This is a genomic window from Prochlorococcus marinus CUG1433 (assembly GCA_017644425.1).
GTDB lineage: Bacteria > Cyanobacteriota > Cyanobacteriia > PCC-6307 > Cyanobiaceae > Prochlorococcus_A > Prochlorococcus_A marinus_U.
Genome location: JAEPLN010000001.1, coordinates 1,144,397 through 1,257,626 on the forward strand (window position 1 = coordinate 1,144,397; position 113,230 = coordinate 1,257,626).

General features: G+C 31.4%; 130 protein-coding genes and 1 tRNA gene (2 of these 131 cut by a window edge). 63 read left to right on the plus strand and 68 right to left on the minus strand.

The genetic code is table 11. The features are described 5' to 3' along the window. Positions 1-915: the 3' portion of a methyltransferase domain-containing protein gene (locus JJ842_06485; GenBank protein MBO6971556.1), read on the plus strand. 21 nt of this gene lie to the left of the window's left edge; 915 of the gene's 936 nt are visible here — the last part of the coding sequence; its start codon lies beyond the left edge, outside the window; the stop codon is at positions 913-915. Between the two features lies 1 nt (position 916). On the opposite strand, the gene pheA is transcribed toward JJ842_06485, so the two are convergent. Then, entirely contained in the window at positions 917-1,762 is an 846-nt protein-coding gene (gene pheA, locus JJ842_06490) for a prephenate dehydratase (protein ID MBO6971557.1), read from the minus strand. A gap of 53 nt (positions 1,763-1,815) precedes the next feature. Here pheA and JJ842_06495 point away from each other — a divergent pair, with 53 nt between their 5' ends. Then, positions 1,816-2,334 carry a DUF1997 domain-containing protein gene (locus tag JJ842_06495; GenBank protein MBO6971558.1) on the plus strand — a complete coding sequence of 173 codons (519 nt, stop codon included), beginning with the start codon at positions 1,816-1,818 and terminating at the stop codon, positions 2,332-2,334. Here the strand turns inward: JJ842_06495 and JJ842_06500 are convergent. Next, entirely contained in the window at positions 2,320-2,937 is a 618-nt protein-coding gene (locus JJ842_06500; GenBank protein MBO6971559.1) for a ribonuclease HII, read from the minus strand. The genes JJ842_06495 and JJ842_06500 overlap by 15 nt on opposite strands. Continuing rightward, on the minus strand, positions 2,894-4,717 hold the full coding sequence (locus JJ842_06505; GenBank protein ID MBO6971560.1) for an Rne/Rng family ribonuclease: 1,824 nt from the start codon (positions 4,715-4,717) through the stop codon (positions 2,894-2,896). The genes JJ842_06500 and JJ842_06505 overlap by 44 nt, the downstream gene beginning before the upstream one ends. A gap of 288 nt (positions 4,718-5,005) precedes the next feature. On the opposite strand from JJ842_06505, the gene JJ842_06510 reads away from it, so the two are divergent. Both JJ842_06510 and clpS read left to right on the plus strand, forming a co-directional pair. Next, entirely contained in the window at positions 5,006-6,232 is a 1,227-nt protein-coding gene (locus tag JJ842_06510; protein MBO6971561.1) for an LL-diaminopimelate aminotransferase, read from the plus strand. A gap of 40 nt (positions 6,233-6,272) precedes the next feature. Further along, positions 6,273-6,590, plus strand: coding sequence for an ATP-dependent Clp protease adapter ClpS (clpS, locus tag JJ842_06515; GenBank protein ID MBO6971562.1), 318 nt, complete (start codon positions 6,273-6,275; stop codon positions 6,588-6,590). A gap of 15 nt (positions 6,591-6,605) precedes the next feature. Here clpS and JJ842_06520 read toward each other — a convergent pair whose 3' ends face one another. The 4 genes from JJ842_06520 to JJ842_06535 form a co-directional block, all read right to left on the minus strand. Continuing rightward, on the minus strand, positions 6,606-8,225 hold the full coding sequence (locus JJ842_06520; protein ID MBO6971563.1) for a B12-binding domain-containing radical SAM protein: 1,620 nt from the start codon (positions 8,223-8,225) through the stop codon (positions 6,606-6,608). A 107-nt stretch (positions 8,226-8,332) separates the two neighbouring features. Then, a complete protein-coding gene (locus JJ842_06525) occupies positions 8,333-9,424 on the minus strand; it encodes a glycosyltransferase family 2 protein (protein MBO6971564.1) in 1,092 nt (363 codons plus the stop codon). Between the two features lie 44 nt (positions 9,425-9,468). Then, positions 9,469-11,022, minus strand: a complete 1,554-nt coding sequence (locus JJ842_06530) for a glycosyltransferase family 39 protein (GenBank protein MBO6971565.1) — start codon at positions 11,020-11,022, stop codon at positions 9,469-9,471. Between the two features lie 24 nt (positions 11,023-11,046). Then, positions 11,047-11,118: transfer RNA gene (locus JJ842_06535), tRNA-Thr, on the minus strand. A gap of 55 nt (positions 11,119-11,173) precedes the next feature. Here JJ842_06535 and JJ842_06540 point away from each other — a divergent pair. Further along, positions 11,174-11,410: a DUF3493 domain-containing protein gene (locus JJ842_06540; GenBank protein MBO6971566.1), complete on the plus strand. Its 237-nt coding sequence runs from the start codon at positions 11,174-11,176 to the stop codon at positions 11,408-11,410. A gap of 16 nt (positions 11,411-11,426) precedes the next feature. Here JJ842_06540 and infB read toward each other — a convergent pair whose 3' ends face one another. The 4 genes from infB to rimP all read right to left on the minus strand — a co-directional run bounded on the left by infB (position 11,427) and on the right by rimP (position 17,132). Continuing rightward, positions 11,427-14,903 (minus strand): translation initiation factor IF-2, encoded by a 3,477-nt coding sequence (gene infB / locus JJ842_06545; GenBank protein ID MBO6971567.1) that lies wholly within the window; start codon positions 14,901-14,903, stop codon positions 11,427-11,429. Positions 14,904-14,967: 64 nt separating this feature from the next. After that, positions 14,968-15,231 (minus strand): YlxR family protein, encoded by a 264-nt coding sequence (locus JJ842_06550; protein ID MBO6971568.1) that lies wholly within the window; start codon positions 15,229-15,231, stop codon positions 14,968-14,970. Beyond that, positions 15,228-16,631 carry a transcription termination factor NusA gene (gene nusA, locus JJ842_06555; protein MBO6971569.1) on the minus strand — a complete coding sequence of 468 codons (1,404 nt, stop codon included), beginning with the start codon at positions 16,629-16,631 and terminating at the stop codon, positions 15,228-15,230. The genes JJ842_06550 and nusA overlap by 4 nt, the downstream gene beginning before the upstream one ends. Positions 16,632-16,664: 33 nt before the next feature. Next, the gene (rimP, locus tag JJ842_06560; GenBank protein ID MBO6971570.1) at positions 16,665-17,132 is read right to left on the minus strand and encodes a ribosome maturation factor RimP; all 468 of its coding nucleotides are present in this window, start codon (positions 17,130-17,132) and stop codon (positions 16,665-16,667) included. A gap of 159 nt (positions 17,133-17,291) precedes the next feature. Between rimP and JJ842_06565 the strand changes: the two genes are divergently transcribed. Both JJ842_06565 and rpiA read left to right on the plus strand, forming a co-directional pair. After that, a complete protein-coding gene (locus JJ842_06565) occupies positions 17,292-18,422 on the plus strand; it encodes a trypsin-like peptidase domain-containing protein (protein MBO6971571.1) in 1,131 nt (376 codons plus the stop codon). Between the two features lie 65 nt (positions 18,423-18,487). Beyond that, positions 18,488-19,183: a ribose-5-phosphate isomerase RpiA gene (gene rpiA, locus JJ842_06570; protein ID MBO6971572.1), complete on the plus strand. Its 696-nt coding sequence runs from the start codon at positions 18,488-18,490 to the stop codon at positions 19,181-19,183. On the opposite strand, the gene hisD is transcribed toward rpiA, so the two are convergent. Next, on the minus strand, positions 19,180-20,466 hold the full coding sequence (hisD, locus tag JJ842_06575) for a histidinol dehydrogenase (GenBank protein ID MBO6971573.1): 1,287 nt from the start codon (positions 20,464-20,466) through the stop codon (positions 19,180-19,182). The two genes, rpiA and hisD, sit on opposite strands and share 4 nt — an antisense overlap. A 119-nt stretch (positions 20,467-20,585) precedes the next feature. Between hisD and JJ842_06580 the strand changes: the two genes are divergently transcribed. The 12 genes from JJ842_06580 to JJ842_06635 all read left to right on the plus strand — a co-directional run bounded on the left by JJ842_06580 (position 20,586) and on the right by JJ842_06635 (position 35,870). Beyond that, positions 20,586-20,879, plus strand: a complete 294-nt coding sequence (locus JJ842_06580) for a 30S ribosomal protein S20 (protein MBO6971574.1) — start codon at positions 20,586-20,588, stop codon at positions 20,877-20,879. A gap of 18 nt (positions 20,880-20,897) precedes the next feature. Next, a complete protein-coding gene (locus tag JJ842_06585; GenBank protein MBO6971575.1) occupies positions 20,898-21,707 on the plus strand; it encodes a TatD family hydrolase in 810 nt (269 codons plus the stop codon). Between the two features lie 220 nt (positions 21,708-21,927). Then, positions 21,928-25,221 (plus strand): DNA-directed RNA polymerase subunit beta, encoded by a 3,294-nt coding sequence (gene rpoB, locus JJ842_06590; GenBank protein MBO6971576.1) that lies wholly within the window; start codon positions 21,928-21,930, stop codon positions 25,219-25,221. A 37-nt stretch (positions 25,222-25,258) separates the two neighbouring features. Then, a complete protein-coding gene (locus JJ842_06595) occupies positions 25,259-27,163 on the plus strand; it encodes a DNA-directed RNA polymerase subunit gamma (GenBank protein MBO6971577.1) in 1,905 nt (634 codons plus the stop codon). A 34-nt stretch (positions 27,164-27,197) separates the two neighbouring features. Continuing rightward, entirely contained in the window at positions 27,198-31,298 is a 4,101-nt protein-coding gene (locus JJ842_06600; protein ID MBO6971578.1) for a DNA-directed RNA polymerase subunit beta', read from the plus strand. A 51-nt stretch (positions 31,299-31,349) separates the two neighbouring features. Next, positions 31,350-31,502, plus strand: a complete 153-nt coding sequence (locus tag JJ842_06605; GenBank protein ID MBO6971579.1) for a high light inducible protein — start codon at positions 31,350-31,352, stop codon at positions 31,500-31,502. 26 nt (positions 31,503-31,528) lie between these two features. After that, a complete protein-coding gene (gene rlmN, locus JJ842_06610; protein MBO6971580.1) occupies positions 31,529-32,584 on the plus strand; it encodes a 23S rRNA (adenine(2503)-C(2))-methyltransferase RlmN in 1,056 nt (351 codons plus the stop codon). Between the two features lie 201 nt (positions 32,585-32,785). Then, positions 32,786-33,553: a HEAT repeat domain-containing protein gene (locus JJ842_06615; protein ID MBO6971581.1), complete on the plus strand. Its 768-nt coding sequence runs from the start codon at positions 32,786-32,788 to the stop codon at positions 33,551-33,553. Between the two features lie 149 nt (positions 33,554-33,702). Beyond that, positions 33,703-33,918: a DUF2997 domain-containing protein gene (locus tag JJ842_06620; protein MBO6971582.1), complete on the plus strand. Its 216-nt coding sequence runs from the start codon at positions 33,703-33,705 to the stop codon at positions 33,916-33,918. Further along, positions 33,905-34,297: a DUF1257 domain-containing protein gene (locus tag JJ842_06625; GenBank protein ID MBO6971583.1), complete on the plus strand. Its 393-nt coding sequence runs from the start codon at positions 33,905-33,907 to the stop codon at positions 34,295-34,297. Before JJ842_06620 ends, JJ842_06625 begins: the two co-directional genes overlap by 14 nt. A 9-nt stretch (positions 34,298-34,306) precedes the next feature. Beyond that, entirely contained in the window at positions 34,307-34,666 is a 360-nt protein-coding gene (locus tag JJ842_06630) for a ferredoxin (GenBank protein ID MBO6971584.1), read from the plus strand. Positions 34,667-34,676: 10 nt separating this feature from the next. Beyond that, positions 34,677-35,870, plus strand: coding sequence for an aldo/keto reductase (locus JJ842_06635; GenBank protein ID MBO6971585.1), 1,194 nt, complete (start codon positions 34,677-34,679; stop codon positions 35,868-35,870). 2 nt (positions 35,871-35,872) lie between these two features. Here JJ842_06635 and rsmG read toward each other — a convergent pair whose 3' ends face one another. Then, the gene (gene rsmG / locus JJ842_06640; GenBank protein MBO6971586.1) at positions 35,873-36,586 is read right to left on the minus strand and encodes a 16S rRNA (guanine(527)-N(7))-methyltransferase RsmG; all 714 of its coding nucleotides are present in this window, start codon (positions 36,584-36,586) and stop codon (positions 35,873-35,875) included. Between the two features lie 89 nt (positions 36,587-36,675). Here rsmG and JJ842_06645 point away from each other — a divergent pair, with 89 nt between their 5' ends. Continuing rightward, positions 36,676-37,116, plus strand: a complete 441-nt coding sequence (locus JJ842_06645; GenBank protein ID MBO6971587.1) for a J domain-containing protein — start codon at positions 36,676-36,678, stop codon at positions 37,114-37,116. A 15-nt stretch (positions 37,117-37,131) separates the two neighbouring features. After that, positions 37,132-37,389 carry a DUF3143 domain-containing protein gene (locus tag JJ842_06650; protein MBO6971588.1) on the plus strand — a complete coding sequence of 86 codons (258 nt, stop codon included), beginning with the start codon at positions 37,132-37,134 and terminating at the stop codon, positions 37,387-37,389. Positions 37,390-37,397: 8 nt separating this feature from the next. Here the strand turns inward: JJ842_06650 and bioA are convergent, their stop codons facing one another. The 5 genes from bioA to JJ842_06675 are packed head-to-tail and all read right to left on the minus strand — an operon-like array spanning position 37,398 to position 41,964. Beyond that, positions 37,398-38,699 carry an adenosylmethionine--8-amino-7-oxononanoate transaminase gene (gene bioA, locus JJ842_06655; protein MBO6971589.1) on the minus strand — a complete coding sequence of 434 codons (1,302 nt, stop codon included), beginning with the start codon at positions 38,697-38,699 and terminating at the stop codon, positions 37,398-37,400. Continuing rightward, positions 38,696-39,364, minus strand: coding sequence for a dethiobiotin synthase (gene bioD / locus JJ842_06660; protein MBO6971590.1), 669 nt, complete (start codon positions 39,362-39,364; stop codon positions 38,696-38,698). Before bioD ends, bioA begins: the two co-directional genes overlap by 4 nt. Continuing rightward, positions 39,361-40,131 (minus strand): methyltransferase domain-containing protein, encoded by a 771-nt coding sequence (locus JJ842_06665; GenBank protein MBO6971591.1) that lies wholly within the window; start codon positions 40,129-40,131, stop codon positions 39,361-39,363. Before JJ842_06665 ends, bioD begins: the two co-directional genes overlap by 4 nt. Further along, on the minus strand, positions 40,124-40,828 hold the full coding sequence (locus tag JJ842_06670; GenBank protein MBO6971592.1) for a hypothetical protein: 705 nt from the start codon (positions 40,826-40,828) through the stop codon (positions 40,124-40,126). Before JJ842_06670 ends, JJ842_06665 begins: the two co-directional genes overlap by 8 nt. Continuing rightward, positions 40,825-41,964, minus strand: a complete 1,140-nt coding sequence (locus tag JJ842_06675; GenBank protein ID MBO6971593.1) for an 8-amino-7-oxononanoate synthase — start codon at positions 41,962-41,964, stop codon at positions 40,825-40,827. The genes JJ842_06670 and JJ842_06675 overlap by 4 nt, the downstream gene beginning before the upstream one ends. Positions 41,965-42,102: 138 nt before the next feature. Here JJ842_06675 and JJ842_06680 point away from each other — a divergent pair, with 138 nt between their 5' ends. Next, entirely contained in the window at positions 42,103-44,829 is a 2,727-nt protein-coding gene (locus tag JJ842_06680) for a DEAD/DEAH box helicase (GenBank protein ID MBO6971594.1), read from the plus strand. Between the two features lie 9 nt (positions 44,830-44,838). Here the strand turns inward: JJ842_06680 and JJ842_06685 are convergent, their stop codons facing one another. Together JJ842_06685 and JJ842_06690 are read right to left on the minus strand one after the other, a co-directional pair. Then, entirely contained in the window at positions 44,839-46,224 is a 1,386-nt protein-coding gene (locus JJ842_06685; GenBank protein ID MBO6971595.1) for a class II fumarate hydratase, read from the minus strand. 48 nt (positions 46,225-46,272) lie between these two features. Continuing rightward, a complete protein-coding gene (locus JJ842_06690) occupies positions 46,273-47,568 on the minus strand; it encodes an adenylosuccinate lyase (GenBank protein MBO6971596.1) in 1,296 nt (431 codons plus the stop codon). Positions 47,569-47,851: 283 nt separating this feature from the next. Between JJ842_06690 and JJ842_06695 the strand changes: the two genes are divergently transcribed. Beyond that, positions 47,852-48,664, plus strand: coding sequence for a TlyA family RNA methyltransferase (locus JJ842_06695; GenBank protein MBO6971597.1), 813 nt, complete (start codon positions 47,852-47,854; stop codon positions 48,662-48,664). A 1-nt stretch (position 48,665) separates the two neighbouring features. Here JJ842_06695 and JJ842_06700 read toward each other — a convergent pair whose 3' ends face one another. Together JJ842_06700 and JJ842_06705 are read right to left on the minus strand one after the other, a co-directional pair. Further along, entirely contained in the window at positions 48,666-49,004 is a 339-nt protein-coding gene (locus JJ842_06700) for a P-II family nitrogen regulator (GenBank protein ID MBO6971598.1), read from the minus strand. Positions 49,005-49,028: 24 nt separating this feature from the next. Then, positions 49,029-49,274 carry a hypothetical protein gene (locus tag JJ842_06705; GenBank protein ID MBO6971599.1) on the minus strand — a complete coding sequence of 82 codons (246 nt, stop codon included), beginning with the start codon at positions 49,272-49,274 and terminating at the stop codon, positions 49,029-49,031. Between the two features lie 189 nt (positions 49,275-49,463). On the opposite strand from JJ842_06705, the gene queF reads away from it, so the two are divergent. Further along, positions 49,464-49,874, plus strand: a complete 411-nt coding sequence (gene queF / locus JJ842_06710; GenBank protein MBO6971600.1) for an NADPH-dependent 7-cyano-7-deazaguanine reductase QueF — start codon at positions 49,464-49,466, stop codon at positions 49,872-49,874. Here the strand turns inward: queF and JJ842_06715 are convergent. From JJ842_06715 to JJ842_06725, 3 genes are all read right to left on the minus strand, one after another. Beyond that, positions 49,871-51,157 (minus strand): cytochrome c biogenesis protein ResB, encoded by a 1,287-nt coding sequence (locus JJ842_06715; GenBank protein ID MBO6971601.1) that lies wholly within the window; start codon positions 51,155-51,157, stop codon positions 49,871-49,873. The genes queF and JJ842_06715 overlap by 4 nt on opposite strands. Next, on the minus strand, positions 51,158-51,814 hold the full coding sequence (locus JJ842_06720; GenBank protein ID MBO6971602.1) for a sulfite exporter TauE/SafE family protein: 657 nt from the start codon (positions 51,812-51,814) through the stop codon (positions 51,158-51,160). 82 nt (positions 51,815-51,896) lie between these two features. Then, the gene (locus JJ842_06725; GenBank protein ID MBO6971603.1) at positions 51,897-53,132 is read right to left on the minus strand and encodes an FtsW/RodA/SpoVE family cell cycle protein; all 1,236 of its coding nucleotides are present in this window, start codon (positions 53,130-53,132) and stop codon (positions 51,897-51,899) included. 267 nt (positions 53,133-53,399) lie between these two features. Here JJ842_06725 and JJ842_06730 point away from each other — a divergent pair, with 267 nt between their 5' ends. From JJ842_06730 to JJ842_06780, 11 genes are all read left to right on the plus strand, one after another. Next, positions 53,400-53,876, plus strand: coding sequence for a hypothetical protein (locus tag JJ842_06730; protein ID MBO6971604.1), 477 nt, complete (start codon positions 53,400-53,402; stop codon positions 53,874-53,876). A gap of 44 nt (positions 53,877-53,920) precedes the next feature. Then, complete coding sequence (locus tag JJ842_06735; protein ID MBO6971605.1) at positions 53,921-54,646, plus strand: F0F1 ATP synthase subunit A; 726 nt, start codon at positions 53,921-53,923, stop codon at positions 54,644-54,646. 171 nt (positions 54,647-54,817) lie between these two features. After that, positions 54,818-55,063, plus strand: a complete 246-nt coding sequence (atpE, locus tag JJ842_06740) for an ATP synthase F0 subunit C (protein MBO6971606.1) — start codon at positions 54,818-54,820, stop codon at positions 55,061-55,063. Between the two features lie 68 nt (positions 55,064-55,131). Further along, positions 55,132-55,593 (plus strand): F0F1 ATP synthase subunit B', encoded by a 462-nt coding sequence (locus JJ842_06745; protein MBO6971607.1) that lies wholly within the window; start codon positions 55,132-55,134, stop codon positions 55,591-55,593. Then, positions 55,590-56,102 carry a F0F1 ATP synthase subunit B gene (locus tag JJ842_06750; GenBank protein ID MBO6971608.1) on the plus strand — a complete coding sequence of 171 codons (513 nt, stop codon included), beginning with the start codon at positions 55,590-55,592 and terminating at the stop codon, positions 56,100-56,102. Before JJ842_06745 ends, JJ842_06750 begins: the two co-directional genes overlap by 4 nt. Beyond that, positions 56,102-56,644, plus strand: coding sequence for a F0F1 ATP synthase subunit delta (locus tag JJ842_06755; protein MBO6971609.1), 543 nt, complete (start codon positions 56,102-56,104; stop codon positions 56,642-56,644). Before JJ842_06750 ends, JJ842_06755 begins: the two co-directional genes overlap by 1 nt. Positions 56,645-56,674: 30 nt before the next feature. Further along, positions 56,675-58,192 carry a F0F1 ATP synthase subunit alpha gene (atpA, locus tag JJ842_06760; GenBank protein MBO6971610.1) on the plus strand — a complete coding sequence of 506 codons (1,518 nt, stop codon included), beginning with the start codon at positions 56,675-56,677 and terminating at the stop codon, positions 58,190-58,192. A 19-nt stretch (positions 58,193-58,211) separates the two neighbouring features. Continuing rightward, the gene (locus JJ842_06765; protein MBO6971611.1) at positions 58,212-59,162 is read left to right on the plus strand and encodes a F0F1 ATP synthase subunit gamma; all 951 of its coding nucleotides are present in this window, start codon (positions 58,212-58,214) and stop codon (positions 59,160-59,162) included. 16 nt (positions 59,163-59,178) lie between these two features. Then, positions 59,179-59,505, plus strand: a complete 327-nt coding sequence (locus JJ842_06770) for a 2Fe-2S iron-sulfur cluster binding domain-containing protein (protein ID MBO6971612.1) — start codon at positions 59,179-59,181, stop codon at positions 59,503-59,505. After that, a complete protein-coding gene (locus JJ842_06775; protein MBO6971613.1) occupies positions 59,502-59,693 on the plus strand; it encodes a hypothetical protein in 192 nt (63 codons plus the stop codon). The genes JJ842_06770 and JJ842_06775 overlap by 4 nt, the downstream gene beginning before the upstream one ends. A 27-nt stretch (positions 59,694-59,720) precedes the next feature. Further along, positions 59,721-60,779: a DUF3326 domain-containing protein gene (locus JJ842_06780; GenBank protein MBO6971614.1), complete on the plus strand. Its 1,059-nt coding sequence runs from the start codon at positions 59,721-59,723 to the stop codon at positions 60,777-60,779. Here JJ842_06780 and JJ842_06785 read toward each other — a convergent pair. From JJ842_06785 to JJ842_06800, 4 genes are read right to left on the minus strand one after another with little or no spacing between them, the layout of a single operon-like run. Beyond that, a complete protein-coding gene (locus JJ842_06785; GenBank protein MBO6971615.1) occupies positions 60,776-62,473 on the minus strand; it encodes an NAD+ synthase in 1,698 nt (565 codons plus the stop codon). The two genes, JJ842_06780 and JJ842_06785, sit on opposite strands and share 4 nt — an antisense overlap. Continuing rightward, entirely contained in the window at positions 62,470-63,048 is a 579-nt protein-coding gene (locus JJ842_06790) for a nicotinate-nucleotide adenylyltransferase (GenBank protein ID MBO6971616.1), read from the minus strand. Before JJ842_06790 ends, JJ842_06785 begins: the two co-directional genes overlap by 4 nt. 8 nt (positions 63,049-63,056) lie before the next feature. Then, positions 63,057-64,298 (minus strand): GTP-binding protein, encoded by a 1,242-nt coding sequence (locus tag JJ842_06795; protein ID MBO6971617.1) that lies wholly within the window; start codon positions 64,296-64,298, stop codon positions 63,057-63,059. A gap of 3 nt (positions 64,299-64,301) precedes the next feature. Continuing rightward, positions 64,302-65,279: a DUF21 domain-containing protein gene (locus tag JJ842_06800; GenBank protein ID MBO6971618.1), complete on the minus strand. Its 978-nt coding sequence runs from the start codon at positions 65,277-65,279 to the stop codon at positions 64,302-64,304. A 73-nt stretch (positions 65,280-65,352) separates the two neighbouring features. Here JJ842_06800 and JJ842_06805 point away from each other — a divergent pair, with 73 nt between their 5' ends. From JJ842_06805 to JJ842_06815, 3 genes are all read left to right on the plus strand, one after another. Then, the gene (locus JJ842_06805; GenBank protein MBO6971619.1) at positions 65,353-66,678 is read left to right on the plus strand and encodes an aminopeptidase P N-terminal domain-containing protein; all 1,326 of its coding nucleotides are present in this window, start codon (positions 65,353-65,355) and stop codon (positions 66,676-66,678) included. A 54-nt stretch (positions 66,679-66,732) separates the two neighbouring features. Continuing rightward, positions 66,733-66,891, plus strand: a complete 159-nt coding sequence (locus tag JJ842_06810) for a hypothetical protein (GenBank protein MBO6971620.1) — start codon at positions 66,733-66,735, stop codon at positions 66,889-66,891. Between the two features lie 106 nt (positions 66,892-66,997). After that, a complete protein-coding gene (locus JJ842_06815; protein ID MBO6971621.1) occupies positions 66,998-67,465 on the plus strand; it encodes a 30S ribosomal protein PSRP-3 in 468 nt (155 codons plus the stop codon). Between the two features lie 3 nt (positions 67,466-67,468). On the opposite strand, the gene JJ842_06820 is transcribed toward JJ842_06815, so the two are convergent. Further along, positions 67,469-67,873: a F0F1 ATP synthase subunit epsilon gene (locus JJ842_06820; protein MBO6971622.1), complete on the minus strand. Its 405-nt coding sequence runs from the start codon at positions 67,871-67,873 to the stop codon at positions 67,469-67,471. 41 nt (positions 67,874-67,914) lie between these two features. After that, positions 67,915-69,375 carry a F0F1 ATP synthase subunit beta gene (gene atpD, locus JJ842_06825; GenBank protein ID MBO6971623.1) on the minus strand — a complete coding sequence of 487 codons (1,461 nt, stop codon included), beginning with the start codon at positions 69,373-69,375 and terminating at the stop codon, positions 67,915-67,917. 217 nt (positions 69,376-69,592) lie between these two features. On the opposite strand from atpD, the gene groES reads away from it, so the two are divergent. After that, positions 69,593-69,904 (plus strand): co-chaperone GroES, encoded by a 312-nt coding sequence (groES, locus tag JJ842_06830; GenBank protein ID MBO6971624.1) that lies wholly within the window; start codon positions 69,593-69,595, stop codon positions 69,902-69,904. 51 nt (positions 69,905-69,955) lie between these two features. Further along, positions 69,956-71,593: a chaperonin GroEL gene (gene groL / locus JJ842_06835; GenBank protein MBO6971625.1), complete on the plus strand. Its 1,638-nt coding sequence runs from the start codon at positions 69,956-69,958 to the stop codon at positions 71,591-71,593. A gap of 69 nt (positions 71,594-71,662) precedes the next feature. On the opposite strand, the gene secG is transcribed toward groL, so the two are convergent. Together secG and JJ842_06845 are read right to left on the minus strand one after the other, a co-directional pair. Beyond that, a complete protein-coding gene (gene secG / locus JJ842_06840) occupies positions 71,663-71,890 on the minus strand; it encodes a preprotein translocase subunit SecG (protein MBO6971626.1) in 228 nt (75 codons plus the stop codon). A gap of 24 nt (positions 71,891-71,914) precedes the next feature. Next, positions 71,915-73,537, minus strand: coding sequence for a 2,3-bisphosphoglycerate-independent phosphoglycerate mutase (locus JJ842_06845; GenBank protein MBO6971627.1), 1,623 nt, complete (start codon positions 73,535-73,537; stop codon positions 71,915-71,917). Positions 73,538-73,674: 137 nt separating this feature from the next. Here JJ842_06845 and pyrR point away from each other — a divergent pair, with 137 nt between their 5' ends. Continuing rightward, positions 73,675-74,211, plus strand: coding sequence for a bifunctional pyr operon transcriptional regulator/uracil phosphoribosyltransferase PyrR (gene pyrR, locus JJ842_06850; GenBank protein ID MBO6971628.1), 537 nt, complete (start codon positions 73,675-73,677; stop codon positions 74,209-74,211). A 7-nt stretch (positions 74,212-74,218) separates the two neighbouring features. Here pyrR and JJ842_06855 read toward each other — a convergent pair whose 3' ends face one another. Continuing rightward, the gene (locus JJ842_06855) at positions 74,219-75,787 is read right to left on the minus strand and encodes an Hsp70 family protein (protein ID MBO6971629.1); all 1,569 of its coding nucleotides are present in this window, start codon (positions 75,785-75,787) and stop codon (positions 74,219-74,221) included. Positions 75,788-75,883: 96 nt separating this feature from the next. On the opposite strand from JJ842_06855, the gene JJ842_06860 reads away from it, so the two are divergent. The 3 genes from JJ842_06860 (at position 75,884) to JJ842_06870 (ending at position 77,054) form a co-directional block, all read left to right on the plus strand. After that, a complete protein-coding gene (locus JJ842_06860) occupies positions 75,884-76,120 on the plus strand; it encodes a DNA-directed RNA polymerase subunit omega (GenBank protein MBO6971630.1) in 237 nt (78 codons plus the stop codon). A gap of 2 nt (positions 76,121-76,122) precedes the next feature. Then, on the plus strand, positions 76,123-76,494 hold the full coding sequence (locus tag JJ842_06865; protein ID MBO6971631.1) for a DUF1818 family protein: 372 nt from the start codon (positions 76,123-76,125) through the stop codon (positions 76,492-76,494). A gap of 308 nt (positions 76,495-76,802) precedes the next feature. After that, positions 76,803-77,054 (plus strand): DUF2811 domain-containing protein, encoded by a 252-nt coding sequence (locus JJ842_06870; GenBank protein MBO6971632.1) that lies wholly within the window; start codon positions 76,803-76,805, stop codon positions 77,052-77,054. 7 nt (positions 77,055-77,061) lie between these two features. Here JJ842_06870 and JJ842_06875 read toward each other — a convergent pair whose 3' ends face one another. Beyond that, positions 77,062-77,520, minus strand: coding sequence for an EVE domain-containing protein (locus tag JJ842_06875; protein ID MBO6971633.1), 459 nt, complete (start codon positions 77,518-77,520; stop codon positions 77,062-77,064). A gap of 249 nt (positions 77,521-77,769) precedes the next feature. Here JJ842_06875 and JJ842_06880 point away from each other — a divergent pair, with 249 nt between their 5' ends. From JJ842_06880 to JJ842_06890, 3 genes are read left to right on the plus strand one after another with little or no spacing between them, the layout of a single operon-like run. Then, on the plus strand, positions 77,770-78,552 hold the full coding sequence (locus JJ842_06880; protein MBO6971634.1) for a GTP-binding protein: 783 nt from the start codon (positions 77,770-77,772) through the stop codon (positions 78,550-78,552). 7 nt (positions 78,553-78,559) lie between these two features. Then, complete coding sequence (locus JJ842_06885) at positions 78,560-79,375, plus strand: metallophosphoesterase family protein (protein ID MBO6971635.1); 816 nt, start codon at positions 78,560-78,562, stop codon at positions 79,373-79,375. Then, positions 79,372-80,091, plus strand: coding sequence for a phosphoesterase (locus tag JJ842_06890; protein ID MBO6971636.1), 720 nt, complete (start codon positions 79,372-79,374; stop codon positions 80,089-80,091). The genes JJ842_06885 and JJ842_06890 overlap by 4 nt, the downstream gene beginning before the upstream one ends. Positions 80,092-80,288: 197 nt before the next feature. Here JJ842_06890 and JJ842_06895 read toward each other — a convergent pair whose 3' ends face one another. After that, positions 80,289-80,456 carry a hypothetical protein gene (locus JJ842_06895; protein MBO6971637.1) on the minus strand — a complete coding sequence of 56 codons (168 nt, stop codon included), beginning with the start codon at positions 80,454-80,456 and terminating at the stop codon, positions 80,289-80,291. 5 nt (positions 80,457-80,461) lie between these two features. Here JJ842_06895 and JJ842_06900 point away from each other — a divergent pair, with 5 nt between their 5' ends. Together JJ842_06900 and JJ842_06905 are read left to right on the plus strand one after the other, a co-directional pair. Next, a complete protein-coding gene (locus JJ842_06900) occupies positions 80,462-81,523 on the plus strand; it encodes a hypothetical protein (GenBank protein MBO6971638.1) in 1,062 nt (353 codons plus the stop codon). A 306-nt stretch (positions 81,524-81,829) separates the two neighbouring features. Continuing rightward, the gene (locus JJ842_06905; protein ID MBO6971639.1) at positions 81,830-83,416 is read left to right on the plus strand and encodes a hypothetical protein; all 1,587 of its coding nucleotides are present in this window, start codon (positions 81,830-81,832) and stop codon (positions 83,414-83,416) included. 358 nt (positions 83,417-83,774) lie between these two features. On the opposite strand, the gene JJ842_06910 is transcribed toward JJ842_06905, so the two are convergent. The 5 genes from JJ842_06910 to JJ842_06930 form a co-directional block, all read right to left on the minus strand. Continuing rightward, positions 83,775-83,930: a hypothetical protein gene (locus JJ842_06910; GenBank protein ID MBO6971640.1), complete on the minus strand. Its 156-nt coding sequence runs from the start codon at positions 83,928-83,930 to the stop codon at positions 83,775-83,777. 76 nt (positions 83,931-84,006) lie between these two features. Continuing rightward, positions 84,007-84,210, minus strand: a complete 204-nt coding sequence (locus JJ842_06915; GenBank protein ID MBO6971641.1) for a hypothetical protein — start codon at positions 84,208-84,210, stop codon at positions 84,007-84,009. A gap of 249 nt (positions 84,211-84,459) precedes the next feature. Then, positions 84,460-84,729, minus strand: coding sequence for a hypothetical protein (locus tag JJ842_06920; GenBank protein MBO6971642.1), 270 nt, complete (start codon positions 84,727-84,729; stop codon positions 84,460-84,462). 126 nt (positions 84,730-84,855) lie between these two features. Next, positions 84,856-84,993, minus strand: a complete 138-nt coding sequence (locus JJ842_06925; protein ID MBO6971643.1) for a hypothetical protein — start codon at positions 84,991-84,993, stop codon at positions 84,856-84,858. 259 nt (positions 84,994-85,252) lie between these two features. After that, the gene (locus JJ842_06930; protein ID MBO6971644.1) at positions 85,253-85,402 is read right to left on the minus strand and encodes a hypothetical protein; all 150 of its coding nucleotides are present in this window, start codon (positions 85,400-85,402) and stop codon (positions 85,253-85,255) included. A 42-nt stretch (positions 85,403-85,444) separates the two neighbouring features. Here JJ842_06930 and JJ842_06935 point away from each other — a divergent pair, with 42 nt between their 5' ends. Beyond that, positions 85,445-85,627: a hypothetical protein gene (locus JJ842_06935; GenBank protein MBO6971645.1), complete on the plus strand. Its 183-nt coding sequence runs from the start codon at positions 85,445-85,447 to the stop codon at positions 85,625-85,627. Between the two features lie 40 nt (positions 85,628-85,667). On the opposite strand, the gene JJ842_06940 is transcribed toward JJ842_06935, so the two are convergent. Next, entirely contained in the window at positions 85,668-85,892 is a 225-nt protein-coding gene (locus JJ842_06940) for a hypothetical protein (protein ID MBO6971646.1), read from the minus strand. A gap of 125 nt (positions 85,893-86,017) precedes the next feature. Here JJ842_06940 and JJ842_06945 point away from each other — a divergent pair, with 125 nt between their 5' ends. Then, positions 86,018-86,155: a hypothetical protein gene (locus JJ842_06945; protein MBO6971647.1), complete on the plus strand. Its 138-nt coding sequence runs from the start codon at positions 86,018-86,020 to the stop codon at positions 86,153-86,155. A 534-nt stretch (positions 86,156-86,689) separates the two neighbouring features. After that, on the plus strand, positions 86,690-86,908 hold the full coding sequence (locus tag JJ842_06950) for a hypothetical protein (GenBank protein ID MBO6971648.1): 219 nt from the start codon (positions 86,690-86,692) through the stop codon (positions 86,906-86,908). Between the two features lie 619 nt (positions 86,909-87,527). Here the strand turns inward: JJ842_06950 and JJ842_06955 are convergent. From JJ842_06955 to JJ842_06965, 3 genes are all read right to left on the minus strand, one after another. Then, positions 87,528-87,677 carry a hypothetical protein gene (locus JJ842_06955; protein MBO6971649.1) on the minus strand — a complete coding sequence of 50 codons (150 nt, stop codon included), beginning with the start codon at positions 87,675-87,677 and terminating at the stop codon, positions 87,528-87,530. After that, positions 87,678-87,863, minus strand: a complete 186-nt coding sequence (locus JJ842_06960) for a hypothetical protein (GenBank protein MBO6971650.1) — start codon at positions 87,861-87,863, stop codon at positions 87,678-87,680. It lies immediately after the preceding gene. Positions 87,864-87,940: 77 nt separating this feature from the next. Then, entirely contained in the window at positions 87,941-88,096 is a 156-nt protein-coding gene (locus JJ842_06965) for a hypothetical protein (protein MBO6971651.1), read from the minus strand. 201 nt (positions 88,097-88,297) lie between these two features. On the opposite strand from JJ842_06965, the gene JJ842_06970 reads away from it, so the two are divergent. Further along, complete coding sequence (locus JJ842_06970; GenBank protein ID MBO6971652.1) at positions 88,298-88,492, plus strand: hypothetical protein; 195 nt, start codon at positions 88,298-88,300, stop codon at positions 88,490-88,492. 227 nt (positions 88,493-88,719) lie between these two features. Here the strand turns inward: JJ842_06970 and JJ842_06975 are convergent, their stop codons facing one another. Next, positions 88,720-88,863, minus strand: coding sequence for a hypothetical protein (locus JJ842_06975; protein ID MBO6971653.1), 144 nt, complete (start codon positions 88,861-88,863; stop codon positions 88,720-88,722). 135 nt (positions 88,864-88,998) lie between these two features. Next, a complete protein-coding gene (locus JJ842_06980) occupies positions 88,999-89,136 on the minus strand; it encodes a hypothetical protein (GenBank protein ID MBO6971654.1) in 138 nt (45 codons plus the stop codon). A gap of 229 nt (positions 89,137-89,365) precedes the next feature. On the opposite strand from JJ842_06980, the gene JJ842_06985 reads away from it, so the two are divergent. Then, positions 89,366-89,548, plus strand: a complete 183-nt coding sequence (locus JJ842_06985; protein ID MBO6971655.1) for a hypothetical protein — start codon at positions 89,366-89,368, stop codon at positions 89,546-89,548. 615 nt (positions 89,549-90,163) lie between these two features. Here the strand turns inward: JJ842_06985 and JJ842_06990 are convergent. From JJ842_06990 to JJ842_07005, 4 genes are all read right to left on the minus strand, one after another. After that, on the minus strand, positions 90,164-90,547 hold the full coding sequence (locus JJ842_06990; GenBank protein ID MBO6971656.1) for a DUF3804 family protein: 384 nt from the start codon (positions 90,545-90,547) through the stop codon (positions 90,164-90,166). Between the two features lie 60 nt (positions 90,548-90,607). Beyond that, positions 90,608-90,874 carry a hypothetical protein gene (locus tag JJ842_06995; protein ID MBO6971657.1) on the minus strand — a complete coding sequence of 89 codons (267 nt, stop codon included), beginning with the start codon at positions 90,872-90,874 and terminating at the stop codon, positions 90,608-90,610. A 372-nt stretch (positions 90,875-91,246) separates the two neighbouring features. Then, positions 91,247-91,963, minus strand: a complete 717-nt coding sequence (locus JJ842_07000; protein ID MBO6971658.1) for a dienelactone hydrolase family protein — start codon at positions 91,961-91,963, stop codon at positions 91,247-91,249. A 1,583-nt stretch (positions 91,964-93,546) separates the two neighbouring features. Continuing rightward, on the minus strand, positions 93,547-93,756 hold the full coding sequence (locus JJ842_07005; protein ID MBO6971659.1) for a hypothetical protein: 210 nt from the start codon (positions 93,754-93,756) through the stop codon (positions 93,547-93,549). Between the two features lie 2,750 nt (positions 93,757-96,506). Between JJ842_07005 and JJ842_07010 the strand changes: the two genes are divergently transcribed. After that, positions 96,507-97,079, plus strand: a complete 573-nt coding sequence (locus JJ842_07010; protein ID MBO6971660.1) for a DUF1543 domain-containing protein — start codon at positions 96,507-96,509, stop codon at positions 97,077-97,079. 48 nt (positions 97,080-97,127) lie between these two features. Here JJ842_07010 and JJ842_07015 read toward each other — a convergent pair whose 3' ends face one another. Next, a complete protein-coding gene (locus JJ842_07015; GenBank protein ID MBO6971661.1) occupies positions 97,128-98,315 on the minus strand; it encodes a DUF2029 domain-containing protein in 1,188 nt (395 codons plus the stop codon). A 67-nt stretch (positions 98,316-98,382) separates the two neighbouring features. Here JJ842_07015 and JJ842_07020 point away from each other — a divergent pair, with 67 nt between their 5' ends. From JJ842_07020 to JJ842_07030, 3 genes are all read left to right on the plus strand, one after another. Beyond that, on the plus strand, positions 98,383-99,474 hold the full coding sequence (locus tag JJ842_07020) for a glycosyltransferase family 2 protein (protein MBO6971662.1): 1,092 nt from the start codon (positions 98,383-98,385) through the stop codon (positions 99,472-99,474). Positions 99,475-99,529: 55 nt separating this feature from the next. Then, on the plus strand, positions 99,530-100,681 hold the full coding sequence (locus tag JJ842_07025; protein MBO6971663.1) for an LptF/LptG family permease: 1,152 nt from the start codon (positions 99,530-99,532) through the stop codon (positions 100,679-100,681). A 900-nt stretch (positions 100,682-101,581) separates the two neighbouring features. Then, positions 101,582-101,788 carry a high light inducible protein gene (locus tag JJ842_07030; GenBank protein ID MBO6971664.1) on the plus strand — a complete coding sequence of 69 codons (207 nt, stop codon included), beginning with the start codon at positions 101,582-101,584 and terminating at the stop codon, positions 101,786-101,788. 532 nt (positions 101,789-102,320) lie between these two features. Here JJ842_07030 and JJ842_07035 read toward each other — a convergent pair. From JJ842_07035 to JJ842_07050, 4 genes are all read right to left on the minus strand, one after another. Next, a complete protein-coding gene (locus JJ842_07035; GenBank protein ID MBO6971665.1) occupies positions 102,321-102,461 on the minus strand; it encodes a high light inducible protein in 141 nt (46 codons plus the stop codon). Further along, the gene (locus JJ842_07040; GenBank protein MBO6971666.1) at positions 102,461-102,568 is read right to left on the minus strand and encodes a high light inducible protein; all 108 of its coding nucleotides are present in this window, start codon (positions 102,566-102,568) and stop codon (positions 102,461-102,463) included. The genes JJ842_07035 and JJ842_07040 overlap by 1 nt, the downstream gene beginning before the upstream one ends. A 753-nt stretch (positions 102,569-103,321) precedes the next feature. Continuing rightward, the gene (locus JJ842_07045) at positions 103,322-103,483 is read right to left on the minus strand and encodes a hypothetical protein (GenBank protein ID MBO6971667.1); all 162 of its coding nucleotides are present in this window, start codon (positions 103,481-103,483) and stop codon (positions 103,322-103,324) included. Between the two features lie 111 nt (positions 103,484-103,594). After that, complete coding sequence (locus JJ842_07050) at positions 103,595-104,770, minus strand: fatty acid desaturase (GenBank protein MBO6971668.1); 1,176 nt, start codon at positions 104,768-104,770, stop codon at positions 103,595-103,597. Positions 104,771-105,307: 537 nt separating this feature from the next. On the opposite strand from JJ842_07050, the gene JJ842_07055 reads away from it, so the two are divergent. Then, positions 105,308-105,445 (plus strand): hypothetical protein, encoded by a 138-nt coding sequence (locus JJ842_07055; GenBank protein ID MBO6971669.1) that lies wholly within the window; start codon positions 105,308-105,310, stop codon positions 105,443-105,445. A gap of 300 nt (positions 105,446-105,745) precedes the next feature. Here the strand turns inward: JJ842_07055 and JJ842_07060 are convergent, their stop codons facing one another. After that, on the minus strand, positions 105,746-105,898 hold the full coding sequence (locus tag JJ842_07060) for a hypothetical protein (protein ID MBO6971670.1): 153 nt from the start codon (positions 105,896-105,898) through the stop codon (positions 105,746-105,748). Continuing rightward, a complete protein-coding gene (locus JJ842_07065) occupies positions 105,891-106,097 on the minus strand; it encodes a hypothetical protein (GenBank protein MBO6971671.1) in 207 nt (68 codons plus the stop codon). Before JJ842_07065 ends, JJ842_07060 begins: the two co-directional genes overlap by 8 nt. A 282-nt stretch (positions 106,098-106,379) precedes the next feature. On the opposite strand from JJ842_07065, the gene JJ842_07070 reads away from it, so the two are divergent. Continuing rightward, positions 106,380-106,532 (plus strand): hypothetical protein, encoded by a 153-nt coding sequence (locus tag JJ842_07070; protein ID MBO6971672.1) that lies wholly within the window; start codon positions 106,380-106,382, stop codon positions 106,530-106,532. 3 nt (positions 106,533-106,535) lie between these two features. Here the strand turns inward: JJ842_07070 and JJ842_07075 are convergent, their stop codons facing one another. The 3 genes from JJ842_07075 to JJ842_07085 all read right to left on the minus strand — a co-directional run bounded on the left by JJ842_07075 (position 106,536) and on the right by JJ842_07085 (position 108,179). Further along, on the minus strand, positions 106,536-107,642 hold the full coding sequence (locus JJ842_07075) for a fatty acid desaturase (protein ID MBO6971673.1): 1,107 nt from the start codon (positions 107,640-107,642) through the stop codon (positions 106,536-106,538). 79 nt (positions 107,643-107,721) lie between these two features. Beyond that, entirely contained in the window at positions 107,722-107,877 is a 156-nt protein-coding gene (locus JJ842_07080; protein MBO6971674.1) for a hypothetical protein, read from the minus strand. Positions 107,878-108,032: 155 nt separating this feature from the next. After that, positions 108,033-108,179, minus strand: a complete 147-nt coding sequence (locus JJ842_07085) for a hypothetical protein (GenBank protein ID MBO6971675.1) — start codon at positions 108,177-108,179, stop codon at positions 108,033-108,035. A 235-nt stretch (positions 108,180-108,414) separates the two neighbouring features. Here JJ842_07085 and JJ842_07090 point away from each other — a divergent pair, with 235 nt between their 5' ends. Further along, positions 108,415-108,732, plus strand: coding sequence for a restriction endonuclease subunit S (locus JJ842_07090; protein ID MBO6971676.1), 318 nt, complete (start codon positions 108,415-108,417; stop codon positions 108,730-108,732). 227 nt (positions 108,733-108,959) lie between these two features. On the opposite strand, the gene JJ842_07095 is transcribed toward JJ842_07090, so the two are convergent. The 3 genes from JJ842_07095 to JJ842_07105 all read right to left on the minus strand — a co-directional run bounded on the left by JJ842_07095 (position 108,960) and on the right by JJ842_07105 (position 110,181). Next, positions 108,960-109,295 carry a DUF805 domain-containing protein gene (locus JJ842_07095; protein ID MBO6971677.1) on the minus strand — a complete coding sequence of 112 codons (336 nt, stop codon included), beginning with the start codon at positions 109,293-109,295 and terminating at the stop codon, positions 108,960-108,962. 68 nt (positions 109,296-109,363) lie between these two features. Continuing rightward, positions 109,364-109,528: a hypothetical protein gene (locus JJ842_07100; protein ID MBO6971678.1), complete on the minus strand. Its 165-nt coding sequence runs from the start codon at positions 109,526-109,528 to the stop codon at positions 109,364-109,366. A gap of 473 nt (positions 109,529-110,001) precedes the next feature. Continuing rightward, the gene (locus JJ842_07105; GenBank protein ID MBO6971679.1) at positions 110,002-110,181 is read right to left on the minus strand and encodes a hypothetical protein; all 180 of its coding nucleotides are present in this window, start codon (positions 110,179-110,181) and stop codon (positions 110,002-110,004) included. Positions 110,182-110,411: 230 nt separating this feature from the next. Between JJ842_07105 and JJ842_07110 the strand changes: the two genes are divergently transcribed. Continuing rightward, positions 110,412-110,594, plus strand: coding sequence for a hypothetical protein (locus JJ842_07110; protein MBO6971680.1), 183 nt, complete (start codon positions 110,412-110,414; stop codon positions 110,592-110,594). Between the two features lie 66 nt (positions 110,595-110,660). Here JJ842_07110 and JJ842_07115 read toward each other — a convergent pair whose 3' ends face one another. From JJ842_07115 to JJ842_07130, 4 genes are all read right to left on the minus strand, one after another. Continuing rightward, complete coding sequence (locus tag JJ842_07115; protein MBO6971681.1) at positions 110,661-110,831, minus strand: hypothetical protein; 171 nt, start codon at positions 110,829-110,831, stop codon at positions 110,661-110,663. Between the two features lie 90 nt (positions 110,832-110,921). Then, entirely contained in the window at positions 110,922-111,197 is a 276-nt protein-coding gene (locus tag JJ842_07120) for a cupin domain-containing protein (GenBank protein MBO6971682.1), read from the minus strand. A 447-nt stretch (positions 111,198-111,644) separates the two neighbouring features. Continuing rightward, on the minus strand, positions 111,645-112,517 hold the full coding sequence (locus tag JJ842_07125; GenBank protein MBO6971683.1) for a DMT family transporter: 873 nt from the start codon (positions 112,515-112,517) through the stop codon (positions 111,645-111,647). Between the two features lie 145 nt (positions 112,518-112,662). Further along, complete coding sequence (locus JJ842_07130; protein MBO6971684.1) at positions 112,663-112,899, minus strand: hypothetical protein; 237 nt, start codon at positions 112,897-112,899, stop codon at positions 112,663-112,665. A 185-nt stretch (positions 112,900-113,084) separates the two neighbouring features. Here JJ842_07130 and JJ842_07135 point away from each other — a divergent pair, with 185 nt between their 5' ends. Further along, positions 113,085-113,230, plus strand: partial view of an NAD(P)/FAD-dependent oxidoreductase gene (locus JJ842_07135; GenBank protein MBO6971685.1) — the beginning only. Its footprint extends 1,087 nt past the window's final position; the window shows 146 of its 1,233 coding nt (coding positions 1-146); it begins with the start codon at positions 113,085-113,087; its stop codon lies beyond the right edge, outside the window.

The following is a 113,230-nucleotide window of genomic DNA, read 5'->3' on the forward strand; positions in this document are numbered from 1 at the left end:
CCTTTCTTACTGATTTTATTCGTCTTAGCTATATCAATTTTATGGATAATTAATCCAAGAAAATATATTTCTTCAGGTACAGTGGCATCTGCCTATGATGCTTGGACTCAGGACAAATTGCTTGAGAGATTATGGGGAGAGCATATACATTTGGGCTTTTATTCCCCAGGGGGGCGAAAAATTGATTTTAGAGATGCCAAAGTGCAGTTTGTTCATGAGTTAGTCAAATGGAGCGGTTTAGATAAATTGCCTAAAGGGTCCAGAATACTTGATGTAGGTTGTGGAATAGGAGGAAGCTCTAGGATTCTTGCAAAGTATTATGGGTTTAATGTTACTGGCATTACAATTAGTCCTGCTCAAGTAAAGAGAGCTAGAGAACTTACTTCTGATGAGCTGAATTGCAATTTCCAAGTTATGGATGCATTAGATTTAAAATTTGCAGATGGATCTTTTGACGCCGTATGGAGTGTTGAGGCAGGTGCGCATATGAATGATAAAAATAAATTTGCAGATGAAATGCTAAGGACCTTAAGACCTGGAGGTTTTTTGGCATTGGCTGATTGGAATTCAAGAGATCTTAGGGAGTCCCCCCCATCTTTTCTGGAAAAAATAGTTCTTAAGCAATTACTTGAGCAGTGGGTTCATCCTAACTTTATTAGCATCAAGGAATTTGGTAATATTCTCGGAAAGAATAAAAATAGTGCAGGAAGAGTTATCTTTGAAAATTGGAATATTTATACAAATCCTTCATGGTACGATTCCATCATTGAAGGTATCCGACGCCCTTTTGCTATCTTATCTCTTGGTCCTCTCGCGATAATCAAATCTATTAGAGAAATTCCGACAATATTGCTTATGAATTGGGCTTTTAGAAAAGGTTTAATGGAATTCGGGGTATATAAATGTAGAGGATAAATTAATTTAACTCTACATTTTCAGAAAGATAATTACCAAAATCTACAAAGTTTTTGCATAGAGGCATAATTTGTTTTTTTAATTCAAGGAGATTATTTATATTACTTTGAATATTTAGTTCCAAATCAATGTAAATTATGTATTCACCTAACTCTCTTTTAGAAGGTCTAGACTCTATTTTACTCATATTAAACCCAAAATCTGCGACGTAATTTATTGCCTTCAGTAAAGCACCAGGTTTATTTGAGATTAATGAGAAAGCAAAACTAGCAATATTAGCTTCATGATAATTCGATTCTTTGCTCAATAAAACAAATCTAGTGCAATTCCCTGGAACATCATTAATAGGGAAGGCTAATTCTTTAAGTCCTTCAATTTGAATTAATGATTTCGAACCAATAGCTGCTCTAAATTTACTTCCCTTGACCATATTTACAGCTTCTGATGTTGAATTTGTTGGAAGTGAGATTGCATTTGGAAGATTTTCAGATAACCATTCTGAACATTGAGCTAATGCTTGAGGATGAGATAATACTTCTGAAATAATTGAAAGTTCTCCAGCACTAATTAATGCATGTTTTATTGGAAGGACAATTGCTTTGTTGATAAAAATATCAGGAAATTTCCAAAGAGCATCTAAAGTTGCTGTAACTCCACCTTCTACAGAATTTTCAATAGGAACTACTGCAGCATCACAATTGTTGTAGGCTATTGATTTAATCACCGATTGTAACCCATTACATGGTACAAATATAGGTGTCTGAAAATTGGCAAGCTTTGACAATATATGAGCTGCTTTTTCTGCGTATGTCCCTTTAGGGCCTAAATATGCAACTTGTTTGCGCATGATTAAATGTAAGAAAAAAAGAAATCAAATAAGCATTGGAGGGCCATAAAAAAATGCTATTATCTTTTGATGCTAAACAGAAATTAAAGCTTTCCGTAACACGAAATAAAGAATATCTTTCTAAATATCTTTTGGAAGAAGAAAGAGTTGTAGGAGCAATGCTTGACTCCAAAAAATTGGTACCTGAAGGGGTGGGTAGGTACAAGTATACAGTAACAAGTTTTAAGGTTTTCCAATTAGATATTAACCCTGTTGTTTCAATTGCGGTAGACAATAAAGATGGAATCTTAAGGATGAGCGCACTTGAAAGTACACTAGATGGTTTGGGTATTGTGGATGACTTTAATCTTATTTTGAATGCGAATTTGGAAGCAACTGATCTTGGATTAGAAGGAGAGGCACTTCTAGGGGTATCTGTAAGCCAACCTCCTCTGCTAAAGCTGGTCCCAAAAAAGATTTTGGAATCTACTGGTCATTCAGTATTAAATGGAATTTTGTTGGGTATAAAATCAAGGGTTCAACAGCAACTAGTTAAGGACTTTTTAGATTGGTGTGAATTAAATAAGATTTGATTTTTTTAAAAAGCTTTTCCTATGAAGATTAGTTATTCCATTTTCTTTGATAATTGAAAGATGTTTTTTTGTCCCATAACCTTTATTTTTAAATATTAAGTATCCTGAGTATTTTTTTTCTAATCTTTCCATTAGATTGTCTCGACATACTTTTGCAATAATGCTTGCTGAAGCTATTGCGGTAAATTTCGAGTCCCCCGATACTATATTTTTCTGAATTCCATTCCATGGCCTCAATAATAAGGGTCCATCAATTAATAGTTCAGATGGTTTGTTTTTTAATTTTTTTAAAGCTCTTATCATTGAAAGTTCGGTTGCAACTCTGATTCCTAGATGATCTATTTCCCTGGCAGAGGATTGCCCAAGTCCATAGTCTGAGGAAAGTAATAAAATTTTCGGAAAAAGTAATTTCCTTTTTTTTGGAGTTAATTTCTTACTATCCATCACTCCAAATTGTTTTAGAGTGGATTTATTTGTCTCAGTTAATACTACAACTGCTGAAAAAACTGGACCAAAAACTGCTCCTTTTCCAACTTCATCTATTCCAACTTCGAATATTTTATTCAATACTCGCAGATGACCTTCTTCTTTTTTTTCTAGCATTGTTTATCTCATCTGTCGGTTCAATTTCATCTTTTTTTTCTGATAAAACAAATCCTTCACTCTCATTAATTTTTTTTGTAGATTGATCTTTTGAGGTTGCATTTTCTTCAATATTAGTCGCAATTTCTCCTGGTTCTCTAGATTTTGAGATTTTCTTTGTTTTTTTTACAGTTGTTTTTTTATTATCTGGAGTTTTTTCCTTCTCATTATTAATTTCCTTTAAACGAACAAAATTATTGCTGGTGAGATATTCTTTCCCTAATTTAATAAGTGGATTTATTCCTAATCGACTAAATACAATTTTTTCATCGTTTGTGAGATCTACAGTAATTATATTTTTTTCTTTTGAATTTAATGCGTTCAAATCATCACTTTCATTTTCTCTTTTATTTGTAGTAATTTCTTTTTTTAGGCTCTTGGGGTTAGGGAATTCCTTCTCAACTATTTTTTCCTGCTTATCCGTTGATTGAAAAGTATCTATATCTACTTGTTTTATACCTTTTGATTCATTAGGATTTTCTACAACATTTTTAATTTTTAATTTAGAGATTTCATAATTCAGCTGATTTTCTACATGGCCTGTACCATTGCATGCAGAACATTTCTTACCGAATAATTCATATATATTTTGTCCTTGTCTTTTTCTGGTTAACTCAACAAGACCTAATTCAGTAAGCTGGGCTATCTGAGGCCTCGCAGAATCATCTTTTATCGCCGAGGTAAAATGTTCAAGTAACTGGAATTGATCTCTTCTAGATTCCATATCAATAAAATCTACTACTATCACTCCACCTATATTTCTTAATTTCATTTGCCTTGAAATTTCAACTGCTGCTTCGCAATTAGTCCACAAAACTGTTTGCCGTGAGTTGGCAGATCTAGTAAATGATCCAGAGTTTACATCAATTACTGTAAGCGCTTCAGTTGGTTCGATAATTATATATCCCCCTGAAGGAAGATCTACTCTGGTTTCAAGAGCTTTTTGAATGGTTTTTTTAATTTCGTACTTTTCTAAAATATGCTGGTCTAAATCGTTATTATGAAATTCAATATCTACATTAGACTCAAAATTATTTAAGAAATCTTTAGCTCTTTCAACTGAAAACTTACTATCGATAATTATGCTTTTAGTTGATAATTTAATATGATCTCGCAAAATCTTAAGAGAAAAATCATCATCTCTTTTTATTAAATTTGGCGGATTAGAAGTGTCAGAGACTCTTAAAATTTCTTCCCATTGTTCAATTAAATTTTCTAAATCTTCAATGAGAAGTTCTTCTTTAATCTCTTCTGCCTCTGTTCTAAAAAGTAAACCTGTGCTTGGCGGTTTTATCAGAACACCAAGAGCTTTTAAACGATTTCTTTCCGTTTCTTTATTTATTTTTCTGGAGATATTCACTCCTTGACCATATGGCTGTAATATCAAGTACTTTCCAGGAATTGAAATACTTCCAGAAAGTCTAGGACCTTTAGATCCTGTGGGTTCTTTAATTACCTGCACTAGAACTTTTTGTTTTGGCTCAAGTAATTCAGTTATTCCAAATATTCCTTTTTTGAGTTTTAATGGACCAAGATCTGATACATGGATGAATCCATTTTTATCACTTTCTCCAATATTTATGAAAGCAGCGTCAATACCTGGTAGAACATTTTCAACTGTCCCTAAAAAAATATCGCCAATTTGATATTGACCTTGTGCGACGATCAATTCATCAACTCGTTCATCTGTGAGTAGTGCTGCAATTCGAGCCTGCTCAGCGATGATGATTTGCTGAGACATATAATTAATTCTGAATGGTTTTAATTTTGAAAATCATATAAAAATAGTTTGTTTTCTCTTGTAATAAAGCAGCTGTTTATGACTTTTATTATTTACTTTTTTAAAATTAAAATTAATAGCAACTTTATTCTGCTATTTATAAAGCTTTAGACGACTTTCAAACTATTTGAAATTGAATTCATAGCTACGATCATTTCTTGTTTTAATCATAACTACAATAATATTAACATCTAATCACCACTTAAGCACGTTAATCCATTATCCTTGTATTGATTAAGTCTTTTAAAAGTGGTTCAAGTAAACGAAAATTATTTAAAACTCCAAGCTGGCTATTTATTTCCTGAAATTGCTAAAAGGGTAAAAATATATTCTCAATCAAATAATAGTTCAAACATAATTAAGCTTGGAATAGGAGACGTTACAGAGCCTTTACCTAGGGCTTGTAGAGATGCGATGGCTCAAGCTTTAAATGATATGGGAACAACTGAAGGTTTTAGAGGCTATGGACCGGAACAAGGTTATTCTTGGCTTAGAGAAAAAATTTCGGAGCATGATTTTATTTCAAGAGGCTGTAAAATCTCACCTGAAGAAATATTTGTTTCAGATGGTTCGAAATGCGACAGTAGCAACATTTTAGATATCCTTGGAAAGGATAATTCAATTGCTGTAACGGATCCTGTTTATCCCGTTTATGTTGATAGTAATGTCATGACTGGACGAACTGGTGATGCTCTTGAAAATGGAACTTATCAAGGATTAATATATCTTCCGATAAATGAAGAAAATAATTTTCTTCCAGAATTACCTAAAAATAAAGTTGATGTTTTGTATCTTTGTTTTCCAAATAATCCAACAGGAGCCACGGTAACTAAAAATGAATTGAAAAAATGGGTTGACTATGCTCTTCAAAACAAATCTCTAATACTGTTTGATGCAGCTTATGAGGCATTTATTCAAGATAAGGATATTCCTCATTCAATATATGAGATTGAGGGGGCAAAGGATTGTGCTATTGAATTTAGATCTTTTTCAAAGAATGCTGGATTTACAGGAGTAAGATGTGCCTACACAGTGATACCTAAAAATCTTTTAGGTTCCAGCTCAACAAACGAGGAAATAGGATTATGGTCTCTTTGGAATAGGCGACAATCTACAAAATTCAATGGAGTAAGTTATGTCGTTCAGAGAGGAGCAGAGGCTGTTTATTCTCTGGAAGGTAAAAAAGAGGTGAAAAGTTTAATTGATTTTTATATGGAAAATGCAAAAATTATGAAGAACAAACTTCAAACTGCGGGATATAAAGTATACGGAGGTGATAATGCTCCTTATATCTGGATCAAAGTTCCTGATCAAATGACATCTTGGGACTTTTTTGATTTTCTCCTTCAAAAAGTAAGTGTCGTGGGAACGCCTGGCAGCGGATTTGGATTATCAGGAGAGGGCTATTTTCGTTTATCAGCTTTTAATTCGCGATCAAATGTTATTGAAGCAATGGAAAGAATAATTGATATATAATATTTATTATTATTGTTATTAATTATCTTACAAAAAATTAATGTTATCAATAAACTCTGAACAAGGTTTAAATAGTAATTCTGCAGTAATCGAAAAGAAACCTGCGGAATTAAAAAATAAGTCTCCCAAATATAAGGTATTACTTCATAATGACCCAGTTAATTCTATGGAGTATGTAACTATCTCACTAAGAGAAGTTGTACCTCAACTAAGCGAACAAGATGCTATTTCTATAATGCTAGAGGCGCATAATACTGGTGTTGGTTTAGTAATTGTTTGTGATCTAGAACCAGCAGAATTTTATTCAGAATCATTAAAATCAAAGGGGATTTCAAGTTCAATTGAAAAAGAGGACTAATATTAGGTAAAATTATTATTTTGAATGAGCTAATTTTCTTTGAGATAAAGGACGTACTTTTAATGATTCTTTTAAGGAAGACTTACCATATTCTCTTTCGAGAATATTGATAACTGTTTTACCAAATTCATCTTCTTTATTATCGAAAGCTTCTAAGCACACCTCACCAAGTTTTTTCCCTAAACTTCCTGGGTTCCATAAAAGTTTTCTAGCTGTCCATGGCATCATGCTCATAGGATTGTAATTTGGCTTCAAAATTTTATTATCTAATGCGTACTTTTCAAGAAGAGTATGTGGTTGCAATCCTATGAAAAATATAGCTGGGTCAACTAAGCCTTTACCAAAAATATTTTCTAATTCTCTGTGGTAAGCAATAGTTTGTCTTATGGTGTTTGGCGTTTCATCAAAAACATTGAATGAATAATTAACTGAAACATGATTCTTAAAGCCTGATTTGACTAGCATTCTGCAATTATTTAACACTGTTTCAAGGTCATATGCTAATCTCATTTTTCTTACAAGTTCTTGGGATCCTGAAGTGATACCTATTTCAAAATAACTCATGCCTGTGTCCACCATAAGTTGAGCAAGATCAGCATCTATGTTATCTGCTCTGATGTATGCAGCCCAATTAATGTCATCCCATCCTTGATCCTTTATAGCTTGCAAAAGTATTTTTGCATCTTCTATATGTTTTTTAGTTGGGATAAACTGCGCATCTGTGAACCAAAATCCCCTGACTCCAAGATCATATAATTGCTTCATTTCTTTGATTACTTCATTTACAGGATTAACACGCACTCGTTTACCTTCAACAACCGTATAAACACAAAAACAACAATTATGAGGACAACCTCTTTTTGTTTGCACTCCTACATAGTAATCACCACCCTCTATGTACCAATTAAATTCTGGCCATATGGATTTTATGTATTTGTAGTTACAGGCTGTTTTAATAGTGCCTGAAGGTTGTTCATGTATCAACTTGTTTCGAGGCTGCTGTCCAGCAAAGTAACATCTTTCTTCTTCTATCGAGTCATTCCTAATTATTTTCTCTATTAGATTTTCTCCTTCTCCAATAGAAATAATAGTTCCCTTTGGTAATAAATTTCCTAATTGTTCATAGAAAACACTAACAGCTCCACCGCCTAAGATTACTCTTACATTTTTATTGTATTTTTGAGCTCTTTTGAGTCCCATCTTGACTAAAGAAGTATTTCTATATATTTCTCCGTAATGAGATGCAATTAATTTTAAACCTCCCCAAGAACCTCTAACTTTTTTAAAGATATTTTTTGAATAGAAAACTTCAAAAGAGTTTTGTAGGGGATTTCCACTTCTACCATCGACAGGCGCATAAATTTGTATGTCTCTCCATGAAAAAATAATAAGATGAGGCCTAAATTGATCAACTTTTCTTGCTAAATATTTGGAAACTTTATTAGATGGAATGATTGCTAGATCAATAAATTGTTGTTCAATTTTTGGGAAACATTTGTGAATGTGGTCAGCAAGATAAATAGGTCCTATGGGAAATATTGGATTACAAGGAAGTCTTACAGTAAGAATTTTTCCATAGTGTTCTCTTTGGAAATTTTTTTTATTTAATTTTTTAAAGTCAAAATTAAAATTCATGCCTTGAAAAAATTTTGAATTTAACATCCTTTAGAATCTAACTACTTTATTACTAATTTGGCGAAATTAAAAATCTTTAGAAAATACAATTGAAAATTTTTTTGAATTCAAAGATCAGAAATCATATAAATCCAACATACTTTGAGAAGTTTCAATCCATCAATCCATCTTGATATATTGGGAGCCCCAGATTTTCTAGCATAATATCTAACTGGATAATTAAGAATTTTGATATTATTATTTGCTGCTTCAAATATAATTGTGAAGTCCCCAAATGGGTCAGACTTTGAATCCCAACTTCCGTTTTCTTTCATAAGTTTAAAGAATTTTCTTGAAAAAACTTTTGTTCCACAAAGTGAATCTGATACGGGCTTATTTATGAGAATTGATAAAAGTATTGCGAAGAGTCTATTTCCTATATAGTTAGCCCACCTCATTGCATCTTTTTCCATTGGGAAAGTTGTGCGGGCACAATTAATTAATATATTTTCATTTTTAGTTGATTCCATTATTGCTGCAATACTGTCATCAATATCTACAGTGAAATCACTATCAATTATGGCAAGAGTTTCACCGGAGGAAATATTAAATCCCTCTACAACAGCATTTTTCTTCCCTTTTGAAGTTTGTTTTAAGAGAGATATCTTGAAGAAATCTGAGTAAGTTTCCTTTAACTCTTTAAGCATTGTATAGGTATTATCATTGCTATTGCCTTCAACAAATATGATTTCTAATTTATTAGGTATTTTTTTAAATTTATTTAATGCGTTTATTAAAAGTTCTTTATTCCCAGCTTCATTTCTAGCAGGAATTACTATTGTTATTAAATGATTTGACTTATATTCATTGTATTTGTAAAAAACTATTTCTAGTTCATAAGCAAGTTGTTTTATTATTGGAAGTTTGCGGAAAGTATTTTTTATAGATTGTGGAATTAGTTTAGTTGGTAAAGGAGTTAATTTCTTTGCTTTCCATCTAATTGATCTGTAGTTATAAATTTCTGCAAGAGATTCAATATCGCATAAGGTTATTCTTGCTTTGCTAGTAGTTTCTCTAAAAATTCTTGAATCTAATCTTAGCCACCTAGTTATTGGCTCCCAGGTATTACCCCTTACCTTAATCGAAATAAATTCGTTATTGTTTTTGAATAATTGATGAAGTTTATTATTCGTTAAATTCCAAGAATTTATTGATTTCATTACTTCATACTGATTGATAATGGCACTTTTTTAATTTAAATTATCTACTTTTTTAATATTAATTTCCATGGTTTTAAAATATCATTTTCATAAATAACTTCGTAAGAATTATTATTGTTTTTTGTTTCTTTTGAATTAGTTGACCATGCTAGTTCAGATTTGTTTAACAGATCTATTTCCTCTAACCCTTTTCCTAATTTAGGGGTTAATAATGAAATTCGTATGATTTTTGATTGGGATAAAGAATTGTTTATACCTGATTTATCAACTTTGATAACCTTATCTTTTACTTCATCTAAAGATGTTACATATTCCATTGCTTCTCTTAGCTCTCTTGATCTATCAGTGAATAATCCTGATTGCAATAAAAATGAAGTTAATAGGTAAGGACCTATTAAAAGAGTTATTAATATTTCTTTAAATGACTGTTTGTTTTTTATGAATGACCAAGAGAGTCCGAAAGATAATAATCCTATAATTACGAATGTATTTTCTTTAAAGTTGAAGTAACTTGTATCTTTAAAGAAAAAATAATACGCGACAGTTAAAGCGACTGTAAATAATGGAATTATTTTTGACGTAATAAATAAAAAAAATAGTTTATATTTTTTAGAGTTGAATAACCACTTTATTCCTACATAAGCATTAAGTGCGAATATAGAGGAAATCTGAAGACTATAGTAGGGAGTTTTTGTAGAAAAAATACTTAGAATTGCTATCAATATTAAAGGGAAAAATGAAAGTAAATATTTTTTATCTTTACTTTCAGCAATATTTCGGACTGTGCCAATAATTGCAAAAATACTCCATGGTAAAAATGTAGCAGGAATATTCCAAAGATAATAATATATAGGATTAGTAAAAGTATTTTGATTAGAGAGAATGTTAAATTTATCGAATAAGTAAAGAATAATATTTTTTTCTAAGTAAGGGTTAATTGACATAGCCCAAAATAAATATGGAATAAATCCAATAAGTAGTCCAAGCCAAAAAAATTTACTTAATAAAAGATCTTTTTTAATGTACAAATATGGAAAGAGTGATATTAGGGGTACAAAGACTAGAAAAGTTTTCATCATAAAAGATAAGCCAATCCAAATACCAAAAAGCAAAATATAGAATTTATTATCTTTGCTTTTTATTTTGACTAAAGAAAATATCCCTATAGTTACTAAACAAGAATAAATAATATCTTGAGTGGCTAAGTGCGAGTAGTCAAACCATAGATATGTTGTAGAAAGTATGAGTGGAGATATGATTGCATATTTTTTATTAAAAAATTCTTCATGTAATTTGTAAGTTATGAATAGCATCAATATTGCTGCAACTGTTGTTGGTAAATATACAGAAAAAGTATTTCTTCCAAAGATTTCTTGTGCCTTAGCTATTAAAAACTGTAATCCTATTGTTCTATCCAACACAAATTCATCCCACCAAAGAGGAATTATCCAATTGCCTTTATCCAAAATCCATCTAGCTTGTAATGCATAAAATCCTTCATCAAAAGCAATGTAACTTCTTTTGCCGAAATAAAATATGAGAGGAAAAAAAACAAAAAGCTTTAAAAGAAATTGAAATTTGAGTAATCTATTAATCATGCCAGTTTTAATTTGCCTTTGAAATGCCGATAATTGGAATTGAACCAACGACCTACTGTTTACGAAACAGTTGCTCTACCGCTGAGCTATATCGGCAATATTTAAATATTGTTTTTTTCATATAGACTTAATTTTATATTTAATAGAATTTATGTCAAAAATAGATCCCGAATTAAAAAAAAAATTATTAAAGGAATCCCAAGCCCCATTTAAGGGGTTAAGAAAAATATTTTGGATAGCTTTTAGTGGCTCAGCATTTTTGGGACTTCTAATAATGCTTTTTAGATTTACAAATGGAAGTGAATTTCAGCAAAATAATCTTTTAATACAATTGAGTGCTTGCATACTATTTCCGACTTTATTATTCCTTGAAAGAAAAAAAAATTAATGTAGTAAACATTAAGTTATTTACTTAATGTTCTCTTTTTAGTAACAAATTTGAATGCTTCGATTATGTCTCCCTCAATCCAAGATGAAAATTTATCGCAGCCAACTCCACATTCAAATCCGGTATTTACTTCTTTTACATCATCTTTAGATCTTTTTAGAGAATCTAAATCACCTTCAAAAATAACTTTATCTGATCTGATAACTCTAAGAGAGCAATTTCTTTGTAATTTCCCAGATTGTATATAACAACCTGCGATAGCTCCTTTGCCAACCGCAAAAGTTGCTCGAACTTCTGCTGTACCTAATGACTCTTCTACAAGATCAGGTTCTAGTAGACCCTCCATGGCTAACTGAATATCTTCTAAGAGTTTGTAGATTACTTCATATTCTCTTATATCCACATTATTAGCATCAGCTGCTCTCTTTGCTCCAGAGGCCAATGTGGTGTTAAACCCAATGATTACTGATCCTGAGGCGGCTGCGAGATCTATATCGGTCTCAGTTATTTCTCCTGGAGCAGAGAGTAGGACTCTGACTTGAACTTCATTTTTTGGTAATTGCTCTAATGATCCCAGTATTGCTTCAACACTACCTTGGACATCAGCTTTAAGAATTAGGTTTAACTCTTTTAATTCTCCATCATTTGCTTGAGTTGATAAGGAAGATAAACTAACTCTTCTAGAGGCCATTTGCTGAGCTAATTTTGTAGCTCTAGCATCTGTTGCTCTCTCCCCCACAATAGTTCGAGCAGTTTTCTCATCTGGGTAGACCTCAAATTCATCGCCTGCTGTTGGGACTTCGCTAAATCCTAGTGCTTCCACGGGGTAAGAGGGCCCTGCTTGTTTGATTCTGTTACCATGTTCGTCAACCATTGCTCTAATTTTTCCTAGGACAGAACCTGCAGCTAAAACATCTCCCGATTTTAAGGTACCATTTTGTACTAACAAAGTAGCTACAGGTCCTTTTGCTTTATCTAGATGGGCCTCAATAACTGTTCCTTTTGCCGCTCTGTCAGGATTGGCTTGTAAATCTTCAACTTCTGAAACCAATAAAATCATTTCGAGCAATTTATTTATATTTTGTTTTTTCAGTGCACTGACTGGGACCATCACAGTATCTCCTCCCCAATCTTCAGCAATTAAATCTTTTTCTGATAGTTCCTGCTTGACTTTGTCTGGAGATGCACCTTCTTTATCAATTTTATTTATTGCAACGACAATTGGTACTTTTGCAGCTCTTGCATGACTAATGGCCTCAAGTGTTTGGGGCCTGCAACCATCATCTGCTGCCACTACAAGCACAGCTACATCAGTAACTTTTGTGCCTCTTGCTCTCATTGCGGTAAAAGCTTCATGACCAGGGGTATCAAGAAAAGTTAATTTTTTCTTTTTAGTTTCATGTTCAAATTCAACTTGATAAGCTCCTATATGTTGAGTTATCCCACCTGCTTCTCCTGAAGCTACTCTTGATTCTCTGATGGAATCTAGAAGACTTGTTTTACCATGATCCACATGGCCCATTACAGTAATCACAGGTGGCCGATTGATTAGATTATCAATATCCTCAGATTCAATCATATCTACTGTTTTCTCAGCAGCTTCTTGAATATCATCTTGCAAAACTGGTACTCCAAATTCTTCCGCGACTGTTTCTATAGTTGCCAAGTCTAGTGATTGAGTTACGGTTGCTGTTATTCCCTTAAAGAAAAGAGATTTGATTATTTCGGAGCTTTCAAGACTTAATTTATCAGCTAATTCTTGAACCGTTAAATTATCTTCTGGAATTATTATCATCTCTGGTCTTACTTGCTTGGCTTCTTTAGCAGCCTTTAATTCCATAGCTCTTCTCTTTTGCCTTTGTCTTGTGGTCTCTTTTTTCTTCTTCTTTAAATGTTTTGCAGGTTTCTGAGATTTATTCTCATCAGAATTTTGTTTCTTTGGACGTGCCAAACTAGCTGATAATATTGAAACTTTCTCGCCTGAGTATCCACTAGTTTCGGATGTTAATGAATCATCATTATCTCCGATAATATGAACTTTCTGTCTCTGTTTCTGGGGATTTTTATTCCTTAATGCATCTAATTTCGCGCTATCATCCCAATCTGTTTTTCCAGGTTTTTTCGAACTATTAGAAAATGTTCTATGAGGTGGTTTTTTTGAACTCGGGGTAGCATTTGGACGAGTGTTCGGAGCTTTTACATTCTGCTTAGGTGACTCAATACTTTGTGTTTCCTTATTGTTATGGCCGGGTTTGTCTTTCTCAGATTTATTAGTTTTTTGAAGTTGCAAAAGTTCATTAGGTGATACTGGTTTTCTGATCCCAGAAGACTTTTGCCCATTGAATTTGGAACCAGGTCTATTAGGCATACCTGGTCTGTTAGGACCGCCAGCTCTATTAGGCATACCTGGTCTGCTAGGAGCACCAGGTCTATTAGGCATGCCTGGTCTGTTAGGAGCCGCAGCTCTATTAGGCATACCTGGTCTGTTAGGAGCACCAGCTCTATTAGGCATACCTGGTCTGTTAGGACCGCCAGCTCTATTAGGCATACCTGGTCTGCTAGGAGCACCAGCTCTATTAGGCATACCTGGTCTGCTAGGAGCACCAGCTCTATTAGGCATACCTGGTCTGCTAGGAGCACCAGGTCTGTTAGTTATACCAGGTTTATTAGTTATACCAGGTTTGTTAGTTATACCAGGTTTGTTGGGAGAACTTGGTCTATTGGGGATAGTTTGTTTAAAAGAATTGTTTTGCTTATTATTATTATTTTGCTTATTGGGATCGTCTCTTCTTATGGGAGCTCCTACGAGCTCAGGAGTGTTAATCCTATTATTAAAATTTTTTGATTTATTAGTGTTTTGATCAGGTTTGTTTGATAGTTGTCTTTTATTATATGAATTCTGGGTGTTTTTGGGAAATTCATTTGATTTAGTCCCACTACTAATATTTTTAGGCTTTGCAATTAGTTCAATGGGTGGTTTTGCTGGACTTTTAGAGGGTGGGATTGCGTTATTTAGGAAAGTTTTTTTCCCTTGGTTGAGATTTTGTGAAGGCTTAGTATTTATCTTTTTACTTGTATCATTTGCTTGAGATTTTGAACCATTGATAATATTGGGTTTATTTGGATTTATAGGTTTATTTGAAATTATATTTAGACTCTCAGGCTTATTAGTAGGTTTTATCAATAATGGCTTTTTGTTGGAATTTTCTTTAATAGTTTTACCTTTCTCTGAATGGATATTAGAAGATTTAACTTCTTTGTTATGTTTGTGATTATCTTTTTTAATTGAAGGTTTATTGATGGAAAGTATTTTTTTATCTGAATTCTTCTTATTAATAAGATTTTTTATTTTTTTTGCATCGTTTGCACTTATTGAACTGCTATGACTTTTTACTGAAATTGAAAGTTTTTGAGCGGCATCCAATATATCTTTATTTTCCAGATTTAAATCTCTGGAAAGTTCGTAAACTCTGATTTTATCGCTGATAGTCATTTAATCTGATTTGTACTCTTTTGAACTTAAAGAGGATTTAATTTAATTATATTCCCTAATTGGGCTAGTAATTGTAGCTTGTAATTTCTTTTTCAAAAATATCAATAAACTCAGGTTCTAAAATAGTTTTAAGAGCTTTTTGAAGCTTTTTTTTGATTTTCGAATCTGAGTAACAGTTTTTTGACTTGCAAATGTAAGCTGATCGCCCCATTCCCTTCTGTAACATGATGCCTTGCCTATAGTCTTTGGTGATCTTGAAAAGATTTTTCCTGTCATAGGTTTTTTTACATGAAATGCATACACGCATCACAGGGGGTTTTTGTATCACCGTTTCTTCTCCTCTTGTGCGGCGACTTCTATTTCTTGAAGATTATCTTGTTGATCAGTATCTGAAAAGTCTTCACCTTCGTATTGATCTTCTCCATATTCTTGATCATCTTCTGGAAGAGGGTAAAGCTCTCTTAATCTTGCATCTTCTGCAGCGCGCTCAGCTTGTTCTGCTTCTAATCTTAGCTCGGCTTCTCGCTGGAGATTCTCTTCATCTTCCCTCTGAGCAATTAATTCAGAGACTTCAGCATCTTCAGCTTCTTGATCATATTCATGTGAGTTTTTAACATCAATTTTCCACCCAGTTAATCTTGCGGCAAGTCTTACATTTTGACCTTCTCTACCTATTGCTAGACTTAATTGATCAGGGGGAACTAGTACGTGCGCATGTTGCCCTTCTGGGTCAACTAGCCTTACTAAATCTACTTTGGCAGGACTTAAGGAATTTAAAATATACTGTATGGGATCAGATGACCATTTAATAACATCAATTTTCTCTCCTCTTAATTCATTCACTACTTGTTGAATTCTTGCGCCTCTAGCTCCAATGCAGGCACCCACAGGGTCTACCTCTTGTTCGACGCTATCAACAGCTACTTTGGTTCTTGGTCCTACAGCTCTTGAAGGAGGATTTGCTTCTCTTGAAACAGCAACAATTTTTACTGTACCTTCTTGAATTTCTGGTACTTCATTCTCAAATAAATAGACCACCAAGCCAGCATTTGCTCTACTTACAAAAAGTTGCGGCCCTTTTCTGGCTATTTCGCTAACTTCTTTCAAAAATACTTTAAAAGTAGCATTTGCTCTGTAATTATCATTTGGTAATTGGTCTCTCTTTGGAAGTTCTGCTTCTACTTCAGGTCTGCCTATACCCGAACTAACTCCCATAATTACTGATTGTCTCTCAAATCTTATAACTCTTGCAGTTAAAACAGGGTCTTCCAAATCTGCAAATTCTTCCTGGATCATTTTTCTTTGTTGATCCCTTAATTTTTGAGCTAGAACTTGTTTTGTTGTTGAAGCAGCCATTCGCCCAAAATCTTCTTTCTCTGGGGTAACATCTAAAACAACTGTGTCTCCTATTTGAGCATCATCAGCGACTTGTTTAACTTCTACAAGAGATATTTGATGATCTTCGCTCTCAACTTCTTCTACAATTATCTTACTCGATAAGATTCTATAGCCTTCTTCTTCAAGATCTAATCCAACATCAAAATTGTTAAAGTACTCCTCATCAAATGGATCTTCATTAACTCCAATGTAAAAAGTTCTTCGATATTTTTCGTATCCTTTCAGTAAAGCTTCGCGTAAAGCGGCTTCGACGATGTTAGGAGGCAACTTTTTTTCCTCACTAATATCTTCAATGAGATTGTTTAAACCTGGGAGAATAACTAATGCCATCTATGATGGGAAATGAATAATGGTTGAAAATAATTAATCTTTTAATGTACAAAGACTAATCTTTAGTACTTCATCAAAAGGTATTTTCTTTATTTTACCTTTTATGTTAATGGCTAAATACTCTTTAGACTTTTCATAAAGTAAACCTTGCAGAAGTTTTATTTTTGAATTCTTCTGGTTTAACTCAACATTAACTGGAAAACCCTTAAAAGTTTTGAAGTCTCTTTCTGAGGTTAATTCATCACTGACCCCTTGACTACTAATTTCTAACACATATGAACAATTTAAAAGATTTGAATTTTCTATCTCTTCAGATACAGGAGTGTTAAATAGGGCACAATCATCAAGTGAAATATCATTGCCATTAGTTTTTTTTATAGTAATTTCTATAACAATTGGATTATGATTCGTTTTTATATTTAAACTACAGATTTCTAATTCCCTCACATAGGCAACCTTTTTTAATAGATTTTCTAATTTACTTTTGTTTTCTTTATCCAAATTTATTTATATGTTCAGATAGGATAATTTTCACATATAAAAAAGTTTTTTCTATAAAAAAATTCAAAAATTTGTATTTTTTTATTGATGTAAACAAAAAAACTACAATAATATATTTCTTCAATTAGATTTACTAAATAAGTAATAAAGCTGATAAAAATGAAGTTCTTCAAGATTAAATTTTTAAATTTAATCCTAATATTCATTGTAATTTGTTTTTGTTTAGTTAATTTTTCTCAAAAAGCTCAAGTTTTAGCTTTAACCTCTTTTGAAAGCCACAATTTCGTATCATCTGCTGTTAAAAATGTTGGTCCTGCGGTTGTAAAAATAGACACTGAGCGATTGGTAGAAAGGCAACAATTTGATCCAACGTTACTTGACCCTTTATTGAGAGACTTGCTTGGGGACCAAGGACTTATACCTGAGCGAGAAAGAGGCCAAGGCTCTGGAGTAATAATTAATGAAAGTGGATTGGTTCTAACAAACGCTCATGTCGTAGAGAAAGTTGATGATGTTTCAGTAACTTTGGCTGATGGAACTATTTGTGATGGACAAGTTTTGGGAACAGATGTAGTAACTGACTTAGCTTTAGTAAAAATTGAGGAATCTACATATTCTAGTTTTGCCCCTCTTGGAAATTCTGAGGATCTCGAAGTTGGAGATTGGGCGATAGCCCTAGGAACTCCATATGGTCTAGAAAAAACAGTTACTTTAGGTATTGTAAGTAGTTTACATAGGGATATTAATAGTCTTGGGTTTTCAGATAAGAGACTAGATCTTATTCAGACTGATGCGGCAATAAATCCAGGAAATTCTGGAGGGCCACTCATTAATGCTAGTGGAGAGGTCATAGGAATAAATACATTAGTAAGAAGCGGACCTGGAGCAGGCTTAGGTTTCGCAATACCTATTAACCTTGCTAAAAGCGTTTCTGATCAGCTTCTTAAAAATGGAGAAGTCATTCATCCATATTTAGGCGTCCAACTGATTTCTTTGAATCCTAGAATTGCTAAAGAACATAATCAAGACCCCAATTCATTGGTTCAATTGCCTGAAAGAAATGGAGCTTTAGTTCAATCAGTTATACCTAATAGTCCAGCAGAAAAAGCTGGTTTAAGAAGAGGTGATTTAGTTATAGCAACTGAAAATATTTCTATTGAAGAACCTAAAACTTTGCTAGATGAAGTAGAAAAAGCTCAGATAGGCAAAGTATTTCTCTTAAATATTCTAAGGGATAATAAAGAAATACAAATAAATATCAAACCAGAGCCTCTGCCAGGTTTGACATAAATCACCCATTGAAATTTAATAATCTATAAACTTAGAAAATAAAAGCTTTGGATTCACAAACTCAAATGAAAAAAATAGTTGCTGAGGCAGCTATTAAAGAAGTAAAAAGTGGCATGATTCTTGGATTAGGATCTGGATCTACTGCCGCGCTCATGATAAAAAGCCTTGCTAATGAAATACGTTCTGGAAAACTCCAAAATATTAGTGGAGTTGCAACTTCATTTCAATCAGAAGTTTTAGCTCTAGAACTCGATATTCCGCTTATCGATTTAGCATCTGTTTCTCAAATAGATTTAGCTATTGATGGAGCAGATGAGGTTGATCCAGGATTTCAACTAATAAAAGGAGGTGGAGCATGTCATGTCAGAGAAAAGTTAGTGGCACATAAAGCTAATCAATTGTTGATTGTTGTTGACGAAACTAAACTCGTACAAAACTTAAATAAATCCTTTCCTTTGCCTGTAGAGGTCCTTCCAAATGCTTGGAAGCAAGTTCAGAATGAAATTTCTAAAATGAATGCTAGATCCTCCTTAAGGATGGCTACTAAAAAAGCTGGCCCAGTTGTCACTGACCAAGGAAACCTAATCCTCGATATATTGTTTGATCATGGTATTAGTAATCCAAAAGATATTGAAATGCGTATAAATAATATCCCAGGAGTACTAGAGAACGGATTGTTCGTTGATTTAACAGATAAAGTACTTGTTGGAAAAGTTGAGAACAATATTCCAGTTGTCTATTCTCCCTCAAAAATTTCCTAATCTTCAAATCTTATCTTTACAGAATTAGCGTGGCTATGTAAACCTTCACTTTCGGCTAGATTAATGATATCAATACTATTGATTTTTAAACTTTCCTTATTAAATTCTATTATTGAAGTGTTTTTCATAAAAGTTTCGACTCCTAGAGAGCCGCTAAATCTAGAATTTCCTGATGTAGGTAAAGTATGGTTTGGTCCAGCAAGATAATCGCCCACAGCTTCTGGCGTCCATTTACCTAAAAATATAGCTCCTGCATTCTCTATCCCCTCAAGAATTTTTTTTGGATCTAGAGCTAAAATTTCTAAGTGTTCTGGAGCAAATTTATTGCTTAGTTCAATACATGATTCATAATTCTCGCAAACAACAATTAATCCCCAATTTTTTATCGATTGCTTGCAAATTTCTTTTCTTGGATGATCATTTATTTTTTTATAAACTTCCTCTAAAACTTCTTTCGCTTGCTTCTTAGATGTAGTTAAAAGTATTGAAGATGCCAAAGGATCATGTTCTGCTTGTGCTAGTAGATCAGATGCTATATGAGTACTTTGAGCTGATTGATCTGCAATGATCAATATTTCACTTGGACCAGCTAAAGAATCAATACCTGTAGAGCCATAAATAAGTTTTTTGGCAGTAGTTACATAGATATTCCCAGGACCTGTAATAACATCAACTTTATTTATTTGACGTGTGCCAAATGCTAAGGCACCAATTGCTTGAGCTCCTCCAATTCTAAAAACTTTTTTGATTCCGCATAAGTGAGCTGCAGCTAAAACAGTTTTATTTATTTTTCCTTCTTTATTTCCAGGAGAAACCATTATGGTTTGTTCTACTCCTGCTACCTTTGCAGGTATTGCATTCATTAATACAGTACTTGGATAAGAAGCTCTTCCTCCAGGGATATAAATACCTGCATTTCGCACTGGTCTCCATCTCCTTTGAACTGTATCGCCATGTATCCCTTTTATAGTAAAAGATGTTGGAATTTCTCTTTCATGGAATTGTTTAATTCTTTTATGTGCCACTTCAAGTGAGCGCTTTAAATTGCAATCAATTTCATCCCATGCATTTTTTAAGTCATCTAGACTCACTTGCATAGGGTCAGGATTGAAACCATCAAATTTTTTTGTATATTTTTCAACTGCAATATCTCCAGAAATTTTTACGTCTTGAAGAATTTTTTCTACAATCGAATTTATTTTGTCATTGTTTTCGGAATTTGTTCGATTAGAGATCCTTTTTAATTCTTGTATGCCTTCTTTTTGATTATTTATGATCTTCATATTCTTAATTTTTCAAATTAAAAGGCAACAGACTTAATATAATTCCTCCTAAATTATATATTATTGATTTAAAGTCTATCTATTTGTTATGATAGAAATCTTAAATTTACTTACTATCTGTGGCCAATAACAAATCTGCAAAAAAGAGAATACAAATTGCTGAAAGGAATCGTTTAATAAACAAATCATATAAATCCACAGTTCGAACTTTGACTAAAAAAACCCTAGAGAATTGCGAAAAATATAAAAAGAACCCTAATAATGACAATGAAATTCTGGTAAAAACAAGTCTTAATAAAGCTTTTAGTTTAATTGATAAAGCTGTTAAAAAAAATGTTCTTCACAAGAATAACGGGGCTAACAAGAAATCTAAAATAAATAATTTGGTAAAAACTACTCTTACCTCAAAGTAAAAAGGTAGATAATCAATTATGAGTGAAATTGACCTCATAGACTCGCACTGTCATTTAATATTTGAAAATTTTGAGAAAGATCTTGAAGATGTTGTCCTAAGATTGCGTTCAACAGGTGTAAAAAAATTAGTTCATGCTTGTTGTGAATTAAAAGAAATTCCAAAGTTGAAAAAAATTTCCGACCAATATGATGAAATTTACTATTCAGTGGGATTGCATCCTTTAGAATCACAAAAATGGGAGTTAAGCTCTAAATCTCTTTTAAAAAGATCGGCACAAGAAGACACAAGAGTCGTAGCTATTGGTGAACTTGGATTAGATTTTTTTAAAAATGAAAATAAAAATCAGCAAATTGATGCGCTTCTCCCTCAAATGGAGTTAGCTTATGATCTTGAATTGCCTGTAATCATTCACTGCAGAGATGCTGCGAATGAAATGATTAAGATATGCAAAAACCTCTCAAAAAAAGGGAAATGTCCCAATGGTGTACTTCATTGTTGGACAGGAACACCAGAAGAAATGAGGCAATTCTTGGATCTTGGCTTTTTTATTAGTTTTAGTGGAATAGTAACTTTCCCAAAAGCATATGAAATTCATGAGTGTGCCAAAATAGTTCCGAAGGATAGATACTTAATTGAAACTGATGCACCCTTTTTGGCTCCTGTTCCCCATAGAGGCAAAAGAAATGAACCTTCATTTGTTGTGAATGTTGCTAAATTTATGGCGGATTTAAGATCCACTGATTTAAATACTATTGCAAATGAGTCAACCAAGAATGCTGAAGATTTGTTTAAATTTGACTTGTTAAGTAGGCGTAGCAGCTGCTAGTATTAGGAATTACTGGAAATTTTTCTTAATTTTTAGTTTTAACTTTTAAATACTATGGTTTTGGGCCATTCAGATTAACTTTGTAGCTTATTATTAAATTGATTTTTGTTAAAATCGAAACTTAATACTTGATTTCAAATTACAAAGAGAAGTTAAACAATCAAAAATTGAGTAGATTAAAAGTAAATAGTAAATCTCACATAATCTCAGGTTTTCTTGGATGAGCAGTAGCGCTTTACAGGTAGCAAAAACAGCTACTTATCTACCAGATTTAGTTGAAGTACAAAGAGCAAGCTTTAAATGGTTTTTGGAAAAGGGTTTAATAGAAGAATTACAAAACTTCTCTCCTATTTCTGATTACACAGGTAAATTAGAATTACATTTTATTGGTGAAGAGTATAGGTTAAAAAGACCTAGGCATGATGTTGAGGAGGCAAAAAGGAGGGATGCAACATTTGCTTCACAGATGTATGTAACTTGCAGATTGATTAATAAAGAAACTGGTGAAATAAAAGAACAAGAAGTATTTATTGGTGAATTACCTTTGATGACAGAAAGAGGAACTTTCATTATTAATGGTGCCGAGAGAGTAATAGTTAATCAAATTGTTCGAAGTCCAGGAGTATATTTCAAGGATGAACAGGATAAAAATGGTCGCAGAACTTATAACGCAAGCGTTATTCCGAATAGAGGGGCATGGTTAAAATTTGAGACTGATAAGAATAATTTACTTTATGTAAGAGTTGATAAAACTAGAAAAATTAATGCCCATGTTCTTATGAGAGCTATGGGACTTTCTGATAATGATGTAGTTGATAAACTTAGGCATCCTGAGTTTTATCAAGCCTCAATTGAGTCAGCCAATGACGAGGGTATAAATTCAGAAGATCAAGCATTACTTGAGCTCTATAAAAAACTCCGTCCAGGTGAACCACCATCTGTTTCTGGAGGACAACAGTTATTACACAGTAGATTTTTTGATCCTAAAAGATATGATTTGGGCCGAGTTGGTAGATACAAAATAAATAAAAAATTAAGGCTGACTGTTCCAGATGATGTAAGAACACTAACCCATGAGGATGTCCTTTCCACCATTGATTATCTAATTAACCTAGAGTTGGATATTGGTGGTGCAAGTTTGGATGATATTGATCATCTTGGTAACCGAAGAGTTAGATCAGTTGGAGAACTTCTGCAGAACCAAGTAAGGGTTGGTCTTAACCGTTTAGAGAGAATTATTAAAGAAAGAATGACAGTTGGAGAAACAGATTCTCTTACACCAGCTCAATTAGTCAATCCTAAACCTTTGGTTGCTGCTATAAAAGAATTTTTTGGCTCTAGCCAATTAAGCCAATTTATGGATCAAACAAATCCCCTGGCTGAATTAACACATAAAAGAAGAATTTCCGCTTTAGGTCCAGGTGGTCTAACCCGAGAGAGAGCAGGCTTTGCTGTTAGAGATATTCATCCTTCACATTATGGAAGATTATGTCCGATTGAAACACCTGAAGGTCCTAATGCGGGTCTCATAAATTCCTTAGCTACCCACGCAAGGGTAAATGAGTATGGTTTTATTGAAACTCCTTTTTGGGAAGTTAAAAACGGTAAAGTTAATAAAGAAGGTAGTCCTGTTTATCTTTCTGCTGATTTAGAAGATGAGTGCAGAGTAGCCCCAGGAGATGTTGCAACTGATAAGGAAGGGAATATACTCGCAAATCTAATACCTGTGAGATATCGACAAGATTTTGAAAAAGTACCTCCTCAGCAAGTTGATTATGTTCAGCTGTCCCCTGTTCAAGTGATTTCAGTTGCAACTTCATTAATTCCTTTTTTGGAACATGATGATGCAAACAGAGCTCTTATGGGTTCGAATATGCAACGCCAAGCAGTTCCTTTGCTCAGGCCAGAACGTCCATTAGTTGGCACAGGTTTAGAATCTCAAGTTGCTAGAGACTCGGGGATGGTCCCAATAACAAAAGTTAATGGAACTATTTCTTATGTAGATGCTAATGAAATTGTCGTTAAAGATAAGGACGGTATTGAACATTTTCATTATCTTCAAAAGTATCAGAGATCCAACCAAGATACTTGCTTAAACCAAAGACCTATCGTCAATATTGGCGATCAAGTTATATCTGGACAAGTTTTAGCTGACGGATCCGCATGTGAAGGAGGAGAAATAGCACTGGGTCAGAATGTATTAATTGCATATATGCCATGGGAAGGCTACAACTATGAAGACGCAATATTGGTAAGCGAGAGGATGGTAACTGATGATTTATATACATCAGTGCATATCGAAAAATATGAAATAGAAGCAAGACAAACAAAATTAGGGCCTGAAGAAATTACAAGAGAGATTCCGAATATTTCTGAGGAAAGCTTAAATAATCTTGATGAAATGGGAATAATTAGGATTGGTGCTTTTGTGGAAAGTGGAGATATTCTTGTTGGAAAAGTTACTCCAAAAGGAGAATCAGATCAACCTCCTGAAGAAAAACTTTTGAGAGCCATTTTTGGTGAGAAGGCTAGAGATGTCAGAGATAACTCTCTTAGGGTTCCTAAGACTGAAAAGGGAAGAGTTTTAGATGTTCGTATCTACACTCGAGAACAAGGTGATGAATTACCTCCAGGAGCCAACATGGTTGTCAGAGTTTATGTAGCCCAAAGGAGGAAAATTCAAGTTGGCGATAAAATGGCAGGAAGGCATGGTAACAAGGGAATTATTAGCAGAATCCTACCTAGGGAAGATATGCCTTATCTGCCTGATGGAACTCCTGTAGACATAGTTCTTAATCCATTAGGAGTGCCTAGCAGGATGAACGTAGGTCAAGTTTTTGAATTATTGATGGGCTGGGCAGCCTCAAACTTAAATTGCAGGGTTAAAGTTGTCCCATTTGATGAAATGTATGGTGCTGAAAAATCACATCAGACAGTTCAAGCATTTTTAGAAGAGGCTTCAAAACAGCCAGGCAAAGCATGGGTTTACAACCCTGAAGACCCTGGAAAGTTATTACTTAAAGATGGAAGAACTGGAGAACCCTTCGATCAGCCAGTTGCAGTTGGATACTCTCACTTTCTAAAGTTAGTTCATTTGGTGGACGACAAAATTCATGCTAGATCTACTGGTCCTTATTCTTTGGTTACACAACAACCATTAGGTGGTAAAGCTCAGCAGGGTGGGCAAAGGCTTGGAGAAATGGAAGTTTGGGCTCTTGAGGCTTATGGCGCAGCCTATACTCTCCAAGAATTATTAACAGTAAAATCTGATGATATGCAAGGTAGAAATGAAGCTCTAAATGCCATAGTAAAAGGAAAACCAATTCCTAGGCCTGGAACTCCTGAGTCATTTAAAGTTCTTATGAGGGAATTACAGTCTCTAGGTCTTGATATTGGGGTGTATACAGATGAAGGAAAAGAAGTAGATTTAATGCAAGATATAAATCCGAGAAGGAATACTCCATCGAGACCAACGTATGAATCTCTAGGAACCTCTGAATATGAGGAAGATTAGATACTCAATTAAAAACTTTTAATTTAATTTCCCAAAAATGACTAACAGCAACTTAAGAACTGAAAATCACTTCGATTACGTCAAGATTTCAATAGCTTCTCCACAAAGAATAATGGATTGGGGACAGAGGACTTTACCTAATGGACAAGTCGTTGGTGAAGTTACGAAACCTGAAACTATTAATTACAGAACACTTAAACCTGAAATGGATGGATTGTTTTGTGAAAAAATTTTTGGGCCCTCTAAAGACTGGGAATGTCATTGTGGTAAGTATAAAAGGGTAAGACATAGAGGTATTGTATGTGAGAGATGTGGAGTTGAGGTAACTGAAAGTAGAGTCAGAAGACATAGGATGGGATATATTAAACTTGCAGCGCCAGTTTCCCATGTTTGGTATTTGAAGGGTATTCCTAGTTATGTTGCAATTCTTTTAGATATTCCTTTAAGAGATGTAGAACAAATAGTTTATTTCAACTGTTATGTGGTACTGGACCCTGGTGATCATAAAGAACTTAAATATAAGCAATTATTAACTGAGGATGAATGGCTGGAAATTGAAGATGAAATCTATGCTGAAGACTCAACTATTGAAAATGAACCTTTTGTTGGAATTGGTGCAGAGGCCCTTAAGCAATTACTTGAAGACTTAGATTTAAATCAGATTGCTGAAGAGTTGAGAGAAGAAATCACAAATAGTAAGGGACAAAAAAGAGCAAAACTTATAAAAAGGATAAGAGTTATAGATAACTTCATTGCGACTAATGCAAAACCAGAATGGATGGTTCTAGATGCAATTCCAGTTATACCTCCAGATCTTAGACCTATGGTCCAGCTTGATGGGGGAAGATTTGCTACTTCAGATTTAAACGATCTTTATAGAAGAGTAATAAATAGGAATAATCGATTAGCAAGGCTTCAAGAAATTTTAGCTCCTGAGATCATTGTAAGAAATGAAAAAAGGATGCTTCAGGAGGCAGTTGACGCTCTCATAGATAATGGAAGGAGGGGAAGAACTGTTGTTGGAGCAAATAATCGAGCGCTTAAGTCTCTTAGTGATATTATCGAGGGTAAACAAGGAAGATTTAGACAGAATCTTTTAGGAAAGCGTGTTGATTATTCAGGTAGATCTGTAATAGTTGTTGGCCCCAAATTAAAAATGCACCAGTGTGGCCTGCCAAAAGAAATGGCTATTGAGCTCTTCCAACCTTTTGTAATTCATAGATTAATACGCCAAAATATTGTGAATAACATTAAAGCTGCGAAAAAATTAATACAAAAAGCTGATGATGAAGTTATGCAAGTACTTCAAGAAGTTATTGAGGGCCACCCAATTCTTCTAAATAGAGCCCCCACTCTGCATAGGCTAGGAATTCAAGCTTTCGAACCAAAATTAGTTGGAGGAAGAGCAATACAACTTCATCCTCTAGTATGTCCTGCATTCAATGCTGACTTTGATGGAGATCAAATGGCAGTTCATGTTCCTTTAGCTTTAGAGGCACAAACTGAAGCTCGAATGCTCATGTTGGCAAGTAATAATATTCTTTCTCCTGCTACTGGAGAACCAATTGTTACTCCATCCCAAGACATGGTTTTAGGATCTTATTACCTTACGGCTTTGCAACCTAATTATAATAAACCGAATTTTGGAGAAAATAAAACGACTTTTGCTTCACTAGAGGATGTTATTTTTGCTTTTGAAGATAAAAGACTTAGCTTACATGAATGGATATGGGTTAGATTTAATGGGGAAGTTGAAGATGAAGACGAAATGAGTGAACCTCAAAAAACTGAAGAACTCGAAGATGGTTCAAGATTAGAAACCTGGAATTTAAGAAGAGATAGATTTGATTCACAAAATAATTTAATAAGTAGATTTGTTTTAACAACTGTAGGGAGAGTAGTGATGAACTATACCATCATTGATTCCGTATCTAAAACTTAATCTTTAATAACTATTTTTCATTTCTTTAAAAATCATGACATCATCTAAACCAAAAAAAAATTCAAGAGTACGTAAAACTACTAAAAATACAAAAAAGAATAATCCAGTTACAATGCCTGAATTAGCTAAAACACCACCATCATTTAAGAATAAGGTCGTTGATAAGAAAGCCTTGAAAAACTTAGTTTCTTGGGCATATAAAACACATGGTACTGCAATAACTGCAGCCATGGCTGATAATTTAAAGGACTTAGGATTTAAATATGCTACCCAAGCTGCTGTTTCTATCTCAGTAGATGACTTAAAGGTCCCTGAAGCTAAACAAGATTTAATAGGTCAAGCTGAAGAGCAAATATCTGCTACAGAAGAATGTTATCGACTAGGAGAAATTACAGAAGTTGAGAGGCACACAAAAGTTATTGATACTTGGACTGAAACAAATGAGAGATTGGTAGATGCTGTTAAAAATAATTTTAATCAAAATGATCCTTTAAATTCTGTTTGGATGATGGCCAATTCAGGAGCAAGGGGTAACATGTCTCAGGTTAGACAACTTGTTGGTATGAGAGGTTTGATGGCTAATCCTCAAGGAGAAATTATTGACCTGCCTATAAGAACTAACTTTAGAGAAGGACTTACTGTTACTGAATATGTAATTTCTTCTTATGGAGCAAGGAAAGGATTGGTTGATACTGCATTAAGAACTGCAGATTCTGGCTACCTAACTCGAAGATTAGTTGATGTTGCTCAAGATGTAATTGTTCGAGAGGAGGATTGTGGAACAGATCGATCAATAGTTGTTGAGTCTGAAGATGGCAAATTTGGAGCAAGGCTTCTTGGCAGACTCACTGCTGAGGATATCATAGATTCAGAGGATAACTTGATTATTCCTCAGAACACAGCAATAGATCAGTCATTATCAAGAAAAATTGAGATAGCTTCTATAACGAAAGTAAAAATAAGATCTCCACTAACATGTGAGGCGAATAGATCTGTTTGTAGAAGGTGTTATGGATGGGCTTTGGCTCATAATCATCTAGTTGACTTAGGTGAAGCAGTTGGAATAATTGCTGCTCAATCTATTGGAGAACCAGGAACTCAATTGACAATGAGAACTTTCCATACTGGAGGTGTTTCTACTGCTGAAAGTGGAGTTGTGAGATCAAAGATTTCTGGAATAGTTGAATTTAGTTCAAAAGCAAAGGTTAGAGGTTATAGAACTCCTCATGGCGTAGAAGCTAAACAAGCAGAAGTTGACTTCATATTAAAAATAGTTCCTAAAGGAAATAATTCTAATAAATCTCAAAAAATTGAAGTTTCGAGTGGATCGCTCTTATTCGTTGATGATGGTGAAGAAATAAATTCTGATATAACAGTTGCTCAGATCACAGCTGGAGCCGTGAAAAAGAGTGTTGAAAAAGCAACGAAGGACGTTATTTGCGATTTAGCTGGTCAAGTAAGGTATGACAAGGTTATTCAACCAAAGGAAGTTACTGATAGGCAGGGAAATATTACTCTAAAGGCTCAAAGATTAGGTAGGTTATGGGTGCTTGCTGGAGATGTTTATAATTTGCCACCTAATGCAAGACCAGTTGTTTCATCTGGAGAATCAGTTGATGATGGAACTGTTTTAGCAGAGGCAAGTCAATCAAGCGAATTTGGCGGACAAGTGAGGTTAAGAGATTCAGTAGGAGACTCAAGGGAAGTGCAAATTGTTACTACTGCCATGTCTGTAAGTAACTATAAATTAGTTGATGAATCTACGCACTCAGGCCAGATTTATCATTTGGAATCTAGTAATGGTACCTCTTATCGCTTGAATACTTCTCCGGGTAGTAAATTAAGCAATGGTCAGGTTATCGCAGATCTAACTGATGAAAGATTTCGTACAAAAACTGGTGGGTTAGTAAAATACTCACCAGGATTAAGTGTGAAAAAAGCAAGATCATCTAAAAATGGTTTTGAAGTTAGTCAAGGAGGAACCTTACTTTGGATTCCACAAGAGACACATGAAATTAATAAAGATATATCTCTTCTAATGATCGAAGATATGAAATGGATCGAAGCAGGAACTGAAGTAGTAAAAGATATTTTTAGTCAAACATCAGGAATCGTTACTGTTACTCAAAAAAATGATATTCTTCGCGAAATAACTGTAAGAAATGGAACTTTTCATGAGTGCGATAATGAAGAAGTTCTGAATAAATTTACAGAAGAAGGCAGTCTGGTTAATCCTGGCGAAAAGATTATGGATGGTATTGATAATAAAGAAATTTTATTTGTTCAGAAATTAGAAACATCCAAATGTAGAGGTTTATTATTAAGAACTGTTGAAGAATTTACGATTCCAGATCAAGCAGATTTACCTGAACTATCTCATGTCAAGCAGGAAAAAGGACCCTCTTTAGGCTTAAAAGCAATCCAAAGGCTTACTTATAAAGATGGTGAATTAATAAAATCAGTTGAGGGAGTTGAATTGCTTAGAACACATTTAAGTATTGAAAGCTTTAATGCCACTCCTCAAATGACTATTGATGTTGAGTCGATTCAAGATAAAAATGATCCTTCAATTAATAGATTAAATTTAGTGATATTAGAATCTATTCTAGTAAGAAGAGATACTATGTCTGACTCTAGTCATGGCTCAACTCATACAGAATTACAAGTCCAGAATAATCAGACTGTGAAAGCGGGAGATGTAATAGCTACTACTCAAATTCTTTGTAAAGAGCAGGGATTGGTGCAATTACCAAACGTCGTTGACGATGAGCCTATTAGAAGATTAATTGTTGAAAGAGAAGAAGATAAGATTCAAATTAAAATCAGTAGTAAAGCAGTTGTTAAAGTTGGTGATCGCGTCGTTGATGGTGATTTTATTAGTAAATCAGAAAAATCTACTTCTTGTGGAGAGATAGAAGAAATATCTAATAGTTCAGTAACCCTAAGACTTGGTAGACCTTATATGGTTTCTCCCGATTCAGTTTTACATGTTAAAGATGGAGATTTAGTACTAAGGGGAGATGGTTTAGCTCTACTTGTTTTTGAGAGGCAGAAAACTGGAGATATTGTCCAAGGATTACCTCGAATTGAAGAGTTATTAGAAGCTAGGAGACCTAGAGATGCAGCAATTTTATGCAAGAAATCTGGTACTGTCCAGATTAAAAAAGGTAATGATGAAGACTCAGTTTCTTTATCGGTTATTGAAGAAGATGATTTTATCAACGAGTATCAACTATTAATTGGAAAAAATATAATGGTTAGTGATGGGCAACAAGTTACAGGTGGAGAGGTTCTAACTGATGGTCCAATTAATCCGCATGAATTATTAGATTGTTATTTCAACGATTTAAAAGATCAAAAACCCTTACTTGATGCTGCGAGAGAATCTATATCAAAACTTCAAAGAAGCATGGTAAATGAAGTCCAAAACGTGTATAAATCTCAAGGTGTCGCAATCGATGACAAGCATATTGAGGTTATTGTCAGACAAATGACAAGTAAAGTCCGAATAGAGGATGCAGGTGACACTACTCTCTTGCCTGGCGAACTCATTGAATTGCGCCAAGTAGAAGATACAAATCAAGCCATGTCAATTACTGGAGGCGCACCGGCAGAATTTACTCCTGTTTTGCTGGGCATAACGAAAGCGTCCTTAAATACTGATAGCTTCATCTCGGCAGCTTCATTCCAAGAAACTACAAGGGTTCTCACAGAAGCCGCTATTGAAGGTAAATCTGATTGGTTAAGAGGTCTAAAAGAAAATGTTATTATTGGTCGACTAATACCTGCAGGTACTGGATTTAGCGGATTTGTGGAAGAACTAGCATCAGAAGCTGGACCTCATCCTGATATTTTAGCGGAAGAATCTGGTGGGTATAGAAGAGCACAGAACTTAAGGCCGGATTACACAGTTGATATGCCACAAACACCTTCCGTTAGTTCTACCGCAATACTTGATGACCCAAGTGATGAAGACTTGGAGACCACTAGAAATCGTCATGGAATTGATCCTTCTTCCAGTAATTTTGCTGCTTTTGCAAGACCTAGTGCTGAAAATCAATTTTCTGAAGATCAATTACCAGATCCCGCCGCATTGGAGGGATTACAGGAGGAGGGTCTCCTTTCGGATGAATAAATATTATCTATTATTAGATTTACCTACTAGAATATATCTTTGTTTTAAGTAATGATTAAGCCTGAAATTGTACCCAAAAGAAAATTACCTCGCTATGGTTTTCATTTTTATAATGAAAGACTAAATGGAAGATTAGCCATGATTGGATTTATTGCGCTAATCCTTACAGAATTTTTTCTAAAACATGGTTTGCTGTTATGGTGATAATAGAATTGAACTAAACATATAATTTGAAAAATCTTTTAGGAAGTAGTATTAAAGATTTAGAAAATGTAGCTTTGAATTATGGGCAGGCTGCTTTTAGAGGTCGCCAAATTTATAATTGGATTTATAACTATAAAAATAAAAATAAAAATATTGACCAGATAGAAATATTACCTCTAGATTTTAGAAAAAGATTAAAGAATGATGGTTTTAAAGTAAACGAACTTAGTTTTCAAGAAAAAACTTTAGCTAACGATGGTACTTTAAAGTTACTACTTTCTACAAACGACAATGAAAGTATTGAGTGTGTGGGTATACCAACTGAAAAAAGACTTACTGCATGTCTTTCGAGTCAAGTTGGATGTCCTATGGACTGCAAATTTTGTGCAACTGGGAAGGAGGGTTTAAAGAGATCGTTGATGGCAGGTGAAATATTAGATCAAATTTTATTTATTGAAAATGAAATGAATAAAAAAGTGACTAATATTGTTTTCATGGGTATGGGTGAGCCCTTGTTGAATATTGATGAATTGCTTTTATCAATTAGATCTATAAATGATGATTTTCAGATTAGTCAGAGAAAGATTACTGTAAGCACTGTTGCCGTCCCAAAAATGATAAAAAAATTATCAGAAAAGTCTTTCCAAATTTTAGGTAAGTGTCAATTTACATTAGCGATCAGCCTACATGCATCAAACCAAAAAATTAGAGAATTGATAATCCCAAGTGCGAAAAATTATAATATCAAAAATATAATTGAAGATTGTAGGCAATTTGTTAGAGATACTGGCCGAAGGGTAAGTTTTGAATATTTAATGCTTAGTGGCGTTAATGATAAATTAGAACATGCTGATGAATTGGTTAGTTTGCTAAAAGGTTTTCAATGCCACGTAAATTTAATACAATATAACCAGATTGATGAGGTTGAATTTAAACGAGCTTCTATGAAAAAGCTTCAATTATTTCAATCTAGACTGTATAAAAGTGGTATCGCTGTTAGCTTTCGAAAAAGCAGAGGATTGGACAAAAATGCTGCATGTGGGCAGTTAAGACAAAATGCAAAACTAAATAATAGTATCTAAAAATAATTTTTAAAAGTCTCTTAAAAGGGTTATTATTGTTTTAATTGATATCGAATCTTTGGGTTTTATAAAGACAAAAATTTTACCTTTCGCCATAGTCGCACTGTTCGTGATTGCCTTTTTTGCTGTTAGCGCAAGAATATGGTTACCAGGAGATATGATGTCCCCTGCTCCTTTGTCTTAATATTTCTAGTTTCTGAAATGACAAAAAATAATGATCCTAATAAAGAAAGCTTGGCCGAAATCGCAGTTGATCCAGATATTCTAGCTAGAGAATTGGCCTTAGAAATTGAAATAGATCCTTTAGAACAGATTGATGAGGATGCCTTCTCAAAAAGTTTAAATATAACTCAAGAATGTAATGAAGCCTTAAAAATGCTTAAAGGCAATAAAGAAGAAAGAATACAAGGCTTAAGGATATTTTGCGAATATAGAGATCAGAGATCTTTCCCACTTTTGTTACCATTACTAGATCAACCTTGCCCAGTTGAAAGAATGAGTGCTGTATATGCACTAGGTCGAAATCCTTGTCCAGCTGCAGTCCAGAAACTTGTCAATCTTCTGAAAACTGATGACAATGCTTACGTTAGAAGAGCGACTGCATGGAGCTTAGCCAATTATGACAATCAAATCGTTTTAGAGCCATTAATTAATGCTTTAAAAAATGATGTGGCTGCAGTAAGGTTATGGTCATCTAGTTCTCTAGCGGAAATTGGAAATGTATCTGTGGAAAACGCTCAATTAGCAGCAGAACAACTTTTGATAAGCTTAAAGATTGATAATGAATCTGGCGTTAGAAGTAACTGTATTTGGTCATTGTGTAGATTGTATGAAAATTTGAATAATTCATTTCAAGAAAGTTTCATTGATGAATGTACCAAGATAGCTCTTTTTGATAAAGAACCCTCTGTTATGGAAGAGGCAAAAACTGCCTTGGATTCTATGGGAATGCAAGGTTTTTATAATTAAACCTCTAAATTTTTTCTTAAAAAAACCTGAAAAAAAATTATTTTTATCCGTTATTCAATATAAAAATTAAAATTAATTAACTTGTACCAACTGAAACAAAATATTTTCGTTATTCTGTATAAAGTAAAAGTACTTAGTACTTGAATTTAATGCCTCAAAAAACATTGAGATTCAAAATTCATCAAGACGGAAGAGTTGAAGAGACTGTTGAGGGATTTACTGGTAATTCATGCAATGAAGCTACAAAAAATCTCGAAGATGCTCTTGGTAAGGTAACAATCAAGAATAAAACATCTGATGCTTTCATCTCAAATGAAAATGAAAACTTAAAACAATTAAACACTGAATCTAATGTCACATTTTAGTACAATCAAAACCCAGCTTAAAGAATCAGAGCCATTAATTAAGGCCTTAAACAACCTCGGTTATTCCATCAATCAAGAAGAAAAGTTTGTAAAAGGTTACAGAGGGAAGTTTACAGCGGTTGATATAAGCATGAATTTACCTGGCGACACTAAAGTTGGATTTAAATGGGACAATAATTCAAATGCTTATGAATTAGTTACTGACCTTGATCTTTGGAAATTTGAAATCCCAGTAGAAAGATTTATTTCTAAAGTCACTCAGATGTATGCTTACCATACAATTATTTCAAAAACTAATGAGGATGGATATCAAATCGTTGAACAAAAAAATAAAAATGATGGATCTATTGAATTGGTTTTAACCAAGTGGGATAACTAATATCAGAATATGGATTTTATAGATCCATTTGATGATCTTGAAGAAAATACTGAAATCACTGGCTGGGAGCCTGTATTAGGTGGACAGCTAGCGGAAAAAGCTGTTTGGGTTGATGAGGCTAAATGTATTGGTTGCCAATATTGTGTGCACGTAGCTTCGAACACTTTTATGGTTGATGAATTTCATGGTAGAAGTCAAGCTATTAGGCAAGATGGAGATAGTTCTGATGTTATACAAGAAGCAATAGATACGTGTCCTGTTGATTGTATTCACTGGGTGAATTTTGAAGAATTGGATGATTTGGAAAATAGTCTCGATAGGGATATGTTTCAATCATTTGGAAAACCACCACGAATGAATAAACACTAATTTTTAGAAGATGCAGTATCGGAGATTTGGTCGAACCAATCTAAAAATTCCTATTTTGTCTTTAGGAGGCATGAGATTTCAAAAAAGTTGGGATCAATTAGATTTCTCAGCAATTTCATATGAAGATCAAAATAAACTAGAGAATATTTTGAATCTGGCAAATAAATATGGCTTAAGTCATGTAGAAACTGCCAAATATTATGGAACTTCAGAGGTGCAATTAGGGATGGGTTTTAAAAATACTAATAAAATCCCAAATATTATTCAAACAAAGATTCCTCCAAATAGTGATCCGACAATTTTTGAGAAAGATGTCATAACAAGTATTGAAAAATTGAAAGTTAAAAAAATTGATTTGTTAGCAATACATGGCATTAATACGGCGGAACATTTACATCAGGCTGTTCGAGATGGAGGTTGTATTGACATTTTGCGGAATTTTCAAAAAGAAAATTTAATTAGATTTATTGGATTTTCAACCCATGGCAAACCTTCGCTTATTGAAAAGGCAATATCAACAAATTTATTTGATTATGTTAATTTGCACTGGTATTACATTAATCAAGCAAATACAAAAGTTATTAATTTAGCAAATAAATATGATCTTGGGGTTTTCATTATAAGTCCTACTGACAAGGGGGGACATCTTCATACTCCCTCAACAAAAATGTTGGAACTTTGTAGTCCGCTTCATCCTATAGTTTTTAATGATCTTTTTTGCTTAAGAAACCAAAATGTCCATACTCTCAGTGTTGGCATTGCACAAGAGTCAGATTTTGATCTTCATTTAGAAGCGGTCTCTTTGTTATCAGAAACTGAACATTATGTTCCAAAAATATTAAATAGATTAAAGGAGGAATCAATAAATGCTTTAGGTTTAGAATGGTATCAAAATTGGAATAGAAATTTACCGAGTTGGGAATATACCCCTGGAAATATTAATATTCCCATTCTGCTTTGGCTTTCAAATTTAATAGATTGGTTGGATATGGAGGGATTTGCAAGGGCTAGATACCAACTGCTTGGGAATGGAAGTCATTGGTTTCCAGGACGTAACGCTAATTTATTAGATGTGGATATTTCCGAAGACCAATTATTGAAAGTTTTAGAAGGACATATAAATCCAAAAAAAGTTATAAGAAAATTAAGAACTTTAAAAGAAAAGTTCGGAGATAACTCTGTTAAAAGATTATCAAAAAAATAATTTCATAATGGATTCTTCTCAGGTTTTCCAACTTTTCTTGGGTAAATTTCAGGGCAAAAATTTTTAGGTTGAATAAGAATAATATTTCGGGTGCCTTTACTTTTTGGTAATAAAATATTCTTTTTCTCTTTGAATTTTCCTTCTAATATTTCTAAAGTTTTATTTAGATTTTTACTTTCTTCATCATTCCATTTCCCACAAAATAAAACTCCTAATCCTTCTTTTTTGAGCATTGGTAATATATATTCTGAAACTGTTGATGGATTACTTACCGCTCTAGTAGTAGCTATATGGAAACTATTTCTCATTAACGATTGATGGGCTAAATTTTCAATGCGATCATTGATTACATGAATATTGTTTTTGAAATTGATCTCTTTAATTAAGGTTTTTAGTGCATCTGTTTTCTTTTTAGAAGAATCAACTAAGTATATTTCTGAAGTGGGATGAGTTATGGCATAAGCTAAACCAGGGAAGCCACAGCCGGATCCAATATCTAAAAATTTTTTATTATCAAAATTAAAATTTGGGAAAGTTTTAAAAGGCCAAATACTGTCAAAAACTTGAGATACCCAATAATCATCACCATTAATTAATCTAGTTAAGTTGGTTTTATTATTTAATTCTTTAATTTTAATTTGCAATTCTTGAAACATAATTATCTCTTCTTCAGTTATTAAGGAAAAAATTTCTTCTGGAATTTTTTGTTTTTTCATTTCGTTATAAATATAAATTTTTACTATTCATTAAATACATTCTATTTATTAAAAATTTATTAGAATTACAATATTAATAAAAGATTATTTTGAAAGGGGAAATTTCTTATTACAAAATTTTAGGTGTAGATGAAAATGCCTCAAATCATGAATTAAGAAAGGCATTTTGCAAACTTTCCATTGAGTTACATCCTGATACAACTTCTTTAGAAATAGACGAAGCTAAAAGTAAATTCCAAGAAGTTTTGGAAGCCTATGAAAATTTGAATAATAATAATTTGAGGAAAATTTATGATGACAAATTAAAGGAAAGATTGAGAAGTAAGAGTAAGAATAAAGTTTTAAATAATTTAATAATACATTCAAACAATCAAAATTTAGTAGAGAATAGAAGACCTTTTTCAAATGGGGAATTGTTTTCGTTATTTCTTTTATTTATTATCATTTCAATAAGCTTGATTTGTTCAATTTTTATTGCCTCTTTTACTGGCAAAGAATTAGATACAATACCTATCTGGTTAGTAAAATAATACTTTAAAAAGTCTGTGAATCTCTCAAGAAAACCTATCAACCAACATTCACTTCAATCATTGGAATTGTGGCTAACTGATATAGGTGCGGTGAAGGATGTAAATAATCCATCTAAATGGTACTTGTTACTTTCTAATTGGAATGCAACTATTTTTTTTGAACAAGAAGATTTAAGTGTTATCTGGGAAAGCGAAGGACAAGAAACTAAAAGACTATTTTCCTATTGCATTAATAGAGAAGATGTGGAAAATGCAATACTGCAGGGACCTTAAATTTCTATCTACAGATTGTCTAATATTTGTCTTATTATCCAGTAACTTTTTTCTAATTGATCATCCGTTATACAGAGAGGGGGCAAGAGGTAAATAACATTCCCGAGGGGTCTAATAAATAAACCTTGCTCCATTGCAAGATTCTTTATTTCTTTCCCAATATTATTGAAATAACCTTTTTTGTTCCCAATATCTAAATCGAAGGCAGCAATTGTGCCGGATACCCTTATCTTTTTTATGTAAGGTAAATTTTCAAATTTAATTAAATGAGACAAATGTTTTTCTTCAAACGAAAGGTATTTGTGTGGTTCTTTCTCTAATAAATCAAGGCTAGCGTTTGCCGCAGCACAACCTAAAGGATTAGCAGTAAAACTATGTCCATGCCAAAAAGTTTTTCTTGGGCAATCATCAATAAAAGATTGAAAAATATTTTCTTTACATAAAGTTATTCCCATCGGTAAAAATCCACCAGTTAAGCCCTTTGAAATACTTATTAAATCAGGAATGATATTTGCCTTTTGAAATGCAAAAAGGCTTCCACATCTTCCAAAACCAGTTAATACTTCATCTGCAATTAATAAAGAATTATTATTTTTTATAGTTTCTGAAACTTTTTTAATAAACTGAGGTCTAACCATATTCATGCCTCCTGCGCCTTGAACTAGTGGCTCAAGAATAACTGCTACTGTCGGGGTTTTAAGAAGAGCTTCTAATTTTTGGATCGCCTCAATTTCTTTATTTTCTATCTTTTCGTCATTTATCCAAGTTGAGGGCCATGGCACTCTTCTAACTGGGAACATAAGATTATCGAAATTCTCATTAAAAATATTTCTTTCTCCTAAAGCCATTGCACCAAATGTATCGCCATGATATGCACCATCAAAAGCTACTATTTGAGATCTTGTCTCTCCTCTATTTTGCCATGATTGGAAGGCAATTTTTAAAGCTACCTCCACTGCAGTAGAACCGTTATCAGAAAAGAACAATCTTTCTAGTCTTGATAATCTACTAAGTCTTTCTGCTAATTTTTTTGCTTGTGGATGTAAAAAATCAGCAAATATAACTTGCTCAAGATTTTTTGCTTGATTGAAAATGGCATCCGCAATATATTCGTTACTATGGCCATGAAGAGTTACCCACCAACTACTAATCGCGTCAATTAGCTCTTTTTTAGGATCTTTAGTAAATAGGAGTGCATCTTTACCATGAGTTACTTCTATTTGTGGTTTGCTGGTATTTATTTGTGTAAAAGGTGGCCAAATATTTGGATGCCAAGCATGATTTGGAGATTCTGAATCCAAAGATTTCATTTAACTTTTTTTGATTTGAAAAGTGAGATCAATTTATTCTTGATGTCTAATTCTTTCCATAGTATATCTAAATTATTTGAGTCCATTTTTTTGATGTAAGGAAATTCAGCAATTAATGGAATACCACTAAAATTAACTAGCGTTTTTGGATTATCTAGGTGTTTTTCGCCATTGACTACTAAACCTAAAATCTCAATATTTCTTCGTTTTAAGGCTTCAATACTAAGCAGGGTATGGTTAAGAGTGCCAAGTGAGCTCTTACACACAAGTATTACTGGAAGATCCCATTGTTTTATTTGATCTATTTGCAAAAAATTACGTGTTATTGGAACCATTAATCCTCCTGCAGTTTCTACAATTAATGATCCTTGCACTTTTGGTAATCTCAACTTGTCAAAGTTAATAGTTTTTTGATCTATTTCAGCAGCCCAATGAGGAGATAGAGGTTTTGTAAAAACATAAGCTTCTTTTATGATTTTCTCACTACTTACTTGTGTAAGTTTTTCAACAGTTTGACTATCAGTTTGCGATTCAATGCCACTTTGAATAGGCTTCCAATAAAAGGAATTTAATCCTTTAACAAAAAACGAGCTTATTAATGTTTTCCCAATATCAGTATCTGTTCCACAAATTATAAACTTGAAAATATCATTGTGAATACTCATAATTTCTTAATGATTTGAATCTCAATTTGCCATGAAAGGTTAACTGTATTATTGTAATTCTTTGGCCAAACCTTTTGAATTTCTTTTAACTCTTTCACTGTTTTACGTTTACATTTTGTTGATTGTGCCCCTACATTTTTGATGCTTTTAAAAAGCTTATATACATCTTCAAAATTCTCAAGATAATTAAACTGTTCTGAATAATGTATTTCAGTTGATTTGAAATCTTTTAATAATTCTCTACTGCAAAGGAAATTAAGACCACTATATTCAATATCAATTTTTTTACAAGTATCTTTCCATTCAGGAAAACAATCTTTTGTTGGATATGAAATGATTAAAAAACCTCCAGGCGTTAATTTGCTAAACCAATTTTTTATTGTCTTTTCTGGGTTGTTTAACCAATGTATGCAAAAGTTAGATGTTAATAGAGAACAGTTATTTATTTCGGGAGGTAAATCATTATTCAAATCCCATAAAAATTTTTTTCTAGATAATTTATTCTCAAGAAGCATTTTCTTGCTGAAATCAATTCTGGATACTTTTTGCGATAAAAATTTTTTTTCTATTTCATCTGCCAATAGTCCTGGTCCTGATCCTAGATCTATCCATTCACCCTCTTTTTGGGGATTTAATTCTTTGATAAATTGAACAATCTTTTTTGCAAAGAATTTCTGAATATTTGAATACTCTCGATACCGATATGCAGCATCATTAAAATTATTTTTTATTTTCTCATTCCACTTTTTACTATCCATTTCAATCATTAAGTGTATTAAGTAAGATCTCGTATAAATTTAAATTATTTAAGCAATGACCTTGCTGAGCTAATTTAATTAAAATTGGCTTCCTATCAAGTGTTTTATTTAAGGAATCTAAAAAGTTATTATTTGATTCTTTGTCAAGAATTAAATCATTTTCTGATTTTATAAAAATTATTCTGCAATCTTTTCTTAGAAATACTGGTAAATCTCTATTGATGTAAAGTTGTTTTAAATCACTTAAAAGAAGAGTTTTATTTAAACTCTCTAAACTCTTATAAAAGATATTTTTAAAACTATTATTCATATCATTTGGCATAAATGATCTATTTATAAATTCTTTCAACATATCTTTAGTTTCATCTTTTATGATTTTTTTTTCCATTTTTTTTAGAGACCTCAAAATAAAGTTTCTTTTATTATTTAAAGGAAGAAAATTATTAAAAGAATTGATAAGAACAATATGAGTTGCTTCTTTTAAAATTTTTTTTTGCATTAAATGAAAACCAAATGAATGGCATAAAGTCATTCTGATTTCTTTTTTAGATTCGCTTTTAATCCATTTTGCTTGAAAAGTATTTGTCGAAAAATAGCCCCTTTCATTATCTTGCCAATGCCAATTATTATTTAAAAAATCAACTTTAAAATCATCCCAGAAATATTTATTTAGTCCCCACCCATGTTGAGTAATTATTTGTTTCATTTAAACTCTTTTAATACTGCAATGAATTTCTTTAGCAGATTGAAATCTAAGTTTCTTCTTATTGTTATTCTTATTCTTGCTTGTCCAACTGGAACAGTTGGAGGTCTTATTGCAATTGCTAAGAACCCATTTTCTTCGAGATATTTTTGTAGATAAATTGCCTTTTCTTCGTGGCCAACAATAATTGATAAAATGTGAGAATCTCCCTGAACTGGAAAACCAAAATTTTTAGTAATTTCATCTTTCCATATCTTCGCAGTCGATGACAAAGCATTACCCCATTCTTTATTTTCTAAAATTTTTTTTAAACCTTCTAGTGCCCCAGCAGCTAAAGATGGCGCAAGAGCGGTTGTGTATCTAAATGCACCACTTGTTTGGATAAGATATTCACCAATTTCTGAATTGGAAGCTATGAAAGCTCCACCGCTTCCAAATGCTTTGCCAAAAGTTCCAGTAATCATAGTTATATCCGAACGGCAATTAAAACTTAACCCCCTGCCTTCAGGTCCTAAGATCCCAATTGCATGAGCTTCGTCAACTAGTAATTGAACACTATTTTTTTTGCAAATTTCGGTTATATCTCTAAGCGGAGCAATTGATCCCTCCATGCTATAAAGAGATTCAACAATAACTAAAATGGAATTTTTTGTGGGATTAGATTTAATAATTTTATCTTCTAAATCTTTTAAATTATTGTGTGAAAATCGAACCAGTTTTGCTTGAGCAGCTTTAACTCCAACTAATAAAGAGTTATGGATCAATTTATCTGCTATTACGATACTATTTCTGTTTGCTAAAGTTTGGATAGCGGCTATATTTGCTTGAAATCCGCTTGGGAAAAGTAATACTTTCTCTTGATCAAGCCAATTGGCAAGTTCTGTTTCTAATAATTTATGTATTGGTCTTGAACCTGTAATAAACCTGGAGCTTCCTGAACCAATCCCTTCAAGTAGGCTTATTTCGTAAGCAGCTTTTATTAAGTCCTTATCCCTACTTAATCCAAAATAATCATTACTGCATAAGTCTATAAGTTTTGTATTTTGTAAATTCGTACTTAAAAGTTCAAATGGTTTTTTACCTAAAGAAAATGTTTTCAATTCACGGATTCTATTTTTTGGAATTTTTATTCTTTTCATTTTGATAAAACAAATATACTGGATTTAATTAAAAAGATTTAGATTTACTATTAAAGTTTGCAAGGTATTCTTTGTTTATTAATATCTATATAGATCATATATTAAGAAGTTAACTCATCATCTCTTCAATCACAATTATTGCTTAATTTAGAGGAATATTTTCCCTTTCCGCTAGATGATTTTCAATTAGAGGCAATACAAGCTATTAATAGCGGAAATTCTGTTGTTTTAACGGCACCAACAGGTTCAGGTAAAACATTGTTAGGTGAATTTGCTATATATAGGGGTTTATCTCATGACAGCAGAGTTTTTTATACAACACCTTTAAAAGCCCTATCAAATCAAAAATTTAGGGATTTTGCTAATCAATATGGTGAGAATAAAGTTGGTCTTTTAACAGGCGATATTAGTATAAATAGAGAAGCACCAATCTTAGTCATGACTACTGAGATTTTTAGAAACATGCTTTATGGTGAATTTGATGAATTTGATGATCCCCTAGAAAATCTAGAATCTGTGATTCTCGATGAATGTCATTATATGAATGACCCCCAAAGAGGCACAGTTTGGGAGGAAACCATAATCCATTGCCCCAGTAGAACTCAAATAATAGCTTTATCAGCAACAATAGCTAATGCAGATCAACTACAAAATTGGATAGAAAAAGTTCATGGACCCACAGTACTAATCAATAGTGATAAAAGACCAGTCCCACTTGATTTTATTTTTTGTAGTGTTAAAGGTCTTCATCCACTTTTAAATAATAAGGGTAATGGAATTCATCCAAACTGTAAGATTTGGAGAGCTCCTAAAGGGCAGAAAAAGAGGGGAAAAGTGGGAAGGATAATGCAACCAAAGTCTCCATCAATTGGATTTGTAATCTCGAAACTAGCTGAACGAAATATGTTGCCTGCTATTTATTTTATTTTTAGTAGAAGAGGATGTGACAAGGCTATTGATAATGTAAAAGATTTAACTTTAGTAAGTTATTCAGAAGCAAATATGATATCCCAAAAATTAGATGTCTATCTTAAAAATAATCAAGAGGCAATTAAAGATAAATCTCAATGTGAGGCGTTAAAACGCGGTATTGCATCTCATCATGCTGGATTATTGCCTGCATGGAAAGAATTGGTTGAGGAATTATTTCAGCAAGGGTTGATAAAAGTTGTTTTTGCAACTGAAACTCTAGCCGCAGGAATTAATATGCCCGCAAGAACCACTGTTATTTCTTCTTTATCAAAAAGGACAGAAGATGGGCATAGATTACTATTTAGCAGTGAATTCTTACAGATGTCAGGCAGAGCTGGAAGAAGAGGAAAAGATACCAAAGGATATGTGGTTACATTACAAACAAGATTTGAAGGTGCTAAAGAAGCAAGTGCCCTGGCTATAAGCAAACCAAATCCTTTAGAAAGTAAATTTACTCCGAGCTATGGAATGGTACTTAATCTTTTGCAAAATTATACTTTAGAGAAGTCTAAAGAATTAATTAAAAGAAGTTTTGGTAGTTTTTTATATTTAGGAGAATCCTCAGGTGAGAATGTAATTCTTGAAAATTTAAATAAGGATTTAATTGAATTAAAAAAAATTACATGTAATGTCTCATGGAAAGATTTTGATGCTTACGAAAAGTTAAAAAATCGTCTTAAAGAAGAGAGAAGACTCTTGAAAATTCTAGAAAAACAGGCGGCAGAAAAACTTTCAGAAGAGATAACTAATGCACTCCCATATATTAAGGATGGAAGCTTAATTTCAATCAAAGCACCTCAAATTAAAAGAAAAATTGTTCCAGGATTAATTTGTAAAAAAATATATGACTCCCAAAAAATTAAAAGTTTATTGTGTTTGACAATTGATAATTTATTTATTCTTATAAAACCATCTTACATAGTAAGTATTTTCAACGATTTGGATGCAATTGGCGTCTCAGGACTTGAAGTCCCAAAGATGTTTTTTTCTGGCGAGGTAGTTAGGGGAGATGATATTTCGCAGTGTTTTGTGGATCAAATTTTAGAAGTTTCTAAAAATTATGATTTACAAACTCCACAATATGATCTGACAACGGAAGTTTTGGCACAACAGCAACAAATTAACAATTTAGAAGAAACAGTCACTGATCATCCCGCACATAGATTTGGAGACTCCAGAAAATTAAAGAAATATAGAAAAAGAATTCTTGATGTTGAACAAGAAATAAATTTGAGAAAAAAACTTCTTGAGGATAAAGAAAATCATAATTGGAGAACTTTTACCGATTTGATTAAAATTTTGAATCATTTTGGTTGTTTAAATGATTTGGAATTGACAGAGGTTGGTCAAACAGTTGGTGCGATAAGAAGTGAAAATGAATTATGGATTGGTCTTGTTTTAGTCAGTGGTTATTTGGACGATTTAGATCCTCCTGATTTAGCTGCAATTATTCAAGCTATATGTGTAGATGTAAGGAGGCCCAATCTCTGGTGTAATTTCAAGACTTCAGTAAAGGTAATAGATGTTTTTAATGAATTAAATGATTTAAGAAAATTAGTAGCTTTTCAACAAAATAAATTTCATATTGAAATTCCTATCTATTTAGAAACAGATTTGACTGGAATTATTTCTGAATGGGCAAGGGGGAAAAAATGGAAAGATTTGGTTTTTAATTCTTCATTAGATGAAGGTGATGTAGTTAGGATTATTAGAAGATCAATTGATGTTCTTTCTCAAGTGCAATACTGCAATGGTGTTAGTAATAAATTAAAAAGCAAAGCAAAGCTAGCATTAAAAGCTATTAATCGTTTCCCAGTTTCTGAATCTAATGATCTTATACAGGTTTCTGAAAATATTAATCCTGCAACAAAAAGAATTGACAATAATTCTTAAAATTTTTAATCAAATCATTGAATTAATATTCATTGCTTCATCAAATTCATCTTCGTTTAAATAACCTAATTTAAGTGTTGCCTCTTTTAAATTTAAGGATTCTTTGAAGGCAAGGTTTGCAATTGCAGCTGCTTTTTCATAACCAACTTTAGGCACTATGGCTGTAACCAACATTAGTGAATTTTCTAGATTTAACTTCATTTTCTTTTGATTAGGTTCCATCCCATCAACTAATTTTATTCTGAAGTTTTCTATTGCATTTTTAAGTAATTTTAAACTTGTAAGAATATTAAATCCAATAAGAGGCTTATATTCATTCATCTGTAAAGTGCCGCTAGAATTTGCCATTGAAACTGCATATTCAAGACCCATTATCTGAGTGCAAACCATCGATAAAGCTTCGCATTGAGTCGGATTAACTTTACCCGGCATAATAGAACTTCCAGGTTCATTTTGAGGAATAATTAATTCATATATTCCTGATCTTGGGCCAGAAGATAGAATTTTTATATCATTTGAAATTTTAAATAATGCACCTGCTAATATTTTTATCTGACTCATTACTTGAGCTAAACGATCATGAGAGGCCATTATTGAAAAATTATTTTTTGATTTATAGAACATTAAATTAGTATCATTGGAAATTGATTTGATAGACTCTTCGCAAAATCCTTTTGGACAATTAATCCCTGTACCAACTGCTGTTCCTCCCAAAGGTAAGAAATACAATTCATTTAGACTCATAATAATTGCATTCTCCGCATCTTTAAGTTGCTCTGACCATCCTGATATTTCTTGCCCGAAAGTAAGAGGTACTGCATCTTGAAAATGGGTTCTTCCTATCTTTATAAGGTCTTTCCATTCTTCACTTTTTTTATCAAGGATCTTAGTAAGTTTTCTTATCGTTGGAACTAAATTTTTGATTATTTCATTAACAACAGATATTTGAATAGCAGCAGGAAAAGTATCATTAGTTGACTGAGATTTATTTACATCATCATTCGGATGAATTGGTTGATGACTACCAAGCTCTGAATTTGTTTTTAATGCTGCAATATTTGAAATTACCTCATTTATATTCATATTTGTTTGCGTGCCACTACCTGTTTGCCAAACCTTTAAGGGAAACTGTGAATCATGAAGCCCATTGAGTATTTCTCTACATGCCTCAACAATTAAATCTTTTTTCCTTTTATCTATTAATCCTAAATTGAAATTCGCAATTGAAGCAGCTTTTTTTATGAGGGTGAGTGAGTAAATTAACTCAATTGGAATTAATTCTTCTCCAATAGAAAAATTTATTATCGATCTTTGTGTTTGAGCACCCCATAAAGCTTCGATGGGAACTTCTATTGTTCCCATACTATCTTTTTCAATCCTAAAGTTTTTTTTCATTATTCCTCTGAAAACACTGGTTGAACTTAGATAAGGTTTTCAGTAATACTAGATACCTAACTTCTCCCATATTACACTTAAATTATTGAGATGAATTGAAGGATTAAAACATTCTTCTAAGTCAGTTTGATCAATAAAATTCATTATTTCATTATCTCTCTCTATATTTTGTTTGAAATTCCCATTCTGAGTATTCCAGGCCTGATGCGCATTTTTTTGTACTAAGCTATAAGCCTTTTCTCTAGACAAGCCCTTCTCTACAAGCAAAAGTAAAACTTTCTGACTAAAGATTACACCACCATATATATTTAAGTTTTTGAGCATATTGTTTGGATAAACTTCCAAATTGCTTACTATATCTTTCATTTCTCTGAGCATAAAATGTAAACATATTGATACGTCAGGTAACATGATACGTTCATTTGAACTATGGCTAATATCTCTTTCGTGCCAAAGTGGAACATTTTCCAGTGCTGTTAAGACGTAACTCCTCAAAATTCTTGCTAAACCGCTTACTCTTTCACTTCGAATAGGATTTCTTTTATGAGGCATGGCAGAACTTCCTTTTTGCCCTTTTGTAAAGCCCTCTTCAACTTCTAAAACATCAGTCCTTTGTAAATTTCTTATTTCAGTTGCGAATCTATCTAGAGAAGCGCCAACTAGTGCAATAGTTTGAACATATTCTGCATGTCTGTCTCTTGATATAACTTGGGTACTCGCTGTATCTGGTTTTAAGCCTAGTAAATCACAAGTTATTTTTTCTACTTTGGGATTAGTATTAGCGTAAGTTCCCATTGCTCCACTTATTTGTCCAATTGCGACGGATTCTTTTAGTGTAAACAATCTTTTTTTGTTTCTTATTATTTCTGCTAACCATCCAGCAAGTTTAAAACCGAAGGAAATTGGCTCCCCATGAATTGCATGAGATCTGCCAATCATTAATGTATTTTTATGCTTCCTTGCTAATAATCTGACTTCATTTTCTAGGTTCCCAATTTCCTCTGATAACAATTCGCAAGAATCTTTTAACTGAAGAGATAAGCCAGTATCAAGTACATCACTACTGGTCATACCAACATGTATATATCTTCCAGAATCTCCTACAAATTCATTAACGCTTGTAAGAAAGGCTATGACATCATGTTTAACTTCTTTCTCAATTTCTGTAATTCTAGATTCATCAAATTTTGCATTTGAACGTATTTCTTTCATGGCACTCTCGGGAATTTTTCCGAGGGAAAAATTTGCTTCACATGCAGCCATTTCAACCTTTAGCCAACTCTGGAATTTTGCGCTTTCAGTCCAGATTTTCCCCATTTCGGGTAATGTGTAACGCTCGATCACAATTTTTTTTAATTATCAATTTAAACTTTATAACTAAAATTGAATTATTGCCTTATACCTTAAAGATGTACTTGCCATTGAACATATTTGCCTGATTATTATTGTCTTATGTAACATTTTTCTGCTAATTAAAGAAAGTTTAAATATTAAAAATATTTTCGTTTATTACCTTGGTTATTAATGGGTAATTTTTGTGTTCTAATTTAAAATTAAAAGGTATTAAAGAATTTGGATCTTAATCTTATAGAAGTACATTATTCAGTCTTTTTTTATTGATTAAAAGATGATTAAAAAAAGTAGATTAGATCTTTATCTTCTAAATAAAGGTTTATGTGAAACTCGTCAAAAAGCTCAAGGTTTAATTCTTGCGGGCAAGGTTAGAGATATCAATGGGAAAGTATTGGATAAACCTGGGCAACAAGTATTAATTGGATCTGAGTTTTTTATTGATTCCGCGCCTATGTTTGTATCAAGGGGCGGCGAAAAATTATTGGAGGCATTTAAAAAACTTGAAATTAAAGTAAAAGACAAAATATGTATAGATGCAGGTATATCTACTGGGGGATTTACTGATTGCCTATTGCAACAAGGCGCAAAGTTAGTTTATGGGATAGATGTTGGTTATGGACAAACTGCATGGAAGATTAGAAATAACCCCAAAGTTATACTTTTTGAACGAACTAATATTCGAAATTTAAAACCTAATGATCTTTTATCTAGAAGTAATGAATTACCAAATTTTGTTGTTGCTGATTTGTCTTTTATTTCATTAAAGTTAGTTTTTAAATCCATTGGTAATTTATTAGAAGGTGATTGTATAGAGGGAATATTTTTAATTAAACCCCAATTTGAGGTAGGTAAAGATAAAGTGAGTAAAGGAGGTGTTGTTCGCAATCCTAAATTCCATACTGAGGCTATAGAGTCTGTTATCTATGCTGCTAAGAATTTCCAATGGAATATAAAGAATTTGATAGCTTCTCCGCTGATAGGTCCTGCTGGGAATCATGAATATCTAGCTTGGATGACCTTAGGAAGTCAATCAAATAAAAGTATTAATAGTGAATATATACAAAATTTAGTAAAAGAAACTCTTTGAATTAAAGAGCTTCTTCGTCTTTGTCGCCAGTTCTAATTCTTACGACTGAATCAATTGATGTGATGAATATTTTTCCGTCACCTATCTCTCCAGTTTTTGCTGCTTCAGCAATCGCATCTATGACTGAATTAACCTTTTCATCTTCTACGACAACTTCTACTTTAAGTTTTTGAAGGAATTCAACAGTAAATTCGGAACCTCTATATCTTTCAACTTGTCCTTTTTGCCTTCCAAAACCTCTAACTTCACTAACTGTCATTCCAACAATACCGGAATTTACTAATGCAATTTTTACATCCTCAAGCTTAAATGGACGTATGATTGCTTCAATTTTCTTCATGATTAAAGATTGAACATTCCTATTTTAATTGTTTTTTGGGAAAACATCCAACATTGAAATATCAGAAAAACATTCAACATTAAGGCCTGCATTCTTGGCGTCTTCAATTAACAGTTGGGAATTTTCTTCAGAAATTATTACTGTACTATTTGACAAAGCTTCCCACTGATCATTCTCAAAGTGTGTTTGAAGCCATAACATTCCAATTGCAGTTTTTGGTTGAAGGGATTTATTTAAGTTGTTATCGATAGTTATCAAACAAATGTCCATTAATTTTTCATTGAACTAAACACATATAAACCTTTTGGCAGACATTATGAATGTTACTATTGATACAAAAATAAGATTTAATATCTTTTGACTTAGTCAATTGTAATACTTAGATTTGTGGATAATTTTGCGCATTTTTATCTTTACATATAGTTTTTATATAGGTTTAGTAAAAAACTTCTACTAAAAATGAGTACAGCTAAATTAGAAGATTCGACTCAAAGACCGCTATATGGTGAAAGAATTATTGAAGAATCAAAAATAATTTGTTTCGATAATCCAAATAAGAAAAGAATTTATGAAATTTCTATTCAGTTACCTGAATTTACATGTAAGTGCCCCTTTTCTGGTTATCCAGATTTTGCAAAGCTAAATATTGTTTATCAACCTAATTTGAAAGTCTATGAGTTGAAGTCTTTAAAGCTTTATATTAATAATTTTAGGGATATAAAAATATCACATGAGGAAGTTGTGAATAGAATTATGGATGATTTAGTGAATGAAGGTTCACCTCACTGGATACATTTAAATGCTGCATTTAACCCCAGAGGGAATGTTTCTATGCAGTTAGATATTTTTAGTGGGCAGAAAAGAAATTAAAAATTTTTTATTTCGTCTGATAATTTAAAAAATTCTTTTTTAAAACCAACTAGATTTTTATTACTAAGGCCACCAATAGATAACTTTTGTGATTCTTTATTTACCAGAATCCATAATTGGTTAGTTGGTATAAGACTTATTATTGTTCCAAAAATTATTAAGATAAAAGAAAAGTAAATAAATGGTATAGACGGATCATTTTTAATTATTAATCCACTGCTGGGGATTATTTTTTTCAGAGATACTTTTGAAGAGTTAATTTCTAAAGGATCGTCATTGATATAAAGATTATTCCCGGAAAAATTTTCTATATTCGAAATTTTAAGTGGACCATTTTCATTATCTATTGTTAAAAGGAAATTTTTTTTATTCTCCGATCCTAATTCAACTAAAACTCCCCAAACTTGATTACCGATTTCTGGAATCTCCTTTAATTGTAATTGATAAAGGATATTATCTATTTCTAAAACAACATTTGATATTGCCCAATCTGCTTGATAAATAGTTAATCCTTTAACCCTGATTGGATGATTAACTTTGGTTATTTTCATTTCATTTAAATTTAGATCTTCCGAAGAAAAATTTAATTTTGAAATAAACTGTTTGGGCACACCATCACTTTCACGTTCTATAGAAAAATCTACTAATTTTACATTGGTTTTTGAGTTTGTGTTCTCATTAACAAGGTTTAAAGTTTCTCCAGGCAGTAAATATTGTTCTTTTGATTGACTTGTAAAACTTCCATATGCTGAACCTATAAGTAAGACTATTAATCCGATATGTACTACTAAAGGACCGATTTTTCCAATTAACCCCTTTCTTGCAGAAATATGACTATTAAATTTGTATGTTTTCCATCCTTTTTTTTTAAGTAATAAATCTACTTTTGATATATGTTCTCCATCTTGATTGATTGGATGACTTGTAGTTAGTTGCAGTTTGCTAAATTTTTTTTCGCTATTATATTCAATCCAATTTAATGAAGCTTTTAATGAAGGAATTTGCCTCCTGAAACTACAAGCTGCCAAAGAAATGCAAAGAAGAATTAATGTTAATAAAAACCAAAAGCTTGTATATATATGATCCAATTGAAGTTTTAAGACTTTTTCTCCATTTAAAAATCCAAAAATAGGAGCACTATCGAAATTATCTATATAGAATTTATTATTACTACCTTGAGGTATAAAAGTACCTATTCCACTGGCAATAGCAATGAAGATTATCAGCGATATAGCGAATCTTAAACTTGATATTTTTAAAATTAGATTCTTAAAAATAATCATTTAAATCCAATTTGAAAATAAATTTAATAACCCTAGAGAAACTAAAAATATCCCACTTAAAGTCGGAATTATTTGACTAAATTTTCTAAGAGCTAAAAATTGCTTTAAGTTTTCTGCAGTAGCTCCTGCAATGATTAATGGGGTTACTTGGCCTATCCCAAAGAAAAATAAAAAAATAATAGATATTATCGGGTTTTTAGCTTGCGATACCCAAGCCAAAAGAGTTGCTAAAACTGGAGTAATGCAAGGTGAAGAAGCTATTCCAAAAGTAGTCCCTATGGCAAAAGGCGCTATAAATTTTGGTATTTTATCTTCAATTATTTTAATATCAGGTACATTCGGAAACTGAAACTTTAGAATTCCTAATAAATTTAAACCCATTATTATTGCTATTAGGGCAACAAATGAAGTGTAATAAGATGGAATTTGCCCATATATTTTGCCTAAGAATCCACTCGCAGCCCCCAGTGCAACAAGCGAAAAAACTACACCTCCTGAAAAACTAAGAAGTTTAAATTTATTTTTCTCTGTTCCTCCTACATAAGCAATTGTGACTGGAAGTAATGATAACGAGCATGGCCCAAGACTTGTTAAAAGCCCTGCGCTGAAAACCAAAAATATAGTAAATGGACCAGGATTATTAAGACCATTCTGCAAAAGCAGATTACCCTTTTGAGATAATTCTGAAATAACTAAATTAATTGATTCGATAGTTTGACTTAGTTCATCTAAATTCTAACTAATTAAGAGTCTTTCGTGTATTAATCATACCTATGAATCCAGTTGATTCTAATGAACATCTCAGTAACATTCCCGCAATAAAAAAAGATGCTATTAAAGAATTTCCACCATAACTAATGAAAGGTAGTGGTAATCCTGTAGTAGGCATTGAACCTGTTGCTACAGCAATATGCATTATTGATTGACCTGTTAACAATACACCACATCCGATAGCAACTAATTTTGTATAGTTATTCCTGCACTTAAGAGCAATTCTTAAACTTATATAAGAGAAAACTGCTAGAAAACCTAAGAAAAAAGTACATCCCAATAAACCAAATTCTTCTGCAAAAATGGCAAAAATAAAATCTGTGTACATAAATGGTAGGTACTGTAATTTTTGTATGGATAGGCCAAAACCTTGTCCAAATAAACCACCAGAACCTATTGCTAATAAACTTTGAACTAATTGAAAACCACTCTCTTGTTGATCTTTCCAGGGATTAATAAATGAAGTAACCCTAAGTTTTTGATATTCGTTATTAAGGATGCTAATACATCCAGTAATGATTCCTAATGAAGCAAAGGAGCAAAGAGAACTAAGTTTTATGCCTCCACATAAACCCATAATCCACAAAAGAATTCCAGTTAGTGATGCAGTACTTAAGTTGGGTTGCTTTAGTATAAATAGAATTAATAAACCAAAAGAGACTATAGAAATTAATTTCCTCTCATGTTTAATAAGATTCCAATGCGCGAAAAGGTTAGAAGCTTCGAGAATTAAAAAAGGTTTAATTAATTCAGAAGGTTGCAAACGTAAATTACCTAATATCAGCCATCTTGAAGATCCATTTACTGTAATTCCAGTGATATTGGTTAGAAAAATCAAAAAAAATAAAATATAAAAAATAATCCTTGAAAATTTTAAAAGATTTCTGATATTCGTATTAAGTGCTAAATAGAATAAACTGACTCCAGGAATTGTCCAAATAATTTGTTTTTTTAAAAAGAAAGCCCAATTCCCCATTTCTCTACTAGCGACCCACCAACTTGATGAACCTAGAATGCATATTCCTAAAATTGACCAAATCCCAACTAGGATAACTAGGATTTTTGCCTCATAAGGCCAAATTGTCCAAGGTAATGGAAATATAAATTCTTTTAAATTACTCGAATTCTTTTCGTAATTGGAACGGAGGGATTTTTTTCTTTTAGAAATTCTTTTATATTTTATTTTTTCTTGACTAATCTCCAATTTCTTTGGTGTATATATACCATTGAGACGTTTAATTGAAACTTTGCCAAGTCTTTTATTAACGTTTTAAAGTGTTCACAAATCTAAAAGATGGATAATACATATTATTTTTTCAAAAATTAAAGAAGCAAAAATGATCTATAGAATTATCACAAATCTTAAGAATTAATTTTTTCTAGAAAAAAACTAGCTAAAAGTCACCTCTCCGTGATAGATTCCGTGAGTTTATATACTTACTTTAAACCATTTAGAGGGGGGTTCTAAACTATGTTCACATCAGTGGACCCAAATAGAAAAAAAATTGAGCATCCTTCTGTTGAGAATGTTCAATTTCCTCAATCTCTAGATAATTCGTTCATCAAAGAAAGTAAATCAGGCATTGCCACTCAATTAGATAATTTGCTTTCTAAGAATGATGAATACACAAAATTGCAATTAACAATTTTTGGAATCACTATTATTGTTTCTATTTTCTTAGCAACAATAACTGGTATTTTTCTCGGATTTACTTTTGGTTTTAGTATTTTAACAGGTGCGATTGCTGGTATTTTTTACTTACGTTTGCTCGCTAAAAGTGTAGGAAAACTGGGTAAAGAATCAACAGGTGTATCAAAATTGCAACTATTGGTTCCAGTTTGCCTCTTTATTTTTGCTAGCAAGCTAGGATCTTTAGATATTTTTCCTGCAATGATAGGTTTTTTTATTTATAAACCTTCACTCATTTTTTATTTTTCACGTTCTTAGGTAAATTTTAATTTTTAAAATTTATCATTTTTCTATCAAAACAAATGTTTTTTAATTCCTTGCTAACAAATTTTGCAGCATTAGAAGTTGGTCAACATCTTTATTGGCAAATTGGAAATATTAGACTTCATGGCCAGGTATTCTTGACATCTTGGATATTATTAGGTGCTTTATTAGTTTTTATATCTCTCGGAACTAAAAAAATGGAAAATGATCCAAAGGGATTACAAAATTTGCTCGAATTCTTGTGGGATTACATAAGAGATCTTGCTAGGACACAAATTGGAGAAAAAGTTTATAGGGATTGGATGCCATTCATAGGAACTTTGTTTTTATTCGTATTTGTTAGTAACTGGGGAGGTGCTTTAATCCCTTGGAGATTGATAAAGTTACCAAGTGGTGAGTTGGGAGCGCCTACAGCTGATATAAATACGACAATAGCCCTCGCTCTTCTGGTCTCTTTATCTTATTTCTATGCTGGTTTAAGTAATAAGGGTTGGCGATATTTCGAATATTATGTTCATCCAACTCCAATAATGCTTCCTTTTAAAATTTTAGAGGACTTTACAAAACCATTATCATTATCCTTCAGGCTATTTGGAAATATTTTGGCTGACGAATTGGTTGTTGGAGTTTTAGTTTTTTTAGTCCCGCTAATTTTACCTATACCTGTTATGTTTCTAGGATTGTTTACTAGTGCAATTCAGGCATTAATTTTTGCGACCCTAGCCGCCTACTATATAGGAGAAGCTGTTGAAGAACATCATTAGCGGTCTTCAATATATTCAGATATCAGATACTTTTACAAAGGGTCTGTAATCTGGCAAAATATCTAATCGCGTAGGTCTGAAAATATCAGACCCATTCTTAAAAAAAAAGGATGTCCAAGCGTGTATGACAACAAAGATTATCACAAGTATTAAGCTCTTTATTTCAAAATTATGGATTCGATTACTTCCGCTGCATCAGTTGTAGCTGCTGGTTTAGCAGTTGGTCTAGGTGCTATTGGCCCAGGTCTTGGACAAGGTAACGCAGCTCAAGGTGCTGTTGAGGGTATTGCCCGTCAGCCAGAAGCTGAAGGTAAAATCAGAGGAACTCTTCTTTTGTCTTTCGCTTTCATGGAGTCATTAACAATTTACGGATTAGTTGTGGCTTTGGTACTACTTTTTGCGAATCCTTTTTCCTAAAAGTTAATATTGCTTCTAATTCTTATTAGCAATATTTAAATTTAATTTTTTAACTTCAACCGAATCATATGTTGGCCTTTAATTTTTTTGGTGCTACAGAAGGTGGATTATTTGATATAAATGCCACTTTGCCATTAATGGCAATACAAGTAGTTGCGCTTACTTACATATTAAATTCTCTCTTTTTTAAGCCTGTTGGCAATGTTGTAGAAAAAAGAGAAAAGTTTGTAAGTAATAATATTATTGAGGCCAAAAATAAACTTTCTGAGGTTAAAAAATTAGAAGCTGATTTATTAACTCAGCTTCAAAGTGCTCGTACAGAAGCCCAAAGAATTGTGAGCGAAGCTGAGAATGAGTCTGACAAGCTTTATAAAGAAGCACTAGAACTTGCTAATAATGAAGCAAATGTTTCAAAAGAAAAGGCAAGACTAGAAATTGAAAGTCAAACGTCTGCTGCTCGTGATCAACTTTCTAAACAGGCTGATGATTTAAGCGAACTTATTGTTAATAGATTGATTCTAGAAAAATGAATTTAACTCTTTTAGCTACAGAAGGTTTTGGATTGAACTTTAATTTATTCGAAACTAATATCCTTAATTGGGCTGTAGTGGTTTTCGGTCTTTATAAATTTTTACCTGGTTTCTTAGGTAAAATGCTTCAAAAAAGGAGAGAAGGAATCCTTCTTGAATTAAAAGATGCTGAAGATCGACTCCTAAATGCAACTCAAGCTTTAGAAAAGGCGAAGAAAGATTTATCTTCAGCAGAAGAAAAAGCTTCTCAAATAAAAGCAGATTCTTTTAAAAGATCTGAATCAATCAGAATGGAAAGTGAGAAAAAAGCGATAGAGGAGATGGCACGAATTAAACAAAGTGCAATCTCTGATGAGAGCTCTGAAGCATCTAGAGCAATTTCTCAACTACGAAAAGAAGCTGTTGAACTGGCAATTAAGAAAGCTTTAGAATCTCTTCCAAATCGACTTGATAAAACAACACAAGAAAATTTGGTAACTCAATCAATTTACAATATTGAGGAGAACTAATGCCACTTTTAAATTCAGTTACTACACCATACGCAGAGGCATTACTTCAAGTTGTGAATGAAAATTCGCAAACTGAAGAGATGGTTTCTGAGGTTAAACAACTTTTGGAATTAATAAATGATTCCCCTGAGTTGGAGAAGGCATTATCCTCTCCCATTTTAGAGACAGATGCTAAGAAGAAAATCATTATTGAAATTTTTTCAAATAAGGTTAATTCTTCTTTACTGAATTTCTTAAAATTATTGGCCGATAGGCAAAGAATTGGAATTCTTACTTCAATTCTTGATAGGTTTTTAGAGATTTACCGAGAAAATAGTAATATTGCTTTGGCAACTGTTACTTCTGCAGTCGAGCTTACTGATGAACAGAAAGGTTTAATTACCAAAAAGATCATCAATATTGCTGGAACAGAAAAATTAGAACTTGTAACTAAAATCGACCCATCTCTTATTGGTGGTTTCGTCGCCAGTGTAGGATCAAAAGTAATTGATGCTTCCCTTGCTTCACAAATTAGAAAACTTGGCTTATCCCTTTCCAAGTAACTTTTAAATCAACCTTAAATTCTTAAATCCATGGTATCTATACGCCCTGATGAAATCAGTTCCATCTTAAAACAACAAATAACTGATTATGACCAATCTGTAAGTGTTAGCAATGTAGGAACTGTTCTGCAAATCGGTGATGGCATCGCAAGAATATATGGCTTAGATCAGGTCATGGCAGGTGAGTTATTGGAATTTGAAGATGGTACCGAAGGTATAGCTTTAAATCTTGAAGATGATAATGTTGGAGCCGTTTTGATGGGAGAGGCACTTGGTGTCCAAGAAGGAAGTAACGTTAAGTCCACAGGTAAAATCGCATCTGTTCCAGTTGGTGAAGCAATGCAGGGGAGAGTTGTTAATCCTCTAGGACAACCAATAGATGGGAAAGGGGAAATTCCTACGAGTGATACTAGATTGATTGAAGAAATGGCTCCTGGAATAATCAAGAGAAGATCAGTACATGAACCAATGCAAACAGGTATTACATCTATTGATGCAATGATTCCTGTTGGAAGAGGTCAAAGAGAATTAATTATTGGTGATAGACAAACTGGAAAATCTGCTATTGCTATCGATACGATAATTAACCAAAAAGGCCAAGACGTGGTTTGTGTTTACGTAGCTATTGGTCAGAAGTCTGCATCAGTAGCAAACATCGTAGAGGTATTAAGAGAGAGAGGAGCACTAGATTATACAGTCGTAGTTAGTGCAGGAGCCTCTGAACCTGCTGCTTTACAGTACTTAGCACCTTATACCGGTGCAGCAATCGCTGAACATTTTATGTATCAGGGTAAAGCAACACTTGTTATTTATGATGATCTAACAAAACAAGCTCAGGCTTATAGACAAATGTCTCTTCTTTTAAAAAGACCACCAGGAAGAGAAGCTTATCCTGGAGACGTGTTCTATTTACACAGTAGATTACTTGAAAGAGCAGCAAAACTTTCTGATGCTATGGGAGGAGGCTCTATGACAGCTCTTCCAATTATTGAAACTCAGGCAGGGGACGTTTCGGCCTACATCCCAACTAATGTTATTTCAATTACAGATGGACAAATATTCTTGAGTGCAGATTTATTTAACTCAGGATTAAGACCCGCTATTAATGTAGGTATTTCTGTTAGCCGTGTTGGAGGTGCTGCTCAGACAAAAGCAATTAAAAAAATTGCAGGAACTTTAAAATTAGAACTCGCACAGTTTGATGAACTAGCTGCTTTTTCTCAATTTGCATCTGATCTTGATGAAGCAACTCAGCAACAACTTGAAAGAGGTAAAAGATTAAGAGAGTTATTAAAGCAACCTCAATTCTCCCCGCTTAACCTTGCAGAACAAGTTGCAGTAGTTTACGCAGGAGTTAAAGGTCTTATTGATGAGGTGCCTGTTGAAGATGTTACTAAATTTGCAACTGAACTTAGGGAATACCTAAAGTTAAATAAATCAGAATTTATAGAAGAAATTCTTAAAGAGAAGAAATTAAATGATGGATTAGAAGCAACACTAAAAGAGGTGATAAATGAAGTTAAATCATCAATGCTTGCCACAGTTTAAATTTATTTAAGGAGATACCATGGCAAATCTTAAAGAGATTAGAGATCGAATCGTTTCTGTTAAAAATACAAGGAAAATAACGGAGGCCATGAGACTTGTTGCAGCTGCAAAAGTTAGGAGAGCTCAAGATCAAGTTCTTAAGAGTAGACCTTTTGCAGATAAACTTGCACGGGTCTTAGAAAATATCCAATCTAGAGTTCAATTTGAGGCTGTCGACTCTCCTCTATTATCCAAGAGAGAAGTAAAGAGCATCACTTTGGTTTGCATAACTGCGGATAGAGGTTTATGCGGTGGTTACAATACAAATATAATAAAAAAGGTAGAGATAAGATACTCAGAATTAGTCAAACAAGGGTATCAGCCAAATTTAATTTTGGTAGGGAAGAAAGCTATTGGATATTTTCAAAATAGAAAGGATAGATATGTAATTAAAAGTACTTTCAAAGAACTAGAACAGGTACCCACAGTCAAGGACTCTGAAGGAGTAACAAATGAAATTTTAGCTGAATTTCTCTCAGAAAATTCTGATAGGGTGGAAATTATTTACACGAAATTCATCACTCTAGTCAGCTGCGCTCCTGTCGTTCAAACACTATTGCCACTTGACCCTCAAGGAATTGCTGAGGAAAACGATGAAATTTTTAGGTTGACTACAAAAGATAGTAAGTTACTTGTTGAAAAATCAAGTATGGAAAAAAGTGATTCAGAGAAGTTGCCATCAGATATTGTTTTTGAACAAAGTCCTGATCAACTATTAGATTCCTTATTACCATTATATTTACAGAATCAGGTGCTAAGAGCTCTTCAAGAGTCAGCAGCTTCAGAACTCGCTTGTAGGATGACTGCTATGAATAATGCAAGTGATAATGCTAAAGAATTAGCAAGTACTTTGAATCTAACCTATAACAAAGCCAGGCAAGCAGCTATTACTCAAGAAATATTAGAGGTTGTAGGAGGTTCTGCAGTTTAGCATTAAGATTTAGGATATGCCTGAATACAATATCAACGTTCAATTTGAGCAAAAGACTTTTAGTTTTTTATGTTCTGAAGATCAAGATATTATTTCAGCGGCAAAAATGAATGGAATAGATTTACCAAGTAGTTGTTGTTCAGGAGTTTGTACAGATTGTGCATCCATGATTTTGGAAGGATCTGTAGATCAAGAAGATGCTATGGGATTAAATGATGATTTGAGGGAAAAGGGCTTTGCACTTTTATGTGTGGCATATCCCAAGTCCGATTTGAATATTGTTATTGGTAAAGAAGTCGAAGATGATTTGTATAATGATCAATTTGGTAAATATCAAAAATGAAATTAAGTTCAGTTGATTACTATTTAGATTGGCCAGCTTCAATAAAAGTAAAAAATTTAAGGGAATTCATCACTGCAAATTTAGAAAAAAAAGGTGATTTAATTCGATGGTCAATTGTTGATATCCAAAATTCTATTGACTCTTTTGGAACAAAAAAACTTAAAATTAAAGCTGTCTTAGCTAATTAAGAAATATAAATTGAAATATTTTTAATAATGGAAAATTCACCGACAATATTCATAGTTCCAACTGGTATTGGTTGTGAAGTAGGAGGTTTTGCTGGAGATGCACTTCCAACCGCTAAATTATTAGCATCGGCAAGTGGATGTTTAATTACTCATCCAAATGTTATGAATGGTGGTAATCTTTCTGAAAAAGATAAAAATATTTTTTATGTTGAGGGTTATAGTTTAGACCGACTTGCTAAAGGAGAAATCGCTTTAAAAAGGGTAAAGCAACAGAAAATTGGGATAATTTTTGATGCAGCCATTGAAAAAGAAATATTAGCGAGACATTTACAAGTTGCTGATGCATGTGTTTCTACTTTAGGAATTAATGTTCACTCTTATGTGATTACAAGAAAGCCATTAAACATAGTTATTGATTCTGATTCTTCAAAAATCAGTTGTGGCAAAATTGAAAATCCTGATACTCTAATTGATGCTGGAAAATGTTTAATAGAAAAAGGAGTTACGGCAATAGCAATTGTGGCAAAATTTCCAGATGATCCAGATTCTTTAGAAACAAATATCTATCGAGAGGGAAAAGGGGTTGATCCTATTGCTGGAGTCGAAGCAGTTATAAGTCATTTAATAAGCAAATTTTTAAAAGTTCCCTGTGCTCACGCACCTGCTTTAAATCCAATTGAATTGAATGTAAATTTAGATCCTCGTGCAGCTGCAGAAGAAATAGGATACACTTTTTTACCATCTGTACTGATTGGGTTAAGCAATGCACCTGATATTGTTGAATTGCCTTCTAAAACTGAATCAATCTCACTTCACCCTGATCAGATTGAATCGATTGTTGTTCCTAATGGTGCATTAGGAGGAGAAGCAGTACTAGCAGGGATTGAAAAAGGTTTAAATATTATCTCTGTAAAAAATCAAAATACATTAAAAGTGACAAATGAGTTTTATAATTATCCCAATCTTTTTGAAGTTGATAATTATTTAGAAGCTGCAGGCATAATTCTTGCTATCAAAAAAGGTATCAACCTTAATTCAGTTAAACGGCCTTTAAAAAAAATCCAAGAGTGTTCTTATAGTGATTAATAAGATATTGCTATGGGAACTCTCCAGTCACTTCCTAAAGATTGACTGCTTAGTTTTAGGATTGGAGGAGCCTGCTTTCTTTTAAATTCCGCTTTTTTTATGAGTGAGATAATTTTTAAAATTAAATCTTTTTTATAACCATCTTCTACCAGTTGTTGTAAATCTTTTTTCTCTTCAATAATTCCTTTAAGAATTTTATCTAAAATAGAGTAAGGTGGAAGAGAATCAGTATCTAATTGATTAGGCCCTAATTCAGCACTTGGAGCTTTTTTACGTATATTTCCGCCAATTATATCTAAACTAGTATCTAACATGTATAACTTTCTACTATTAATTGAATCTTCGCTATCAAGCCAATTACATAATTTAAAAACATTAGTTTTATATAAATCCCCAATTACAGATAATCCCCCATTCATATCACCATAAAGCGTGCAATATCCCACTGCTAGTTCTGATTTATTGCCTGTTGAGAGTAATAAATGCTTTTCTTGATTTGCTAAAGCCATAAGAAGTGTGCCTCTGATCCTTGACTGAATATTTTGATTTGTTATTTCAGCCATCTCGAAAGATATGTTTTTTATAAATGATTCTTCAAAAGAGGTCATCAAGTTTTCAATTGGAATGCTCTTGAGACTTATCTTTAATCTTCTTGCTAAATCTTTTGCATCACTCTTTGAATGAGATGAGCTCCACTTAGAGGGCATTGAAACGCAATAAACATTATCACTTCCTAGAGCCGCTGTAGCAATTGCTGAGACAAGTGCTGAATCAATACCACCACTTAATCCAACTAAAGCTGTTTTAAATCCACATTTTTTTGCATAATCTTTAACACCAAGGACTAATGCATCAAAAATTGATGACATTTCGGAGTTTTTAAATTCATTTTTTTCAGGTTTTGTTTGCTCAATTTTCCAGCTGGAGAGATCTTCCGAAAAAGATTTTAATTGCTTAATTTTAGATCCATTCTTATCAAGAATAAAACTACTTCCATCAAAAATTAAATTATCATTTGCTCCAATCTGGTTGACATAAATCAGTGGTACTTGAAGATATTGTGCAGCAAAACTGGAAACCTTGGATCTTAGCTCTAATTTTTTCAGAGTATATGGGGAGGCTGATAAATTAACTAAAATATCAACTTTTTTTTTCTTTAAATCAATAATGGGATTTTTTCTATGGATCCCTCTACCCTCTATATCTTTGTTGACCCATAAATCCTCACATATAGTAAAGCCAAGTCGCCAAGTTTTATTTTTAATTTTTTTAATCAATACGGAAACTTTTTCTTCTGATCTAAAGTATCTTTTCTCATCAAATACTTCATAAGTGGGAAGAATAATTTTCCGAGCAATTATTTTCCATTCACCGCCCTCAACCAACGCAATAGAATTATAAAGATTAGGAAAAAAAGAGTCATTTACCTTCTCAGCTATTCCGATTGAGATGCTTAAGTTGCCAAATTTTTTATTAATATCTAAAGCTAATTGATCAAGAATTTGGTATTGATTTTTGATAAGATTTTTTTTAAAAAGTAAGTCATTTGCAGGATATCCCCATAATGATAATTCTGGAGTAAGAACAAAATCAGCAGAAATTGAGCTAGCTTTCGAAGCAATATTAAGTATTTTTTTTGCATTACCCTCTAAATCTCCAACAACTGGATTTATTTGGGCAAGTAAAAATTTCATTCAACTAATTTGATGGATTCATATAAATTATTCCTCTTAACTATATCTATTAACGACGACGGTAAATTAGAACAATTAAAATTTAATCTAAACTTAGAACTTGAAATGTTTGGAGTTTTGATGGTTGAAATCTTAAATTTCACTTTATAATTTTCTAATAATTTAAGAGTATTTGATTCAACAGGATATCCCTCTCTTAAAATTATAAAAAAACTTACCTCCAAAATAATTTTGTCGAAATCTTTCCAGTAGAAAATATCTTTAATTAAATCACTCCCAATTACAAAATCTAAATTATTAAATTTATAAATTTCTTTACATTTTTTGATTGACTCTACTGCCCATTGGCTACTTATTTTTTGATTAAATAAAATTTTCGGATTATCTAAATCATCAATAAGAGTTTTTAATAAATGGCTACGAATTGAGATATCCTCTATGTGTTTTTTTTGGGGGTTGTTGCTCACATAGCTAATGGTAAAAGCATAAATTTTGGATAATTCTTCAAGAATTTTTTTGTGTCCAATTGTAGGTGGATCAGCACTCGTACCAAATAAAGCAATGCTTTTTTCCATTTTAAGTTTTAAGGTAGAAAACTAACAAAATTATTATTTAAATTTCTACTTGAAAAATAAATATTTATGTAGTTAAAAATCTCTGGGTCATTAAAATTCATATTTTTGATCAAAATAGCAGGCTCTATAAAAGAAGCTTTGCTTCTTAAAAATATCTCTTTTGCTGCTAATTTCCCTAGAATTTTTGTAGAATAAACTGCGATTGCAGCTTGAATGATTGCTATGGGTCCATAGGGTAATAATGAAAGCCCGTTAGTAAAAGGTGCTGTCAAAAGAATTAGTTTCTTAATAAGGTTGAAAGAGGTATTAACTCCGACTTGAGTGATTCCCAAACATAAATTATTAATGGATATATTTTTAAATATTTTTCTTGTAGATTCACTTTTCAACTTTAAGCCGTAAATCTTACTTAATTCGTTAATCAATGCAGTATCTAGTGCAAAACTACTAGCAACATCAAAAAAAATAAAAGGATTAAGAGCTACTGCGGATGCCTTTATAGTCGAAAATTTACCAATAGTTGATTGAGCTAATTTCTGCCTTCTTGTCAATCTTTGCTCTTTAAGTTTCAGAAAAAATTTGTCAGCTAATTGAATAGAATTAAGTGTTAATAGTATCTCACCATATTGATTGATTAATTTTGCTACGTAATTTTTAAGATTGTTTTCATTATTAATTATTATTGGAATATTTAAATCTTTTGGAAGCTTAAACTTTATATTTTCAATTATTTCTTTTAATTCATTTTTATTAAATAGATCGATTTTGTTTAAAATTAAAATAATTTTTTTTCCATCTTTTATAAAAGAACTGATTTCGTTTAACTCATTTCTATTTAAATCTCCCGAAATTATAAATAAAATAAGATCCGAATGATTTATGGAGGAGTAAACTTTATCTGGGAATTTAATATCGCAGAAATCAAATCCTGGAGAATCTAGTAACTCTATACTGTTGAGTGATTGATCTTTGAATTTCCATTCTTCAGCCTGAATTTCTCTTGTGGTCCCGTTGATAATATCTGTTTTAAATATATCTTTTTCTAATAAAGAATTTAAAACAGAAGATTTCCCTACGCCTGATTTACCATATGCGCCAATTCTTATTTTTTTTTCTTTTAACCTAAAAAGTTGTTGATTAAAAGAAATTATGTCCTTATTAAAATAACTTTTTTCATAGTTGGTAAGATCAATAGTCTCCCACCAATTTTTTAAAAGTAAATAATTTTTTTTAATTTTAAATTGTTTCATGATTTATTTTTTCCACCAGCCAGCTAAAACAGATAACACAGCTTCTGCACCAATAATGCCCACGAATCCTCCAAATTCATCTACTACTACTTTCACTCCTTTATGATCCTTGTCAAATCTTGTTAATAATTGATCTGCCTTAATCATTTCGGGAATGTAGTCCACAGGTTCGCAAATTTCTGACAATAATTTTTTATTCTCTCCATTAATTAATTCTGCTAGCATTCTCTCACGGGGAACCACCCCCTGTATTTTGTCAACTTTATCTCCCAAAATAACCCACCATGGAGAGTTATCGCTCATTATAAGTTTTGAAATTTCTTCAAGATTCGAAGACCCATCAAGACAAGGTGCTGATACTCTAGGGATCATTAAATCTTTAGCCTTTAAATCATTTAATTGAAAAACCTTAAATATCATTGCTGCTTCATCAGCTTCTATCAAACCTTTTTGGCTTCCTATTTTTGCCATTTGTCTAATTTCTTCTTCATCTGTTGAAATTTCATTTTCTGCAGTAATAACTGGAAATATTTGTTCTATTAATACTAAAAATGGCCTCATTAAAGTATGCAATATTCTCAAGATAGGAACTGATAATAATGCTATTTGAACTGAGAATCTTGTACCAAGAGCCTTAGGTAGTACTTCTCCTACTAGTACGACTAGTATGTAAAAAGAAATTGAAAACAGGGTTAGGCCATAACTACTATTAATAACCAATGCTCCATATACACCTAAAATAAGACTTCCAATTATGTTAAATCCATTATTAGTAATAGTAATTACAGTTAATGTTCTTCCAAGATGTTTTCTAAGTTTAAGGAGTTGATTTGCAGAACTCTTTGGTTTTTGTTTAGAGGCTATCTCTAGAATTCGAATCGAATTTACAGCTAAAAAAGCAGCTTCTACTCCCGAACAACATGCTGATCCAATTAAGATAATTATTATAAGAACAATTAAACCGTAAACACTTGGTTCCATTAAAATAGATTAATTACTAAATCTGTATTAATTCATTCTTCCATTTTTTTTTAAACACGCCAATACTCAATCTATGTTTAAACCTGAAAATAAAGTTTTTGAAGAAAGAAGAGAAATCTTCCTCAATAAATTAAATGGAAAAGCTGCTATTATCCCTGGTGCTAGTCTCGTAAAGCATCATGCTGATTGTGAATATCCTTTTAGACAAGATAGTAATTTTTGGTATTTAACCGGTTTCGATGAGCCAGATGCAATCGCTCTTTTCTTATCGCATAAGCCAAAGGGAGAGAGATTTATTATGTTTGTTGCTCCTAAAAATGTTATGAGCGAAGTCTGGCATGGCTTTAGATGGGGTTTAGAAGGCGCTGAAAGAATTTTTAATGCTGACAAGGCTCACTCAATATCTGAACTAAGAGATTTACTGCCAGGTTATGTAAATGGTTCTGACGAAATCGTTTTTTCAATTGGTAAGCATCCATCAGTTGAGAAAATAATACTGGAAATTTTTTCACAACAACTTGAAAATCGCTCAAGATTAGGCATTGGTGGAAATTCTATAAAATCTCCAGAAATTTACTTAAATGAGATGAGATTAATTAAAAGTGAATTTGAAATTAAGAGAATGAGAGAGGCTATTCAAATCTCAGCAGAAGCTCATGAATTAGTTAGAGAATCAATCTCATCAAAGAAAAATGAAAGACAAATTCAGGGTCTCCTAGAGGGATTTTTTCTGGAAAAAGGTGCGCGAGGACCAGCTTATAACTCAATTGTTGCATCAGGAGATAACGCCTGTATTTTGCATTACACTTCAAATAACTCACCCTTGAAGAAGGAAGATTTATTGTTAGTGGATGCTGGTTGCTCACTAATTGATTATTACAATGGAGACATAACAAGAACTATTCCAATTGGTGGTAAATTTTCGAATGAGCAAAAAGTTATCTATGAAATCGTATTGAGTGCGCAGAAAAATGCAATTAAAAGTGCTGTAAAGGGATCGAATTCTAGTCATGTTCATAATGTTGCTTTAACAATACTTATAGAAGGATTAAAAGAAATTGGTTTATTGTCAGGCAGTACTGAGGAGATAATTGAGAATCAATCTTATAAACATCTTTACATGCATAGAACTGGACATTGGCTTGGCTTAGATGTTCATGATGTTGGAGCATACAGAATGGGAGACTATGAAGTGCCATTGCAGAATGGAATGATTCTCACGGTAGAACCTGGGATATATATAAGTGATAGGATTCCAGTACCTGAGGGACAACCTCAGATTGACGAAAAATGGAAAGGCATCGGTATAAGAATAGAAGATGATGTTTTGGTCAAAAATACAAATCCAGAAGTTTTAAGTATTGCTGCACTTAAGGAAATTTCTGATTTAGAATTTTAAAATTTGACTTATCTAGTTAATGGATTTATTTTTTATAAAGCTTAAAGTTTAAAAATGAATAATTCAGATTCTTATGATTCGAAACTCATTCAAGCAAGAGGTTTGGCTAGTCAGCTTGGAATGTTTGCAGAAGAAAATGATATCCCTAAAGATCTTTGGGATTCATTAGAAGCTACAATTTATGATTTTTATGAAGTTTCTCACGATAGATAAAATTTATGTTTAGGGAGTATCAATAACTAAAATCAAAAAATTTTGAATAAATTAATCAAAATGTGACCATAAACTGATAAATTATTTATTAAACATAAATAAGTGAATGACTTCATCAGATAAGTTAAATCAAAATTCAAAAGAAAAAAATAGTGATGACCATAAGTCGAAAAATTCTTCTCCTAATTCAGGAATGATGGGAGCTTCAGCTGTATTAGCAGCTGCCACAATTGATGAAGATGGAGTTCCTACTGGTTATACACCTAAACCTGATGAAGGCAGGTTCATAATTAAGGTATTATGGTTACCAGATAATGTTGCTTTAGCAGTTGATCAAATAGTGGGTGGAGGCCCAAGCCCTTTAACTGCTTATTATTTTTGGCCAAGAGATGATGCTTGGGAAAAATTAAAAATTGAACTAGAGAATAAAGGTTGGATTACAGATAATGAAAGAGTTGAGATATTGAATAAAGCTACAGAAGTAATAAATTATTGGCAAGAAGAGGGTAAAACAAAAAAACTAGAAGAGGCTAAATTAAAGTTTCCTGAAGTAACTTTTTGTGGAACTGCTTAAAATTTAGTTCTTTGCAGCTTGAATTCTAGCCTCAGCCTTTGAAATCTCTTTCAAGGCTTTAATTTTCTCTGAATTTTTTTCATTTTCAGAAAATTTACTAATTGCTAATTTTGCCTCTTTAAGATCTTTTTCAGCATTTTGAACATCAATTTCAGATCCAATTTCTGCGTTGTTTACTAAAACTATTACCTCATCTGATTCTATTTCAGCGAAGCCACCCATTAAGGCTATAGATTTCCACTGAGAATTCATTCTTAGCCTTAAAACACCAATATCAATAGCTGTAACTAAAGAAATATGTCCTGGTAAAACACCTAGTTGGCCAGTAGTGCTAGGAAGGATAACTTCTTCAGCTTCGCCTTGATAAACATTTTTGTTAGGAGCTAAAACCTTAAGAGAAATTGCCATTTATTTAAAATTATTAGAGGGTTAAAACTAAATGTTAATATTTATTTTTCTGACTTTAATTTTTCAGCCTTTGCTTTGACTTCATCAATATTACCAACTAAGTAAAATGCCTGTTCTGGTAAATCATCCAATTCCCCTGACAAAATCATATTGAAACCAGCTATTGTGTCTTCTAACTTCACGTATTTACCAGACATCCCTGTAAATATTTCTGCTACGAAGAAAGGTTGTGAAAGGAATTTTTCAATTTTTCTAGCCCTATCTACTGTTAGCCTATCCTCTTCTGAAAGCTCATCTAAACCCAGAATTGCGATAATGTCTTGAAGTTCTTTGTATCTTTGCAGAGTTGATTGAACAGCTCTAGCTGTTTTGTAATGCTCATCTCCAACAACTGATGGTTGAAGCATAGTACTTGTTGAGTCTAATGGATCAACTGCTGGATAAATTCCCTTGGCAGCAAGAGCTCTCGCAAGCACAGTGGTAGCGTCTAGATGGGCAAATGTTGTTGCTGGGGCAGGATCAGTGAGGTCATCAGCAGGTACATAAACAGCCTGAATAGATGTTATTGATCCCTCTAATGTAGATGTGATTCTCTCTTGCAATTCCCCAACGTCAGTTCCTAGTGTTGGTTGGTATCCAACGGCAGAAGGCATTCTTCCAAGCAAAGCTGATACTTCTGAGCCAGCCTGCACAAATCTAAAAATGTTATCAACAAAAAGTAGAACGTCCTGTTTGTTTACATCTCTAAAATGTTCAGCCATTGTTAGTGCCGATAAGCCTACTCTCATTCGTGCACCAGGTGGCTCATTCATCTGTCCAAAGCATAAGGCAACTTTTGATTGAGTTAAATCGTCAGCGTTTATCACTCCTGATTCTTTAAATTCTTCATATAGATCGTTCCCTTCTCTAGTTCTTTCTCCGACACCTCCAAAAACAGAAACTCCACCGTGTTCCTTCGCAATATTATTAATTAACTCTTGGATAAGAACGGTCTTCCCAACGCCAGCTCCTCCAAATAATCCAACTTTTCCACCTTGTCTGTATGGAGCTAAAAGATCGATAACTTTTATCCCCGTTTCGAAAACTTTTGGCTTAGTTTCTAAGTCAGTTAATTTTGGGGCTGCTCTGTGAATTGGTGCAGTATCTTTAGTTTTTACTGGACCTTGTTCATCTACTGGTTCTCCTAAAACATTAAATATTCTTCCTAGGGTTGCTTCTCCCACAGGTACAGAAATTGGCGCTCCTGTGTCAATCGCTTCCATACCCCTTACAAGACCGTCTGTGCCGCTCATAGCCACTGCTCTAACTCTATGATCACCAAGTAGCTGTTGAACCTCTGCTGTAAGGGCTATTTCTTGTCCAGCAGGATTTTTTGCTTCAATTCTTAAAGCATTTAATATTTTAGGTAATTTTCCTGCTGGGAATTCTACATCTAGAACTGGACCAATTACTTGACGAACTACGCCTTTTGTTTGTGAAGAAGTTGATGGAGTTGCTACCATTTTTATAGTTTGGTGGTGAATAGCTGAATTTAAACAGCTTACAATCCGAAAATACTACCACTTAATGGGTAGATTCGTTAAATGGGTTCGGCCACCCGCACAGTTAAAGTATGGTTTAATTACCGCTTCGCAGATTATGTTGTTGATGATACGGATTGAGAAATTCTCTTTCCATTTTATGACGCAACGCGTCTCAATTATGATCCTCCATTAACCTATGGCTGCTGTTTCACTTACAGTCTCTACAGTAAAACCACTGGGAGATAGAATATTTATTAAAGTTTCCGCATCTGAGGAAAAAACTGCTGGGGGCATTCTTTTGCCTGATACAGCTAAAGAAAAACCACAAGTGGGAGAAGTTGCTCAGGTCGGTCCTGGGAAACTTAATGACGATGGTTCTCGACAAACTCCAGAAGTGAGTATTGGCGATAAAGTTTTGTACAGCAAATATGCTGGGACAGACATCAAATTGGGAGGAGATGAATATGTCTTGCTCTCAGAAAAGGATATTTTAGCTGTTGTAGGCTAAAATATTTGTTTCAAAAATTATTAAAACTTATTACTAAATTGCTGCCTAAACATGGCTAAAAGAATTATTTACAATGAGCAAGCTCGTAGAGCGCTCGAGAGAGGAATCGATATCCTTGCTGAGTCTGTTGCTGTCACGCTTGGACCAAAAGGAAGAAATGTTGTTTTAGAGAAAAAATTTGGTGCTCCACAAATTATTAATGACGGTGTCACAATCGCCAAAGAAATTGAATTAGAGGACCACATTGAAAACACAGGGGTTGCATTAATCAGACAAGCCGCTTCAAAAACTAATGATGCTGCTGGAGATGGTACTACTACTGCTACAGTTTTAGCCCATGCAATGGTTAAGGCAGGTTTGAGAAACGTTGCAGCTGGAGCTAATGCAATCACGCTTAAAAAAGGTATTGACAAAGCTACTGAGTTTCTAGTTGGTAAAATTCAGGAGAATTCCAAACCTATCAGCGATAGTAATGCTATTGCTCAATGCGGAACCATTGCTGCCGGAAATGACGATGAAGTTGGTCAAATGATTGCCAATGCAATGGATAAAGTTGGTAAAGAAGGTGTCATTTCTCTAGAAGAGGGAAAATCAATGACAACTGAACTAGAAGTTACAGAGGGAATGCGCTTTGATAAAGGTTACATTTCACCTTATTTTGCTACAGATACAGAGAGAATGGAGGCTGTTTTAGATGAACCCTATATTCTCCTGACTGATAAGAAAATTGCATTAGTACAAGATTTAGTTCCCGTTTTGGAACAAATTGCTAAAACTGGCAAACCGCTTGTCATTATTGCAGAAGATATAGAAAAAGAGGCTTTAGCCACACTTGTCGTTAATAGATTAAGAGGTGTGTTGAATGTTGCAGCAGTTAAAGCACCAGGATTTGGTGATAGAAGAAAAGCTATGCTTGAAGATATGGCTGTTCTAACTAATGGTCAACTAATTACTGAGGATGCGGGCTTGAAGTTAGAGAATGCCACCTTAGATATGCTTGGAACTGGTAGAAGAATTACTATTAATAAAGAGACTACAACGATAGTAGCCGAAGGTAATGAGCAAGCAGTTAACGCTAGATGTGATCAAATTAAGAAGCAAATGGATGAAACCGACTCCTCTTACGATAAAGAAAAGCTTCAAGAACGCCTGGCAAAGTTAGCTGGAGGAGTGGCAGTTATTAAGGTTGGTGCAGCAACTGAAACTGAGATGAAGGATAAGAAACTTCGTCTTGAGGATGCTATCAATGCTACAAAAGCTGCTGTTGAAGAAGGGATTGTACCTGGAGGAGGAACAACTCTTGCTCACTTATCTCCAATTTTAAAAGATTGGGCCGATAAAAATTTAGAGGGAGAGGAACTAATTGGAGCTAACATTGTTGAAGCTTCATTGACTGCACCTCTTATGAGGATTGCTGAAAACGCTGGTTCTAATGGTGCTGTGATTGCTGAGAATGTGAAATCTAAGCCATTTAATGATGGATTTAATGCTGCTACTGGAGAGTATGTTGATATGTCCGCCGCCGGTATAGTTGATCCTGCAAAAGTTACTCGCTCAGGATTACAAAATGCTGCTTCAATAGCAGGAATGGTTTTAACCACTGAATGTATAGTTGCAGATTTACCTGAGAAAAAAGATCCACCTGCTCCAGGTGGAGCCCCAGGAATGGGTGGTGACTTTGATTATTAACTATAAAGTAGTTAAATAATTAACTTTTAATTAAAGGGATCACCAAAAATGATCCCTTTTTTTGAAACCTTATGAAATCCAGCCAGCACTAAGAATAATTGCGAGAGATAAAAAAATAACTAAAAAGGTCCAAGTAATTTTGTTAAGGGACGCTTCAGCACTACTTGCACTATTAAACATTGAGCTTCCACTTGCGGCTATCCCGCCCATTCCATCACCCTTGGGGCTATGAAGCAAAACTAACAGTATCAGGAATATTCCAGAAAATACCCATATCCAACTTAGAATTTGAATCATTACTTTAGAAAGCGTTTATCAACTTTATACGTGTTGTACAACTTTATTATAACCTTTTAACTCAATCTCTTTAATGAGAGATTTTCCTGTCATTTCTTTTGGGATTGGGAGATTTAATAATTGCAGTAAAGTTGGTGCAATATCTGCTAAGCCAGCATTGTCCCTTAAATAAATCTCATTCCCCATATTGGCAATTTTTCTCTTTTCACCCTCAATAAAAATTAATGGAACTTTATTGGTAGTGTGCGCCGTCCATGGCTCTCCTGAGGGACCTTTCATTAGCTCTGCGTTACCATGATCAGCTGTAATTATAATACTCCCACCCATTTCTCCAGTAGCATTAACAATTTGACCTACGCATTGATCTACTTTTTCGATAGCTTTAATTGTCGCATCCATTTCTCCTGTGTGACCAACCATATCAGGATTTGCAAAATTGATTACGACAAAAGCATATTTTCCGCTTTTTATCGCATTACAGCAAGAACTAGTTAATTCTTCCGCAGACATTTCGGGTTCCATATCATAAGTTGTGACTCTTGGAGATGGAATTAAGTGTCTCTCTTCACCTGGCAGAGGAATTTCTACTCCTCCATTGAAAAAATAAGTAACGTGAGGATATTTTTCAGTCTCGGCTGTTCTGTATTGTTTCAGTCCATTTTCTGAAACTATTTGGCCAATAAAATTATTTAGAGACTCAGGAGGAAATGCAACTTTAACAGGGAAGTTTGGATCATATTGAGTAAAAGTTACTAAATCTAAGTTTGGGAAATGTTTTCTTTCAAATTCTGAAAATTCTTTATCAGAAATTGATTTGATGATTTGTCTTGCTCTGTCTGGACGGAAGTTAAAGCAAATTAAACTATCCCCATTTTTAAGATAACTTTCAGACATTCGTATTGGCTCTATAAATTCGTCAGTAATATTTTTGTCATAACTTTTTTTTATGTAATCCTGAGGTGAAATACTAGTCACTTCAATATCTGGATCAGTCATATTAACGTATGCTTTTTCCGTTCTGTCCCATAAAAGATTTCTATCCATCATCCAATATCTTCCGCATATAGAAGCTATTTCACCTGTATTGAATTTTTTTATGCATGATTCTATTTGATTTATATATTTAGTTGCACTTTTTGCAGGCGTATCTCTTCCATCAGTAATAATATGAATTTGAACTTTTTTGAGGCCATTCTCAGCTGCCCATTTTATTAATCCTAATAAATGATTAATGTGGCTATGTACGCCACCATCAGAACATAATCCCGTAATGTGCAAAGTAGAATTGTTTTTCTTTAATGAATCAGCCATCTCCTTTAAAGCATTAACTATTCCTAATTGATTATTGTTTACGACATTTGAAATCCTTACAAGTTCTTGTTGAATTATTCTTCCAGAGCCAATGGTAAGGTGCCCAACCTCTGAATTACCCATTTGACCATCTGGCAATCCAACATCAGATCCGCTAGCGCTTATAAGAGTGTGAGGATATGCATGACTTAATGCATCCATGATTGGGGTACTCGCAGCTTTTATAGCATTGTTTGATGTCTCTTCTCGAAATCCCCATCCATCAAGTATTGCAAGGACTACAGGGCTCTGAGGAACATTTAATTTATTTATATTTTTGCTGCTAATCTTTGACATGTTTAGATCAAATTCATTATTAAGTGATCCAAACCTAAATTTAGCTTTAAAAACTACTCTTTAACAATTTATATTTAACATAGTTAGCTTTTGCTAATTTATGAGGATATTGAACAAATTTTATTTATTGATAAATCATGTCCAATGAAACTAAAAGAATCGTAATACTTACTGAAGAGGAAATTAAGAAAACCCTAGCTCGTTTAACTTTCGAAATTATTGAAACAGTAAAAAATCTGGATAACCTTCTTTTAGTAGGTATTCCAACTAGAGGAATTGATTTGGCTAACGTTCTAGAAAAAGAATTATTCTATAAGACAGGTTTAAAAATAAGAAAAGGTATAATTGATCCGACTTTTTATAGAGATGATCAAAATAGAGTTGGAACTCGACTAATAAAAGCAACTGATATACCAACTCCTATTGAGCAAGAAGAAATTCTTTTAATAGATGATGTAATTTTTACGGGACGAACAATTAGAGCTGCTATTGATTCTCTATATTCATGGGGCAGACCTAAAAGAGTAATGTTGTTAGTAATGATAGATAGAGGTCATAGAGAATTACCAATTCAACCGGATTTTTGCGGTAAAAAAGTTCCAACAAGTAAAAATGAAAGTATTAGTGTTCGTTTTAATAGTATTGATAATGAAGAAGGAGTTTTTCTTGAATAGTTTTGTATCAAAAAATATTTCCTAAATTAAATTCTCCTAAGAATTCATCTTTAATATCGAAACACTTAACTAGCAAATCGGCTTTTTTAGTAATTTTGAAGAAAAGTTTTAAGTTGTCTTCTCCAAGATTACATTTATTTTTCAGTTCGATTTTAATTGGTTTTTTGTCCCATTTTATAATTTCCTCTTCACTTTGAACCTCTGATAACTTTGGCAATCCATTTACAAAAATAACATCATATTCTCTTTCTTTTTTAGTTTCTCCAATAATTATTTCATATATTTTCTGGTTGTTTTTACTAGCTTGAAGGATTAGTTTAAATGGATTTTCTGTTGGCCATGTTTGACCTTTACAGAAAATAGGATACCAGAAGTGTTTCTGTTCTCTTTTATTAAATAATCTAATGGATAATCCCTTGTTTAATACGTCTTTAATAATTACGCCTGGCGTCATTGCTAAAGCTCCCAAAGCTATTGATTCAATTGGAGGTGGCGATTTTACTTCAATTTTGGGAATCTCGTTCACAACCCATTCTTTTATTAATGGTATTTGAGTACCCCCTCCAACTAAAATAATTGCAACTATGTCATCTAATGTACAAAATTTGCCTCTTGCTTCATTTAATAAATCTTTAAGTAAGGAGTTAAGGTGATTAAGAAGATTATTCTCAATAATAATTTTCTCGAATATTTCTCTACTAAGAAAAAACTTTTTTTCTTGAGTTTCTTCAACAAAAAAATTTATTGGAAATTTTTTTTCGTATTTTGTTTTAATTGAGCTGAGTTTACATTTTATTTCTTCTGCCTTTAAAAGATTAATTGCATATTTATTATCTGGAATATAAAAATCAACTATCCATTGATCAATATCTTTACCGCCAATCTTTGAGCCTGTTTTACTTATTATTTCAGCACACCTTATTTTTTGTTTTGAAGTTGAGCTTAAATCATTTCCCTTGAATTTTAATAATTCAGCTATGGGGCTAGACTTACCCTCTCCCCCCTCTATTTTTACTATATTCATATCTATTGTGCTCCCGCCGATATCGATCGTCATAATTTTGGACCCAAATGGAATATTAACACCTAAACTTGCCGCAGTAGGCTCATCAACTAATGCTATTTCATCTACAGAGATCTCTTTACATAGGTTAATTAACCATTGTCTGTAACCCTTGTATGTATCAATAGGAGCAGTTAAAACAAGTCTTTTGATTTTATATTTTTGAGGAATATTTGCCCATAAAAATTTAAAAAATTTTTCGCCACATTCAATAGGACTTAAAATATTTTGTTGATTAATTTTTTCAATAGGATTTCCAATTAATCTCTTAAAATTAGAATGAAAAAACAAGTGTGAATTATAACTATCACGCATCTTTAAAGCACTTTTCCCAATTTTTAAAATTTTTGAGGGTTCCTCGTACCAAACTGCTGTAGGGATAACACCTGGAGAAGATGTAATATTAGGTAATTCAATTAATACAGGATTTATATTTTTTTGATCTTGAAAAGCTACTACAGTATTAGTATTCCCCAAATCTATAGCAAGAGTTCCAAATAAATTTTCTTCCATATGAATTTTTGTTGAATCAAATAAGTGCTTTTTGTAATTTATGTTTTGAATCGGTCCAATAAACTGTAAAATATAATTCATAATAAATAAAATTTAATGAACATATCAAATAACTCAGGAATTGATTCAAATGATCTTGCAAAAAGAGGTGAGAGTTTGATAAGAAAATCAACCAATAGATATTTAACAACAGTGAAAATTGCTTTCAGAGCTAAACAACGACGTTTTGATGATTTTGATGGACTACTAGAGGAGTCAACTATTAAACCTGTTCAAAGATCAATAATTGAACTAAGTGATGAACAAGATCAACCAGATTTACTTCCTGGTTAATCTTGGGTAAGTATCAAAAAAGATGGAGACTACTTAGAGATGTTAGAAAAGGCAAATATTGCTTCTTGATTGGTATTGAAAATTGGTCAATTGAGTTACAAAAAAGTGAATTTGATTTGCTATATCACTTACTTATAAAAATTAATAAACAACTTTTAAGTATTCAAAATACATTAATGGAAGAGGAGTTTATCACTTTAGAATTAGAACAATTACCTTGGTATATTGAGTTAGAGGGTAAAAAGAATGAATGGAGTTTAAGATTCGTTTTTGAAAGCCAAGACCAAACTCGATCTTTTGAAATGTATTGGCCGATACAAGTAGCACAAGAATTATTCTCTGAAATAAAAAAAATGTGGGAATCAATGGATTAAAAGATAAATTAAATTGGAAATTTTGCGAAATATTTCCCCGTGTAAAAAAAAATTTTTCACAATTTTTCCACAACTATTTTTTGAAAAATATCATTTGACCTAAAGTGTGTGGAAAACTTTTGATTTTATACAATTCTTTATAATTAAGTTAGATTTAATTTGCCAAAATAAGTTTCAATGACACCCATTCTTATGACTAGAATCTCATAATTCTCTCACTGAGACTGAACATAAATAATACTTGTTGACTATTTAATGATTTTAGAGAAAACTAGATCTTGTAGGATTTCATTAAAAAATTTTTTAATATGAAGGATTTTAGTGACGATGTAAGCTCAATAGTTTTAAATCAAAAAGATGAAGTAATTAGTTTCAAATGTGAACTTCAAGAAAATCTTCAGAAGGCTATGAAAGAATTTGTTGAGGAGCATCCTAATTGGGATCAATACAGGATACTACAGGCAGCTATTGCAGGGTTTTTAATGCAAAAGGGATTTCAAAATAGGGATTTAACAAGACTCTATATTGGAAATATGTTTTCAATGAATTTTAAAGACTAAAACGTCTTCAAATTTTTTCTAGTAGTATTTTTGCTGTATCATTCCGTACCGGTAAAATAGATAATCTATTTCCCTTTTTGACAACTAGTAACTCGTCTTCACTAAATAAAATCTTTAATTCAGGTAAGCTTAGAATTTTGCTAGATTTTGATAAGTACTTTACTTTTACACAATCCCATCTAGGATTTTCGGGTTTTGATTTTGAATCAAAATACTTTGAATTTTTATCAAATTGTGTAGGATCAACAATATTTACATCTATCACCTCCATCATCCCTACAATTCCAGGAGGTTTACAGTTGGAATGATAGAAAAAAACTTTATCTCCCTTATTCATACTTCTCATGAAATTTCGAGCCTGATAGTTTCTTATCCCATCCCATAAAGTCACTCCATCATTTTTTAAAGTATCTATGCTGTAGGCATCAGGCTCACTTTTCATTAACCAGTAGTTTATTTCAGTCATATCAATAATTTAGAAGAAAATTACAATGTGTGAACGGTGTGTGAACAGAATATTAAAAACGTTCAAATCTAGGTTAATTATCCATCAAATTATCTATTTAGGAAAGTGATGGTTGGTATGGAGTAATTAATTCTCTAAATATTAATGTTTTTATCACTTAAATCAAAAAATAAATATTTAAAATCGAAAACAGAAATGATTTTCATTTTCATATTGGTGTAAATTTTATACATTAGGTAGTATTTTTTTATGAGTCAAGTCTGTTTAATATCAGGTTCGCCAGGATGCGGTAAGACAAATTGGATACTAAATACTTTTAAGAATTATTCTGGTAATTGTGGTTACTTACGTCTAGGAGGATATTCTGAAATTAATTTAGAGCAAGCAATAAATTCAAAAATTGATTTTGCTTTTTTGAAAGATCAAATTCCTAACTTATTAGACTTATCTATTTCAAACTCAATATCAGAGAAAGATAAAGAAAACATTTTAATTATTATTGAATTTCCACAATTTTTTACACCTAAATCTCAGGGTATTAATGGAGTTGATCTGAGAATTATTAATGAACTTGAAAAATATAATCTCCAGCCAAATAGATATCTTCATTTTGGTAGAGATCCAGAATTATCAATTAAAGATACTTTAGATTTTAGAGAAATTGAATCAATAAGCCTTGATCTTCAAAAGCATATTTGGGATCCTGCAAGCTTGAATACTTTTTGGTTTGAATTAGTTAATGGTGCTTATGGGGATGTATATAGAGCAAAAGCATTAATGAACTTACCTGATGGGCGTTACATCTTGTTTAATTGGATAGTCAGTCAGCAAGGATCTCAATATCAAACATTAAACCAAGTTGCCCCTCTTAATGGAAGACCAGAAAGATGTTCTGAAATTGTTATACAAGGGAAAAATTTAAACTTCGAGTCAATAAAAGCAACGATTCATAATTGCCTTCTTAATGATGCTGTACTAGAGCATCATCAAACTTCACTTAGAAATTCACAATTACAAACTGCTCGCCGTTAACTTAAAAATGAATCAAGCTGTCATCTCATGTTTACATGCAAATCTACCTGCAGTAGAGGCTGTCTTAAAAGATATTGAACTCCAAGGAATTACAAATATTACCTGTCTTGGAGATCTAGTGGGTTATGGTCCTCAACCTAATGAGGTTATTGAGTTAATAAGAGATAAAGAAATTCCTACTTGTCAGGGATGTTGGGACGAAGACGTTGTTGATGGATTAGATGCTTGCGATTGTAGTTATCCTTCTCAGCTTGCTGAAAAAAGAGGTCATTTTGCTCATCAATGGACTACAGATAAATTAACTACAGAAAATAAGGATTATCTAGCTAATCTACCCTACTCAATACGTAAAGATAAGTGTCTTTTTGTTCATGGTAGTCCTAATAGTCAACATGAATATCTTCTACCCGATATGGATGCATTCGCAGCTCTTGAGAGAGTTGAAAATGCCAGAGCAGAGATTCTATTTTGTGGTCATACTCACCAACCTTATATTCGCGAATTAGCAGATGGTTCAATTGCTGTAAAGATCAAAAATGCTGTTCCCAAAGATACTCAAGAAAAAGAAATTCAATTGCCGATGCGAAGAATAGTAAATGCAGGTTCAGTTGGAGAGCCAAGACATGGAGGAACTAAAGCTACTTATGTTGTTTATAACGATGTCACTAATGAAGTAAAAATTAGAGAAGTGGAATATGATATTGAACTTACTTGTAAAGCAATAATAGATGCCGGTCTTCCTCCGATTTTTGCATGGCGTTTAAAAAATGGATTCGAATTTGCAGAACAAGCTGAAGATGCATCTCATGTTTGTGAAAGATGATAGAACGCTGGGCACTCGTAAGTGGTCTTAAAGGGGATCTAGATACTTATGAACTTATTCAAAAAGACTTAAAAAAAACTCCTGGTAATATAACTCTTTTTGTTTTGGGGGATATGATAGGTCCTGAAAAAAACTGTAATAGGCTTCTCCATAGGTTAATTAATCCAAAAAGTAATGATTTACAACCATGGTGCATATATGGTTGGTGGGAAGAACAAATCCTCTTGGAAAGTGGTTACCGTGGTGATCAAAGAGCTGAAGCTTTGAGAATAAATAAGGGTGAAGAAGTAGTTAAGTCTCTTACGAATGCTGTAGACAAATCATTTCTTGATTGGATAGCAGCACTTCAATTTGGATTTGTTGAACTTGATTGTGGTTTGATTCACGGAAGCTCAAAAGATGTTGGCGAAAATTTAACACTAGATACGCCGCCGCTGACACTCCTTGATAGACTTACACGTCTTCAGGTAAACAGATTATTTACTGCAAGAAGTAAACAACAGTTTCACTTGGAATTGACAGAGGGGATTGTTAATTCTGAAGTAGAAGATTTAAATGGAAATCGTAAGAAAGAGCAGAAAGTTCCTCAAAAAGCTGTTATTGGTATTGGGGCAGGAAAAAATTATACTCTTTATGATGTCGGGACTGATAATACTCAATTCGTACAAGCAGGATATAAAACAGAAAAAAGAATTAAGGGATTTGGAAGGCTTTAGTTTTTAGCATCAAGTACTCACTTCATTAGCCAGTAATTAATCTCAGTCATATCAATAATTTAGAAGAAAACTACAATGTGTGAACGGTGTGTGAACAGAATATTAAAAACGTTCAATTCTAGGTTAATTATCCATCAAATTATCTATTTAGGAAAGGGAAGGTTGTTACGGAATTATTTTGCTAACCCGTGAAATACTCATGACATCAATAATAAATCCATTTTATGAATCCCTTTGCATCCAGGTTTTTTGGCTTCTTCAATAGCTTTGGCTTGCTGCACTTTGTTGCTTGGCTCCTTCAATATTTTTTGTAAGAGAATTTTTTTTGAAAGTAAATTACTATATAACAGGATTACCCAACTCATGATGCATGGCACTTATTGAATGCTACGAGTGTAAAAAAGAGATTTCTGACAAAGCAAATGCATGTCCACATTGTGGTGCGCCAAAATTAATAAAATCCAAAGATATATTTTCTCTAAAGCCAAACTTAATTAAAAAAATTATTAAACCTCATGCTCTAAGTTTTGTGGGGTTGGGACTAATTACAATCCCCATAATTGGTTTTATCTCTTTTTCAAATATTAAAGCAGAAAAAGAGGCTGCCATTAGAGAACAAAAGTCTTATGAGCTTTTAGCAAAGATAGAAGAGGAGGAAGCTATTAGAGAAAGACAGATTCTTGCATTAGTATCCAGAAGATGTGCTCAATATGAGTTTCAAGATGAAATAGACTATTGCGAGACAGTATATTCTCCTTCTAATAAGGAAGTAACAAATTTCTCATATCTTATAGATTCAAAAACTAAAACTTCATATATAAATGAAGCATTAGAATTTTATGAAGAAGCTTGGAGAAAATATAGATCAGAAGATTTCAGAGGTGCGCTTAAAGAAGCAAATCAATATATAAAGATGGTTCCATACGATTACTTAGCACTCAATGACATAGGTGTACTTTTAGCAGTTGGTTTTGAGGACTATGAAAACTCAATTAAAAAATTTAATAAAGCTATAGAAATCAACCCTAATCACAACTGGGCTTACTTAAATAGGGCAAGATCAGAAATTGACCTTGGGAACTACCAAGATGGAATAAAGGATATAGAAAAACATTTATCTATTCTTCCCAATGATAATTATGCTCTTGACGAATTAAAAATTGCAAAGAGAAAAATTAAAAGAGGAAAGGCACTAAAAGCATGGGGGACATTCTTTGAAATCCTCAATCAAGGTATTCAAAGCTATAACCGAGGGAGATGGGGCGGCGGTTATCAACCAAATTATGAAGCAATACATTTGCAAAATCAGATTAATAGTAAGCAGTTCCAAATGAATCAGCAATTCAATATGCAGCAACATAATTTACGTATGCAGCAACATAACTTCAATATGCAGCAAAATGATTTAAGAATGCGTAATCTTAATTATTAAAAAAGTTTCAGAAACTTTTGCCTGCATTTAAGAACCATCAAATTTATTAACTTATATTTAAAAATACTTTTTAGCATCAAGTACCCACTTCATTAGCCAGTAATTAATCTCAGTCATATCAAAGGATTTGGAGGAAATTGCAAATCGTGAACGAATCGAGAATGTAATATCATACTATTCGCTTTTATATATTTATTATCCTGCAAAGTTTCTATTTAGGAAAGTGTAGGGTGGTATGGGGTCAATCTAATAAACTATAGATGTGAAATAGTTAGCCATTTTATTGGATTCTGAAACTTATCGATAATGAAATTATTTAATCTTTTATTAATATCAATAATTTTTCAACTTATAAATATTCAAACTGTATTTAGAGGCAATTTAGTAATAGCTTCTGAAAATATAAAAAGTAAAAACTCTAACGATAAAAATAATTCAATTAAAACTGTAATTGCCAATGGTTACGGAGTTAATATCGATGATGCGGCTCAAAATGCAGCAAAAAATGCTTTAACAAATGTTGTCGGTGAATTTATTGATGCGGAAACAAAAATAAGTAAACAAATTGAAATTCAAAATGGTCTAGTAAATCAATCTAAAAAAATTGATAGAAATATTAGGATATATTCCCAAGGATCAATAAGTTATTTCGAAATAATTGAGATTAATAATAGTAATGGAATTTTTTACATAACTGCAAGAGTTGATGTGAAAGTTGATGATTTTATTAGTTATATCAAACAGATTGCTTACAACATTAAGGATATTGATACCGGCATGTTTAATGCAATTAAAGCAAATATTGACAATGAAGATAATAAATTAGATCTTTACGTTGAGAAAGTAATAAAACCTATTCTTAAGGGTGAAGTTACTGAATTTGAAATAGGTAAAGCATTGCCCTTCAATAAGTTTCCTTCAGAACGGTTAAACGGAGTTTCTTCCTTTTATGTAGATGCAAGTTCTTCCGTTTATAAACTTCCAGACGGATCGGATCCAATGAAAATGTTTGTTGTCCCATTTAGTCTTAAATTGAATGATTCATTTAAGGAAAATATTAAAGAAGTTTTGGATAACTTGAGTGATGGAAATAAATCTACTTTTACTTTTGACAATTGGTCGAACATGATTTTCTATCTAATTGATCGAAATGTAGAACAAAAGAAAAATAGATATTCTGAGAAATATTTTTATCGATGGAGATCAAATACAAAATCTATGTTTAATTCTATGGATATGTTCAGGTCAAAGTTTTCGAGAAATTTATCTTCCAATAAACCAAATGAAAATATTTATGTTGGTTTAGTAGAAACCAATCAAAAAAAAGTGAATCTTTTTTCTATTTCTAACTTAGGTATAAGAATAAAAAATTCAGAAAAATATAAAAAATATTATTCTGTACAAGAAGAACAACGAAGTGGGTTTAGATATCAAACTGAATTAGTTAATCATCCCTTCATTTCTTCCTCTGATTATTTCGGATCTTATAAAAAAAGAAAAAAATATGGCTTCAAAACTTATTTTTATAATCCAATAAAATTATCTTTAGTTGATAGTTCAGAAAAAATAATATATTCCTGTCTTATTGGTCCAGTAGGACACTCTTGTAAAAATGTTCAGATTGTTCCTTTGAGTCCTGATGGAAGTAGAGGAAATGATGGTCCATTTCCATCTTTTTCATTATTAGCAGGATATCTAAAAACAAATAATTCCTTAAGAGATATGCCTATGAACAGAGGTGCAGAATATGAGGCATGGAGGAGTAGACCCCGTAATAATAGTAATTTTATTTTTTCAAAAAGAGATTATGCCTTAGTTTTTAATTTGGATCTCACGATAGTTAAAAATATCAATAATATAAAACTTGAGTTTACAGAATATTTAGATAATTGAAAGCTTTCATTTAATATGATTTTCTACTTTAAAGATTCTCTAAGTATTTATTTCTCTTGAATATTTTCAATCAATTTTAGATCGAAAAATCGTGAATGAATCGTGAATCAAATTTATTTGATTTTTAAGATCCATTACTATGACTACTGGCACATGGTTCATTAGCCAAAAATTTTCTTTAGTCATGCCAAAGGATTAGGAGAATATTGCTACCGTGTTTCCACTTCAATATTTAAGTATGTTTGAAGTAATGCGAAAAGGAAAATAAAAAAAGAGGAGCATTTGCCCCTCTTAGCGATCGACTGTCAATCAATGGATATTCTAGATTGTCAGCATCTCTTGTAAACAAGCATTGTATTTAGCCAGAACAAGAAAAAGCACCTGCAAGAATATTTTTAAAAATTGGTGCTTGACCTAATGCGTATAAGAAGAAAGTGGATGATGCGAGAGTAATAGCTATTTTAGAAGCCCTGTTAACTTTCAAATTTGAGACTTTTGTAAATGCAGAATTCATTTGTTCATTAATGTGATGGATTTATATTAGCTGAATAGAAAAAATGTTCAGCATCAAAATTTACCAAAGATTAATTTTATTGCTGCTGTTGCTGCTCCTGCATTTTTATATGTTCGAATTCTTTTTTAGAAACGATTCTCATTTTGAACTCTGGATACCTTGTCTTCCACCATTTATTTATTGAAATAGCTACACCCGTTAAATCTTGGGTACAAATATGGACCCATAAAATCTTAGTTTGTTCTTCTTTATAGAATTCCCAACTCGAAGGTGAAGCCATTAAATCGTGAACATATCGTGAACATTTTTTTATGGGTTTTTGAAATCCGTTGCTATAACTACTGGCTCATAGTTCATTAGCCAGTAGCTAGTTTCCTGTTGTACCATAGGATCTCGGCGAATATATAGGGTTTGAGTAAAGTTTGGGTAACTTCTTTGAATATGAATTTATTATCCATCAAAGTTTCTATTTAGGAAAGTGTACCCCTTTCCTCTATATATCATGACGGTACCCCTTTATAAATTACGCTTATCTGTTGGAAATATTGAAGGAAAAATCTTTAATCGAGAATTTATTAAATAATGACTTACCTATTTGTGAACCCACACCGTTGTTCTTGAGTTCTTTTTGATATGCCTCTTTGCTTGAGAGAATGATATCTTTAATCGAGAATTTATTAAATAATGACTTACCTATTTGTGAACCCACACCGTTGTTCTTGAGTTCTTTTTGATATGCCTCTTTGCTTGAGAGAATGATATCTTTAATTGAAAATTTATTAAATAATGACCTTCCTATTTGTGAACCCACACCGTTGTTCTTGAGTTCTTTTTGATATGCCTCTTTGCTTGAGAGAATGATATCTTTAATCGAGAATTTATTTAAGAATGACATTCTTATTTGGGAAAATTGCTTTGTAGATGATCACATCATCTCGTAATTATCAAATTTAGTTTTTAACTTTGCTGCTTTATGTATTAGTCCAACTGCTTCTTTTCTTCCAGTAGCTTGTTGCGCCTTATGCATTAATTCAGCATATTTTTTTACGATTTTCTTTTGCATGGTTTAGATTAAATAAAGACCGTTTTTTAATCTAAAGCTGCAAGGAACAACTTTCAGAAGATAAGGAATCAACGGTAAAACCTCAGAGTCAACAAATTGGAACGGGTTAACTCGTGTGTTAAATATATAATCAATTAGCTAAATACCTGTTGGTATCTATGATTACATTGTTTTCAAATCCTGATTTATTTTAGTTTTATCTAAAGTGGAGAAGATTTCTTTTTAAATAATGAGTGTGTTTTAAATCTTGAATTGATCTCTAATAATTTATGGTTGGCTTCAGTTGTATCCCTGCAACTGCCTCATGACAACCATGTATAAATTTTAGGACTGCTTTAGTATTTTTTGATTCAAAATATATACCTCTTCCAGTACCTAATAGTTCCTCAAACCGACCTATAAATTTCAAGGCTATAGGAGGACAATATAAGTATAGATCTAGGAGGTCTAAATGAAACTATTCAATCAATTCACAATCCTTCCAAGATACCTAAAAGCATTTAATTATGCTGGAAACAGAATGGAAGAAATAACAAGAAATCTTGATAGAGATAACCATTTATTTGAAGACTATTGGAAGAGGGAATGTAGAGAACATCCAACTAATCAGCATTGTTTAGTCTATTGCGACTGAGAATTTTAATCTTAAGGGTTGACAACTGAGTATAAATACTCTATAAATAAAGTGTAGTAAATGCTACTAAATCGTCCGATCTACTATTAGATAGACCGCAGTACGAATCAAGCCATAGGACGGGGACTTGATCAAGACCAGGAGCTGCATAATGGTAAACATGTATTTTAACGGCAAATCTTTCGTATATTGCAAGAGCCAAGAAGAGAAAACAATAAAGCTTACTTATAGAGGATCTAGTTACTTGAGATAAATAAAATCTCATATCTATTAAATATTCAATAAACTATTTTTTTTAGAGGTGTTATGCCATGAAATTTACTAATTCTCCTTTTGCCATACTCGATAAGAACATGAACGCATTAGATTATCAAAAAAGAAATTTAAAATATGAGGACTATTGGAGAAGGGAAGGAATTAGCAAAAGTAAAGGTCTATCTTAATACTGGAATAATTGCTGGATTAGTTGGTGTTGGATTTGTTGCCTCTACTTTAATTTTTGGAGTATTAATTCTAGTTTTAAAATAAAAAAGGTAGTTTAACTAAGCTTTTGATTAAAGTATTTAATACCTGCCATTAGAAATTAAGAAAAAGGTTTGGTTAAATTAGATGGAACTTCTACTGGAACCAATGACTCACCATAATGTGATATAGCTGATTTTATTAGTAACCAGTAAAAGAAGTTAACTAAAGCTTTCTCCACGAGGATTTAGTAACTAATCTAGATAACCTTATTAATTTTGTAATAGCAATATACAAAAAATATTTATCAAGTAATCAATATATTTATCAAAACTAGCAGAAAGTTACTTTAATTAGGATAGATTCACCTTTCGGCAGCGGACTAAATCCTCGTGGAGCATTGGACTTTAGCCCGCTCTATCTTTTTAGCAAATCAAAAATTGAACTGCAATTCAGCTCTTAGATGTGACATCCAAGATAATTTCAAAAATATTTTTTTCTAAAAAAAGAATTAAGTATTTTTTCGGAATGCTTTGAAAAGAAATATGTGTTTAATTTTGTTTAAGTTTTATCTCGTAAAACTAATAGGGAATTTTATTTATGAAAAACATTCTGTATAAAATTTTTGAATTCCTAAAGGATCTTTTCCAAAAAATTTCTGAATTTTTAAAAAGAAGATTTTCTGAAGAAGAAGAGAAGCCAGTTGAAGAAGAGAAGCCAGTTGAAGAAGAGATGCCAGTTGAAGAAGAGAAACCAGTTGAAGAAGAGAAGCCAGTTGAAGAAGAGAAGCCAGTTGAAGAAGAGAAGCCAGAATTATAAGCAGAAATTTATTAAATAATTTACCTTCCTTTTCATTAGTTTTTGGCTAGTGAATCAAGTTACCTAAACTTGTTATGAATATATTTTATCGGTATAAGTGGTCTAAGGACTTGTCCTTTTCGTAAGGACTTGAGCCTAGCGGTTTCAAGGTTAACCCCGCACTCCTACACACGAGTACAAAAACCTTTTTAATTAATGCAGATTACTTCCAAGACACTTAGCTTGCTACTTAATGTAGTTTTTGTGCTTTGTGTCTTTGTCATTTGAAGACTATTCATCAAAAGAGATTAATAGTTTCAGGGTTTTCTTACTTCGAACCGAACTCAATATCGGTTAGTTTTTTAGTCTTTAAAAGTTTGAGTAAAGTTTGAGTAAAAAATTACGATTCCCTGAAATCCCAGTAATAGCTAGACGCGCTCACTTTTCATTAGCCAGTAGCTAGGTTCCTGTTGTACCATGGGATCTCGGCGAAAATATAGGTTTGAATAAAGTGTGAATAACTTTTCAGATATGAATTTATTATCCATCAAAGTTCCTATTTAGGAAAGTAATGGTTGCATGGGGGTGCATAGGACCATGCTGCATCGTATATATGAACTGATATATTTCTGTTAAAAGTTTACGGGTACAACCTTTGAATAGCTTCTTTCTGTTCTTGCTTTTTTATTTCTTCAGCATCTAAAACAGGGCACGAGTTTTGATTTAGTGATAAGAGGAAAGTGCTTTTTTTGAATAGTTTGAAAAGTGGTGTAAGTAATAAGTTTTTCATTTATTCCCAAGTTTTCATATCAGAGAAGTCGCTTGCTATTGCATGAAGCATCCCTCCTACAAATGATCTAGGGCAACCAAGTTTGTTAACTAAAACTTCTGATTGTTTTTTGATATCTTCCCATGTAGGTCTGATATCCTCATTTATTTGTTTAAGGCTAGGTTTAAATTCTTCTGAATCATTCATATTAAAGGTATTAACTTATTAAAATTCAAATGATAGTAAAGAAAATCTCATTTATTTAAATAAATATTCAATAAAAATTACAAAATAAATTCTTTAGAAATTATTCTAAGCTGATTTAAATTCAGATTATTTAAATAATTATTTGCAATCAATTTTTCCTCATTAATTTCGAGATCTTTAATCTCAGAAATAATGCTATTAGATATTAAATCAATTAAATGTTCTTTATCCATGACTTATATATAAACCCAAAACAAACATTAATTATTTAAAGTCTTCAACTCAACATATAAGTAAAAATACCCAGATAAATATAAAACTCATAGGTTTGCTAAATCACTTTAGATGATTGGTATAGGGTGCACGCGAATTATCAGCTACTCACACTTGAGCTTTTTATGTAACATAATAGGTTTACGTAAAGTAACAATTAAATGAAAAGACTTTTTCCTTATATAGCTTTTGCATGTTTAACTGGTTTTACGGCTACGACTGGTTTACCAGTTATAGCAGGCGGTTGTAGTAGCCACATGAACAAAAAAGCTGAAATCAAATGTGCTGAAGATGATACTGAGTGTCAAATTGAAAAAGCTGAAAAGTTTGATTTAAAAAATTCTCTCAAGTCATAAAATCATGACTCAAATCGGTTTATTTATGAACTCTGCCCCAAGAGATTTGATTGAGTTCACATTCTTTTCGGCTGTTGGTTTTACTGCAGGATTATTTGGTCTAATTTAGTTATAGAAAATTGACCCATTCTTTTTTTCTCTTTACCTTTTCAAGTCTTTCTTTCTTTTATGTGATGGCTTGCTTATGGAGAGATTTAATTAATCAAAAGTAAAAAATATTTTTTTAATTACCTTTTATAGATAAATCTTTGTATGTCTTCGAATAGATTAGATTTTGATTTAAAAAATCCATTACTTTTTAAATAAGATTTTCCTTTTTCTATATTTTCAATTCTTTTTTCATAAGAATTTTCATCTAAATTTTTTGGCATAAAAAAATAGTCGGACTCTTATTCTGAATAATGCTCACAAAAAAGTGGTTACCTTAAATACAAAATTTAAATTCTTTTTTGAATTTCTTTTCATTCAAACTAAAGATCTAATAAAAAAGTTTCTTTCTTAAATTTCTAAGAATCTTTTGATATCTTATTCTTCATGTCCTCAATATTATTAATTAATTTGTCTAAACATTCTGTATTGTCTTCTGGTTTTAGATATGTAATTTTTGGTTGATTAATTTCAAGAGTCTCAAAATCTCCACTCATAAATTCTCCTTCTTAAATTTTTCAAAGTCCTATATATGTTTTAATTGATTTGAACAAAACACTGCGTATCTAATGTGTGCGGTTTGATGAACATATAGGTACGGAAAGAGGTATCTTTTTTTTAGCCATTTAAATCTATTGCTGACTTAGATTAAAAATATGGTTGTCATGAGTCGGTTGCGTTGCTACAACTGAAATCAACCATAAACTTTAAATTGCATTTAATAAAATGACTTACTACAGTTGCTTTGATCAAAAAGGAAACATAATTGCTCGCTGTCAGACTAAAGAAGATATAAATGTTCTTAAGAAAATGGGCAGACCAATAATGGAAATAAAAGAAATGAGAAAAGAGGAATCAGTTGTTTGTTCTTTAACTGGTAGTCCATCCGATTACAACGAAGATTATTAAGAGTATGACTCAAAGAACACTTCAATTAAATCAACATGGAAGATCAGTAGTTCTTTTGTTGGTTGCATTGAATAGCATTCGTACTTTCTTTTCTACTTTTGAAAAAGTATTAACTGATCGCGAAAGAGTGAGATAAAAATATTTAGTTATTTGTTGATTAACAGTAAATCAATAAAATTTAAGACATAAAAAAAGACCCTGTTACAGGTCTTTTTTTAATGGTGACGACAGAAAGGAGATCTATTTAATAATCAGATTAAGAATTTTCTTAGAAATTAGTTTTGGATGTAAAAGTGATTACTCACTTCTTCATGCTTTACAAACGACTTAATTTTTAAGATAGTTCAGAATTAATCCCGAAAGTTTAATTTCTGATCACTTAACTTACTTTCCGTAAAGGTTAGATAAGTTAATTTACCGTGGTGTAGCAGACCATGAATTAGTGAAGATCTAGTTGGTCAACCTTGGTCGAGTCGATCACCAGAACTGTCGTATAAATAAAGTAATCGGTCTCAAATATTTTGCATGAATCCTTAAGAATGATTTAATCATGATTAATTAAATCTTTAATCAATTGAATAGTTTGAACAGTGGTGGGAGTAGTAATCTTTTCATTTATTCCCATGTGGTCATATCAGTAGTGCCTTGGGATCTTTGCATCCAAGAATACTTCCAAATACCATTTACATTTTTAAAAATGCAAGTATAAGTTGAAAGATCTTTATTTTGATTTCCTTTATAACTGAAGATTTCATTTAAAGTAAAAACTGCGTAAGCTATCTCACCGTAAATTTCAATTTTGTGGGTTTTGATTAGCTCTGATGATTCTGCAACTAAGTCTTTACTATCAAACATTCCCACTAATCCCTTAGCAGATATTGGATTTCCACTCGGTCTTACAGCTAAAAAATCCTCAGTTACGTTTGGTATTAGAAAAGAAGAATCTTCACTGGTTGCATAACCATTAATTAAATCTTCTATGGCTTTAGTGTTTGACATTAAAAAAGGAGCTAATGCCCCTTATTTTAGATCGACTGTCAATCGTATTTAATAGTTATTTTAAGCAGCATCATATTCTTCATCTTCAAGTTCTCTCATAAATCTTTTATCTAATAAGTAATCGTCTAAAAGCTCGGCTGCCATCAGCATTTCAGAAGCAGGTTCTTGTAAATTTTTATCTAATAAGTAATTGTCTACAAGGTCTAGATTGTTATTTTCTTTAATTTCTTTATCGCTGTCTAATAGCTCTCTTATATAGGTATATACAAGCTTTTTATCGTACCCACTTTCTCTAATTTCTTTCATCATTTCGATTGGAATTTTCATAATCGTCAACCCCTATGTGAAAGCCTATATACGCATACTTACGAAGATATAAGAAAAATGCAAGAAAGAGGAAGGATGGAAGAAGACAGCTATATTTAAATCTTATTTTTAATAATTAATTAATTTTCTCTTTCCATCTCTATTTTCTACTTTATTTATTCTTAACCCAATAAACAAAGCCCATATAAGTGCAAAGACAATTGGTAAGAAAATGATCGCAAGTTTCATCATTTTTTTTATCCTATTATTTGTAAAAATAATAACTTTTAAATCAATAAGAAAATATAGGTACTTTATCTAAAAAAGTAGGGTCGAGGTTAGATTGACAATATAAAACTTGAGTTTACAGAATACTTAGATAATTAAAATCTTTCATTTTAATTCTTTCATCAATAAGTTCCAACCTATTAATGATGCAGTTTTATCGTATGATTCTCTCTCCTCGCACATAAAGCCATGATCAGCTCCTTCAATTTCAACATAACTAAATCTCTCTTCTAAAGGATCAAATTTTTTAAACAATTTTTTTATTTCTAATCTATCTTTTAAAGGAATCAAATCATCTGCAGATCCGCAAATAAAATTTAGATTACCTGAAACTTTTTCAAGCAAATCTATAGGTGCAAAATTAGTATCGGTTCTTGGAGTTGCAACTCCAGCTCCATAAAAACAAAATGAATTATCTATTCCTTTTAAAGAAGAAGCAATAAGTGCTGCATGCCCCCCAAAACAAAATCCAATAATAGCGATTTTCTTTTTCGGATATTTTTCTTTAACCCAATTTATTCCTGCAGAAACATCTTCAATAATATTTTTAAAAGTAGTTAAATTTTTATGATGCCTGCCTAATTTTAAATCCTCTTCGCTGTACCCTAAATCCAAATTTGGAGCCGTTCTTCCATAAAGAGGTAGTGCTAATACAGGTAAATTTTGTGCAGCTAATTTTTCAGAAAAACTTCTTATCCAATTATTTATTCCAAATACCTCTGGTAAAACTATGGATATATATTCACACTCATTTCCAGAATCTACCCACCAAGATCTTAAATTTAAATCGTCACTACAAATATTTATCCATTGACCTTTCATATGCTCTTTAAAAGGATAGCTCTTGCCATATTCCATCTAAGCTTGAAATTTGTTATTTACTAGGTTTATAAAGTTTAAATAAAACTGGTAAATAGCATAGTCAATGTCGAGAGAATAAACTAATTTTTATGACTAAATGATTAATAAGAATCTAAGCATTAACGGCAACCAAAGACAAAGAAGTAGCATTAGTAATAGGGTAATAGCATGGATATTTGGGATGTACTGCTTTTGAAAAATTTGTGTCTTCATAATCTACCTTGCTTTCTTAAGTTTAATTTCTCTTCTGATAAGTAAAGCTATAACTACAACACACATGTTCATTAGAAATATGTCTAATGGCATTTAATAAAAAGTATCTATTTAATTAATAGCAAGATTTTTGCTTTACGAAACTAATAACCACAAAACTAGAGTTCTAGTATTAAAAGTTAAGGTCCACAATATCTAAAAATAAGGTGTGTATGGCACTTCTGTTTTTAATGAATCGCCATAGTAACTTTCAGCTGACTTTAATAGGATCCAATAAATGAAATTAAGAAACGATTTTTCCATAGGAACATACATAATATTTCTTAATTCAAATCAGAATCTCAAATAAAAACATCGTAGAAAATACTTAATAAAAGAGATTTAGATTTCTTATTTAGTTTATGATGATTAGCTTTGTATGAAATGCTACTAATGCTTTTCCTGTCGATGGATTTTGTGTATTATTGCTTATTGATTCCTTTAATTACTGGAGATATATTAAACAAACTATATAAATATTAAAAATTTATGAGTACTCAAAAAAGTCAGAATCATAAAAGACAAGATCAAAATAATACAGAGTGGTTAGATGAATTAATCAATAAAATTGAAAATATGAAAAACAAAATATCTAATTCTTAATCATAAATCTTCTTTTAAATTTCATTAAGTCATCTTGTAGCTATGCAAATTGGCATTTCATTTTAAAAGTAAAGTATGCAATCCGATTAGGAAATAAAAGACTAAGAACCTCATAATTAATTACTATGCCGTAAATGTAGATCATTTATTTATAAAGACATAAGCAGAATATAAATACACTAAGAAAAATCCAATAGCAATGGAACTTCCATAAATAAGAAAGTTCCAAATTTTATATAATTTTGGTTTTTTAAACTCTTTTTCTTCTTCTTTAGTAATCATTTATTTTCTTTTTCTTTTATGGCAGAATTACCTTTTGCTCTTAATACCAAAGTTATTGTAAGGGCAGAGCTTAATATCACAGCATCAATTAATAGGTGTGGGGATATATTCATCAGCTCTTAAAAGAAATAAGAAGAGTAATTATCTTTTCAGCAAGAAAATTATAAAACATTAAAAAAAGAGGGGTTTATTCCTCTAAGTTTAGATTGACTTTCAATCACTGTCTAATTTAGTTTCTAAGAAAGGATTATTTCTAATTTAGAACTAGTTTCAATTAAAAAATATCTAGTGGAAGAAGGGGCCAAAAATCGACCCCTCTTGGTGAAACTCTTCCAAAGAAACACCATTAAAATTTTACTCTGAAAGATGCAAATTTAAACAAATTAACTAAATCAAGATTAGAAAATTTAAGAGGCTTTCTTAAAAGGGTTCATATTCTTAAAAAATTTATTACTTTTTGGAGCACTCATTTTTCTATACCTTTGATTTATCTCCAGGATGTATTTCCTGGCTCTTTTATCACTTTCGATTTTCTGTTTCTTAAGCCGTAAAGCCCTTAAATCCTCTATTGACAAGAGGCCATCATCTTCGTTGTCATTCAAGTGATCTAATCGCATTAGTTTAAGAAATTAAATATCTACTTTAAGTGCAAGATTAACAACCTCATCATTATTTGCAATAGAGATAATTAATTTACTTAACTAAAATAAATTTTTCAATCTACGTTATTCTATAAATTTAAATATAAAAACCTCCAAATAAAAAACTTTTTGAAATCAAGAAAAACTTTTGATTGATTTGGATGGAACTTCTATAGATACAAATGATTCGCCATAATGAGATTCAGCTGATCTTATGAGTAACCAGTAAAAAAAGTTAACTAAAGCTTTATCCACGAGGATTTAGTAACTTATTTAGATAACCTAATTATTTTTGTAATATCAATATACAAAATAAAATTATCTAGCTATCAAGACATTTATCCCATAAAAGCATAATTTATATTGATTAAGAAAAATTTGCAGTTTCAAAATTTAGGCGGTGGACTAAATCTTCATGGGGCAATGAATTTTAGCCGTTCTATTTGTTTGGCAAAAGAAAAGTGGCACTGCTATGGAGCTTGATTACCAATTACTAAATTAGACCATAAATAAATCTTTATTGGTTAATTAGATCAAGAGTATATAAGCATATTTCATTAATAATTATTGTATAAATATGTTACGAGAGTTGAGTTATATCAATAGATTCAGTATTTTTGCTCATTGATGGTTTCATTCTTGGAATAATATTATTGTTGATGTTTAGAGGAGGTTTGATTTTGAAAAAAATAATTAAACTTTTCAAATTACTTAAAAGAAGAGTTGATATTCTCAATGCAGAGGCCGAGTTGAAATTTATATTGGAAAATTAAAAATGGGATTTCCACATTGCCCAATTTGTGTAGTACTAGCATCACTTTCGGTTTTTGTTGGATTTACTCGTGGTTATATGTTATTTATTCTTTTTAGGGAGTTCATCAGAGAAGAATTCAATTTTAAATTGAAGTTTAGTTATCATTGATGGTTGACATCTAAGTATAAATACTTTATTAATAAAGTGTAGTTAATACTACAAAATCGTCCGATCTACCATTTGATAGACCGCAGTACGACTCAAGCCATAGGACGGGGACTTGAGCAGTTTCAGGAGCTGCATCATGGTAAACATGTATTTCAATGGAAAGTCATTTGTGTATTGTAAAAAACAAGAAGAAAAAGTGATAAAGCTTACTTATAGAGGAACTCGTTACTTGAAATAAGATTTATATTTTTTTTTCAAAAAAGTTTGGACATTTATTGAATTTTTTACCTGAGTATTAATTGATACCTTATAAGAAAAACTTATGTTGAAGATATTTTTTGCCTATTTAAAAAAATATATATTCGTATATTTCGTAACGAGAAATTAATTTATTAATAACTATTTTATCAATAGATTATTAAAGGTTATGCAACCGATTTCTGAAGAACTTTACAAAAAAATACTTGAGACTTCTAAAAAATGAGTAAGTTACTAATTGCTTTATTAGCCTTAAATATAGGAGTTAGTCTTTCAAAAGTTTTTATTTTTGTCTGAAAATTATTTAGCGAAAAAGTACTAATTATTTATTTTTGAGATAAATATTAAATTTCACCCATTACCTATTGTTAATTAATAATTTTAATTTACATAATAAATAATAAACAAATAGTCGAGATACCTAAAAATAATAGGACCATTAATTAGCGCTATTATTTTGCAAATCAAAAATAGATAAATCCGTTTTTCCTTTGGATCTTTGCATCCAATAAATTTTCTAAACTTTATCTTCTACTTCAAATCTACAAATCACAATTAGTATTATTTAAAAAAATATTTGTTAGAATATCCTAAATAATTTATTCAAATGCAAACTATATTGAAATCATTTAACAAATTATTACCTGTCGGCAAAAAGGTAAGAAAATATTTGCCTTTTTTTATTGGATTTAAATTACTTACATTTACTGGATTTCTTACTTATGTAATTAATCGCTAATGGTCTTGAATTTATCGGGCGAGTGATACTATTCTGAATTTTATTTATTCATATTTATTTAAATTTTGTATTTTTTATACCTTTGAGCGCCTTGTTCCACCAAAGGAATATTGGGGTTGTTTTGAAATGATATTCCAACATTCTTTGCAACAAAAAATCCAGTTTCTGTGAATTATTGATTTAACTCTGAAATGAATTTTATCTGACTTATTACACAAATCACATTTTTTCATAATTTGGATTTTATTAAATAACTCTAGAATATAAAAGCTAATTTAAAATCACGGATAAGTTTTATTAATGCCATCATAAAGATGCACTCTTCATCATCTGAAGCAAAGTAGTGGTCATGATGAGTGCATTTTTATAATTTTTTAAACTTGATACTTTTATAATTAGAAATTTAAACTTTCGAAACTCATATAATCTAAATTCTTATTTATTTTCTATTTATCTATATCCATAGAAAATTTAAAAAGTTGCCCACGGTTAGCTAAGTAACTTTTTTATGATGATATAAATCGATTTCTTAAATGAACATTTACTTATTTTGGATATTATTCTTAGCTTTATGGGGCTTAGTTCCATTAATGATTATAAAAGGCAGGACTGATGAAAAACCAAAACTAAAGACATCGCCGGAAGTTAATCCTAAAAAGAAAGGGTGGTTTAATTAATGGTGACTTCTATGTTGCTTATTTGAAATTTTACCTTTAAAGAGAAAACGTTACCGATACTTTTTTTACTATCAAAAAAATATGTATTAACTTAGAAGGTAATTAGTAAATTTTAATATTAAAAAAGATTATGAAAGATGATAAATTTCTTTTTCTAATCTTTATTGGTGGAAGAGCCCCAAAAGCAAATATTGAATTACATGATGTAAGATGGGAAGTAGGTTCAAAAATAGAAGATACTTTTGATTCTTTAAGGAATAATTGGTTCGGATCCCCAAATGGATTACATATTGATAGTTATAAAAAGATTGAATGGGTAGACGGATATAAAATAAATCTGAGAAGAATAAAAAAAGATAGTAACAAAAAGATTAATTTCAACAATAATGTAAAAAATAAAAAAAAATTATGGTTCGTTAATCTTGGAGGATACGAAAAAGACTCTATGCAAGAAAGGCATGAATTTGGTCTTGTTGTAGCTAAAAACTCACAAGATGCAAAAAAAATAGCAAAATCTAAATGGTTATTAGGGTATAGAAAAACTCATCAAGATAATCTTTCTCTTGTGGAGAAGATTTCTGATGTAGATGATTGTGAAGTTATAAAAAATTTAGATCATTGGGAAATAGATTTAAAATTAGAAGATGAATTGAATGATCAAGATAATTCTCCAGATTGGGTTGGATATATGAAATTAGATTAAATCACTTATTTTTAAATAAAAAATTAGAATTGTATAAGCCAAGATTAATCAATCTTTAATAAGATAAAAATTATTTAAACTTTCCTTAGAGAAAAATCTCATAATAAATAATGAGATAAGAGCTGCTGAGTAGCCAGAAATATTTAGAAATGGTGGAAGTATTAATGGAAGAGCGATAATAATTTTTAATGAGGACTTTATTTTGTCATAACTAAAGATAAATAGGGGCACGTACCAAAATAAACCCATTATCCATGATATTGGATTAACTATATTAATCCAATTCATTATTGTAAAGAAGCATAAGATTGTTGAATATTTTGAGTACTTAAAGAGGCAAATGAGAGCTCCAATAGTGCCAATAATTCCGCTTAAAAATAAATTTTTAGATAGCAGGGGATTAGCAAATCCAAAAACAAAAAAGTGTGAATGAAATAAATTTCTTGCGTCGGATGTTCTTACCATCATAGAATCTTTTATGACTCCTAAATTATTTGGAAGCTCTTTCAAATCTCCAAGTGGCATTTGGTTCCATGGAATGGTTATTCTTTCAATAAATGATTGTCTCCATTCAATAGGACATAAAATTAAGTTTAAAAAGTAAAGTATTAATAATGAAATTATTAGGTATATGAAAAATTTCTTTTTTCTATTACTTTTTAAAAAGGTTATTGATAATAATAAAGGAAATACTTTTATAAAACCTAAAATTGCAATTAAGCTAGCGCTTAAAAAAATTTTGTTTTTTTTATAAAAATGTAGAGAAATCAATGCCACAGAAACTATCAAAATTTCTATTTGACCTCTAGATATAATTGATAGAGCAGGAAAACTAATTCCAACAATAATTAAGGAATAAGGATTAATATCAAAAATTCTTTTTTTTATAGTAAAGAAGGTTAAAAATGAAATACTTAAAAGAGAAATAAGATTAAAAATGTTTTTTGAAAGTTCATATGGTAAAGAAGCTAGAGGTGTGAAAATATAGGATGCTAATGGTGGATATTTCCAACCAGAAAATTTTGAAAGTTCAGAATTTATTGGTCCATAGAAATCATTACTTAGGGCGATATGATTTAAATAGGGATTTAGATTATTTAGTACAGATTTTCCTGCTAAATAAAAGGCTCTATAGTCAATAGCATATGTCTCATTACTTATGTAAAAAATAAGAAAAATTGGACTAAATGCAACAATATATTTATCCCACTCTATTTTCTTTTTTATACTATTCATCCGAGTTATATTTTTTTAGTATTGAATTAAGATACTATATAATAATTAGGTTTAATAGTCCAAAGTAATGATATCGATAGTTATACCTACATTTAATGAAGTCGAAAATATAGTACCCCTTTTGAAGAATTTAACTGCCTTAATAAATGATTTTGAACATGAAATTATAGTTGTTGATGATGATTCTCCAGATGGAACTTCCGATGAAGTCAATAAATATATGGAGCTAAATAAAAGAATTAAATTAATAACAAGAATTGGAAGGTGTGGTTTATCAAGTGCTATTAAAGAAGGTTTGATTTTCGCTAAGGGAAAATATTTGTTAGTTCTTGACGGTGATGGTCAACATCATCCATCTTTTATTTTAGAAATGTTAGAGGAAATTAATAAAAATAAATTGGATGTTGTTATTGGAAGCAGGTTTCTTAACAACTCTAAACTAGAAGGATTATCAAATAAAAGAAGTTTAGGGTCAAAAATTGCTAATAAATTGGCCAGAATATCTTTGCATAAAAATTATTCAAAATTAACGGATTATTTGAGTGGATGTTTTTGCTTAGAAAGAGAAATGACCAGGAAAATTATACGAAAAATTGAAATTAATGGATTTAAATTTTTATATGAATTACTTTCTTTAAGTAAAGGTGACCTGAATGTGAGTGAAATTCCATTAGTTTTTAAGGAGAGAAGATTTGGGAATTCAAAATTAGATATAGCCATTGTTTGGGATTTTCTGATATCAATTATTCATAACCTGACTTTTAGATTATTGCCAAGAAGGGCTATAAGTTTTGGATTAGTTGGTCTTTCTGGTGTATTTGTTCAACTTTTTATTACTTCATTTTTAGTGCATATATTTTTAATTGATTTTTATAGTGCGCTACCTTTCGCTGTGATTTTTGCAGCGACATCAAATTTTTTAATTAATAATCAGGTTACTTTTCGATCCGATAGATTAAAGAATTCAGCTTTGTTGGTTGGTCTTTTGAAATTTCTTTTGGTTGCCTCATTGCCTGTAATTGCAAATGTTGGCATAACAACAGCTTTTTATAAATATATATCTGCAGACACATTTATTGCTCAGATGGCAGGCATAGCTATTGTTTATGCTTGGAATTATTTAGCTAGTAGTTCGTTTGTATGGAGAAATTCTACTTAATTTTTTTAATATGTACTATGAATTTATGTTTATAAAATTAATAAGAAGCAACTTTATGAAATTAATTCTGAAGGTCCCCCTTATTGATCGTTGGTTAATTGGTCAGTTGCTACCACCTATGTTTTTTGCAATCGGAGCATTTACTGCAGTCAGTTTAAGTGTTGGAATAATGTTTGATTTGGTAAGAAAAATCGTTGAGTTTGGATTGCCATTCCAAATTGCATTAAAAGTTCTGATTTTAAAACTTCCCGGTTTCCTTGTTTTATCATTTCCAATGTCAATGCTTCTGGCTACTTTATTGGCTTATGGGAAACTATCCTCTAATTCGGAATTATTGGCTTTAAAAAGTTTAGGGTACACAAATAAAAGAATTATTTTGCCGGTAGTTTTGCTCTCATTATTAATGACATTTATAACTTTTAATTTTAATGATAATCTTGTCCCTATTTCTAATCGAGTAGCAGAAAATATTATGAGGTCTTCTTTGGGAAAAGCTATCGGTAGTGAAGAGGGAAAGCATATTATGTTCTCCAGATATGGTTCGCAAATTGATTCTTCTAATCAGATTTCGAAATCGAATGAAAATTTAACTCATATTTTTTATGCAAAATTTTTTCGCAATAATTTTATGGAAGAGGTAACTCTTATTGATTACTCAAGAATAGGTATTGAACAAACGCTTAAGGCAAAAAAAGGAGAATTTGATCAAAAAAGTAATCTTTGGATCTTTTATGATGGTCGATTAACTATTACTCAAGATGATGGGACAGTAAGTTTTATTAATTTTGATAAATATCAATATCCTTTAGGAGAAGGTCCGAGGGAGTTAGCGAAAGTACCCTCGGATGCGAATGATATGACATTAAAACAAGCAAAAAAGGCAGAGGCCCTATATAAAAAGTCTGGCAATGTAAAAGAAGCCAGAAGAATGAGAGTGAGAATTCAGGAAAAATTCACTCTGCCAGCAGCTTGTTTAGTATTCGGTTTAATAGGAAGTGGTTTTGGTGTTAGATCAATTTCAAGATCATCAAAAAGTCAAGGATTTGGATTAAGTGTTCTTCTTATATTTGGATATTATGTTTTATCTTTCTTTTCCAGTTCCCTTGGAGTTAAGGGAATTTTGAATCCTTTTTTAGCTGCTTGGACACCAGTTTTCCTATCTCTTACAGTAGCGTTATTAATAATTAAACGATCAAGTAAAATATAAATTCTATATTTTATTAGTAAATTTAAAAATAAGTAATTTTAGAATCCAAATTAAGAGATTATGGATTGAAATTAATTAAATTTATTGTTTAATTAGGATAAATTTAATTATTTATGGGTTCTAAAGTACTGGAAAAAAAATGTAATTGCATTCATTGCATGGAAAAACAAGAACAATTGAACCGTTCTAAATTATATTGGACAAAAATTTCATCATTAAAACTAAAGAGTTGCTTTTTGGAATAATAAATTAAGAGCATTTAAAAAAAATATTTCAATCCGCTAAAAGTGAATTATTTCTATTTTTCAATATTTATTTACTTTGCTACTGGTAGAATAAGATTTTTTTTCTCTATTTAATAGCCATAAAATCGCAATAATACTTAAAGGAATTAGGATAAAATCTAAAGACATTAAAAAATTACTATGTAGTTTCTTTTTAGCAAAAGTATATTAATTTGGCAGCCATATAATTAATTACCTAATATTTTGGTAATTAGATAATGCAATAAAATTAATTTTGGAATTAAGCTTAAGAAAAGTGTTTGATTATAAGATTATTTTGTCAGTCTCATTAATAACTTAATTTTGTGATTGGATTCAAAGAGCTTGCCCGTATCCCTACCTGCAAGCTCTCATGACGAATAAGTTAAATTCAGATTATCTAAACCTAACCGGCTAAGCACTTCCTAAATGCTATAACCTAATATTACTAAGTAAATTTACTTAGTGTGAGTATAAATGCTTATTTTATCGCCTATTATCAACATCCACATAAATTAATTCTGCTAGGACTGCTTGAATTCTTATAAGCGGCAAAAGTTATAGGGCCTGAAACCATTCTTCGAGCTTTACAAAAATTAATACTTGTGTTACATTTAGTTACACTTATTTTTTTTAAATGTCCAACTCAGGAGTTACAACAGAATCAGGTGGTAGACAAAATATGTTCCCGTCTGAAACTAGACCTTACATAGACGAATCCGTTTCTTATGATGGGTATCCTCAAAATGCTGAAAAAGTAAACGGAAGATGGGCTATGATTGGATTTATTGCACTTATTGGTGCTTACGTTACTACTGGCCAAATAATTCCAGGTATTTTCTAAATATTAACTTTCATTTTTTCTATAATTTAAGTTAAATTTGAAAAAAGGAAAAACCAAATAAACACTATTATATTAAGTCCGAATATTATCCCTAGAAATAGATAAGCAAATTTTTTGCCGATAAATGCAGTATCTGGTTCCAGCTTTACTCTCATATAAAAAAATCATAAGACTATGACTTTAACAGTGTTTTATTAATTTTTTTATGTTTGAAAGTAAAATTAAGATTATTTAATTAATTATCAATCTTGACTATATTTTTTTTGTTTTATAAATATTGCCCCTAAATTAATAATTAAATCAATTTTTAAAAAATTTCTTGTCCATAGTTAATAGTACAGTTGATTAGAAATACACTTATTTATTTTAAGGGAATAGTCTTAAACGATTATTAGTTTTTATACTATTTTTTATATAATTCTAAAAATAAAATTTGAATATTTTTCTTTACACGAAACGAAGATAATTTAAAATGCAACAAAAAAAACCGAATTTTGAATTCGGTTTTATGATAAAGCAACTAGAAATAATTTTAAATAAATCCCGGTATTATTTGCCCAGTAGTTAGATAAGCCCCGATGAGAGCAATGAAACCAACCATAGCAAATCTTCCGTTAAGTTTTTCAGCTACAATTTTTTCTTTTTCTACAATTTTAGATTCTGTAGTTTTCATTAGAACCAACCTGGAATAATCTGTCCGGTAGTTACATAAGCACCAACTGCTGCGACGAAACCCAACATTGCTGCCCAACCATTAAAACGTTCTGCTTCAGGAGTCATTTTTAAAAGAATAATTTGTAAACAAATATAACATATTTATTTATTTATGTAAAGAAAATTTCTAGAAATTCATGATTTTGTTTGGTTAGTCTTAATAGTGCAACAAATATGTATCAAAATATACTCTTACGTCGATATGGTTTCTTGATTATGATTTTGAAAATTGGAAATATGAAATCACATCAAGAAACCTTTTTTTAAGTTATAAATCCTCATATCGAGCTAATTTAAATTAATATATATTGAGGGTCAGCTAGTAGGGATACAGGTTGACCCTTATTAATGATTATTTTTTGAATTTAAGACAAGAATGAAGTTTCATAATGTGAATAATTGCTATAAATATGTTAGAAACCAAAATAAATATGTCATTTGCAATCTATTTCATGCACTTAATTTTTGCAAGGATCCCCTCTTTAGTAAGTTCAGAATTAATACTTTATATCTTGCCTGCTCTTACCGCTTCGATATTATTTTTTAGCATTAAAATAATGTTTTTTAGGTCTCCCATGTTGAGAAAAGTTAAATAAAGTAGATTTAAGAGCAATTATCTTTTTGATTGTTTATTAAAAACAAAACGTGATTGTTGGTATATTATAAATTTTGAGAATGTCATATATCGAGGTAAAAATTTGTTATTCAAGAGGATATTTTTTAATATGCCAGGAAACAATTTTTCTAAAGTTCATGAATAAGTATTTAGTAACTAATACTAAATTACTTACTTAATCAATAGAAAGTAGTATTTTTGTCCTAATTATAGAGTTTACGACTCCATTCTTTGTGCTTTTCATCTGTATCCAAAACTTTTTTCCCAAGACTCAAATGTCTTTCTAATAATTCCACTTTTGTAAGAGTTATTTTTTCTGAATAAAATTTAATAGGTTGTTTACCATGTAAATTGTCACCACTCATGATAGTTTGTTAACTTTAATGTTTTTTCTAGGATGAAAAATCGGATAAAACTAATTTTTTTATATTCTTTTCAGGTTTCCTTAAATTAGTGTGATGAAGGAATCATATTTTTTATGTTTTAAATCCTTGTTTGAAATATGAAGATTGCCATATATATCTTCCTCTAGGAATATCTGACTTAACAGCAACGCAATTGCAAGCTACATTCCAGAGGGCTTTGGGTATAGGATCAGGATTAAAAAGATATGCAGTTTTAAATGCTTTTTTAATTATGACAGTAACCTTTTTGGCGTGATAATGAGGAATGGTTGGGCATACATGATGAACGACATGACTAGAACCTATATTATGGTGAAGAAAATTTAGGACTTTACCATAAGGCCTATCAATAGATAGAAAAGCTCCTTTCATATAAGAAAATTCCGTATTTGAAAGGTGAGGTACATCTGAATCTGTATGATGAAGCCACGTATAAATCACTAGCCAACTATTAACTACCAATAAAGGACCAATGTAAATTGCAAATACTGGAAATAATCCATAATTAAAAATTAAGTAAAAAATACTAAATAAGGATAAAGTTACTCCAATATCTGATAACCAAACTTTTTTAGTCCATATTGATGGCCATAAAGCTCTAGAAAATGGTTTTATAGGCCAAAAATGATTTGAAGTTCCATATTTAATACCCCCTGTGCTACCTGTCAGTAAATAAGCAGGCCAGCCAAATATCAGATGTAAAACAAGTTGGAGAATTCCGTAATTTTTCTTACCTATGGAATTTGAAAAATGTAATTCTTTTTCTCCTCCAACCTTCTCTGTAACTCCATTTCCTTTTATGACTAATGGGACATGAGTTTCACCATTGGTTACATTATTAGTGAATCGATGATGAACGGCATGAGAACGCTGCCAAGAAAAGTAAGGAACTAGCAGTAATGAATGTAGTAAATATCCAACTATGGTTTCTAAAGTCTTATTTTTAGAGAATGCTCCATGTCCACATTCATGGGCAATTACCCAGAATCCCATTGCCGTGGTTCCTGAAAGGAATGCATAAATGATCCAAATTGGGATCATTTTTGGAGTAAATGGAATACATAACCCTATGAAAATTACTAATGCTTGAATTAAAGCTGATTGCAAAAGATACTTTAAAGAAGTTTTGGTATTGCACATTAAATATTGATCTGGTATAACATCCAGGAACTCTTTTAAGCTTGGAATATCTTTATCTGCTACTGCAAGTGCCTGGCCATTGAGACCTGAAAGTTTTATATTTCTCAAATTTTTTTTAGGTAAGGATTTAATTAAATAAAAATTAATTTATGAATTCTATTATCCATCAAAACACTCTCTTATGAAAATAATGTATATTTTGATTTTTTTTTAAAACATTTTGAAAATCTAAAATCTGTTCCTTTTATTAAATTTACTGACTTATCCATGTAAAAAGTTTTCTTCATTACCTATCTTCCTTTTTTCTGAAGCAAATTTAATTTAAAGACCACGTATATATCTTTTGGGGAGACCTGAGTTCTTGCGCGGTTTTACTAAAATGGGTAAAACAATTACTCCTACTGTAAAAAGACAGATTGGAGCTACTACCATTAATATAGATTCTAATGACATAAATAAAGTTGAATTTACTTATAAATAGCAGTTATTGTTTTTAAAGTCATGCGTATTTATATCTATTTTGGAGAATAGCTTCAAAACTTATATTGATTATTAAGCAAAAAAGAAAAAAATATTAAAAAATATAAGATTTTCCATTTTTTATCTTAAAAACTTAGATGTCTGATTTAGTAAAACGTAATTATCATGAACGAAGAAAAATGGATGTTAATGACTTATTATTGCCCTACTCATGGTGATTCTAGTTTAGTAAAACCAATTGAAATAACAAAAAAAGAAATGAATGAGACATTCTCAAAGAAAAAGGAGGCTTCAAAAAAATAACTTTTCAAAATAAACTTAATTTATATCGAGAAAACTCAAAATCTTTTTAAAAAAATCTTAAAAAGTATAATCTTAATTTAGTTTTGTTTTTTTAAAGCTAATTTAAATTGATTTTATGGCTTAAAACATAGTAAGGAGAATTCTGAAATCTTATGTGAATGCATTTGTTGAAAATGGCTTTTACATAGAAATTATTTTTTATTTTAAAAAAAACTTAGATTTTTTTGATCAATGATATTTGCCTTTTTTTATTTACATCATTACATTTATTAATTTAGAAAGTTCTAGTAAAAATAATTTTTAATTTTTATCAGAATCGCAGGTCAAATCGCATTTATTAAGATCGCCAGATGAAATCTTTTCTAAAATCCTCAACATATCAATTTCAGAAAGTTCACCATTGGAGTTCCACTTTAAAGTTGTTTTTCTTTGGGGGGAATTTTTTTTATTCATTTTGATCCTCTCCCTTTAAATGAATTTCTAAACAACGAGTTATACATTCTTGATGGCCATTAACAATACTACATTCGGTAATACATTCAAAATATGAATTAATTGAATCTGTTTCTGTATTTTGGCTAGGATAAAAAACTGAATCATTCATAGTATTTAGATCTGTTTGGGAAAGAGATATAGCACGAAATAATGGCAAAAACTTTAATTTATTAAGTGAATTAGAAAAAATAAGTATTATTTACTAAATTAAATCTTCACATGGTTTACCATTCAGAAAGATAATAAAAAGCTTTTAAATATTGAAAAACAAATAATTTTGATCTTAAGGAGAAATTTTTTGAACTATAAAATGACTTTTAATTTTCGATAAATTAATATTGATTTTTTATAAAACAAGCTTCAAAGATCAGCATAAAGACTGATTTACATTTTAATAACTTAGTTAGATGATAATTAAAGTATACTTTTGGATTTTCAAATGAAATCGTTAACAAATTGGCTTTCGAAAATGTTAGAGAGTATGGCAAATGCTTTTATGCATCCCCTAAAGAACGATTTGCCCCCTTCAATTGGGACACAAGCATACACCAACATACCTATTAAGAGAAAATTAAGAAGAAGTTTTAATTAGCAATTAACTTATTGAGATTAATTTTTCATTCTTATTATCCCAAATAATATATTTAAAGCAGTTTGGAAAATCTTTTAATTTTAAGAACTTTGATTTATTAAGCAAATGTATATTTGCTTTATGACAAGCTCTTAAGTTGTAATTCGGTATTCTCTCAGAGAGGTGATGAATACTGTGGAAGGATATGTCCGCTAAAAACCAATTAAGCCAATTAGGTATATCTAAATTGCTACTACCAAAAATCGCTCCATCGAAGATATCCCAATTTTTTGTATTTTTAGCATATGCATTTTCGTAATTATGTTGGACAAAAAAAATACATATTAAAATTGAAGCTGATAAGGTTGATACTAACGAGTAAAATGATAAGAAAAAAAATAAACCTAACCATTTGCTCATAAAAATCCACCAAATTATTACTAGGATATTATTTATTATTAATTCAAATAATTCGCTAAAGTTATCTCCATAATCAGAGAAAGGAGGTTTCACTCTTGAATAAATAGCTAAAAGTTCAGAAAAATCTCTGTTTTTTATTTTGATAAAAGTCTCTTTAAATATATCTTGAGTGAAATTAAAAATAATTATGATTAGCCCTAATCTGGGTTTTAAAACTAAGTAATAAAAACCACCTGGGAAAAGCATTATCCAACTACGACTTAATTTATAAAATATTTGTTCTCTTTTGTTTAGAGAATTATATTCTTCAATACTTAAAACATCTATAGGCCCTTTGTAAATTTCCCAATTCCCATTATTTCTATGATGAAAAGCATGATCAATAGACCATGATTTCTGGGGAATGCCATTAAATAAACCCAGCAAAAATCCAAAAAAGCGGTTTAATTTTCGTTTTGTAAAAAGAGAATTATGACCACAATCATGCATTAAGGAGAATGTTCTAGAAGAGAATAGGGTGAGAAGACAAATAATAGGTACCAATAAGAAACCTTTTATTAATAAAGGAAAAGGATTATTAATGATTTTTTCAACTATTATCCAAATAGAAATTATTGGTATAACTGTAGAAATAACCTGGTAAAGAGCTATAAAATTATTTCTTTTTAGGAATGGCCTAATTAAAAAATCACTTCTTTCTATTTTGAACATACCTATACAATTTAATAAAAGATAACAAATTATAAAAAGTATTGATTATTAACTAGATAAAAAAAATAACTATATTTCACTAAAGAATAAATTCTTTAGACATAGTTCTTAGTTGATCTAAATTTAATCTCTCCAAGTAATTCCTGAAATCACAAAGATTTTTAGTTGATTCAGAATCCTTACTTTCGTAAAGAAAGTTATTTGAGATTAATTCAATAAGATGATCTTTATCCATATCTCCTTATAGACCATAATTTCCTATTAAAAAATTAAGATCTTGAATTCGAGATTATTAATTTAATTTTGAAAAAGTATTTTTTAATAAATTTTTATGATTTTAATTTTTTATTACATAATTTATTTAAATCTTGTTCGATTCTTACTAATCTTTCATTTAACTCTTTTTGTTATTAATTTAGTATTTTTCAAGCTTTTTTGTTCAAGGGCGAATTGAAATATTTTTGGTATAAGACAAAAAGCTGCAATCGCTAATTCAATATCTAGAGCTTCAACAATTAAATTTGGAGATGATGGCAATTCATAAAATGTTATAGAATTTCCTTCTCTTAAATCTTAATTAAAGCTATCTATTACGCCTCAAATCATTAAAAAATCTAAACTTAGAAGGATTTGTTATCGAAATCAATATTTGTTTATTAAGCAAATCTAAAAATTAAGTATCTTTTTAATTAAATTTATAAGAATGAGTAATTGTACAGCTGCATAAATATGAATAACTAATAATCATTAATTAAATAAAAAATTTTTTTTTATGAAGAAAATCCTAGATAAAAACCATAATAAATATGAACCATGGTTTAAATGGTTAACAAGAGAACTTAACTCTTATGAGGCATTTGAGAATTTTGATTTAGGTAAAGATCCAGAGGATGTCGCTGAAGATTTTATCTCTACTAATTGGATTGCTATTTCGGAATTCTTCGATAATTTTGATGATGAAGATAAAGATACACTCTGTCAGTTTCTTAAATTAACTGAATGTGAATGGCATGTTTTTAGAATTCTTGAAAAACAAATAGCATTAAGAGAAAAAATAAGATTTGTAGATTTTAAAAAAAGAGAAAAATAAAGAGTTGATTTTAATTGAATTAAACTTGAACTAACTTTATATAAAGGTAAATTAACCCTTTTAAAATTTTTATAAATTATATTTTCAATAATGATGAAAACAAATAAATTAGTTCATGCCTTTTTTATTAATATTTAATAGTTATAAATAATTTTGAAAAAGCAAATTTTTTTTTGGCCAATCCAATTCATAAACAAAAAGATATTCTCTTAAAAAATTTTTAATTTTTAGATGAATTTATTTTTGCCATTACCAGACTTTCCAAATCCTAGCCATATAAACCACACAATCCAACCCAATATTGGTATTAAATTTATAAAGATCCATTTCCAATCCTTACCAAAATCTCTAATTCTTCTAATATCAATAGCTATTTGAGGAATGATACAAACCATTCCATAAGCATTAAAACCAAATGTTTTTACAAATATTGGGATAGTTAGGAAAGAAATTATAAGATTCGCTAATTGAACGAACCACCAGTCCGATCGTGATGTTGATCCTTTAAACTCTGTAGCTTTAATCCAAAACTCTTGATAGGCATTTAAAAAGTTATAAAGCATAAATTAAAAATTCAAAGAATTTAACATTATCAATTTAATCTTTAATTTATTTAAATGTTATTAAATAACTAAATAGGATCAAATAAATTCATATCATTTGAATCTTGTTTTGGTATCTCATCTTGATTTGGTAACGAACAGAATCCGTCTTTGCAAATCATCTTTTCTTTTGAAATACTTGTAGTTTCTGTATATATATTTTTATTATCGTTATTTGAAGATTCTTTCAGCATTTATAAAAATAAAATCCAATATTAAATTAATAACTCAATTTATTTTGATAAGCAACAAAATTCATATTAATTATTGGTTTACTTTTTTTGATTTGGCAAGTCTCTCCAAAAAAGCGCCATTATATAAATGAATAAAGATATAGAAAAAATATAAAGTAAAGAATTTAGATGCATTTTTATTTATTAAATTAATTAGTAGGAGAGCCTCGTCACAAAAAGGAAAAACTATGAATTTGTAGTTGTTTAATTTAGTAATACTTCAAATTCTAGTATTTATTTAAGTTTTTTACGATTTATCCTTATTTATATCTGTTAAAGCTTTTCTACCTTCTTTAAGGGTTCTTAAGACAAGCCAAGACAGAGAGGAAATTATAAGAATGGTAAGAATGGTAAGTGTAATATGAGTTGTATTAATATTGTTAATCAATTGACTGAGATTTTTTAAAAGATTTTAATTTAAAATCTAAAAAATTTCAAACGTCAGATCTAGAGTAAGCAGGTATAAGCATTCCGCCATCTTGGTCATCGTTATCATCATCAAAACCACCCCCTAGAAGTAACTCAATGATTACGAGTATAGCTATTGGATAAAGACACCATAATATCGCTGTAAAAGGAGTTACTGCTGAAGAGGCTGAGTAAAAATCTGTCATTGTTCGATATTAATCTAAAGAAACAACAATTGTGGATCATCCAGGAAGTGTTATTCAATATTTCCATAAATATTTTTTAAACTTTTCTCTGTCGCACGAATAAATCTTTATTATTTATTGATATTTTTATTCTTCAATATGAATGTGAATAATAATTTTGTTGAATCTTATGAGAAACTAACAATGACATAATGAATCGCGTTATTGTTATTTTTTATACTTAACAATAATTGTACAATTTTGATTCAAAAACTATTATTTATCTTGATTTTATAAATTCTATGTTTTCTTTCACTTTTGATCCTTTGGCTGCGATATTTGGTATATCAGGAATTGTAGGCTTCTTTTTCTTTGTTTCTGCGGCTAAGGGAACTTCCAGTATCAATACAAAACCAAAAAAGAAATTAGATTAGAACTGATTCTGTGAGAAAACTAAATTGAGATTTTAAATCTAGTATTCTTAAAAGGCTTGTTAATTATTACTTATTCCATTGTTTAGAAATAAACTCAAGAAAATCTTTTAGGTCCTCTTCAGGACAATTTGTTTGTTTCTGCAAATCAATGCAAATTTGCTTAATATTTTCAAAAGCTTTTTTTACTATTTCGTTTTTTTTAATAACCTCAAAATATTCTTGATCAGTAAAAGGCATAATATTAGTTCCCCTTTTGAAAATTATTTATTAACCATATTTTATCTGCATTGACTTAGCAGTAAAGAAAAAAAATCTTATTTCTTAAATCTAGCTACCCAATCGATAATGTTTTTTAATACTTTTGGTTATTTCCCATTCGCAGTAAAGTCCAGCAGGAAACTCAACAAGATCTCCAGCTTTAATAAAATAAATATCACCGTTTTTCGTACTAATTTTTGCTTGGCCTTCAATAATTAAGCAAATTTCTTTATCATCGTAATTCCATTGAAATTTACTTGGCTCACATTCCCAAATAGGCCAACTTTTTATTCCATATTGAATTATGGTGCTTGCACTACAAGGGGAAGTGATTATAACTTTCACGAAATAGTCCGGATTTTTTTTTATTTTACAAATAAAGGAAATTTATTTTTGCAAGAATGTGTATTTGTTTACTGTCTTTTATTTTTTTTGGTTTATCATAAAAAAAATTAAAATTTATGGACGAGCTTTCTGTATTGTCAATTTCATTATCTATAGCTTCTCTCGGGATATTTTTTATTTTTTTTGCTTCACACGATGATGATGATCAAGATGGTGGTAAGTTGATTAAATCATTCCAAAGAATTAATTAATCTCAAGTAATTAAAACATTTAATAGAGATTTATAACCTATAAATCCTACATAAATACAACTTAAAAAAATAAAATAAACCTCTATTGTTCCAAGTCTTTTTTTCTTTAAAATTTTCATTTTTCTGGGATTTTACATGATTATTTTATTTAATCTGATTTCTATTAACATGAGTATTTATTACATTAACTCTTAGATTAAATAATTATTAACGTTAAGCCAAAAAATAAAAAACAAGTAAAAAATATTATTTTTTTGGTAATTTCTCTTTCCTCATTCTTAGCGAAAAATAACGAAATTACTGGAGATGTACTTAATAACGCCCAACCTATTCCTATAGGAAGAGTTTTAAATACAATTTGTTGTAGCAATATTCCTACATTCGTTCCAAGAAGTATTGAAAGCAAAAATCTTCTTTGTTCTTTTTTTTCTATGTTTTTTAAGAAAAAATTGATTTTGAACCCTTTTAAAGTTATTAAAAAAATTATTGCACCTAATAATCTTATCTCAGTTGTAATGAACGGTGATAAATTGCTTTGTAGAAAAACCATCCTTGAAAAAAGACCTCCAAGAACAGCACATAAAACTGATAAAAAAGGAAAAGCAAAAATCTTAAAATTAATTTTTTCTGAGAAAGGTAAGTTTTCATCTTTAAAATCATTCCCTTTTTTGAGAATTATGAATAGCGAAATCGATACTATGATTACCCCTATCCACGATTTAATCGTTAAATCTTCATTAATAAATATTTCCCCCGAAAAAGCAGCCATCAACGGAGAAAGAGTTTCTACAGATAAAGTTTTTCTTGTGCCGATTGTTTGTAATGACTTTAGGTAAAAAGTATCACCTAAACCAATACCTATTATTCCACTAACTAATAGGATAAATATGTTTTTTAATTCAGTTGAAGAACTAATATTGATAAAGGCAGGTGTAAAAATTAAAAAAGCTATTATATTTTTTATTAAATTAATATCTATTGTTTTATATTTCTGAGTTTGCGAGCGCCAAATAAAGCACGCATAAGTCCAAGATGCAGCAGCTCCAAAAGCAGATAGGATTCCAATCAAAACAAGTAATTTTTAGAAATTTTATTTTATAAATTGAGTAAATGTTAAAAAGAATACATAAATAAGAATCAAAATCCCTGGTAGGTACTGAATTAGTGATTTGAAATTATTTTTTTTCATATTTATTTTAAATAATTTGTTAATTTTAAACAGTTTTTTTATTACTAGGGTATAAACTTTCTAACTTCTTTCTTCTTTGAACTTTCGCATTAATTCTTTCTTCTTTTTCCTTTTTCTTGATCTCATCGTTTATTTTATTTTGTCTATATCCAAACCAAAGTAGAACCCAAATAACAGAAGTTATTAAAAGAAGAGCAGTGTATTGACCAGTCATAGGAAAACTGGCTTCAGAATATTTGACGTAAGAAAATACTAAACTCATTTAATTAAGTTAAAGCATAAAAATAGTGACTGCGTTGATTTTTTTAGAAATTTAAAAATTAGTGAATTGAAGCTATTTATTATGTAGTTTTAAAGTTTTTTATTTTTTTTTTTTGGTTTTTGGGAGTAATTTTTATTTGTAACTCCTTGCTATTATCAAATTGAAGCATATTAAATAATAAGCTTTTGGAACCTTTTGATTTAGCAGTTGTAGGTGGCGGTGCAGCTGGTTTTATGACAGCAATAACTGCTGCGGAAAATGGAGTAAAAAGAATAATAATTCTCGAAGGCACTTCAAAACTTATGGAAAAAGTAAGGATTAGTGGAGGGGG

What these genes read in the sequence shown, in the direction of transcription:
- JJ842_06955 (MBO6971649.1), bottom strand. Translation starts at nt 87,677, where the DNA reads ATGAAAAACTTATTACTTACACCACTTTTCAAACTATTCAAAAAAAGC.
- hisD (MBO6971573.1), bottom strand. Translation starts at nt 20,466, where the DNA reads ATGAAGATCATAAATAATCAAAAAGAAGGCATACAAGAATTAAAAAGG.
- JJ842_06845 (MBO6971627.1), bottom strand. Translation starts at nt 73,537, where the DNA reads ATGTCAAAGATTAGCAGCAAAAATATAAATAAATTAAATGTTCCTCAG.
- rpoB (MBO6971576.1), top strand. Translation starts at nt 21,928, where the DNA reads ATGAGCAGTAGCGCTTTACAGGTAGCAAAAACAGCTACTTATCTACCA.
- JJ842_06585 (MBO6971575.1), top strand. Translation starts at nt 20,898, where the DNA reads ATGAGTGAAATTGACCTCATAGACTCGCACTGTCATTTAATATTTGAA.
- JJ842_06735 (MBO6971605.1), top strand. Translation starts at nt 53,921, where the DNA reads ATGTTTTTTAATTCCTTGCTAACAAATTTTGCAGCATTAGAAGTTGGT.
- JJ842_06795 (MBO6971617.1), bottom strand. Translation starts at nt 64,298, where the DNA reads ATGAAACAATTTAAAATTAAAAAAAATTATTTACTTTTAAAAAATTGG.
- JJ842_06940 (MBO6971646.1), bottom strand. Translation starts at nt 85,892, where the DNA reads ATGAGATTTTATTTATCTCAAGTAACTAGATCCTCTATAAGTAAGCTT.
- JJ842_06595 (MBO6971577.1), top strand. Translation starts at nt 25,259, where the DNA reads ATGACTAACAGCAACTTAAGAACTGAAAATCACTTCGATTACGTCAAG.
- JJ842_06960 (MBO6971650.1), bottom strand. Translation starts at nt 87,863, where the DNA reads ATGAATGATTCAGAAGAATTTAAACCTAGCCTTAAACAAATAAATGAG.
- JJ842_06520 (MBO6971563.1), bottom strand. Translation starts at nt 8,225, where the DNA reads ATGAATTTTAATTTTGACTTTAAAAAATTAAATAAAAAAAATTTCCAA.
- JJ842_06890 (MBO6971636.1), top strand. Translation starts at nt 79,372, where the DNA reads ATGATAGAACGCTGGGCACTCGTAAGTGGTCTTAAAGGGGATCTAGAT.
- JJ842_06780 (MBO6971614.1), top strand. Translation starts at nt 59,721, where the DNA reads ATGGAAAATTCACCGACAATATTCATAGTTCCAACTGGTATTGGTTGT.
- JJ842_06805 (MBO6971619.1), top strand. Translation starts at nt 65,353, where the DNA reads ATGTTTAAACCTGAAAATAAAGTTTTTGAAGAAAGAAGAGAAATCTTC.
- atpD (MBO6971623.1), bottom strand. Translation starts at nt 69,375, where the DNA reads ATGGTAGCAACTCCATCAACTTCTTCACAAACAAAAGGCGTAGTTCGT.
- groL (MBO6971625.1), top strand. Translation starts at nt 69,956, where the DNA reads ATGGCTAAAAGAATTATTTACAATGAGCAAGCTCGTAGAGCGCTCGAG.
- secG (MBO6971626.1), bottom strand. Translation starts at nt 71,890, where the DNA reads ATGATTCAAATTCTAAGTTGGATATGGGTATTTTCTGGAATATTCCTG.
- JJ842_06775 (MBO6971613.1), top strand. Translation starts at nt 59,502, where the DNA reads ATGAAATTAAGTTCAGTTGATTACTATTTAGATTGGCCAGCTTCAATA.
- JJ842_07070 (MBO6971672.1), top strand. Translation starts at nt 106,380, where the DNA reads ATGAAATCGTTAACAAATTGGCTTTCGAAAATGTTAGAGAGTATGGCA.
- JJ842_06965 (MBO6971651.1), bottom strand. Translation starts at nt 88,096, where the DNA reads ATGGATAAAGAACATTTAATTGATTTAATATCTAATAGCATTATTTCT.
- JJ842_06620 (MBO6971582.1), top strand. Translation starts at nt 33,703, where the DNA reads ATGCCTCAAAAAACATTGAGATTCAAAATTCATCAAGACGGAAGAGTT.
- JJ842_06950 (MBO6971648.1), top strand. Translation starts at nt 86,690, where the DNA reads ATGAAAAACATTCTGTATAAAATTTTTGAATTCCTAAAGGATCTTTTC.
- JJ842_06540 (MBO6971566.1), top strand. Translation starts at nt 11,174, where the DNA reads ATGTCAAAAATAGATCCCGAATTAAAAAAAAAATTATTAAAGGAATCC.
- JJ842_06810 (MBO6971620.1), top strand. Translation starts at nt 66,733, where the DNA reads ATGAATAATTCAGATTCTTATGATTCGAAACTCATTCAAGCAAGAGGT.
- JJ842_07060 (MBO6971670.1), bottom strand. Translation starts at nt 105,898, where the DNA reads ATGAATAAAAAAAATTCCCCCCAAAGAAAAACAACTTTAAAGTGGAAC.
- JJ842_07055 (MBO6971669.1), top strand. Translation starts at nt 105,308, where the DNA reads ATGAACGAAGAAAAATGGATGTTAATGACTTATTATTGCCCTACTCAT.
- JJ842_07080 (MBO6971674.1), bottom strand. Translation starts at nt 107,877, where the DNA reads ATGGATAAAGATCATCTTATTGAATTAATCTCAAATAACTTTCTTTAC.
- JJ842_07035 (MBO6971665.1), bottom strand. Translation starts at nt 102,461, where the DNA reads ATGAAAACTACAGAATCTAAAATTGTAGAAAAAGAAAAAATTGTAGCT.
- JJ842_07020 (MBO6971662.1), top strand. Translation starts at nt 98,383, where the DNA reads ATGATATCGATAGTTATACCTACATTTAATGAAGTCGAAAATATAGTA.
- JJ842_06670 (MBO6971592.1), bottom strand. Translation starts at nt 40,828, where the DNA reads ATGAAACAAATAATTACTCAACATGGGTGGGGACTAAATAAATATTTC.
- JJ842_06705 (MBO6971599.1), bottom strand. Translation starts at nt 49,274, where the DNA reads ATGGACATTTGTTTGATAACTATCGATAACAACTTAAATAAATCCCTT.
- JJ842_06765 (MBO6971611.1), top strand. Translation starts at nt 58,212, where the DNA reads ATGGCAAATCTTAAAGAGATTAGAGATCGAATCGTTTCTGTTAAAAAT.
- JJ842_06860 (MBO6971630.1), top strand. Translation starts at nt 75,884, where the DNA reads ATGAACATATCAAATAACTCAGGAATTGATTCAAATGATCTTGCAAAA.
- JJ842_06675 (MBO6971593.1), bottom strand. Translation starts at nt 41,964, where the DNA reads ATGAAAAGAATAAAAATTCCAAAAAATAGAATCCGTGAATTGAAAACA.
- atpA (MBO6971610.1), top strand. Translation starts at nt 56,675, where the DNA reads ATGGTATCTATACGCCCTGATGAAATCAGTTCCATCTTAAAACAACAA.
- JJ842_06970 (MBO6971652.1), top strand. Translation starts at nt 88,298, where the DNA reads ATGAAAAGACTTTTTCCTTATATAGCTTTTGCATGTTTAACTGGTTTT.
- nusA (MBO6971569.1), bottom strand. Translation starts at nt 16,631, where the DNA reads ATGGCATTAGTTATTCTCCCAGGTTTAAACAATCTCATTGAAGATATT.
- JJ842_06995 (MBO6971657.1), bottom strand. Translation starts at nt 90,874, where the DNA reads ATGAAAATTCCAATCGAAATGATGAAAGAAATTAGAGAAAGTGGGTAC.
- JJ842_06885 (MBO6971635.1), top strand. Translation starts at nt 78,560, where the DNA reads ATGAATCAAGCTGTCATCTCATGTTTACATGCAAATCTACCTGCAGTA.
- JJ842_06665 (MBO6971591.1), bottom strand. Translation starts at nt 40,131, where the DNA reads ATGATTGAAATGGATAGTAAAAAGTGGAATGAGAAAATAAAAAATAAT.
- JJ842_06800 (MBO6971618.1), bottom strand. Translation starts at nt 65,279, where the DNA reads ATGGAACCAAGTGTTTACGGTTTAATTGTTCTTATAATAATTATCTTA.
- JJ842_06925 (MBO6971643.1), bottom strand. Translation starts at nt 84,993, where the DNA reads ATGCAAAAGAAAATCGTAAAAAAATATGCTGAATTAATGCATAAGGCG.
- JJ842_07025 (MBO6971663.1), top strand. Translation starts at nt 99,530, where the DNA reads ATGAAATTAATTCTGAAGGTCCCCCTTATTGATCGTTGGTTAATTGGT.
- JJ842_06505 (MBO6971560.1), bottom strand. Translation starts at nt 4,717, where the DNA reads ATGTCTCAGCAAATCATCATCGCTGAGCAGGCTCGAATTGCAGCACTA.
- queF (MBO6971600.1), top strand. Translation starts at nt 49,464, where the DNA reads ATGAGTACAGCTAAATTAGAAGATTCGACTCAAAGACCGCTATATGGT.
- JJ842_06905 (MBO6971639.1), top strand. Translation starts at nt 81,830, where the DNA reads ATGAAATTATTTAATCTTTTATTAATATCAATAATTTTTCAACTTATA.
- pyrR (MBO6971628.1), top strand. Translation starts at nt 73,675, where the DNA reads ATGTCCAATGAAACTAAAAGAATCGTAATACTTACTGAAGAGGAAATT.
- JJ842_07045 (MBO6971667.1), bottom strand. Translation starts at nt 103,483, where the DNA reads ATGAGTGGTGACAATTTACATGGTAAACAACCTATTAAATTTTATTCA.
- JJ842_06875 (MBO6971633.1), bottom strand. Translation starts at nt 77,520, where the DNA reads ATGACTGAAATAAACTACTGGTTAATGAAAAGTGAGCCTGATGCCTAC.
- JJ842_06745 (MBO6971607.1), top strand. Translation starts at nt 55,132, where the DNA reads ATGTTGGCCTTTAATTTTTTTGGTGCTACAGAAGGTGGATTATTTGAT.
- JJ842_07005 (MBO6971659.1), bottom strand. Translation starts at nt 93,756, where the DNA reads ATGCGATTAGATCACTTGAATGACAACGAAGATGATGGCCTCTTGTCA.
- JJ842_06815 (MBO6971621.1), top strand. Translation starts at nt 66,998, where the DNA reads ATGACTTCATCAGATAAGTTAAATCAAAATTCAAAAGAAAAAAATAGT.
- JJ842_06755 (MBO6971609.1), top strand. Translation starts at nt 56,102, where the DNA reads ATGCCACTTTTAAATTCAGTTACTACACCATACGCAGAGGCATTACTT.
- JJ842_06715 (MBO6971601.1), bottom strand. Translation starts at nt 51,157, where the DNA reads ATGATTATTTTTAAGAATCTAATTTTAAAAATATCAAGTTTAAGATTC.
- JJ842_06730 (MBO6971604.1), top strand. Translation starts at nt 53,400, where the DNA reads ATGTTCACATCAGTGGACCCAAATAGAAAAAAAATTGAGCATCCTTCT.
- JJ842_07105 (MBO6971679.1), bottom strand. Translation starts at nt 110,181, where the DNA reads ATGACAGATTTTTACTCAGCCTCTTCAGCAGTAACTCCTTTTACAGCG.
- clpS (MBO6971562.1), top strand. Translation starts at nt 6,273, where the DNA reads ATGTTATCAATAAACTCTGAACAAGGTTTAAATAGTAATTCTGCAGTA.
- JJ842_06525 (MBO6971564.1), bottom strand. Translation starts at nt 9,424, where the DNA reads ATGAAATCAATAAATTCTTGGAATTTAACGAATAATAAACTTCATCAA.
- JJ842_07115 (MBO6971681.1), bottom strand. Translation starts at nt 110,831, where the DNA reads ATGCCTTTTACTGATCAAGAATATTTTGAGGTTATTAAAAAAAACGAA.
- JJ842_06945 (MBO6971647.1), top strand. Translation starts at nt 86,018, where the DNA reads ATGAGGACTATTGGAGAAGGGAAGGAATTAGCAAAAGTAAAGGTCTAT.
- JJ842_06605 (MBO6971579.1), top strand. Translation starts at nt 31,350, where the DNA reads ATGATTAAGCCTGAAATTGTACCCAAAAGAAAATTACCTCGCTATGGT.
- JJ842_06495 (MBO6971558.1), top strand. Translation starts at nt 1,816, where the DNA reads ATGCTATTATCTTTTGATGCTAAACAGAAATTAAAGCTTTCCGTAACA.
- JJ842_06880 (MBO6971634.1), top strand. Translation starts at nt 77,770, where the DNA reads ATGAGTCAAGTCTGTTTAATATCAGGTTCGCCAGGATGCGGTAAGACA.
- atpE (MBO6971606.1), top strand. Translation starts at nt 54,818, where the DNA reads ATGGATTCGATTACTTCCGCTGCATCAGTTGTAGCTGCTGGTTTAGCA.
- JJ842_06980 (MBO6971654.1), bottom strand. Translation starts at nt 89,136, where the DNA reads ATGAGTGGAGATTTTGAGACTCTTGAAATTAATCAACCAAAAATTACA.
- JJ842_07030 (MBO6971664.1), top strand. Translation starts at nt 101,582, where the DNA reads ATGTCCAACTCAGGAGTTACAACAGAATCAGGTGGTAGACAAAATATG.
- JJ842_06915 (MBO6971641.1), bottom strand. Translation starts at nt 84,210, where the DNA reads ATGGCTTCACCTTCGAGTTGGGAATTCTATAAAGAAGAACAAACTAAG.
- JJ842_07015 (MBO6971661.1), bottom strand. Translation starts at nt 98,315, where the DNA reads ATGAATAGTATAAAAAAGAAAATAGAGTGGGATAAATATATTGTTGCA.
- JJ842_07095 (MBO6971677.1), bottom strand. Translation starts at nt 109,295, where the DNA reads ATGCTTTATAACTTTTTAAATGCCTATCAAGAGTTTTGGATTAAAGCT.
- JJ842_06900 (MBO6971638.1), top strand. Translation starts at nt 80,462, where the DNA reads ATGGCACTTATTGAATGCTACGAGTGTAAAAAAGAGATTTCTGACAAA.
- JJ842_06685 (MBO6971595.1), bottom strand. Translation starts at nt 46,224, where the DNA reads ATGAAAAAAAACTTTAGGATTGAAAAAGATAGTATGGGAACAATAGAA.
- JJ842_07075 (MBO6971673.1), bottom strand. Translation starts at nt 107,642, where the DNA reads ATGTTCAAAATAGAAAGAAGTGATTTTTTAATTAGGCCATTCCTAAAA.
- JJ842_07040 (MBO6971666.1), bottom strand. Translation starts at nt 102,568, where the DNA reads ATGACTCCTGAAGCAGAACGTTTTAATGGTTGGGCAGCAATGTTGGGT.
- JJ842_07010 (MBO6971660.1), top strand. Translation starts at nt 96,507, where the DNA reads ATGAAAGATGATAAATTTCTTTTTCTAATCTTTATTGGTGGAAGAGCC.
- JJ842_06770 (MBO6971612.1), top strand. Translation starts at nt 59,179, where the DNA reads ATGCCTGAATACAATATCAACGTTCAATTTGAGCAAAAGACTTTTAGT.
- JJ842_06615 (MBO6971581.1), top strand. Translation starts at nt 32,786, where the DNA reads ATGACAAAAAATAATGATCCTAATAAAGAAAGCTTGGCCGAAATCGCA.
- bioA (MBO6971589.1), bottom strand. Translation starts at nt 38,699, where the DNA reads ATGAAATCTTTGGATTCAGAATCTCCAAATCATGCTTGGCATCCAAAT.
- groES (MBO6971624.1), top strand. Translation starts at nt 69,593, where the DNA reads ATGGCTGCTGTTTCACTTACAGTCTCTACAGTAAAACCACTGGGAGAT.
- JJ842_06910 (MBO6971640.1), bottom strand. Translation starts at nt 83,930, where the DNA reads ATGAATTCTGCATTTACAAAAGTCTCAAATTTGAAAGTTAACAGGGCT.
- JJ842_06785 (MBO6971615.1), bottom strand. Translation starts at nt 62,473, where the DNA reads ATGAAATTTTTACTTGCCCAAATAAATCCAGTTGTTGGAGATTTAGAG.
- JJ842_06695 (MBO6971597.1), top strand. Translation starts at nt 47,852, where the DNA reads ATGATTAAAAAAAGTAGATTAGATCTTTATCTTCTAAATAAAGGTTTA.
- JJ842_06750 (MBO6971608.1), top strand. Translation starts at nt 55,590, where the DNA reads ATGAATTTAACTCTTTTAGCTACAGAAGGTTTTGGATTGAACTTTAAT.
- infB (MBO6971567.1), bottom strand. Translation starts at nt 14,903, where the DNA reads ATGACTATCAGCGATAAAATCAGAGTTTACGAACTTTCCAGAGATTTA.
- JJ842_06975 (MBO6971653.1), bottom strand. Translation starts at nt 88,863, where the DNA reads ATGCCAAAAAATTTAGATGAAAATTCTTATGAAAAAAGAATTGAAAAT.
- JJ842_07000 (MBO6971658.1), bottom strand. Translation starts at nt 91,963, where the DNA reads ATGAAAGGTCAATGGATAAATATTTGTAGTGACGATTTAAATTTAAGA.
- JJ842_06870 (MBO6971632.1), top strand. Translation starts at nt 76,803, where the DNA reads ATGAAGGATTTTAGTGACGATGTAAGCTCAATAGTTTTAAATCAAAAA.
- JJ842_06935 (MBO6971645.1), top strand. Translation starts at nt 85,445, where the DNA reads ATGAAACTATTCAATCAATTCACAATCCTTCCAAGATACCTAAAAGCA.
- pheA (MBO6971557.1), bottom strand. Translation starts at nt 1,762, where the DNA reads ATGCGCAAACAAGTTGCATATTTAGGCCCTAAAGGGACATACGCAGAA.
- JJ842_06790 (MBO6971616.1), bottom strand. Translation starts at nt 63,048, where the DNA reads ATGGAAAAAAGCATTGCTTTATTTGGTACGAGTGCTGATCCACCTACA.
- JJ842_06990 (MBO6971656.1), bottom strand. Translation starts at nt 90,547, where the DNA reads ATGTCAAACACTAAAGCCATAGAAGATTTAATTAATGGTTATGCAACC.
- JJ842_06500 (MBO6971559.1), bottom strand. Translation starts at nt 2,937, where the DNA reads ATGCTAGAAAAAAAAGAAGAAGGTCATCTGCGAGTATTGAATAAAATA.
- JJ842_06625 (MBO6971583.1), top strand. Translation starts at nt 33,905, where the DNA reads ATGTCACATTTTAGTACAATCAAAACCCAGCTTAAAGAATCAGAGCCA.
- JJ842_07100 (MBO6971678.1), bottom strand. Translation starts at nt 109,528, where the DNA reads ATGCTGAAAGAATCTTCAAATAACGATAATAAAAATATATATACAGAA.
- JJ842_06985 (MBO6971655.1), top strand. Translation starts at nt 89,366, where the DNA reads ATGACTTACTACAGTTGCTTTGATCAAAAAGGAAACATAATTGCTCGC.
- JJ842_06565 (MBO6971571.1), top strand. Translation starts at nt 17,292, where the DNA reads ATGAAGTTCTTCAAGATTAAATTTTTAAATTTAATCCTAATATTCATT.
- JJ842_06630 (MBO6971584.1), top strand. Translation starts at nt 34,307, where the DNA reads ATGGATTTTATAGATCCATTTGATGATCTTGAAGAAAATACTGAAATC.
- JJ842_06635 (MBO6971585.1), top strand. Translation starts at nt 34,677, where the DNA reads ATGCAGTATCGGAGATTTGGTCGAACCAATCTAAAAATTCCTATTTTG.
- JJ842_06855 (MBO6971629.1), bottom strand. Translation starts at nt 75,787, where the DNA reads ATGGAAGAAAATTTATTTGGAACTCTTGCTATAGATTTGGGGAATACT.
- rsmG (MBO6971586.1), bottom strand. Translation starts at nt 36,586, where the DNA reads ATGAAAAAACAAAAAATTCCAGAAGAAATTTTTTCCTTAATAACTGAA.
- JJ842_07090 (MBO6971676.1), top strand. Translation starts at nt 108,415, where the DNA reads ATGAAGAAAATCCTAGATAAAAACCATAATAAATATGAACCATGGTTT.
- JJ842_06600 (MBO6971578.1), top strand. Translation starts at nt 27,198, where the DNA reads ATGACATCATCTAAACCAAAAAAAAATTCAAGAGTACGTAAAACTACT.
- JJ842_06700 (MBO6971598.1), bottom strand. Translation starts at nt 49,004, where the DNA reads ATGAAGAAAATTGAAGCAATCATACGTCCATTTAAGCTTGAGGATGTA.
- bioD (MBO6971590.1), bottom strand. Translation starts at nt 39,364, where the DNA reads ATGAGTATTCACAATGATATTTTCAAGTTTATAATTTGTGGAACAGAT.
- rpiA (MBO6971572.1), top strand. Translation starts at nt 18,488, where the DNA reads ATGAAAAAAATAGTTGCTGAGGCAGCTATTAAAGAAGTAAAAAGTGGC.
- JJ842_06820 (MBO6971622.1), bottom strand. Translation starts at nt 67,873, where the DNA reads ATGGCAATTTCTCTTAAGGTTTTAGCTCCTAACAAAAATGTTTATCAA.
- JJ842_06530 (MBO6971565.1), bottom strand. Translation starts at nt 11,022, where the DNA reads ATGATTAATAGATTACTCAAATTTCAATTTCTTTTAAAGCTTTTTGTT.
- JJ842_07130 (MBO6971684.1), bottom strand. Translation starts at nt 112,899, where the DNA reads ATGAGTTTAGTATTTTCTTACGTCAAATATTCTGAAGCCAGTTTTCCT.
- JJ842_06895 (MBO6971637.1), bottom strand. Translation starts at nt 80,456, where the DNA reads ATGAGTTGGGTAATCCTGTTATATAGTAATTTACTTTCAAAAAAAATT.